We start from the raw sequence: 115,343 nt of genomic DNA, 5'->3' as shown, positions 1-115,343 counted from the left end.
TGAGTGCTGATCAAACCTCTTTACCCATTGCCCCATCTATTATAGATTTTAAACAATATGGCGAGTCCAGAGCTTGGGTGAGTAGCGCCATGCCATATTTGTCAGAAGTAGTGGATGATATCTGCTTTATAAAATCCATGCAAACCGATGCGATTAATCATGATCCTGCAATTACCTTTTTTCAAACAGGTAGTCAACAGCCAGGAAGACCTTCTATAGGTTCGTGGATTAGTTATGGTTTAGGTTCTGATAATGAAAACTTACCCACATTTATCACCTTAGTTTCAAAAAACGGAGGAGGACAACCGTTATATGCTCGACTTTGGGGAAATGGTTTTCTGCCTACAGAACATCAAGGAGTACAATTTAGAAGCGGTAAAGATCCCGTATTGTATCTCACAGATCCTGAAAATTATGATGGCCATAATAGAAGGAATATGTTGGATTATTTAGGAAAATTGAACGAAGTACAACATAGTTTTTATGGAGATCCAGAAATTAATGCTAGAATGTCTCAATACGAGATGGCTTTCCGTATGCAAACATCGATACCTGAAGTGACTGATATGAGTGATGAACCGGAGTATATTTTCGATATGTATGGAAAAGATAGTCGCGATCCAGGTACGTATGCTGCAAATTGTCTTTTAGGAAGGAAATTGCTAGAAAAAGGAGTCAAATTTGTACAGTTATATCATCAAGGTTGGGATCAGCATATCGGTTGCCCTAAAGGGGTTTTAGGAAATACCCGAAAAACGGATCAAGCAAATGCTGCCTTGATCAAAGACCTGAAACAACGAGGTCTGTTTGAAGATACTTTGTTGATTTGGGGTGGAGAATTTGGACGCACAGTATACTCACAAGGAAAGCTTACTGCTACAGATTATGGTCGTGATCATCACCCTAAAGCATTTACCATGTTTATGGCAGGAGCAGGTGTAAAACCTGGAATCACCTTCGGTGAGACTGATGATTTCAGTTATAATGTGATTAAAGATCCAGTGCATACACACGATTTCCAGGCTACATTACTTCATCTTTTCGGGATTGATCATGAACGATTAACCTATAAATACCAAGGAAGAAGATTCAGATTAACGGATGTGCATGGACATATAGTAAAAGATATACTAAGTTAATTTTTCCTTTTATGGATAAAGAAAATTCAAGACGAAAATTTATTAAGAATACGGCCTTATTAAGCGCTGGTGCAATAACTGCTCCTGCTTTTCATATAAATAAAAAGAGCACTTCAAAAATGGGCGATATTATAGGTCATGGAGATTATCAATACAAAATTGTTAGAGATTGGGCAGATGTTAGTGCGGTAAGGAATCCAATTCTTAACTGTCATGAAATGCAAATAGATAGCAAAGGCAGATTAATAATGATGGGAGATCATACAGATAATAATATTTTGATTTTTGATAAATCAGGGAAGCTTTTGGATTATTGGGGTACGTCATATCCAGGAGGACACGGTCTTACTTTGTTTGATGAAGGAGGAGAAGATGTATTATTTCTTACGGATTCCGGATGGTTTCTGGATAAAAATGGGAAATGGATACATCATAATGGGAGAGTGACAAAAACTACAACCGATGGGAAAGTAATTTTTGATATTGGACATCCTCAAACTATTGGAATTTATAAACCTGGAGATCATTTTTGTCCTACCGAAACTGCAATAGCACCTAATGGAGATATTTATGTAGCAGATGGATATGGAATGGATTATATCATCCAATATGATGCCAATGGGAAGTATATAAGACATTGGGGTGGGAAACAAAATGAGGATCCTAATTATAGATTAGATAATGCGCATGGAGTGGCTATCGATTATCGCGATACATCAAACCCATTAGTGGTATGTACATCTAGAAATGAAGAATCTTTTAAATGGTTTACATTAGAAGGGGAATATGTGAAAACGTTGCATTTGCCAAATATGCAAGTCTGTAGACCTGTTTTCGATGATCAGAATTTATATGCAGGTGTTTGTTGGTCACAACCAAAAGTTGGACGAACTACTTGGAAAGATCATACGGGTTTTTTGACCATTTTAGAAGGAGATAAAGTAGTATCGAATCCTGGGGGTACAACACCTTCATACATAAAAGGAGAATTACAGAAATCATATCAGCTTGAGCATAAGCCAATTTTGCACGGTCATGATGTGTGCATTGATGAGGATAAAAACCTATATATCTGTCAATGGAATGCAAATGGAACACCTCCATTAAAATTAGAAAGAGTTTAAGAAAAGTAAAATAATATTCTCAAACGATGAAGTTGGGTTTGGGAGCTATTATAACAAAAATATATAAGAATATTCATGAACGAAGTATCTGATTTTGTTTTGTTTTTGGGAAGATTTCATCCACTAGTAGTACACTTACCAATTGGGTTTCTATTTTTTGCATTTATACTAGAAATAGTAGCAAAATATCAGAAAAAAGAGCTATTGAAAGAAGCTGTACCATTAGCCTTATTTCTAGGAGCAGTGAGTGCTATTATAGCTTGTGTATTAGGATATATGTTGTCATTAAGCGGCGATTATGACGGTGAAGCTTTGGATAAACATTTTTGGTTTGGTATAGCGACTACAGTTATAGCTGTTTTAGCTTGGATATTGAAAACGAAACGAGCTAAAAACATTGTAAAAGAATCTGTTAGGTTAAATATTGCTACTCTTACTTTTATTGTTTTGTTATTAAGTATTACCGGGCACTATGGAGGTAATCTAACCCATGGATCGGATTATTTAACAACATATTTACCTTTTAGTGAAAAAGAAAAGAAGGAGGTGCCTAAAATAAATTCTATTGAAGAGGCACAACTATTTGCTCATGTCGTTCATCCTATTTTGGATAACAAGTGTTTGAGTTGTCATAATAATTCTAAGAAAAAGGGAGGACTTTCGTTAGCGGATCAGGTTTCAATTCTAAAAGGAGGAAAAAATGGTGTTGCCTTAGTTGCTGGTAGTAGCGATCAATCAGAGCTGATTAAAAGAGTTCATTTAGATACAGATGACAAAGAATTCATGCCACCTGAAGGAAAAACTCCTTTAACTAAAGAAGAGATAAAAATAATTGAGTATTGGATAGATAATGGTCAAGCGGATTTTACAGCAACAATAGGAACGGTAGATACTCCAGAAGAAATTAAAAAATTATTAATAGAACAACTTCAATTCGGAGATGATCATTCTGCCGGGGCAATGATGAGTGTAGCTTCACCAGTATCAAAGGAAATTATAGTAAGCTTACTACAAAAAGGTGTGAACATAAGGGAAATTGTATCAGAAACAAATAGGTATGATGTTTCTATATTACCTAAAAATACGAAAGAATTAGATGCAGAGGTGGTAAATGAAATTCTGGAAGAACTTTCAAAGATCAAAGATAATATTGTTTGGCTATCACTACCTTCCCAAGGAATTTCAGATACAGACCTTAAAGTAATTGGTAGTTTTAGAGGTTTACAAAAGCTTGCTTTGCAACAAAATAACATCTCTGATATAGGTATTCAATATCTAACTAGTTTAGAGCAATTAGAAAGCATAAACTTACATAGTAATTCTTTAATAACGAATAAAAGTATTGAACACATTTCTAAGTTCAAAAAACTAGTAAAAATATACCTATGGAACACTTCTGTTAAAAAAGAAGATAGCATAAATAAGAAAGTAGTTTTGTGAAAAATTAAATTCACTTAAAATAGATCCTATATTTTTACATTATTCTTTCTTCAATATTTTAATCACTACAGACTTACTAATGGGAGTATTACTTTTATCAGCGTAATGGTTATAGGGAACTAGGATATTAGTCTCTGGAAAATACGTAGCAATATTTCCTTGTGGGATATTATAGGAGATTATCTTAAAGTTTTCTGCTTTCCTAGGAACATTGTCATAGTTGCTAGTAAGATCAACAATTTCTAAAGGAACTAGATGAAACTTCTCAATGTCCTTAGGATTCATTAAAACAACTCTTCTTTCATTAAAAATACCTCGATAGCGATCATTCATGCCGTAAATTGTGGTATTAAATTGGTCGTGAGAGCGAATAGTCATCATTAAAAATTCATCTTCTTGTAACTGATGATCTGGTACAGAACAATTACTAAATTGAGCTTTTCCATTAGGTAATTTGCTAAAATCTAATTCACGAACATTATTAGGAAGATAAAAGCCTGATCCTTTAGATTTTTCTTCTATTCCTTTAAAACCAGCAATAACTTCTTGTAGTTTTGCTCTTATGGATGTATAATCTTCGCTTAATGGTAGCCAATCTACGGGATGATTTCCTTTAAAATAAGCATCTGCAATGCCGCCGATGATTTCGGGTTCGCTTTTAAGATTATCTGAAGCAGGAGATAGCATTCCTTTTGATCTATGTACCTTTCCCATACTATTTTCTACGGTAAAAAATCGTGTTTTCCCATCTTTTAGGTCAAATTCAGATCTTCCTAGAGTTGGCAGTATTAATGCTGTTTTCCCAGCAGTAGTATGCGACCGGTTTAGTTTGGTGCTTACTTGTACAGTTAATTCACATTTTTGTAAAGCATCTGCAGCATATTTTGTGTCTGAAACAGCAGACACAAAATTACCACCTAGCGCAAAAAATACTTTTGCTTTTCCTTCATGCATTGCTTTTATAGAATGTACAGTATCAAGTCCTGCTTTAGTAGGTGGTGTAAAACCAAATACATTTTCTACAGCACTATTAAATGCTGGGGATGCATGATGTACAATTCCTACAGATCGATCCCCTTGTACATTACTATGTCCTCTAACGGGACATGTTCCTGCACCAGGCTTGCCCAAACTTCCTTTTAGTAATAATAGATTGACGCATTCTTTAATGTTTTCTACACCATTTTTATGCTGTGTAAGTCCCATAGCCCAACAAATAATAATCTTATTTTTATGAGCTAGTAGTTCCACGACTTGGTCGATTAAAGAAGATAATACTCCTGATTGTTTGATCATTTCTTGTTCGTCAAAATTTTGCAGATGTTCCAAAAATGACTCATATCCTTGCGTGTAAGTTTGGATAAACTTATGATCAAACACTTTTTTTGTTTGTTGATCTAATACAGCAAGTTTGATAAGAATAGCTTTTAATAATGCTACATCCTGATTGATCTTTACTTGCAAATGAATATCGGTTAGTGCTTCTCCTCCCGCAATAAGACCTTTTACTTCCTGAGGATTTTTAAATCGAATAAGCCCTGCTTCTTCAAGTGGATTGATACTGATTACTTTTCCACCTTGTTCTTTGCATTTTTGCAATGCCGACAGCATTCTAGGATGATTAGTTCCAGGATTTTGTCCAATAACTAAAACAACTTCTGCTTTTTCGAAATCATCTAGTGTAACGGAACCTTTACCAATACCTAAAGTTTCACTAAGTGCTACGCCACTAGATTCATGACACATGTTGGAGCAATCCGGCATATTATTAGTGCCAAAAGCACGTATAAAAAGTCCATATAAAAAAGCAGCTTCGTTACTGGATCTTCCAGAGGTATAAAAGATGACTTCATCAGGATCTTTAAGTTGATGTAAGTGTTCAGCAACAAGTGCGTAAGCTTTCTTCCAACTAATCGGTTGATAATGTATACTATCTGGATATAAAACCATGGGTTCTGTAATCCGTCCACTTTTCCCGATTTGATAATCGGTCCATTGTGAAATTTCTTCTACGGAATATTTTTTAAAAAAAGCAGCATCTACTTTTTTATTGGTTGCTTCTTCTGCTAATGCTTTTGCACCGTTTTCACAATATTCTGCAACTTTAGAAGGTTTATCAGGATCTGGCCATGCACAACCAGGACAATCGAAACCCTCTTTTTGATTCATCTGAGCAAGTCCTTTTAATGATTTCACAAGACCCATTTCTTTAAAAGCATGCTGTAAGGCTACTTTTACAGCTTTGGTTCCAGCGGCATATGCAGAAGGTTTTTTTACTATTAAATCAGAAAATTCAGTAGATCCAGTGATAGAAATATTTCTTTTGGAATTAGCCATTTTTGTGAAATGAAGAAATTAATGAAATGGAAGATACAATTATCAGGATAATAAATAATCTATTTGTAAAAATAAATAGTTCCAGTATATCTATTTCACGAAGATAAGAGGTCGTTGAGAATAGTAATTATACTATTTTTGCAATAAGTTAATTTTTATTGTCGTATTGAAACCAGTTTCAGAACATCCTAAAATAGAAGTTTCATTAGAAAAAATAGAAACTTCTCAGCACGCTTCTTTTCATACAGGAGTGTACAAGCAACCTTATTTTAGTGGTAATTGGCACTATCATCCGGAATTTGAATTATTATTGATTGTTAATGGGCAAGGTAAACGATTAGTAGCGGATCATGGCGAAGATTTTGAAGTAGGAGATTTGGTTTTGCTTGGGGGATATTTACCTCATGCATGGATTCCAGATGCGAGATTTTTGGAGGAGAGTTCTGAAAAGTGTTGCGAGTCTATTTACGTTCAATTTCGAAAAGATATTTTTGGATTTCATTTTGTGGATGTGCCTGAGTTGAAGGGGGTTCGTAAAGTGCTTCAGGCATCGGAAAGAGGTATTAAAATTATAGGGAAACATCGAATGGAGATTGCTGAATTGCTTCAAGAAATTCCTAAGTTTTCTCCTTTAGATCAATTACTAAAACTAATTAAAATACTGGACCTCATTAATCTTTCAGGATATCAGGTGTTAGCATCAGAAAATTATTTGAAAAATAGTTTCTATTTTAAATCAAATCGGATTTTGAAAGTGCACGAATTTATAATGGAACATTATAAGCAGGATGTCTCTTTAGAAAAGTGTGCTGAAATGGTAAATATGACGGTATCTGCTTTTTGTAGATATTTTAAAAGTGAAACCAACTTTACCTTCACCAATTACTTAAATAAAATACGAATAGATTTTTCTAAAAAATTATTGATCAATACAGACATGCCAATCAAAGAAATTGCTTTTGAGTGTGGATATAATTCTGTTCCCTATTTTAATAGACAGTTTAAAAAAATAGAAAAGATTTCACCTTATATCTTAAGAAAATCTGCTAAAGATTAATAGTGGTTTTTTAAAACGATTCTTTATTTTTTCAAGATTAGATTAGCAAGGTTTAGCTTTAAAGAAGAATCCCGAAGATTGGTTTTATTGATTTTTAAGTGGTTTTTAATGAATTTAGTGCCTAACACATATGCTTTCGCATTATTGATAGCATCTACAGCCAATAATTCATCATTAAGAAAGTACCAAATGGAAAACTTATAAGTGGTTTCCTCTTCATTTCTAATAATAGCTTCATTGCAATCAACACGTAAGCCTACCATTTGTAGTTTAATGTCATATTGATCCGACCAAAACCATGGAATTGAATTATAAACTACTTCTTTTCCGCAGATCGAAGCCGCTGCAATTTTTGCTTGATCTACGGCATTTTGTACAGATTCTAGACGTATAAAACGATTATAATGAGGGTTGTGATGAAATGCACAATCTCCAACGGCATAAATATCTTTATCGTTTGTTTGGCAAGCTTGATTTACTTTTATACCCTTTTCAATTTCTATTCCTGCATCTTTTGCTAGCTCAGTATTTACAATAACTCCAGTACCTAATATAATTAATTCGGCTTCATATGAATTGTTGTCATTACAGTTGATGATGTTTGTATCGCCTTTAGATGTAATTGAAGAAACATTTTTGTTGGTATGAATTTGAACTCCATTTAGTGTATGTACATCATAAAAAAATTGACTCATTTCAGGTGATGTTACTCTCGCTAATATTCTGGATTCGCGTTCTAAAAGAGTAACAGAAGTTCCAAGTTTTCTTAAGGAGGCAGCAATCTCTAATCCGATATATCCTCCACCAACAATGAGTACTCTTTTGTTTGCATCCTCTTTTACTTTCCTGCGAATCGTAGTAGCATTATTAGCCGTTCTAAGAGTATGTACTTCGGTTGCTTGTTCTAAACCTTTAATAGGGGGTATTAGCGGTCGTGCACCTGTAGCAATTACAAGCTTGTCATATTGATGTATTGCCCCATCTTCTGTAATAATAGTTTTATGAATACGATCAATTTTCTTTACGGAAATATTGAGATATAGCGTAATATTTTCTTTTTCATAGCTCTCCAATGACTTTAATAAATTATTATTTGCCTCTTCTGCTGAGGTTAAATAGGATTTCGACAATGGAGGTCGATGATAAGGAGTCTCTGGATCTTGGTCAAATATAATTATAGCACCAGTCCACCCTTGTTTTCTAAGAGAAAATGCAAAATTAATTCCCGCATGACTTGCGCCGATAACCAAACATATTGGAGCTTTTGTATTTTCGTTTAGCATAGTAATAATTGAGGTGATTAAAGGTAGGACTGGTTGTTATAAATTTATTGAGCTACGGTGACTATCAATCCATCCAAACTATCGCTAATTTCTAATTGACAACACAATCGGCTATATTCGGTTACATTGTCGTCTAGTTCTAGCATATCTTTTTCTATTTCTCTGGGAGCACCTGTTTTTTCGAAATGATCTGGATGAACAAAAACATGACAGGTAGCGCATGAACATACGCCACCGCAATCTCCATCAATACCTTTGATACCATTATCTACAGCTAGCTGCATTACAGATCCTAAGGTACCTTCTACCGAAATGGTTTTGTTTTCACTAGTGATAAAAGTTATTTTAGGCATACTTATATTTTTTAATTATTTTTTTTTGAAAAGAGAGTTATTTGTTAAACTTCACACTTAAGCTATTAAAACCTACCTTTCTTTTAAATTCTCCAAGCTCCTCGATATTTTCTTGAGCATCAACAATTTCTATGGAGGTTACTTTTTTGGTTAAGGCTTGTAAGAGTATTTTCATTATTTGACGAGCATGTGTGGCTCCTAAGCATTTGTGATGACTAAAACCAAAACTTACATGAGGATTGATTTTTCTGTCTAATACTACTTCATTTGGATTTTCAAATACCGTTTCATCTCTATTGGCAGATGCCCAACATAATGAAATACGAGTATATTTTTTTATAGCGTGTTCACAAACTGCCGCATCTTGAGTTGCTACCCTTCCCATTTGTGTTAATGGTGCAAAATATCGTATCAACTCTTCTACAGTTTTGCTAATGATTTCAGGATTATCTTTCAGTAATTGTAACGACTCTTTATGTTCGGCAAAATAAGCAATCGTATTTGAGATGGAATTAATTACTGTATCTCTTCCTCCGGCAAAGGTTAAAATCATAACTCCCTTTACTTCTTCTTTTGTGAGTTTTCTATTGTCGATCTCTGAGTTTAATAAAATAGAGTATAGGTCGTTACCCGGATTTCTTATTGCCTTTTCAATTTGCGCATCTATGTAATCATATAGTATATTAGCTTTACTGCCGTCTAAAGCACTGTCTTCACTTCTAAATACATGTGTTCCCCAAGAGATCCAAGTTTTAGATTCTTCATGTGGAATATTAAGCAATAGTGTTAAGGCTCTTGATTGTAAGCATAAAGCAAATTCTTCTACAACTTCTACAGAACCATCCTTAGTAACTGCTTCATCAACTATATCTTCAATGATGTTAGCCAATTCAGCTTGATACTCTGGAAGTAGAGGTCTTTTAAACCAATCTTCAATAAGATCTCTATAGGTTTTGTGCATTGGAGGGTCTACTTCAAATGGAATTTGACGTGTATCTCGGATATTAACTTCTGATGGAATTACAATTCGTCCTGGAACAGCTCCAGACTGATATGTTTTCCAATTATGAGCACATTTTCTAACATCTTTAAGGCGTAATACCATAGTAACAGGATCATCCTGATCATTCATTTCGCCATATCCTTTTTCTTGTCGAGCTTTGTCAAAAGGATCAGAAAATTTACTATTCTTCATAAGATGAATTATTTAGTGAAACAAAGTAAGTAAGATATGTTTGGAGGTGATTAACTTATTTTGATAAATAGTTAAACTATTTTAACACATTCTATTCAGCGGTTTGAAGGACATTGTTGAAAAAAAGTATGGTGTCTTTTATATGATTTTCCCAATAACTCCATTCATGTTTTCCGCGATGTTCCTGATAAGTGTGCGCTATTTTTAATTCTTTTAATTGATGATGTAATTTTCGATTACCTTCAATTAGGTTGTCATCTACACCACAATCAAATCTTAGTTTAGGAAGGTGTTTTTTGTATTTTAAGATAGTTTGATAAATGGATTCATTTTCTTTCTCTTCTTGCGAATAGGAATTCAAAGATTCTTCTACAAAAAGTTTCATTTCTTCTAGTATCGTTATAGAGGACAATCCAGATATGGCCTCAAATTTTTGATGGTTTTTGATTCCTAATCGTAAAGCACCAAATCCACCCATGGATAGTCCAGCAATACATATTTTGGAGTCGGCACTAGCTTGTGGGATCAATTCGATAACAGCGTTTATAACATCCTCGGTAATCCATTTCTCATAATCAGCATGAGCATGAGGTAGATATCCACTTCCATCTCCCCATAATCCATCTGATGGCATAGCGATAATCATGGGTTCAATTTCACCGTTTTGAATCCAGGATTCCATTTTTAAATGAATACCAGTTTTCTGTGACCAAATCCAATGGCTTCCATAAACACCATGAAGTAAGATGGTTATCGGTAAATCTTTCAGATTTTTACCAGAAGGAATATATACGGTGATATTTCCTCTTTGTTTAAGATAACCACTTTTTATTGTAATGTGCCTTAGGTGATTGGCTTCAAAGCGAGGATCTGATATTTCTGTTGTTCTAAATTTTGATGGCATATCAATTTTTATTTTAATGCTTTTTAGGATTCAAAAACAATGACACCTTTCGCATTTTTTCCGGCTAGCATATCATCAAAAGCTTGTTGTAATTCTTCGAATTTATAGGTTGAAGTAACCATTTCATCTAGCAATAAATCGCCCTTGGCATAAAGTTCCAAAATTTTAGGAAAGTCTATATGAGGTCGACATTTACCATATAACGGATTGATGTATATCTTATCCCATTCAAATAATTGCATATCGATCGTTACTTCTTGTTCGATACCACTTACCTGAACAGCAGTTCCAGCATTACGAATCATTCCTAGAGGTGCAGCACCTAATTCTGGTATAGCGGTGCATTCAAATGCAAAATCGGCACCTCTTTTGCCCACAATCTCTTTAACTTTTATAGTAGCTTTTTTTAACCCTTTATCAGATTTTTTTGCTAATACAAAATGAGTAGCACCAAATTGCTTTGCCATTTCTAATCTTGCTTCATTAATGTCTATCGCTACAATTTTAGCTGCACCCGATATTTTAGCTCCCTGAATTACATTAAGACCTACGCCACCAGTTCCAATGACAGCTACGGTGGATCCAGGAGTTACTTTTGCGGTATTTACAGCAGAACCATATCCAGTCATTACTCCACAACTAACAATAGATGCAGAACTGAAAGGAATTTCGGTTTTATACTTTACCACTGCTTGTTCTCTCACAACAGTATGTGTGGATAAGGTGCCAATATTAAAAGAGCGTTCGATGCCTTTATTATTAAAAGTAGTACTCTCTAATCGTGCATGTCCTTCTGAAACTTCTCCATCTGGTAATGCGTCTCCCGCAACTACGGGAGAGTTGTTTTCACAAATGTGTTGATTTTGTTCTTGACATTGAAAGCAAGTTCCACAAGGAATGGCCCAGTTGAGGATTACATGATCTCCTGGCAAAACAAATTTTACGTTAGGTCCAATATCGGTTACAATTCCAGCACCTTCATGACCTAATATAACCGCTCTTCCCCAGTGTAGCGAATCATAATCAGTATGACACAACCCTGCTGCCATTATTTTTACGACAACTTCATCACCTTCTGGTTTATGTATTCTTATATCTTCAATAGAGAAATTTCCATTTCCATTAGTAATCGCTGCTTTTGTTAACATTTCTAAAAGTATAATTGTTAGCTGCAAATTAGCGTTTCGTAAATGCTAATTATTAAACTGTTTTAGCAATTGATTGTATTATATATTCTCAATCAATAATTAGATATAAATTCCACCAAGTTGTCATTTCTTTCGAGATGTAACTTTTTACGCAATCTATATCTGGAAGTATGAACACTTTCTACTGATATGCCAAGTAATGAAGCCATATCTTTACTTGAAAAGTTCAGTTTTATCAAGGCACATATTTTTAGATCAGTTTGGGTTAATGTTGGAAAGTTAGATTTTAAATTTTTATAAAAACCTTGGTTTATATTGATAAACCTTGCTTCGAACTCTTTCCAGTTACTTCCCATTCCGGATTGAATGGATTTAATGATTTTATTTACAGAGTTTAAATTTAAATTATCTTTATTTTCTGCTAATGAATTTTTCAAGCCAACAATAAATTCATCTTTTTCGATAAGCTGAAGAGCTGATTTCGCTAATTCTTTATTTTTTAGTTCTATTGCTTTTTTACTTTCATTTAGCTTCAATCGTTGTTTTTGTTTTAATAAGCGTTGTTCTCTCTTGTGTTTTCTTTTTAAATTTTTAAAGGTCATAACGCCAACAATAATTAAAAAGAAAAGTGTGACAAATAATAGTGAAGCACTAAGCAGAGATATTTTTTGTTTACTCTCTAATTCAGATAAACGCTGCTCTTTAAGGATTTTTTCTTGCTTTTCCTTTTGTAATCGATATTGATCTTTAATTTCAAATAAGTACTCATTGTTTTTACTATTAATACCAAATATTTTGTTTTCTAGATCAATAGCTTCCTTGATATGAGAAAATGCACGTTGGTAATCTTTAGAGTCATAGTATAATTGGGATACTTCTTTGTGATTAATAATTTGGTAGTTCATATGACTATTATGTACATAGGATACCTCAAGTGATTTGTTATAATGAAATTTACTTTGCTTGTAGTCTTTTTTAAGATGATATAATCTAGCAAGAAAGTAATGAATAATCACTAAATAAGATTCGTTATTTTCTTTAAAATATTCTTGTGATTTTAAAAGTATTTCTTCAGCCTTTTCAAATTGCCCTTCATTTGCTAATAGAAAACCTCTTTCTGATTCTAAAAAATAGTTTCGAATTCCTTCATTTTTAGCCTTAAAATATAAATAACAACTGTCGAGATAAGTTCTTGCAGTCTCATAGTCTTTATTATATCGGTAAAAGTTGGCTATAGAAAAGTAGTCACTAATGGTGTAATCTATGCTAAAACCTTTTTGAGAAGAAAGCTCTTTGCTAATAGTAAGAGCATTACCAAAATTTTCTAATGCCTTTGTGTTTCGATTATAAAAACTATATAGCCATCCAAGAGATTGATATACTCTGGATTTGGAGAATGAATCATTACTATTTTCCGCAAGAAATAATGCTTTCCAATAACCATCATACGCTTTTCCATAATTAAGATTATGTCCATACAATTCAGAAAGCTCGTTGATGCTATTGATTAAATTGAACGTGTCTTTTTTGAACGTAAAAAACTCAATACTTTTTTCATAGTTATGCACAGCTTTTTCAAAGTTTACAAACCTGTTTTTTCTAGCTTTTTCGAGATATTGATTTTGCTTATATAGTTGTTGCGACCATGAGATACTAACGCAAAACGTTATAAAAACTATTGAAATTGGGGTTCTTTTAAACATAACTTTTTCTTCAAGTAAGCTTAAGGCGCTTTTGGGTTATAATTGAAATATTATTTTATTTCTTCTTTGTTTACTGACATATTCTTTATTAAAGCCTGAATACTTTACGTAATTCACATAAAGTAACAAAAATATAGAAGCATTAAAGTTGTGTTTTAAGAGGTCTAGGCAAAAATAGTGTTTTTGTCTAGTACTTTTCAACCTAAAATACCACTTGTTCAGTTTATGTCTAGTGTGTTTTAAATCAAGATTCTGATGTATATGTGATATTTGTCGAACCTTAATTTTTATAATTATGAAGAAGGCTTTAAGATCTATTCTTAAAATTAGCGTTATTCTTGGTTTTTTCTCATCGAATGCTCAAAATTATTCAGAAATCGGTAATCACGATTTTAATCAACATTGGGAATTTAAATTAGTAGAAAATACTGGAATATATGATACTGAACAATATGATAATTGGACAAAAATCAGCATTCCACACGATTGGAGTGTAGATTTTTCTTTTGATGCAGATAAGGGAGAAGGAGCCACTGGATATTTGCCTGGAGGAAAAGGTTCGTATAGGAAGGAATTTATTATAAGTGAAAAAAAAGAAACTACTACTTATCTATTATTCGATGGAGTTTATAATAATAGTAAGTTTTATCTGAATGATCAATTATTAGGTTTTCATCCTTACGGGTATTCTCCTTTTTATTTCGATATCACAGATGATTTAAACACGACTACAGGAAAAAACCAACTTAAAGTTGATGTCAATCGCAAGAAATATGTGGACAGCAGATGGTATACTGGTTCCGGTATATATAGAAATGTAAAACTAATTCGAAAGAACAATTTGCATATTCCGGTTTGGGGAATCTTTATAACTACTCCCAAGATTACAGATGAAAAAGCGGTAGTGAAAATTGCTTCTTCCATAAAAAATAAATTTACAGAAGATCAAAAGTTTGATCTAATGATTAAAATTTATGATGATAAAGGTGATATGGTTTCTGAATTCAGTGAACCCAAGAGTATAGATTCCCAGAATGATTTGGAGATTGAAAGTACCATCGAAATATCCAATCCTTATCTATGGAAACTAGATTCCCCAAGATTGTATAAAGCTGTTGTTTCCATAGTTCAGAATAACAATGTTATAGATAAGAATACTATAAAATTTGGTGCTCGCGAGATCGAATTTGATGCAGATAAAGGTTTCTTTTTAAATAAAGAGCATACCAAAATAAAAGGGGTTTGTTTACATCACGATGGAGGTATTGTTGGAGCTGCTGTACCAAAGGACGTTTGGAGAAGAAGATTGCAGAAATTAAAAGAAGCAGGTTGTAATGCGATAAGAATTTCACATAATCCAGGATCAGAGGAATTTTTGGAGCTATGTGATGAAATGGGATTTTTAGTACAAGACGAATTTTTTGACGAATGGGACAATCCCAAAGATAAAAGATTGAACATGAATGAAAGAAGCGTGGATGATATCACTCGTGGTTATACAGAATATTTTCAGGAGTGGGCAGAAAAAGATCTTAAAAATACCATATTGGCACATAGAAATCATCCTTCAATTTTTCAATGGAGTATAGGAAATGAAATAGAATGGACATACCCTAGGAATGCCGATGCAACTGGCTTTTTTAATAATATGGACTGGAGTGGAAACTACTTTTGGGAGGAACCCCCACATTCTACAGCACAGATTAAAGAAAAATTGGAAACACTTCCACGTGGTAAATATGATATTGGAAAAACAGCTAAGAAACTAGCAGCATGGACTAGAGAATTAGATACCACAAGATATATAACAGCTAATTGTATTTTACCTTCTGCTAGTCATCTGTCTGGTTATGCTGATGAACTTGATGTTGTAGGATATAGTTATAGAAGAGTACTGTATGACTATGGACATAGGAATTACCCCGACAAGCCTATTATGGGAACTGAAAACTTAGTGCAATGGCATGAGTGGAAGGCTGTTGAGGATCGTCCATTCATTTCCGGGACATTCTTGTGGACAGGAATTGACTATATGGGAGAATCTAATGGGCAATGGCCAAGAAAAGCAACGCCAAGCGGGATGTTAGATGTTGCAGGATTCGAAAAACCATCCTATCATATGATGAAAACCCTTTGGAATGATGAACCTCATATTTATGTAGCAACACAAAAACTAGAAAAATCAATCTTTAAGGAAGACGAAAAAACAGGAGAGCCAGTAGAAAAAGAAAAGGGTGCTTGGAAAAAAGCTTTATGGGTATGGCACGATGTAAATGAACATTGGAATTATGAAGATCAGCAAAAAGTAGTCATAGAAGTGTATTCTAATTATGATGAGGTAGAGTTATGTGTCAATGAACAAAGTTACAAGACAAAAAAACTAGAAGATTTCGAAGATAGAATCTATAAATGGATCATTCCTTTCCAGAAAGGAGAACTAAAAATCATTGGAAAAAAAGATGGCGAGATTGAAGAAATCAAGACAGTAAAAACTACTGGCGAACCCAAAAATATTAAACTAATAACTGATAAAACCGTGATGCAATCGGATGGATATAGTGTCGCTCACATAATTGCACAATTGGAAGATGTTGACGGAAATCCTGTTAAAAATATAGAAGATAAGATAATGTTTTCTGTGGATGGAAATGTTAGCATATTGGGGGTAGATAATGGTTCTGCTTTTAGTGTTCAGGATTATAGATCAAATTCAGTTAAAACCAATAACGGAAAATGTTTACTTCTTATTCAGTCCCAAAAAGATAAAGGAGATATCACAATATCCGCTACATCAGAAAAGCTAACCAGTAATAAGTTAACCATAAATATTAAGTAGATTCTTGTACTTTACAGTATCTAACCATAGCATATATCATATGAAGCTAAATCATAAAATCGTATTTCATTTATTAGCAACTGTACTTGTTATCGGTTGCAATCAACCTGACAAACAAGAAATTGTGGAAGAGGAAAAAAATAAGCCTTGTGAAACTGTACTTGATGTATCTCCAGAGAAATTAGATCGCTTTGGAATCACCAATAAAGAATACTTAAGCGCAGCTTCAAAAAGAGCACTTCAGTGGAAGTATTTTGAGAATGACTGGTATCGAGTTTTCAATCCAATGAAACCGTTGAAAGGCGATTTAGCTTATGAAGAAGGTGTTGTTCGTAGAGATCCTTCTGCAATCATTAAAGTAGATGGGTTGTATCATGTTTGGTATTCAAAAAGTGTGGGTCCAACAGATGGATTTGGTGGAGATATTGAAAATGATAAAGTTTTTCCTTGGGATCGTTGCACCGTATGGCATGCAACCTCCGAAGATGGATGGACTTGGAAAGAAGATAAAGAAGCTGCCGTTCCTTTAGGAGAGAAAGGATCTTATGACGATAGATCCATTTTTACGGTAGAAATTATGGAATGGGATGGGATGTATTATCTATGTTACCAAACCATCAAGTCACCATATGATGTTCGTACCAAAAATGAAGTTGGTTTAGCATGGTCTTCATCTCCTTTTGGTCCTTGGACAAAAAGTAAAGAACCTGTTCTAAAACCAGCTGATAATGGTATTTGGAAAGGGGAAGAACAAAATCGCTTTATGGTAGAAAAGAAAGGAGATTTTGATTCACATAAAGTTCATGACCCTTGTATTCTTCCTTACAAAGGAAAATTCTATTTGTATTACAAAGGAGAGCAAATGGGAGAAGAAATATTATATGGAGGACGTCAGATTCGACATGGTGTTGCTGTAGCGGATAATCCAAAAGGGCCTTATGTAAAATCTAAATACAATCCTATTTCCAATTCTGGACATGAAATATGTGTATGGCCAGTAGATGGGGGAATAGCTTCTTTAATTACTACGGATGGACCTGAACGAAATACATTCCAATGGTCACCAGATGGGATCAATTTTGAGATTCGTGGTGCCGTAAAAGGAACAAATATGCCTCATGCTATTGGTCTGAATAGAACTATTGAAGCTACAACAGACAATCCAACTGCAATTTTTGATTGGGGATTATCCCACGTGTATAATAGTTGGAACTACCAGAGTATTATGCGTTTTGACTCTTATCGAAAAACATCGCATGTAGCACAAGGAGCTAAAGCACCAGATGGCAAAAAGAAAAAAGACAAGCAAAAAGATAATTAATAAGTAGACAAAATTGAAAGCAACAATATATAAAGGTAATAAAACCTTTAGCGTAATTGATAAGGAGGTAGCAGTACCCAAAGAAGGAGAAGTTCGTATCAAAGTAGCATATTCTGGAGTATGTGGAACCGATGTGCATATTTATCATGGTATGATGGATAAAAGAGTAAGTATTCCAGAAACAATAGGTCATGAAATGTCTGGTACTATTGATGCTATTGGGGAAGGAGTAACAGGATACGAATTAGGTGATAAGATCGTAGTAAGACCATTAGATGATCGCGCAGTAAAACCTTCAGATAAAGGTTTTAATCATATCTGTGAAGAGCTTAAGTTTATAGGGATTGACAGTCCTGGTTCTATGCAACAGTTTTGGAACGTACCTGCCTTTATATTACATAAATTAAAAGAAGAAACTGATCTAAAACTAGCGGCATTGATCGAACCATTATCCGTAGCAGTACATGACGTTCGTCTAAGTGAGTTGCAAGAAGGAGAAACTGCTGTGGTTTTAGGAGGAGGACCTATTGGGTTATTAGTGGCAATGGTAGCCAAAGATACTGGTGCAAATGTTATTATTTCGGAAGTTAATCCAGTTCGGATAGCGAAGGCAAAAGAATTAGGTTTTGATACAGTGAACCCTGTGGAAGTCGACTTGGTAACTTATGTAAAAAATAATACTGAAGGTCGATTAGCAGACGTGGTATTTGAAGTAGCAGGCGTTCAACCAGCGTTGGATGTAATGACGGAAGTGGCTGGTATAAGAGGAAGAATTGTTATGGTAGCTATCCATGGAGAACCAAAACCAGTGAATTTGTTTAAGTTTTTTTGGAAAGAACTAAAACTCATAGGAGCAAGAGTTTACGAAAAAGAAGATTACGAAAAAGCAATTCAATTGATAACCGTCAATGAACTTCCTTTCGAAGAGCTAATTACCGATGTTCAGCCCTTAACCAAAATTCAAGAAGTTTTTGAAAATATAGATAACAATCCTGATGGACTTAAGGTATTAATGGATTGCCAACAATAAAACTAACTACGCACAATTAATGAGTATTTTAAATAAATTCAGTTTAGAAGGTAAAACAGCTTTAGTAACAGGCTGTAAAAGAGGTATTGGAAAAGCTATGGCCATTGGTTTAGCCGAAGCTGGAGCTAATATTATTGGTGTCTCTGCAAGTCTTGAAAAAGAAGGAAGTGATGTAGAAAACGCTGTCAAAAAACTAGGAAAAGACTTTAAAGCATATCAATGTGATTTTTCAGATAGAAAATTTTTATATCAATTTATCAAGGAAGTAAAATCAGATTTTCCAGTAATAGATATACTCATTAATAATGCTGGAACAATTTTAAGAGCACCTGCAGCAGAACATCCAGATGAATATTGGGATAAAGTAATAGAAGTAAATCAGAATGCTCAGTTTATCCTTACCAGAGAAATAGGGAAAGAGATGGTAGAAAGAGAGAATGGAAAGATTGTATTTACTGCTTCATTATTAACCTTTCAAGGAGGAATTACTGTGCCAGGATATGCGGCAAGTAAAGGTGCAATAGGACAAATGACCATGGCATTCGCGAATGAATGGGCATCAAAAGGGATCAATGTAAACGCTATTGCTCCGGGATATATAGCAACCGATAATACCGAAGCACTTAGAAATGATCCTAATCGAGCTAACTCAATTTTAGCAAGAATCCCTGCTAATAGATGGGGAAATCCCGAGGATTTTGCAGGTCCTGTAGTATTTCTTTCTTCCGAAGCTGCCAATTATATGAATGGATCCATCATGGTTGTTGATGGTGGATGGATGGGTAGATAATTAAATTAAAAACACCTCAAAAAAAGAAAAGATGAAAGCAAAAGAATATCAACTTTTTATTAACGGAGGATGGGCGAATGCTACATCTGGAAATACTGCTAATATTACCAGTCCAATCGATGAAAGCATTGTCGGTACAGTGCAAATGGGTGTGGAGGAAGATGCAAAAATTGCACTAGAAGCAGCTGAAAAAGCACAAAAAGAATGGAGAAAAGTTCCTCCAAGAAAGCGTGCAGAACTCATGCGAAAGTTTGCTACCGAAATAAGAGCTAATAAACCATATCTGGCGGAATTACTAACCAGAGAACAAGGTAAAATTATTTCTTTAGCAGAAATAGAAGTAGAAGTTACCGCAACTTTTATCGAATATGCTTGTGATTGGGCGAGACATATAGAAGGCGATATTATGCCTTCTGATAATGAAAATGAACATATTTATATACATAAAATTCCTAGAGGAGTTGTTGTAGCAATTACCGCTTGGAACTTTCCTTTAGCATTAGCAGGTAGAAAAATAGGTCCAGCTCTGGTAGCAGGAAATGCAATCGTAGTAAAGCCAACACAGGAAACTCCTTTAGCTACTTTAGAATTAGGTTTTATTGCCGAAAAAGTAGGTTTACCTAAAGGACTTTTAAATGTAGTAACAGGATCAGGAAGAGTACTCGGTAACGCATTGGTTGAAAATCCAATTACCAAAATGGTTACTATGACAGGTAGTACTCCAGCGGGTCAACAAATTTTTAAAGCTGCAGCACAGAATCTTACTCATGTTCAGTTAGAACTTGGAGGAAAAGCACCCGCAATAGTATTTGCAGATGCGGACTTAGATCAGGCAGCAGAAGCAGCATTCCACTCCAGATTTGATAATTGTGGACAAGTATGTACCTGTAATGAGCGTATGTATGTGCATGAAGACGTATATGAAGCTTTTATGGAGAAATTTATGGAACACTTGAAAGCTTACAAAGTAGGAAATCCATTAGATAGAAGTGTATCGATGGGGCCAAAAGTAAATGCTTCAGAATTGAAAAACATGGAGCATTTAGTAGAAGTGAGCGTAAAAGAAGGAGCTACCATTGCATCTGGAGGAAAAAGGCCCGAAGGAGTTGAATTTGAAAAAGGACATTGGTTCGAACCTACAGTACTTACAGACGTAACCCAAGATATGACTATTGTACACGAAGAATCATTCGGTCCTATATTACCTGTGATTAGGTTTTCAGAGTTTGATCAAGTGATCGGATATGCAAATGATTGCGAATATGGATTAGCGGCTATGATTTTTACCAAGGATATGGCAACCATATTGCGATGCAATGATGAATTAGAGTTTGGTGAAATCTATGTAAACCGAGGTCATGGAGAACAACATCAAGGATTCCATAACGGATATAAACTGTCAGGAAGCGGAGGAGAAGATGGAAAGTACGGATTCGAGCAGTACCTAGAAAAGAAAACCTTTTATATGAATTATAAATAAAAGAGGTTTCATTAATGGATATTCAAATAAAAGATATAAAAGTTAGATTATTCGAAGTGCCTCTTCCAGAAGTACTTTCTGATGCCAAACATGGAGATCATTATCATTTTGAGTTAGTTACTACCACCATTACCCTAAATGACGGAAGTCAAGGCACTGGATATACTTATACCGGAGGTAAAGGAGGTAGAGCTATAAAAGCTATGATAGAGTATGATTTTAAAGAAGCTCTAATCGGAAAAAACGGTGCTGATATTGAAGGAATCTATGATTTTTTAGAATGGCATATCCACTATGTAGGAAGAGGAGGAATTGCTTCTTTTGCCATTTCTACCATAGATATAGCTTTGTGGGATATACACTGTAAAAAACTTGGAGAGCCACTTTGGCAAGTTGCTGGAGGAGCAAATAATACTTGTAAATCGTATTGTGGAGGTATCGATTTGCAATTTCCACTACCCAAGTTATTACAAAACATGGATACCTATTTGGCCAATGGTTTTAATGCGTTAAAAATCAAAATCGGAAGGGAAAATTTAGATGAAGATATTGAGCGCATAAAAGCAGTAAGAGAGCATATTGGTCCTGATATTACTTTTATGGTAGACGCTAATTATTCTATGAGTATTGATAAAGCTATTGAAGCGATCAATAGATTCAAAGAATTCGATATTACTTGGTTTGAAGAACCTATTATTCCCGACCATTATAAAGGTTATGGAGAAATAGTAGAAAAAACAGGTTTCCCTCTAGCAATGGGAGAAAACTTGCATACTATTCACGAGTTTGAGTATGCATTTGAGCAATCTAAATTGTCCTTTGTGCAACCAGATGCTTCTAATTGTGGAGGTGTCACAGGATGGTTACGTGTTGCCAAATTGGCAAAACAACATAACATTCCTGTGTGTTCACATGGAATGCAAGAATTGCATGTAAGTTTGGTTTCTTCTCAAGAAAATGCTGGATGGTTAGAGGTGCATAGTTTTCCAATAGATGAATATACAATCAGGCCATTGATTGTAGAAAACTATAGAGCGGTAGCTCCTGATATTCCTGGAATTGGTGTTGTCTTCAATTGGGGAAAATTAGAGCCGTTTGAACAATTCTAATAAGATTCACATGAATTATTTAATAGCCCACACATTTTAATAGTCAATGAAAGTAGAAAAAAGAAATTTTGGTAACATAGGAAACGATGAGGTATTCCTATATGAATTGTCTAATGATAATGGCGTGGTAGTAAAAATATCGAATTACGGAGCAACGATTACGGCAATTCTTACACCAGATAATCAGGGCGCCTCTAGAGAGATTACCTGTGGTTTTGAGAATATTGATGGTTATTTTTCCGAAGAGTATAAGAATAACGCTCCGTATTTCGGTGGTACAGTAGGGAGGTGTGCTTCTCGGATTCATGAAGGTAAGTTTACACTAGAAGGCAAAGAATATTCATTAGTTGGTAATGATAGGGGAAATCATTTACATGGAGGAACTCAAGGATTTGATAGAAAAATATGGACGGTAGAAAGTTATGATAATATGAAGGATAAAGTTACCGTCATCATGAGTTTACAAAGCCCAGATATGGAAGAAGGATATCCAGGAAATGTAAAAATTAATACACGTTTTACACTTACTAATGAAAATGAATTGATTATATCTTATAAGGCGAACACGGATAAAGCCACTCCAATTTCGTTAACCAATCATTCTTATTTTAATTTATCTGGCTTCCAAGAAACTGTACATGATCATAAAGTTACCATTCATTCAGATGCCTTTTTAGCAGGTGATGAGAAAGGAGTAGCACAAGGAGGTGTGATAAATGTGGATGGAAGATTAGAGGATTTCAGGAATGGGAAGTTTTTTAAAGAAGCTTTAGATCATATGGAAACCGGGTTTGATCATTATTTTTTATTCCCAAAAGATTTTGAATTAAGAAAAGTGGCTTCTTTTGAGCATAAAGGATCCGGAAGAACCATGGAAGTTTTAACCACAGAACCAGGAATGTTGTTCTATTCGGGTTATTTCACTTCGGATGTTCTAAAAAGAGAAACTGGAGATCAATATGGACAATACAAGGCCTTTTGTTGTGAAACCCATCGATATCCGAATGGAGTAAATTTAGAAGATGCTCCTAAAACGATTACCTATCCTGAAGAACCATTTACCAGTACGACGATATTCAAATTTTCTACAATCGAGTAGTAAATAAGATATATAAAATTAACAGCGCAACACTCAACTTTTAAAATTAATAATTATGACTATAGGAATATTATTTGCGGTCCTCGCTGGATTAATGCTTGGATTATATGCATTGCCAGAAAAATATACTAAAGGATACGAGTTTGAAAATACTTGGGGTATGATGTTTTTTATCAATATGTTAATTATTCCAATCGCTGCGGGTTTTTTATTAGTGAAAGACTTTGATATTATCGTTTCTAATATACCTACCGATATCCTTTGGAAAATGGGATTAGCTAGTATTCTTTGGGGTATTGGTGTCATGATGTGGGGAAAAGCAATTAATTACATTGGCTTGTCTCTAGGATTTTCAATTTTTATCGGTACGGTTATTCTTGTCGGATCCTTATTACCATTCTTAGTTGATGGATTACCTTCTAATAATGTTTTTATGGTAATTCTTTTAGGAATCTTGATTGTGTTATTTGGAGTATCTTTTAATGGGAAAGCTGGAATACTAAGACAAGCGGAAGATCAAAAAAATAGTAGAGAAAAGTTAGATGGCAAAGCGTCTTCGATGACCATCGGAATTATTATTGCAGTTATTGGAGGTTTATTAGCCACTGGATTTAGTTATGCGAATGCGTATGGAAGACCATATCTACATGAAGCTTGTCAGGAAGCTGGAAATCCGGAATGGATTACGGCGGTAATGGTGATGGTTATTATCTATGTATCAGGAGCTATTTTTGTGATTCCTTATTTTATATATCAACTAAGTGCTAAAAAGTTATGGAGTAAATTCAGTTCTCCGCATACTCCTAAAAACTTATTTTATACGTTTATTATGGCACTTTTAAACTTTGCTGCCTCAGGAACTTTTGCATTTGCTGCTTATAAATTAGGGTCTTCTGGGAATACAGTTGGATATGCGATTTTTAATACCGTATGTGTTGCCGTAGCAATAATCACCGGAATACTTACTGGAGAGTGGAGTAGTACGAGTTCTAAACCTAGAAAAATTCTTTATCTGGGATTGACTGCAATGATACTGGGAGTGATTGTAATTGCTTCAGGAAACGCAATGGGATAAAAAGCAGAGAAAAGAAGAATACTGCTGTTTTCAATTTTAAATAATTCTATCAAAATCTTATGGGTATTATCACTTTTCTAGGCTTTACCTTGCTGGTAGCTTTGATTTCATATTTAGCAACAAAAAAAACTGATGAGAAATCATATACCGGTTATTTTTTGGCTGGTAGAAGCTTAACAGCTCCAGTGATTGCAGGTTCATTATTACTAACTAACTTATCTACAGAACAGATTGTAGGGTTAAACGGACAGGCTTTTTCAGAAGGAATTTTGGTAATGGCTTGGGAAACCTTAGCCGCAATCGCTATGGTAGTAACCGCCTTATATCTATTACCAAGATATCTTAAAGAAGGATTAACAACAGTACCTCAGTTTTTAGAAAGAAGATATGATGTCGGAACTAAAACGATTACTTCTGGATTGTTTCTTACAGGATATGTGGTAGTGCTTTTACCGATTGTTTTGTATTCTGGAGCTTTGGCCATTAGTACTATTTTTGATATTCCAACACTATTTAATGTAGATAAAACAACCGCTTTATGGATTACGGTTTTTTCGATAGGGATTATTGGTTCTATCTATGCGATTTTTGGAGGACTTAAAGCAGTTGCAGTTTCAGATACAATAAATGCAGTTGGATTATTGATAGGAGGTTCGATCATTCCTGTTTTAGGGTTGATGTTAGTGGGTAATGGTAATATGGTGGAAGGGTTTACAGAGTTATGGGTATCGAATCCAGATAAATTTAAGTCAATGGGTGGAGAAGATTCTTCTGTTCCGATTAGTACAATTTTTACAGGAATGATGCTGGTTCAATTATTTTATTGGGGAACAAATCAGGCAATTATTCAACGAGCATTGGGTGCGAAAAACCTTAAAGAAGGACAAAAAGGAATTCTGTTAGCTTCTTTTATTAAAATATTAGGCCCAGTATTAGTGGTGTTACCAGGGATTATCGCATTTCATTTGTATGGGGATAGTATTACCAATCCAGATGAAGCATATCCTACCTTAGTTCGCAAAGTTTTACCGACTTCATTGATTGGTTTTTTTGCGGCAGTTCTCTTTGGAGCTATTTTGAGTTCATTTAACAGTGCTTTAAATAGTTCTGTTACTCTTTTTGGCGTAGATATATATAAAGGCTATATCAATAAAAATGCTTCCGAAAAACAGATTGTAAAATCTGGAAAGATATTCGGAATCGTTCTCGCCGTATTATCCATGTTTATCGCACCATTGATTGCAAATGCACCTGCTGGTTTGTTTGGGTATTTACAACAAGTTAATGGATGTTATACAATTCCTATTTTAACAATCATTATTATGGGATATTTAACGAAACGTATTCCTGCTGTTGCAGCCAAAATAGCGATCATTTTAGGTGCGGTTGTGTACTTGATTTATGTTATTCTTGATAATACGGTAATGAAGGGTACATTTCCTCATTTTTTACACGTGCAGGGAGTGCTATTTGCCATTAACATTCTAATAATGATTATAATTGGTAAAATGTATCCACTTAAAGAAGCTTTTGAAATTATATATACAAAAGAAGTTGATATTAAACCGTGGAAATATGGAATTCCTATAGGATTGCTTATTTGTATACTAGTAATAGGTATATATCTAATTTTTAGATAAAAATGTAGAATTCTTCGACTTTAGATTAACCAGAATATTTTCACAAACACAACAATTGCTCTTGATTCAAAAAAAACAGATTCTGTCCCAGGTCTGGTGCCAAAACTTCAATATTTAAAGGGTTTTCTCGCGACCCAAGAAGGATTCGAACTTGGAGATAATAAGATTCAATTTCCTAAATATTAAATAAAATATATGACTGTAAATAAAGAGGTAACCCTTATGAAGCTATTAATAACATCGAATGGGTTTTTGTAAACGATTGTAATTCATATAAATGACCAATAGAACGATTAGGTATTTCAATCTCTTCCGTTACAAAGCAAAAGCTTCATAGAAATGTGAAGCTTTTTTTATTGTCTTCCTAGAATATACCTAAAAATAAGTGCTCTTTTTTTAATACTATTAATAAGATTACTTGATCTTATGTATTTATGGGTACTGTATTCAAATTATCAATATGACTCTTCTCTTGGTGTCGGAAAAGTTATATGGCTTACTTATTTTTCCCCAAGATAATGTCGGTAATCTTCGCAGATTTGGCGTGTTTTTTCTATAAGTAGATACTCTTCTTGAACTAATTTTGAAACATCAAAAATCAATAAACCTATCACACCATGGTCGATGTTGTATTAACCGTTTTAAAGGATAAACTCAATGAATATTTTAAAAATGTAGTAGGTACTACAGAATCTAATATTATAGACTTTATAAGTACGAATAATAACGATCCTGTTTCTTTTACTAATGATAAAATAACTCCTTTTCTCATTAATATTTCTGAAGATAGAAAATTTAGAAATGCAGATCAATATGCTGGTGTGATAAGAAATGGTATCAAAACCCAGGCGAATCCTGAAATCAGAATTGAGTTATTGATTTTGTTCGTATCTAAATTCAATAAATATGAGCAGACACTCAAGTTTTTATCACATGTCATTAAGTTTTTTCAGGTCAACAGAATCTTCGATCCTCTAAATTCACCGCAATTATCAGATGAAAATATAGAGAAGTTGATCGTAGAATTAATATCACTCCCATTAGAAGAACAAAATCAAGTATGGCATTCTTTAAACACATCCTATCTACCATCGGTTTTATATAAAGTGCGTTTACTGTCTTTTATCGATGATCAAAGTATGGAGTTCGTGGGAGAACCAATATCCACAACGAATCTTAATCTTCATCAAAAAGTATAAGCTTTTAGTAATGAATATATCTATAAACAAGCCCAATATCACGAATTAAATAAAGTATAAAATGGAATATCGCGAATTTTTTGACATAGAGGTTATTCACCCTGTTTTATCAGAATCTAATGATGTAGTGCTTGTCCCGAAAAATGAAACGAGAAAACACCTAAGCAACCTTGGATTTGTGGTAAAGAAAACAGAAAAAGGAATAAAGATTTTAGCTCCTATGTCTCGAAGAAATGGCGATTTTCAGCCTTTGAGCGAAGATGACAACTTTACTTTTTATATATATCCCACTTCTGATGTTACTCAAGAGGTTACAGATTTTTCTGAAATAGATGAAGGTAATATAATCTTATTTTCTAATCAAGATCTTCCAGAAAACAGTCAGGAATTAGTAAGTAGCCAAGTAGTAAAGGAAGGGATTTTTGGAGGATATCCTGCATTAGGTAGTATTCAAATTATAGGTCATAAAATTAATCTTACTTCTTTAGAACAACCGATAAAATTTAAAGCTGTATTTGGAGCAAAGTCGATAAAGTGGAAGTACTATTTTGTATCCAATACTGAAGATATTGATATCAGTTTGGAGTCTAGAGATAATCAAATCAGTTTCAATGAAGTGGTGGTCGATGAAAACATAACGGACCAGATTATAAATTCTATTCAATTAAATTTTCCCGATACCCAAGTTAAAATTTTCGAATCTAAAGATTTGGTTCCCTACAGTAACAAACCCATTAAGAATATAAAACTACTTCAAAACGGTGATGTTCTTATCAATCATTTACCCAATCCGCGAGCAGAACAACAAGGAATCCAAATAATTAAAATTAAGTAAGAAAAGGCATTTCGAGAGAATCAATTGATTTTTTAGAAAAGCCCATTATAAACATGTAAAACTATTAGAATATGTCTAGATTTTTAACACCAGATGTGTACACTGAGGAGGTACCTCTATTACCACAATCTGTAGCAGAAGTTTCCACTGCGGTGCCAGCTTTTATTGGATATACGGAAAAAGCAGTAAAAAACGGAAAAGATATTAGAAACAAAGCGATTAGAGTATCTACTCTATTAGAGTTTAAAGAAGCTTTTGGAGGTGCACAATCAGCATCTTTTATGGTAAGCATTTCGGATGATGATGCTGTAGAAAATATAGAAGTAGAAGCTCCGAAGCATACTTTATATCATGCAATCGATTTATATTTTAAAAATGGTGGTGGTGATTGTTATATCATTTCAGTAGGAAATTATAATGATGATTATGATAAGGAATCATTCTTAAATGGGTTAGAAGTTTTGAGTAAGGAAGACGAACCTACTCTGATTATGCTTGGAGAAGCAACAAAATTAGATGCGCCCGATTATCATGAAGTATGTCAAAATGCCTTGGCACAGTGCCAGGATTTAAAGGACAGGTTTTGCATTTTCGATATTAAAAAAGATGATGAAAACGGAACATCTTTTAGAGATGGAATAGGTACAAATAATCTAAAATATGGTGCTGCTTATACCCCATATTTACAAACATCACTTACCTATCGTTATGAAGAAGATCTTGTAGAAGTATCAGGTTCTTCGGCAACTGAAACCCTACAATTAGAAATAGCTGGCGCGATTAGAGTTGAGTACAGTGGATCTTCTCAAGATGCACCAAAAGTTAAGATTAATAAAGGAACAGGGAGCATACCTTCTTTTAGTATTGCTGACGCTGTATTAACCATCAATGTTGGAGAAGGAACTCCTGCTAGTGAGATTATAAATGAATGGAATACATTTTCAAACAAAGGTGATTTTGATATTATTTTGTTAGATGGAGCAACAGTTGTAGAATCTTCTACAGGAACCACTGATCTTATTACTACTGGTGGTGATAATGCTTCTGTTAGTTTATCAACTTTCAAGGAATCTCGTTCTGAGTTATACAGCAGAATTATCAGTGAAGTATCAAAACAACGTATCACGTTACCACCAAGTGCGGCAGTAGCTGGTGCATACGCTACCACAGACAGAGAAAGAGGTGTATGGAAAGCACCAGCAAACGTAAGTTTAAATGCTGTTATCGGTCCTATCTCGAAAATTACTTCTAAAGATCAGGAAAAACTAAATGTTGATGCTACAAGTGGTAAATCCATCAATGCTATACGAAGTTTTGTTGGAAAAGGAACCATGATTTGGGGAGCTCGTACACTTGCCGGAAATGATAATGAATGGCGATACGTACCAGTACGAAGATTATTCAATATGATAGAAGAATCTACCAAGAAAGCATCTCAGTTTGCAGTTTTTGAATCTAACGATGCCGTGACTTGGTTGAAGATGAAGGCTATGATCGAAAGTTTTTTATACGGAGTTTGGCAACAAGGTGGATTAGCTGGAGCGACAGAAGAGCAAGCATATTTTGTGAATATCGGATTGGGAAAAACTATGACGCAACAGGATATTTTGGAAGGAAAGATGATTGTAGAAATTGGATTAGCAGCTGTGCGTCCTGCAGAGTTTATCATACTGAAATTCTCTCATAAACTACAAGAAGCATAATAAGCGTACAAAATTTAATGAATAAGTAAAAAGTAAAACAATGGCTTTAACTAAAGAACAAATAAAGACAGATTACCCTTTAGTAACCTATAATTATAGGGTAGATATCAATGGAGTATCTATAAGTTTTTCGGAGGTATCTGGTTTAGAATTATCCTTCGAAACAACAACATATAAGGAAAGCTTCGCTACAGGAGGAAAAGTAGGACCGAATATTATGTATATGCCTGGGCAGATTCAACCGGTAAATATATCTATGAAGAAAGGATTGGTAAAAGGAAAGAGCATTCCTGTCTTTTATGATTGGATCAATGATATACAATTGAATCAGGTAGATAAAAGAGATATCGTAGTGCATCTTTTAGATGAGACCGGTAGTACTGTAGTGAGCTGGAAAGTTATAGATGCTTTTCCAACTAAATTAACAGCTCCTTCTTTTGATGCAAGCTCTAATGATGTAGCTATAGAATCTATGGATTTAATGGCTTTTAGAGTGACTATGGAAGAAGCATAGTAAATAAATAAACTAAGCAAGTTCTATTCTAGGAAACAAAACCAGAATTGTAAGTCAATATAAATTCAAAAAACCAAAGTATTGTGGCAATTGATAAACAGAAAATTAGCGAAACCTATCCGTTACCGGTATACAATTATCAGGTAACGATTAACGGAGTTGAAATCATGTCGTTCTCAGAGATTTCAGGTTTAGAAATTGACCATGATCATGTGTTGTATCGACATGGTTTTAGTTGGGCAGTTGGAGATCATTTGATCCGTGGCCAAAGAAAACCGATTAATATTTCTTTAAAAAGAGGGTTGATCAAACGTAGGAGTGATTTATATGACTGGATTAAATCTGGAGAAAAGAAAGACATTAGAATAGAACTCTGTGATGAAGCTGGGATGGGCATCGTAGTTTGGGAGGTTTCCCGAGCATTACCTTTCAAATTAGATGCTCCATCGTTTAGCGCTAGCGCCAGTGAAGTAGCGATAGAGAGTCTCGATTTAATAGCTCATGACTTACGAGTAAAATACAATTAAAGAGTTACCATATGTTAGATGTTTTAAGAGCAATGAATTTTGCAGATAAAGAGCCTACATTATCACACAGATTTGGAGTGTTCTTTCTATCAGGAGGTGTTATTCCTAATCCAATAGATGTCAGATTTCAAAAAGTTAGCGGTATCAATACCGAAGTACAATTGGATACTATAAATGAAGGTGGACAAAACCTGCATGCACATCGTGTACCCAAAAAGATTAACTATAACAATTTGGTACTGGAACGAGGTTTCGTAGCTAGTAGTTTAGCCGATGGTTTAAATAGTTTTAGTCTACCAGGTTTTGGTCAGATGCGCTCTCCGCTGATTTCTGAATTCAATGCGACATTTTCATTTTTTAAGTTTAATCCTTCTAATGTACTAGTCACATTATTTAACGAAAATGGGATTCCTATTGGAGGATGGTTATTTCTAAAAGCATATCCAGTAAAATGGTCCGTATCTGATTTGGATGCACAATCCAATTCCGTGGCCATCGATACAATGGAGTTGGCATATACACGATTTCAAATTTTAAGATTATAAAAATGGCAGTAGAGATCAAAGAAATTGTCATTCGAGCAATTATATCAGATGCTTCACAGACAGATGAAGGTAGCTCATCTTTGGATACCAGAAAAGAACAATGTGATGTGGTACAAGAATGCGTGCATCAAGTACTAAAAATATTGAAAAAGAAAAACCATAGATAGATCATGGCATTACTAAGTGAATTAAGTTTTAAACTACAAAAGCTTACCATTTTTTCTTTTGATAATGAAGAAAGAACCGTTGGTAAGAAGAAATTAGAGGTGATGTTTAATCCCGAATCCGTTAGACGAAGTTTTATAAATAAGTTTACCGATAAGGCGAGTAATCCTCAGAATAAGAGTGATGCTAAGTTTATGCACAGCGATTCATCTACGGTTAGTATGAGTCTAATTTTTGATGGAACCGATGTAGATCAATATGGGGCAGAGATAGCACTTAGATTGTTAAGAGGTACCCAAAAAAGTGTTGCAGAAAGAATAGATAATTTTCGAAAAGACATTACAGAAATAAAAGGTAAAATTCATGAACCACGCTATCTAGTTCTTAGTTGGGGAAAAACATTAAAGTTTAATTGTAGACTTTCTAGCTTAGATATTAATTACACATTGTTCGAAAGAAATGGAGATCCTTTGCGAGCCGAGCTCAATGTATCCTTCATTGGGGATGATACGCCCAAAGCGCAATTAGCTAAGTTGAATTTACAATCTCCTGATCTTACGCATTACCGTATGGTAAAATCAGGTGATCAATTACCATTGATGTGTCAAGAAATATATGGCTCTCCGATGTATTATCCATTAGTAGCAAGTGCAAATAAACTAACGGATTTTAGAAATCTAATACCAGGTCAAGAAATTTACTTTCCACCAATAGAAAAATAAAAGATGTCATCAACTGTAGTAACAAGTACGATTAAAAGCAACGGCAAGATCCTGCCATTAGGATTGTATGAATTATTGTCGATAGATACAAGCAAAGAGTTTAACAAAATACCTTTAGCCGAACTTAAGCTATCCGATGGTTGTGTAGCAAATCAAAAGTTTACTACCTTAGAAAGTAATGCTTTTATACCAGGCGCTGAAATTGAAATCTTTTTGCGGTACGAAGGAAATAATACAAACGAGACGAAGGTTTTTGAAGGTATTGTGATCAATCAGGAAATCGAACGCTCGCAATACCAATCAGTACTTACGATAGAGCTTTGCGATCCGTCCATAAAAATGACCACTTTACGAAAAAACAAAGTGTTTCAGAATAAAACGGATAGCAAACTTATAAAAGATATTATCAGTACCTACAGAGATGTAAAAACTAAGAATATAGAAAATACTTCTTTGGCACATCCACAGATGGTACAGTACTATGTTTCGGATTGGGATTTTATAGTATCAAGAGCAGAAGCGAATGGGCAACTAGTACAAGTTGATAATGGAGAGGTTTCTGTTTTTACGCCACAAATTGGAAGTACCGATCATACCCTAACCTTTGGGATAGATCTGGCCCATTTTGATCTAAAAATTAGTAGTCGTCATCAATATGAGAAAGTACATTCATTTGGTTTGGATACAAAAAAGGATGAATTAGCACTTAGTATTCCCAAAAAAGGTAAAGAGCAAATATTAACTAGTATTGATTACAAAACTTCACAATTGTCAGATGCAGTTGGAGCTAAAGAAACAAACTTGGTTCATGCTGTACCTACAGATCCATTAGAATTGCAATCTTGGTCAGATGCGCAACTTGTAAAATCAAGACTGTCTCTGGTACAAGGAACTATTAGAATTAATGGTAACGGAAAGATACAAGTAGGTCAGACGCTGAAAATCGAAAATGTAAGTCGATTTAATGGAGAATATATCATTACTGGAGTTCGACATGGATTTGTAATGGGGTCTGGATGGTATACCTACTTACAAATAGGAATGGATGCCAATTGGTTTAGTTCGCAATCTGATATTATAGATACAAAAGCTGCTGGTTTATTACCAGGTGTAAATGGATTACAAGTAGGAACAGTGTTGGAACATGTAGAAGATTCGAAACACGGATTTCTAATTAAAGTACATATACCAGCTTTTGATCAAGAAGCTAAAGCTGCCGAAGTATTAGCCATGTATACGACATTAGATGCTGGAGTAGATCATGGAATTTTCTTTCCTCCAGAAAAAGGAGATCGCGTAGTGATTGGTTTTTTAAATGATGATCCCAGGCAAGCAGTTGTTTTAGGAGCAATGCACAGCCACAAAGCACCACATACCGAAAAGAAAAAAAATAAATACAAAGGGATTTTTACCAAGTCTAATTATCAATTGCTTTTTGATGAGGAAAAAGAAGTGATAACACTATCTACAGCCGATAAAGACCAGTCCAATGAGCAGCTATTAGCTATCAATCAGAAGGAGAAAACAATCACATTAGAAGATGCTCATGGTAATAGTATTCTAATGGGTAAAGATGGTATTAAAATAATTAGTACTAAGGATTTTTCAATAGAAGCTGCAGGAGACTTTGATATCAATGCTAAAGGAAAAGTAATAGTAAAAGGAAAAAAAGTGGATTTAATATAAGAGCTATGAATAATAAATTTTTAGGAAACGGATGGTCATTTCCTCCTGCTTTTGGAATTGGAGGCGCTGAGGTCAAACTTACCTCAGGAGAAGAAGATATCAAGCAAAGTCTTCAGATTTTGTTATCCACGTCGCTAAAGGAACGAATCATGCACCCGGATTTTGGGTGTGATCTTACGCAATTTTTGTTTGAAGAATTGGATGAGAAATTTGCCAATGAGTTAAGTGATATGGTATCTCGTGCCGTGCTATTATACGAACCAAGAATTGAGGTGAATAATGTTGCTGTAACAGATATAGATCCCAAAAATGGCGTAGTACATATCGATATAGATTATATGGTAAGAGCAACAAATAATCGATTTAATCTTATCTATCCATTCTATATCAACGAAGCCTCTAGCGTGGCATTTGATTTATAATGAAGAAAATGATGAATACAAATACACTAGGATTATGGATGTGATAATTATGAATGACGATACCGTAGAGTTTTCTAAAGTGGGATTACTCACGCTAATACCACCAATTCCAAAAACAACAATAAAAGCTTCGGGAAAGACAACTATTAATGGTAAAAAAGTTTGTGTGCAAGGAGATGAAAAAAAAGTTGAGATAACATGTCAATATACTGTGCCACCATTTTCAACTCCTGGATCTGGAACATTAAAAATAATGAACCTAGCTCCTAATCAATTAACCAGAAAAGCGACAAGTGGTAATAAAAAAATAATACTAAAGGGGAAATTATTTATAGCGCTTTTTGAGGTTGATTCTCCAGCTACGCTACCCTCACCTCCTAATACACCAGATCCTGTTCCGATGTACGTGGGAACTGGAAAGTTAATACCGGGAAATAAAAAAATAAAAGCCACCTAAACAAAATAAATAGTAGAAACAATGGGTACTATTCAAAATATAGATAACATACTTCTTAGAGATGGAACCAGTCAGAACGATCGCAATTTGGATGCTCTGAGCACTGATTACGTAGCTATCGAAGGGCGTAGTTTAGAAGTATTGATTACAGAAGCACAGCGGTTAGCCAAAGAACTTCAGTTTTTTGATGAACAAAATAGACCTACGGGTACTTGGGAATCATTTCTTATAGATGATCCCAATGTATTTAATCAAAACTCTCTCGAAGGGAGAAAAATACAACAAAAACAATGGGCAAGAGAACTAGCGGCATATGTAGAAAACCCAGAGTTGTTTTACAATAACATCGAAAAGAAGGCAAAATTATCCAAGCCTCATGTAGTGTTATTTATCACCTTTCTTAAGTTAATGAATCATGTAAAGTCTAAAATGAATGGACTTACCGAAAAGCATCTCGATTTTTACTACAGAAAGTATCTACAATTAGACCCAAAACAGGCAGTGCCAGATGTGGTGAATGTACTTTTAGAATTAGAAGAGAATACTCAATATCTCGAAGTAGAAAAAGGAACCATCTTACAGGCGGGAGAAGACACTGAAGGGAACGAATTACAGTATGTAACCAATGAAGATACGGTGATTAGCAAAGCCCAAATTACACAATTAAAAAGTGTTTTTGTATCCAAGCAAGTACGCACTATCCGAAATGTACATCAGGAGCGAAGAAAAAGCAAAGATGCTGCTTTTGTAGATATGATGGAAATGGCATTAGGACATCCAAATCCTGGTGATGCACTACCAGATTTTCCAGAAGCATTACAGATAGAAGATCTTTTTCAATTAGAGGAAGCGGTAAAAAACGAGAATGCTGAGGCACTTGCTTATGTAAAAGAAGTCTTGTTTTTAGAGAGAGATGAATTTGATCTTATTTTTTTAAAGCATCAACAAGACAAAGAAGGTATTCCTATAGATTGGGTACCTGAGTACGAACTATTAGAAAAGGCGTACGAAAGAAAAATTATTCATCAGAGACAACTAGATTTAAAAGAATTACACAATACCAATGGATTTGATGCCATGCTAAAGAAAGTGTATGGAAATCCAAATCCCGGAGATTCTTTGCCTTTATACAATGGAGAAACAACATCTTTAGAAAAAGTACTTCAAGATTTACAGGCCTCCAATGAGAACTCTGAGCAAGCATTAGAATATGTGGAAGTAGAATTATTGTTGAGAAAACAAGATTTTATTCATGTTATGCAAACTAATAGTGATAGTAGTATTTCCGAAGAAGATAAAAATAAAGTATACCGTATTTTAGAATTTTCTGAACGTCAGCTGCGTTCTGTGGTAATTCCTTCTCCAGAAACAGAACAATTATCTGATATTTATGATACTGCTAACGTTAAGGATTTTCTTTTTAGTCAATATGATGAGGAAGAAGAAAGTAAAAGGTTCAAAACTTTTGGGGATAGACTAACTGCTATTGCAGATAATTTCTTAAAACCATCAGAGATTGGATTTGCGATTAGTTCTCCAACTTTATTACTCAAAGACGGAAAACGTACTATTGAAGTATTTCTAGATTTAAATCTTAGCAGCCAAAAAATAAAAGATTTACGAGCTGTTTTTGATACAAAAGATCCTTTTCAAACCTATTTAAGTAGTGCAGAACAATGGTTTACGCCAGATGCGGTTCAGTATTCTTTAGGGAATTATGTAGGCAGTTCATCAGAGAATAATCTAAACGTTGAAATAAAGGATCAAACCATTACCCGATTAGATACGACTAATTTTACTGTAACCGATATAGGCGATTACATCGTGGATGCTTCTCAAAAAATTTATGAGATTGTAGCCTTTAAGGATGTGAAAATTGTAGAAGTTAAAGAGGTTGGAGTATTAGAAACACCTATAGAAAACACGCAAAAATACAGCAAGGATCAAGTATACCTAAATGCGCTGAGAATCCGAATTAAGCTTCAGGATAATGATTTACCAATTATTTCATTTCCATCTTCGTCATCTTTTATAGAATCCGATCATCCTGTTATGGTCTGTACATTACAGTCTTCAATAGAAGAGCAAGATGATCAAAATCAGATGCGAAGTAGCTACCAGCACTTAATAGACGTAACATTACAAAAGGTACATATTCGAGTAAATGTTCAGGATATGCAGCATAGTATCATTGAGAATGATGAAGGAACAATCGATACCAACAAACCATTTGAACCTTTTGGCTTTCAACCCGAAATAGGAACTAGTCTTTATATCGCTAATGACGAAATATCTCAGAAACGCTTGCAAGATGTAAAGTTGCATTTAGAATGGGTCAAACAGCCCACATCTTTTGTGAATTATTACAAAAACTATTGGCTTATTCAGGCAGATCATACCGAGGAAGAACTCGCTGTACTAAATGATGAACAATTGGCTGAACTTATAGATCAAAAGTTAGGTTTTGATGCTGCTATCATTGAGAATGACCATGATTTTAAGGCTGATGTCTTTTTACATGATCGCAATGCGGAATTATTACTTTCTACAAAGATTGAAGATGAGCAAGGCAATGAAGTAACAGAAGGGTTTCCTCTTTTTAATAAAGAAAATAGTATATCCATAGATGATATTCCTACAAGGATAAAAAATACTAGTCCAGATTATCAATATAAAGAACGTTTTGGAATACAGACGGACGAAGAAGAAGCATTACTTTGGGATCGCTATTTTAGAATAGAATTAACTCCAACAAACTTTCAGCATGTAGTATTCAACACCTTATCTGTTAAGCAGGCAATATCGGAAAAGGTAGATATAAAAAACTTAAAGATTAATCCACCATATCAGCCTAAGCTTAAAAAACTTGGAATCTCATATACGTCTTGTGATACTATTCTAGCAAAAACTGCGGTGGATAGTACGAATAAGATATTTCATATACATCCTTTTGGATATGATGATATAACTCCTGGAGAAGAAAGTACGCTAATTCCTGCGTATAAGGATGAAGGCTCATTATATCTGGGAATCACTGAGGCAAATACACCACAGGTACTTTCAATTTTATTTCAAATGGCAGAAGGGAGCGCAGATCCTGAAATAGAAAAACCAGTAGTGCAATGGAGTTATCTGCGAAATAATGAATGGATAACATTAGCGCCATTTAATCTACTACAGGATGGTACAAATGGATTACTAAATACAGGAATTGTAAAAATTAGAATACCCGAAGATGCTACCCAAGGCGGTACGTTAATGCCATCTCATTTACATTGGATCAAGATAAGTACATTTAAAAATATTGAAGGAGTATCTGACACTATTGATATTCGGAGTCAGGTGATTAGTGCTACACTCGCTAGTGAAACAGTAGCGCCAGTACATTTCGAAAATCCATTGCCAGTAGATACGATTAGCGAAGAACTCAACCAAATACCTGAAGTAGCAAAAATTGCCCAACCTTTTACATCTAGTAAGGGGAAACCGGTAGAAAAAGGAGATGCCTTATATAAGCGAATCAGTGAACGTTTAAGGCACAAGAACAGAGCGCTGACCATGTGGGATTATGAACATATGATATTACATAAGTTTCCAGAAATTTATAAGACCAAATGTCTTCCTGCTTCGGATCGTATCGGTGGCGTAGATGTGATTGTAGTTCCGGATATTAAAGGAAAATTACCATTTAATCCTTTTGCTCCAAAAGTAGCAGCAGATACACTTCTTAAGATCAATTCGTATCTAGAAAATCTGGCTCCGACCTATGCCGAGATATCCGTTTCGAATCCTTCTTATTTACAAGTTTCTACAGAATGTGTTGTGAAATTTTATTCTGGATATGATGAAGTTTTTTATAAAGACAAGTTAATAGAAGAAATCAAACGATTCATGTCTCCCTGGGCATATGGAGAGGATAGCGAAATTCAAATCGGAGGATCACTCCATGCTAGTATGATTATCAACTTCATTGCAGAACGTCCGTATATCGATTATGTAGCAAACCTAAAATTATTTCAAAGCGAAGACGGAAAGACATTTACCGATGTACGAAGTCTGAATGACGGAAAATCTATCGTAACGCCCTCGCAACCCGACATGATTATGGTAGCTGCCCAAATACACGAAGTCTATGTAGTTAACGAAAATGGATTCGAAGAAGACAGCTTTGAAGGAATTAATTATATGGAAATAAGCAAAGACTTTATCGTAACATAAAATCTTGAAACTAAAGTAATAAATACAGTCTTATGGAAATCAATAAAAGAAATAGAACAGAACTCAAGGAATATTTTAAGATTAATGATAAACCTACTCAAGAAGAGTTTTCAGATTTTATAGAAGCCAGTATTAATCAAGCAGAAGACGGGATCGCGAAAGTACAAGGTAATCCGTTGTCTATACAAGCAGAAGGAGAGCGAATAGGTACACAAGAGATTGTAGATCTCTATGAAAATTTGGCGGATGATAATCCACAATGGTCTATTAATTTAAATCCAAGAGTAAATGCTGAAGAACCATTGAGTAATCAATCTGGATTAAATATCAAAGACGTAACAGGACAGAGTCGTTTGTTTATCAAATCTGGAGAAGGTAATGTTGGGATTGGGACAATAGAACCGTTAGCACCCCTTACGGTAAAAGGAAATACAACTTTTGATAAACCTGTCGGGGCAATGCAAATTTCTGAAGATACCATCCTATTTGGAGGCAAAAATACGAATGAACATAAAGATTCTGCAAAGATTGAAGTAGGCGCTACCACCTTAAGATTATTTGGAAAATCAACAAATAGCGATCCTGCTACCAGAAAAGTAGAGATTATTGCCGATGGCGGAACTCATATTCAAGGAGCGGTATCGGTGCAAGGCGATATAACGGTAAAAAAATTGAAGGCAGAGAATATTTCTACGAATACAGATTTGGATAAAGAAGGTGCTAGCCATGATAGGATTCCTACCCAAATGGCAGTAAAAAGCTATGTGGATACAAGGATGCCAAAAGGAGTAATTGTTATGTGGTCCGGAAATATTAGTAGTATTCCTTTAGGATGGGTATTGTGTGATGGACAGCAAGGCACTCCCAACTTATCAGGGAGGTTTATCGTAGGCTTTGATAAAGGAAATTCGCAATATCAGATTGGAAAAACTGGAGGAAAAGAAGAAGTTAGTCTAACCACCGGTCAATTACCATCGCATAGTCATTCAGGAACTACTGGAGAAGCTGGCGAACACGCACATAATTTTACGGGGGCAGCTAAACGAGGAGATGGATCTGGTACAGGAAGTTCTAATGATTATTATAAAGCATTCACCAGAACTACCCAACCTGCAGGTAAGCATAGACATTCCTTTAATACCAATAAGACTGGAAGCAATCAACCTCATGAAAACCGTCCACCGTATTTCGCATTGGCATATATCATGAAATTATAAACCAAAAAGAAAAGATTGTAGCAATTACAGAAGATTTAACATCCTAAAAAAATTAGAAGAAGTGGAAATCAATAAAAAAAATAGAACGGAACTTAAAGGTTTTTTTAAGATTAATGACAAGCCTACACAAGAGGAGTTTGCAGATTTTATAGAAGCTGTGTTGAACCAAGCAGAAGATGGTATCGCAAAAGTACAAGGAAACCCATTGTCTGTGCAAACAGAAGGAGAGCGAGTTGGCACACAAGAAGTGTTGGATCTATATGAGAGTTTTTCTGATGATAATCCACAATGGTCTATTAACCTAAATCCAAGAGTTAATTCTGATACACCCAATAGTAATCAGCCTGGTTTTAATATCAAAGATACTACTGGGCAAAGTAGACTATTTATTAAGTCAGGAGAGGGAAATGTTGGTATAGGAACCATAGAACCGACAGCCAAACTTACAGTTGAAGGGAAAGATACAGCTCCATTAATTTCTATAACTGATACCACCAATAACTCCACTACTATTTTCAAGGTTTCTAAAAAAGAAGGAGTTGCTATAAAAGGAACATTGCAGGTAGAAGGAGATCTAAAAGCATCTAATATTTCGGATAATGAAGAATTGGATAATACTACAACTAGTCATGATAAACTCGCCACCCAAAAAGCGGTAAAGACCTATGTAGATACACGCTTGCCAAAAGGTCTCATTTCTATGTGGTCTGGACAAGATATCCCCAAAGGTTGGGTATTATGTGATGGAACCAATAACACTCCTGACTTATCAGGAAGATTTATCGTAGGAATGGAAAAGAATAATCCAGAATACCAAATTGGTGAAAAAGGAGGGGCAAAAGAAGTAACCCTTACTGAAGCACAAATGCCAACTCATACCCATTTAGATAATGGTCATACACATGGAGTAAATGATCCAGGTCATAACCATAATCATGGAAGTTTTAATGGATTAGTAAGATTTACCAATAAGGATACCACGGATACAATGGATAATAATACTGGCAGTGGTAGAGAGTTTGCCTTAAATAATTTTGGAACAATTCAGAGCAATAAAACAGGTGTTTCTATTAAAACTGCCAAAGCAAATTTACAATCAACAGGAGGCAATAAAGCTCATGAAAACCGACCTCCATATTTCGTTCTGGCATACATCATGAAATTATAATCATTTCAAAAGCTACAGCAATAGATACATATCATTTTGTAGAAATACGAACAATAATTACCTTTTACAATGACAGATACAATCACCATACCTAAAGAAGTACCTCAAAATAGTGCATTAAGCTATGAATTCCTTAGAACAGAAGGAATGCAACTGATCCAAAAAATGGCGGCAGATACATGGACCGATCATAATATTCATGATCCTGGTATTACGATTTTAGAGCAAGTATGTTATGCAGTCACTGATCTGGCATATCGAATGGAATTTGATATACAGGATTTGATAGGGAATAACCATAAGAGTTTGTACAGTCCAGCGACCATATTGACTACCAACCCGGTGACCCTTATGGATATTCGTAAGATGGTAATTGATATAGAAGGAGTTAAAAATGCGTGGGTAGAAAAAGTAATTCCAAAAAATGCAAATGAACTTGAACCTAGTATTCCCAAAGGATTGTTTCGTGTATTTATAGAAAAAGATGGATTATTTGATATTCCAGGAAGTAAGATCATTCCCGCTGTCCGAGAAAAACTAAATAGCTGTCGTTCTATTTGTGAAGATTTTGAAGAGATCAAACTATTAGATACGCAAGGGGTAAGATTACAAGGTGTTATCGAAATTGCTGATAACGTAGACGATATCCATGAGCTAGTGGCCAATATGTTACATCGTGTAGGGACTCATTTTTCGCCACGCATTCCTTTTTACACCTTGCAGCAACAACTAGAAAAAGGGAAAACAACGGATGAGATTTTTGATGGCCCACGATTACATCATGGTTTTATGGAAGATCAGGATATCGCCAAAGCCTATCGTAAAGAAGAAATCCAAACCTCGGATGTGATTAAAGAAATAATGGATCAACCGGGTGTATTAGTAATCGATAAACTGGCACTTGCTACGGGGACTAACACAATAAAAAATTGGCTCTTACCATTGGATACTTCTAAAACACCTATTCTGGATGTTGATGGTACCTTATCGCAATTATCTTTTACTTCCAAAGGCCTTACGGTAAGTGTTGATATAGAACGAATCAAACAATTATATAATCAAAAAAGAACAGAGGAAGTATCCAGATTAGGATCATTAATAGAAAAAGATATCATTTTGCCTACATCTGATGCACTATCATTAGATCAATACTATCCGATTCAGAATCAATTTCCGATGAATTATGGTATTGGAGAAATAGGAGTGCCAGATTCTGCTTCAGCTACCAGAAAAGCGCAAGCAAAACAATTAAGTGGATATTTACTGTTTTTTGAGCAAACCCTTGCTAATTATTTTTCGCAGTTAGCGAGTTTCAAAAGACTAATGAGTTTTGATGGGGATGATACCAGTACGTATTTTAATCAAAATTTATTGGAGTGTGTTCCTGGAATTTCAGAGTTGCTAGGCAGTCCGGAGAGCTATACTTCGTATCTACAGGAAATGACTGCTGATACGAATATAGGATTGTTAAGAAAAAATAAATTCTTGAATCACTTGTTAGCTCGATTTGCGGAGAAGTTTACTTCTTACGGAATGGTAGTAAAAGATATTACTGATGATCAAGATACTTCAGATAAAAAATTAATTAAAGACAAAGCACGATTTTTAAAAGAATATCCTGTTGTTAGTGGTTGCAAAGCAAAAGGATATGATATCAAAAGTGATCTTTGGAATACTGAAAATGTCTCTGGATTAGAAAGAAGAATTGCTTTAAAAATCGGGATCGAAGATTACAGTCGTAGAAATTTGGGAGATGGGGAATCGGCTGGATTACATATGATAGAGCATGTGCTATTGCGATCCAGAAAATCTTATCCTTATCCTTTTGTAGTAGGTTATGGCATATCCTCAATCACAACATTTGAGGCTGCTATCACAGAAGAGTTTACACGATGTATAATCGGTGATCATGATTTGCTACCAGGTGAAGAAGTAGTAATTACCAACAATGATCACTACAACGGTATCTATACGGTACTGGCCGTTGGGGATGACTTTTTTGAGATCAAAGCACCTTTTCAGGAATCAGAAACAGGAGCGGTTTGGAAGCGTATGCATGATATACGATATTATTTACGCTCGGCTGCGATTCAAAGTTTTAGAGCGGCAACTAATTCCAATCATACCTTTTGTCAGATAGGAGCACATTCTTTACAAGTTGGAGACCTTATAGAAATTACCAAAACAACCCATTATAATGGAGAGCATACCATTATTTCGATATCCAACGATGGTTTCGAAATCGATGTGCCTTTTGCTGAGGAAGAGGAAACGGGACGATGGATGGCTTCGGAAACTTTGAAAGATCCCTATTCTTTACAGCTCACGTTTATGCTTCCTTCATGGATAGAAAGATATCAGGATGATGATTTCAAAAAATTCATTGCCTTAACCATTAGAGAAGAAACACCTGTGCATATCAGAACCAATATTCAATGGTTAGATCAAGAGGAGATGCAAGAATTTGATCGTGCGTATCATCGTTTCCTTACTGAAATTCAAAACGGATAAAAGACCGGATTATGGTACAGCAAAAACACATAGTTAATAAACAGGTTTTAGAAATATATGTACCGAAACATTCGGATACATCCAAGATACAGCATGAATTGAGTTCGTTGTGTAGAAATCAATTGACGACTGTGCTGGATCGTGTGCTTAGCCAAGCGAATGTATCAGAATCATCACTTCAGATTGATCGACTAACATTAGATTTAGGGAATGTGTCTTTGCAAAATTTTGAAACCGCTTTTATCGAAAAATTACAGGAAGAACTCACAGCATATCAACGAGCAGATGTAGTTTTAGAGAAACCAAAAAGTGATAACACTCATGAAGAAACACCACTAAGAGCTATCATTTATTATCTAAAGACAGGCGTATTACCTTGGTGGTCAAAACAAGGAAACAAAAATGATTTTCAGGAGCAATTAGCACTATTATTAGAACAACCAAGTAGCACATTTATTAGATTGTTAAAAGAGTTACCATGGAATCCTACCTACTTAAACCGCTTTGTATATGCAAGTGCAGAAGATCAATTATTAGCTTCTTTTAGGCTTGTTACTGACCTTTCATCTGCTCAGATCCTAAAGACTAAAAACAGTATTCTCAATAGCATTCAGAAGAGATATACTTTAGAAAGGGAGAAAGCAATCAATAGTTTTTGGAAAACAGTTTTTCTAAAATATACCATTGCTAATAGAGATTCAGTATTCACAAAAGAATGTACAAAAGAGGTACTTCTAGATCTGGGGATTGATGAGAAAGAAGAACTTATAGCAGATAATAGTCGGTATGCTTATCAGATCAAAAGATTAGTGGATTCCTGTATTGCCTTGTATGCACAAAATGCAATAGGAAAGGAATTTTTTAAGCAAGTATCATCTTTGGTAAATCATCCTTTTTTTGATCAGCTACCTCCAAAGATGTTGAAAGAGACGAAATCATTACTTACCGATGTAAGCAATACTTCTAAGGAAACTATAGAAGAACTAGATGTCAATAATTTGTTGACGCCTTTAGCATTGCATTTACAAGGATTACAAAAGGAATTGAAGCATTTAGGATCAAAGCCAAAATCTATCATAACAGAACAATTGTCTTCACCATTTGATGATACGGATTTTATATCCATACAAAATGCAGGATTGGTATTGTTCTGGCCATTTTTAGAACGCTTTTTTGAGAATATAGGAGTTATGAAGGATAAGAATTTTGTGGATGAAGTAGCTCGCAACAAAGCAATTTGTGTAGTACAGTATTTATGTGATACCAAAGAAGAGGAATTGTTTGAAGGTGCCTTACCACTGAATAAACTATTGTGTGGTTTGGATATGGATGCCGTTGTATCCCCAATCGAATTGTCAGCCGAAGAAAAAGAAATAGCCGAAGGTCTGGTAACTGCTGTGATAGCAAAAGGTCCTAAATGGAAAAACCTATCTCCTGATGGATTTAGAGCTTCTTATTTGTGCAGGCAAGGTTCCCTAAGAACTAGAGATGGACATTGGTTATTGCAAGTAAAAAGAGAAACGCATGATATTACTTTAGAAAAAATACCATGGGGATTTCATACCGTAAAATTACTATGGATGCAAGAGATTTTGGTGGTAGAGTGGTTGTAACTTAAAGGTATTAGAGATGAGGTTTGAGATTTGAGGTTTTGTTGTCACACTGAGCTGTTACACTGAGCCTGTCGAATTGCTGTCGAAGTGTAGGGCAATGTAAAAAAGAAGGTCCATAATGATAATAGAAAATAGAAATATGAAAACGAGGGCTGAGGTTCTCGAAGTCCGATTTACAAAGAAGAACCTTAGTACAGTATAAAGAAATAAGAATATGGAAAAATCAACAATCATAGAAACAAAAAATCATAATAAAACTATTACTAATGTAAATAGTAGTAATGCCGAAGTTTTGCAAGCCGAACTTGCATGGTTAAGTCTGGTATTACGAACCCGCTTAGAACTACATTTCGAGCAGGAAACACTGTACGAATCTATCGAAGAATTAACGCCTCCAGATATAAAGGGTAAGGAAGGAAGTTATACCAACTTTATTCAAGAACACAAACTCAACTTTGCAGAAAGACTACTATTAATTCTAGCATTAGTACCACATCTAAAACCTGAAGTATTAGATATTTTACTCACTAAAAACAAGGATTATGACAGACGGTATAGTGAATTTGGCGGAGTATTGTTAGAAGGACATTTAGGATTAATACCAACGGCAGAAACAGCGATGTTTTTATTATCAGGAGATGATCTCCAAAAACGATTAGCATATCATGGACTAGTTACTCAGTATTTTATAGGTATACGACAAGGAATGATCAGTACGACACCGACTAAAGGGAACAGTCCTTTATTGAGCAGTATATGGATGGTATCTAATGAATATGTAGCCTCTATACTAACAGGAATACCCTATCAAGCAATATATAGCCCTGATTTCCCTGCACAACAGTTGCATACTAAGCTATCTTGGCAAGATCTTATCGTCTCTAGATCTACAGCACGTAGCTTGCAGGAAATCAGGGATTGGGTTACTCACGGACAAACAGTTTTAGAAGCTTTAGAACTTGGCAAACGATTAAAACCTGGCTACAAAAGTTTGTTTTATGGGCCACCAGGAACTGGTAAAAGTATGGCTGCTGCTTTATTGGGAAAGAGTACTGGTAAACAGGTATATAAAATAGATCTGAGTATGACGGTTTCTAAATACATAGGAGAAACTGAAAAAAATCTGGCAAAAGTATTTGATCAGGCACAACAACACGATTGGATCTTGTTTTTTGATGAAGCTGATTCATTATTCGGGCAGCGTACACAGGTGAGCAGTGCTAATGATCGATACGGAAATCAGGAAATTGGGTATTTACTACAGCGTATAGAGGATTTTCCTGGAGTAGTAATCCTAGCAAGTAATTTGAAAGATAATATAGATGAGGCATTTACTAGAAGATTCCAATCCATGATTGAATTTACAATGCCAGGAGCAGACGAACGCTATCAATTATGGCAACAATCTTTTGCAGACAAATTACCATTAGATGCCAGTGCAGATCTATGGAAAATTGCAGAACACTATGATATTTCTGGTGGATTGATGATGAACGTGATACGTAAATGTACACTGCAAGCAGTAACCCATGAAAAAGCAACTATCTCTCAACAGAACTTAGAAACGGCCATAAAGCAGGAGTTACAGAAAGAGGGAGTGATTATAAGTTAAAAAACGTCAGTTCGAGTGATCACCTGAAGTGTAATGGAAGGTGATTGTATCGAGAACCTTTTAAGGTACAAAGTAAAAGTATTTAGATAGTCACACTAAGCTTGTCGAAGTGTTGTCCAAGTAATAGAGAAGAGTTCAATATAAATACGATTATAAATTTTAATGAAAGGATCAAAACATCCATCCTTTTTCTTGCACTAAAGCTCGCCTATCACTAATGTGATATCGTCTTCAAAGGAAGGGAGTAAAGTCCCTCTTTTGAAGAGGGATTTAGGGAGATGTTAGTAGTAAAATGCAATGAGTATAAGAATAATAGTTAACACAAAAAACTATGAAAACACAAACAGATAAAACTCAAGAACCGCAGCACTCGATTACCCCGAGAGTTGTTAGTGAATCTAGCAACGGAGGTACGGCACAATTAAAAGATAACCGTACCTCTTCTTTGAGTCAAAGAAAATTACGATCTGGAATGGATAGTATGGATAATAGTAACAATCCGATCCAACGAAAAAATAAGACCGGTTTACCCGATAACCTAAAATCTGGTATAGAAAACTTATCAGGATATAGTATGGATGATGTAAAAGTACACTATAACTCCAGCAAACCAGCCCAATTACAGGCACACGCTTATGCCCAAGGAACAGATATCCATCTCGCACCGGGGCAAGAAAAACATCTACCTCATGAGGCTTGGCATGTAGTACAACAGAAACAAGGTCGGGTACAACCAACCCGGCAGTTAAAAAGCAAGGTGAATATTAATGATGATGCTGGGTTAGAAAAAGAGGCAGATATCATGGGGAATAAAGCCCTAAGGACAGTTTCCTTTGGTCTACAAGGGCAAACTGTCGATGAGTATAACACACATTCAAATGTTGCGCAATTGAAGAAAAAAAGTGAAAATGCAAAAGTTGGAATTGAGATAGAAACCACCTTGCCAGTTAGGAAAAATAATGAAGTAACTGAAGCTAATTATGTTTGGAGTAAAATTATTAAGATTATTTCAGAAAGAAATTATCCTGTTGAAGAGAGAGAAGTTATCCGAAGAGTCATAAAACCTAAATACGAAGATGAACTTTGGAACTTAATCTCTACTTACCGTATAAATAAATCTTTGGATACGAATCAAGAAAAAAGACTTTCAAAATTTGCAACTAAAGCTTCAAAAAAACTTAGCGAAAAATTCGATCCTGGTTATAAAAAAGTTGTTCATAAAGGTAATGGGTGGGAGGCAATGGTTGATCATGTTCACAAGGTAAGAAATGCTGCTGGTGGCGGAAAGCTAATGACTGATTCTGCCGTGGAGATTGTTACAAAACCAGTTTCTAAAAGGAAAGATGCAAAGAATATAATTACTAATATACAAAGTTGGTTGGGAACCGTTATTACAGCAATTGGAAGAGAAAACTCGTACGTAGAAGATGATTATCGATATGAAATTCCAGAAAGCCTTCGAAATACATTATTACCAAATGGTCAATTACTCGGAAATATCCAGGTTAATGTAGGTATGAATTTAGAAGACGTACAAAGTGTTTTTAAAGATTACGCAGATGAGTGGGATGATACTGTATTAAAAGGACGTAAGGACAGATATATACAAGAAGATAATTTGTGGAATACATTCGTCAGTAAGTATAATGTTTTTTCAGTGAACGGAATGGCAGAAGAAGATAAACCATATTTACGAAGTATTGTTTTTCAATATATGTATTTAGCACTTCGCCAGGAAAACTCTATGAAAGGATCTAAACACCCTAAGAATAACTATCCAATTCTTCCTAAAACTACAATTAATACACAAGTAGCTGTAAGTTCATGGGATAATAAGAATTTGTGGGCTGGAAATAATATTTTTAGGCGCCATATAGCTGATTCTTTGGAGCTAGCGCTACGAGAACATAAATTGTTTAAAAGAATGAATACTTTTAGAAAACAGGTGTATGACGGAATATTAAATAATGCAGAACCAGGAGAAATACCAGATACGTATTATTTAGAAGAACATTCAGGATTACAAACAAAGAAAGATCAATATGCAGGTGTCTTTGAAATTAGGCATGGCCAAGATATTGAACATGTTCAGTCAGAATGGTTAAATATTTGGAATGAATATATAGATGAGCCTGTCCCTTATAACTGTTGTTTTAAAATATTTTAAAGATGGTCTTGACTTGTATCCATACTTATCATAATGAACAATTTAATAAATAAGCTTTAAAAACCGTGAAAGCATCAATAGAGCATACCAAAGAATTAAAAGCCGCGACTATTCAAAATATACAACAAGAACCTAGTTCTAGTGGTGAGTCTACTATTGTTGACAACCGACCTGCTATTGCTGTACAACGCAAACTAAAATCCGTAATAAGTAGTTCTCAAAAAATAACAACACCTATTCAGCGAAAACCAACAGGTTCCTCACGCTTTCAAAAAATAACTTTGCAAATGGGTCGACAATATGGCGTGGATACTTCCTCTTTAAAAGCTACTCATAATTCTCCTTTTCCAGGAACACTAAATGCTGAGGCAACTATACAGGGCAAGAACATTCATTTTGCTCCAGGAAAGGATACTACAGAGAATATGAAACACGAAGTAGCACACGCAATTGATAATACATTGCACGGTACGCCAAAGGGAGATACAATAGTAAATGGTCATAAGATAGATACTACTAGAGAGAAAACTGTAGACCGTATGATCAGTACCAATGTTAGTATACAACGAAAAGATAGTAAGAATGTACTACCAAATAGTTTTGTTATTCAACGTAGAGTGGTGAATAATGATACCGAAAAAAATAAAGAAGCCGCAGAAAACCCAGATACTTATGTAAATGAAAATGCCGAAAATAATTGGTTTAAAGTTCTAGAGCAATTTCAGAACGGAACTCTAAAACATTATAAGGGATACGCATTATATGAAATTAGCGGGTCACCAGAAGGATTAAAAAGCTATAGTAGAAATTCATTTTTATTCTACTATGGGATGAACATACTATTGATGTATCGAAAAATGATTACCGAACAATTGTTACAAGATGCCATAGAACCAGTTAAAGATTGGGAAAAAGGACAACGACAAAAGAACTTTTATAATATTCACGGACAGGACAACAGACTTAATAGAAAATGGGAGGTCGATGAGCCTATCAAACCTTTAAAAGGAAATGTGCCTGGAAGTATGAATCCTACCTCAGATATTGATGTGAACCTGAGTGGTGATGGTACTGAGTTTGCTGTGTACTGGCTTAATCGTGAGTTTAAAGAAAAATATGGAAACGGTAGAGAATCAGGCGTAGTTTATGATATTAATTTTTATGCTCAGGACTTTGTCCCTAAAAAGGTTTTTGGATTAAAAGGGAGAGGAGAACTAGATAAAACTGGTAACGAAAAATATTATCAGAATGATAACTGGAGAACATATCAAATCGAAGATGAAGCAGTAAAAAATGAAGATGAAGAAGAACAAGAAATAGCCTCTTTACTCATGATGCGGGTAAACATGAATCAAGCTGATTGGACAGATTATACAAATCAATTGAATCCACTTAACCAAAACAATCGATTAATATCACAACGTGTTTTACAGGAAGTTGAAAGAAAGTATACAGAGCGAAACCAGCTTTTGAATGCAAATGGTAATGCCCCTACAAATTTGTCCCCGGATTTAGCAAAAATAGCTCCAGAGAATCGAATATATGAGAAGATTTTGCTTAAAAAAGTCATTGAAGCTAGAATGGAATATCAAATAGTAAAATGGAAGCTTAAGAACAATCCAAATGATCAAGACCTAAAAAATAGAACCGATCGAGCGTATAAAAATCTTAAAAAAGCAAAATCAGAAGCCTTAGCTTATGCAAATGAAGCATATTATACCCAGGGAGCGGTGATTGGAGTCGTGGTAAATAAGCAAATGCTTGATAATATGTATAAAGATGATAGATCTACAAAGTATTTGAAATTAAAGCTTACTCCTGCCGAATATTATCATGGATTTACGGAGCAAATAGGTTTTGCATTTCATAGCTTAAATGCTGTAGAAAATATGGATGATTTAATACCAATGGGAAAATATGTGCATAGAGCGTATAACTTGTTCAAGCATTATTGTTTGGTTACAGATAAAAATTATACAAGATATTTCTCCGAAAAAGAACGAAGAGCTGCCAGTAATTGGGAAGGAGCCAAACAGGGTAAGCATTATAATTTTGTTACACGAAGTTACGAAGATTCAAACCTAAAAAAGGATACGGAATTATGGGCTGCACTAAAAAAATATTTTGGAACCAGTATATGGTATTTAGGTGTTGATAGAATAAAAGAAGAAATCAAAAAGAAGTTATTACATCTTAAAATAGAATTTGATAAAGCACGTAGAGAGCCTTAAGAATAGAAAGGTTACTCTGCTCTCCGAAGTTTGCAACTTCGGAATTGAGTAAGTAAAAAGTGTAAGAAAAGGATATGTACAATGCTATGAAGTCAGACCTGTTAGGTTTTTTAAAACCTGACAGGTCTGACTAACTAATAAAGTTGCTTTGGTAAAGCGGAAATTTCTTTAATCCGTATTCATATAAATTTTCCAGTATATATCCATGTCGCAAAATTACCTTTATTTACCGTTTTTGTAATAGCTGTCAGTGTTTTATGACACTACATTTGGAGTAACATAAATCAGGATGTCATGGAAGATAAAAAATCAATGTATTCGCTCAGAAAAACAATAGGAATCCTTGGGTTAGCGCTACCCATATTATTATTAATAACTCATCAGCAGTTACTCTCTAGTATGAGTCATTATTATTACACAGCTGGAGGGGTGTTTTTTATTTTGATACTGTCGGCTTTTGGCTTAATCTTGATAAATTATAGAGGATATCCCAAACAAGAAGGTGAGTCGTTTAGCGATCGTTTGATCACTACGGTAGCAGGAATATGTATTCTGGTTACGGTATTGGTTCCCACCAAATCGGAAAACCCACTTGGAACTTTGTTTTTTACAGATTCCCCCTATTTGTTTGGTCATCAATCTAACAGTTTATTAGGGACAATTCATTTACTGAGTGCAGCTTCCTTTTTCTTTTTGTTGGGATATATGAGTTTTTACAAATTTGTTTTAAATCACAATGCATCAGCATCCAGAAACAGATTATTTCGTAGGAGTGGTATCATCGTTTGGGCTTCTGTAGGTGCGCTTATTGTGATTTTTGCAATTGAGAAAATACTAAAAATAAACATGGATGAGATATTTCCTGCCTATACCTTTTGGTTAGAGTGGGTAGCGGTTTATGCATTTGCAGTCGCTTGGTTAGTAAAAGGAAAAATCCATCTGGATGTCGAAAAAATGATGAAGACTTTTAGTCATGAAAAAAGCTTGGAGTAGCATTAAGATGATGCACGAGCTTCACAGAAATGTGAGATTTTTTTTCTATAATTTTAATAAGACTTTATAAAACGAGAATTTTGTCCTTAACGAGATATAAGCAGAAATGGATTCTGTTCCGTTTTACAGGGTTGACTTTTTATTTGCATTCAATTTTCATTAACAAGGTATTCATAAAGATTTTTCGTTTAAACACTATTTTGCAATAATGATTGATACTTCATTTTTTACCTAAAGAAATTATAGTAAAAGATTTTGTATTCTTTAACCCTGATAAGCTTATAATAACTGGTGTAAAATAAATGGGAGATTAATACGTCGTTTACAAAGATTTATACTTCTCTAGAACGACCACTTCTTTTTGTTTTTTTTTGCGGTCCCACTTTTTAAGTTTTAATTCGGGTTGATTATAAAACATGTCTGTGTAACCAAAACATAAATAGCCAATTAGTTGATTTTCTGATGGTGCATTTAATATTTTTTTTACTTTTTCGGGATCTAAAATACTTACCCATCCCATACCAATATTAAGAGATCTAGCCATGAGCCACATATTTTGAATTGCACAAACCACACTGTATTTACCCATGTTTGGCATACTGGTTTGTCCCAATACAGGACCTTTTTTTGGCTTGTAGAAAACAGCTATGTTTAAAGGAGACTCTACAATGCCTTCTAACTTAAGTTTGATATATTCTTTTTGTTTTTCGTCTTTGAACAACAAAGCGGCTTCTTTTGTTTTTTCAGAGAAAGTTTTTTTTATAGCGTGTTTGGTTGTTTGATCTTTGATTATAACAAATTCCCAAGGCTGAGAAAATCCTACAGAAGGAGCTACCAATGCAGCTTCTAAAATAGTATCGATATGGTCGTCAGGAATTGGTGTATCTAAAAAATGATTTCCTCGTACATCTCTTCTGTGCATTAAGATTTCTTCTAGCAACTGTTGCTCTTCTTTGTTAAATGCTCGTTGCAATTTTTCTTTAGGATTATCCATTATTTTTGCTGTAGTTGAACTATTGGTTTAAGTTACTTATTTAAAATAAATAGGAAAAAACTATTTTTTACTTTAACTTTTAAATATAACCAGAACTGAAATTATCAATTCAAAATTAACATTTATACTTAATACAATTCTAGATTTAGAGAAGATAAAAGAGTAGGGTTAAAACACCCAATATTTTTTAAATTAAGAATTTTAATTTAATTCCATTTTAATGCTAAGGATTGTCAAGTTATGTTTGTAATCAGCATCTTGTTTGTTAATGGAAAGGTATATATTGTGGGTATTCAATTTCAATTAAAATTAGAAACCAGATTGAGAATTATTATAAGAGAAAGCTTCATATTTATATGAAGTTTTATTATTTAACTATTTCTTTTGATAATACTTTCCGTCCTATTTTTTAGCAGGAATCTTACATTTAAAGATAAAGTCTTTATAATTTTTATTATTACATAATGTAACACTACACTTTTAAATTCGTTATGAGTATAATTGGTTATAATTAATTTTTACAAGAATTGGATATAAAACTATTAGACCTCGCGATTATTGTTAGTGGAATTATTGGATATTTTATAAGTATCTCATTAGTGACCACTTCTTTTTATAAAAGTCGTGCTAATAAATATCTGGCGTTATCTCTATTCTTGTTGACAAGTTTAACCTTTTTAGGTTGGTATGAGATAGGGAATTTTGTCTTACAATTTTTAGACAATATTATGTTAGAGCTTTTGGTTGCAGTAGCTTTATTTACATATTTTTTAATTCATATCGAACATAAATATCTTACAAAAAGATGGTATAGATTGCTTTACTTTCCTTTTATCGGTTCGGTAATTCTTGAACTTGGTGTTTCTTTTTTTGATATTGTTTTAAATATTTACAATCCTGATTTTGATGCAATAATATATGATATTAAGGATCAATTATCTTTTTTATATAATGTATTATTAATTTTTTGGGGGAGATATTTGATAAAAAAAACAAATACGATTTCTATAGAAAAAAAGCGTTGGTTATTAAGACTCAACCTTTTTATTATATGCATTATTATTTGTTGGCTTTTATCTAACATAGAACTTTATATATATGATTCAGAATTTATCACCAGTTTTCTGTGGATACTACTTTCTTTTCTGTCGTGGTGGATATTATATTATGGGATTTTTAAACTACAGATAATAGCCCAAAAAGATGAAATACATCAGTATTTAGTTTCACAAAAAACAACTAATACTTTTGTGAAAAAGAAAATAAATGAAACTACTGTTTCTAAAATCATTACAGAATTATATACAGTAATGGAAGAGGAAGAGTTATATAAAAATCCACTTTTAAGTAGATTAGATTTAGCAAACCGCTTGGGAACAAGCGAAGGATATTTATCGCAGATCATAAATCAAGAAATCAGTAAGAGTGTTATTCAGTTTGTAAATGAATATCGTATTGAAGCTGCTAAAAAACTATTACAAGATCCTGTATTTAATAAATATTCGATCGTAGCTATTGGTATGGAATCAGGTTTTAAATCTAAAAGTGCTTTCTACAAAACTTTCAATACCACTTTAGGAATGTCTCCTGGAGCCTTCAGAAAACTTCAGCAAAAGTCCTGATTCGTAATATTCCATTGTTTCAGGACTTCTCCTGACTTAAAATTACTTTTTATTTTTTTGACACTTATACTTTTACATAAGTAATTCAAAAATGTAAAAATGGAAAAACACTACTTAATCTTATTAATAAAACCTTTCAAATTAATGTTAAGTATGAGAAAAGTAGTTTTTGTCTTGTTGTTATTTCCTAGCCCTTATTTTGGGTTTTCGCAGAATATAAAAGAAGCTTCAGTAGAAAAATCAATTTTTGGTATTCAAATTGGAGTTTTGAATATATGGACTCATAATGAGCTAAAATTATTCAATCAAGTTGTTTTGCGAAGTGAAATTGGTTTAGGAGGCCCTAACACAGCGAATATTGCACCTGCTTTAGCGTTAGAACCACGTTGGTATTATAATCTGAAAGCACGAGCGAAAAAAGGTAAAAGAATAGATGGTAATAGTGGAAATTATGTGTCGTTTAGATCGAGCTATCATTTTTATGATGTTTCAGAAGATGATAAAAATTCACTAAACAATCTACTACTGGCACCAACTTGGGGTATTAGAAGAAATATTGGTAATCATTTTAATTACGAAGCAGGGCTAGGTTTAGGACTTGGTTTTGGGAACGATAAGGAGAGAGGTATTAACACGATACCCTATCTGAGTCTCAAAATTGGATATCGCTTTTAAAAACAGCGAGTACCTTAAAAATTAGGTTCGATTTTCTTCAGTTGTAATAAATAGAACCTGATTAATCTTTTTAAAACAAATTACTTTTTATAAAAATCAAAAAACAGAATTATGATATTACGAACAATCAAAAAAGAACTCTCTTTTTCAATTAGTAAAAAATGGTATCTATATATAATGGTGTTTTTTATTTTCTCTTGTCAATCTGATGATGACGCCACCATTCTTCCTGTGGAAGATCCAATGAATGGTTTTTGGATGTCAGAAGAAAAAGGATACATTTTAGAGTTGACTGATGATAATAACATTTTTTATAATATAAATACAGTAGGATGTTCCATTCAGGACGATGATTTTGTTCCAGAAGATTACTTTGGATTGCACCTAGAACTGGCTAACGAAAATGAGCTTGTAGCTTCTACAGATTTATCAGACTCAGAAATAGTATTTACTCGGTTATCAAGTCAAACTCCAAACTGTTTACCTGATCAGGTTTCCAGTACAGAAGATCCAAAAGTAAATTTTGATCATTTTTGGAATATTTTTAATTACCATTATGCTTTTTTTGATACTAGAAATGTAGACTGGTCTCAATATGAAGATTTAAGAGATCAAGTTACAGAGGATAATTTTTATGATGTTTTAGAAGAGCTTGTTGTTTTATTAGAAGATGCCCATGTAAGTGTCTATGATGAAGATAATGATATTGAAATTAACTCAGGAGACCCCAAATTATTAGAAAGATTAAATGCTAACCTAACTGTAGAGTTGGTAATAGAAAGTGAGGACGATTATTTTAATCTTGTTGATCAAAAAATAACTACAATCGTCACGGAGTATTTAGGAGGAAGTTTTGAAATAGATGATAGTGAGAACATATTATGGGGATTGATCGATGATACAGTAGGATATATTGTTATTGGAACTATGGAAGGGTACGGAACAAATTTCAGTAATGAGTTATCAATATTAAATACTGTACTAGACACTATAATGAACGACCTAAGAGAATCAGGAGTTTCTAAATTAATTATCGATATACGTTTTAATGATGGAGGCTATGATACAGCTGCTTTAGATATGGTATCTCGTTTTATGGATCAGGAACGGATTTCATATTTTAAGAAAGCTAGGTTAGGAGATAGCTTTACGGAAAATAAGTCTTTCTCTGTAGGACCAAAAGGGGACTTTCAGTTTACAGATGATATTATAGTACTAACGAGCCCTTATAGTGTAAGTGCAGCTGAACTCTTTGCGTTATGCGTAAAAGACTTGCCATATGTAACTATAGTAGGAGAAAATACAGCAGGTGCTTTTTCTACTATTCTTACTCATATATTACCTAATGGAGCAGAAGTAGGATTATCTAATGAAGTATATAGTGATGCGCAAGGAGAAGTTTTTGAAGCAGTTGGAATTGGTCCCGAAAATCAAGAAAACAGGGTACCATTTTTATCAACTCTAGACTTTCAAGAAGAAAAAGATGGTGGAATAGAACGCGCTTTAGAATTGCTAAATAATTAATAAGGCGCTAGATGAAAAAATCATTCTGGAAGATATAATAATCAAAGGTGAATTCTCGATACAAGTAAAGCCAGTTATTTTAATAACTGGCTTTTTTGTAAATGAAAGTAAAATGTTGGATTTTGCTTAAAATCGTTTTCGAAAACCTGAGTTTTTTGAATGTACAGACATTACTATCAATTATTGTAATGATATACCAAATGCCTCTTCAAAACCTTGTGTAATAAAGTCATTAATTGTTTGGTCGTGGTCTCCGGAACCTGTGATTATGTTTGTGTTTTTAGACTGTAAAAGTTCAATTTCTGAAGTTGTAAGTCTACCAACTGCTTGATCTACTTCTCCGTAAACGTAGGTAATGCTAGATAAGTCATTAAAAGAATCAAGAAGTTCGGTGTATCTATTCATTGCAAATCCGGCAGCTAATCGGTTTAAGTTTCTATCGATAACATCCATTTCTGGTTCTTGATCCGGAATTGGATTAGTTCCGTTTTCGAAATACCCAGCCCTTCCTTCAGAAAAAGCTTCCCACATAACAGTTTCCATATCTAATCTACCTGCCATAATCAAATACTTATCTGCGACATCTATCCCTTTCTTTGCGATAAGATCTTGTGTCACGAAAGCTCCAAATGAAATTCCTAATACATAGACTGTTCTGCCTTGATTTTTAAAATAATTGACAACTTTATAAAGCATTTCCACACTTTCCGAATTAAAGTTAATTGCTTGATTAAATGTAATATCATCATTTTCGAACGGGCTTGGATTTAATGTTTGTGCTTGGTGTACGTTTACAGCTAAAAGGTCGGTAGTATCAAAAGTTTGAAAAATTTCGTCTACTTCACCTGTACTAAGTTCTGTATCAGGACCACTTTGCACATTGATCAGAACGATAGGAGCATCTTCATCACCTTTAAAATAAATTAAATCCTTAATATCTTGTGATATTTCAAGAGGTTCATCAATAATGATATCATCATCAGAGTCGCAGCTGATGAAAAATAATGATAAAATAAGGACTGTTGTGTACATGCGGTAATGTTTCATAATAATTTAATTTTTGAATTGTTTATAATAATCTGATAGGGTACCTCTATTAAGGTAACCTCCTAAAATGTTGTAATTGATTAAAATCAAAGTATGGGATCAGGATAGGTTAGTATCCTGATTTATTTATTAAAAAAGTATTCTAGGTAGTTGTTTAGAAATCTATGGTAATAGGAGTTAATCCTGACACACCAAAATTACCTAGTACCAATTCATTTGTTGTCATATTGGTGATATTACCAACTAGGTTGACAGGTAAAAACAAAGAGGATAATTCTGGTTCATTTCCTTGGTTACTAATGACATTGCTATAAAACTGAAACGTAGTGAAGTTAATGTTACTGATGTTTACATTTAATGTTTCGCCTTCGTTCATACCAGTTATAACAAGAATTTTTTCTTCCTCTTCATTGATGATTCTGTCATTGGATACGATCAATTCATCAGAAATTAATGTACCATCTTTAAGAATTTCTAACTGAATTAAATAGAAATTTTGTACATCAATTGGACCGGTAAAAGTAATTCGAATGCTATCATCGGTCTTTTCCATATCCGTAATAGGAATAGGGGGTCTTAAAATTTCCTCTTCTGATATAAGTACAGTTTGGTCTTGTAATATGGTTTCTATCCAATACGTATTTCCTATAATAGGAGTAATCATTTCTGAAGTAGTATACGTTCCATTATTTACTGTAAAAGAATCCGAAACCAATGATACATCATCAGATGAATCTTTCATAAATAAGGATATTTGAGCATTATTTACAGGATTAAAGATCGTGTCGGTTACTGGAACGGTTTTTTGAACCTGAATTGAAACAAATCCCACTTCATTAGTCAATAATCCTGAGATAAATACCTGTTCTTTAAACTCAAAATCTTGACTAATATCCTCAACACAACTTATTAATGTGAATAATGAAATAAATGCTATGTATATATGTAGTTTTTTCATGGTTCTAAAATTTAAAATTGTAGGAGATGAATGGAATTGGTGCGGCGATAAATGAAATTTGAGACGTTTCTAATTGGTTATTGTCAAAAACAGAATTAATCGAAAACGCATTTTTACGACCATACACATTATATAAACCAAAATTCCAGCTTCCTTTCCAGTTCGTTTTAGGATTATCGGTAGGTGTATATGTAAACGAGATGTCTGCTCTATGGGTATTCGGGATTCTAAAAGCGTTTCTATCAGAATACGTAATGAATGCATCTCCATCGATAATCAACCTACCATTAGCCTCGGTGATGGGTCTTCCTGTTTGATAGGTAAAAAAAGCTCCAACTTCCCACTTTTTAGATAATTTATAATTTGCCGTAAGATTGAATATATGAGGTCTATCAAAATTCGAAGGAAAATAAGTGTTTCTATTAATCTGTTCTGAGGAGAAATTGCTTTTTGTTTTCCGTTTTGATACAGAATAGGTGTAGTTTACATTTCCAGTTAGTTTTCCTTTGTTCTTATGAGCGGCAAATTCTAGTCCATAAGAAAAACCTTTAGCGGCCACTAATTCAGTTTCTAAATTATCAAAGACTCCTAATCGAGCACCATTTTTATAAACTATTATATCATCAAATGTTTTGTAGTATCCCTCTATCGAAAAATTATAATTTTGATCCTTGGTGTCATAGGCATATCCGGCAGAAAATTGATTTACTTTTAAGGGAGCAATATGCTCACCAGATGGTTTCCAACTATCGTTTGGTAATGTTATCGTTTGTCTATTGATGGAATGGACGTATTGAAAAATTCTATTATATCCTATTTTAAAAGCTTTTCGATCATTAATATCATATTTTACAGACATGCGTGGTTCAAGTCCAAAATAAGTTTTCGATATCTCATTATTCTTTACCCTTCTGTTTCCTACAATTGAGTTTTGTGTTTGCGCAAGATTAGGGTCGTAGATAGCAATGTTTTCTTCCCCAAAATTTGCAAACCAAGAATATCTTAAACCGGTCTGTAATGATAATTTATTCCATTGTTTTTGAATACTATAATAGGCGGCGAGTTCTAACGCTTTTTCTTTGTCCAGAACTTGTTTGCCTGCTGTACCAGTAATTTTGGGAACGAATTGATATAAGTTGCCAGAAAGCCCAAATCGCATTTGGGTATTAGGATTTAAATAATAAGTAAAATCAGGTTTAAAAATCCAATTCTCAATAGATCTCTCAACAGTTTCTTCAATGTTTTCCTCAATTTCTTCTTCCCGAAGATCTTCTCTTTGCCCTAATGAGAAATCATATTTACTATAAATACCTGTTATATTAGAAAATAATCTATTTGAAAAAGTGTGATTCCATCGTATAGTAGTGGTAGTGTTTGTCCATCCTAGGTCCAAATCAGTATCAAATCCACCTTCTCCATTTTCTTCTTCTTGATTAAATTTTAAGACATCTGCAGCAAAAATACCTGAGACATATAACCTATTATTTTTATTGATATTCCAGCTAAGTTTTGTGTTTAAATCATAAAAATGAAATTTATCGACAGCCTCGTTACCTTTAAATAAAGGAAAAAATACATCAAAATAAGAACGTCTTCCAGAAGCTAAAAAACTTATTTTATCCTTTTTAATAGGACCTTCTATTGTTAATTTAGAAAACAATAATCCCAATCCACCTTCTCCTTTAATTCTCTTTAAACTTCCATTTTTTTGTCGAATTTCTAATACTGATGATGCTCTTCCTCCAAAGCGAGCCGGTATTTCGCCTTTATATAATTTTAATATTTTAACTGCATCTGCATTGAAAATGGAAAATAATCCAAACAAATGAGAGGTGTTATACAAAGGTGCTTCGTCTAGTAGAATTAAATTTTGATCCACATTTCCACCTCTTACATTAAAACCACTGGTTCCCTCACCAATACTACTGATACCTGGTTGAGTTAAAACTGCTCGTGAAATATCTGGTTCTCCTAAAAGAGATGGTAATTTCTTAATTTCTGAAGTTGTTAAATTGGTAGTTCCTCCTAAAATTGGTGCTACCTGACTTTTGTTATTCTGATTTGTCTGTATTATTACCTCGTCTAATTCATTTGAGGATGGCCTAAGCTCTATCTTTATGCTCAAATCATTGTTTAACTGAATATCTAAGGTTTTAGTGGAATAGCCTAAATAAGAAATCTCCAAAAGATAGCCTCCTTTAGGTAACGTTATAGAATAAAAGCCATATTCATTGGTAAATACTCCGTTGTTATTATTTTTGATAATAATACTGGCACCCAAAAGTGTTTCGCCTGTATTCGAATCTCTAACAATCCCGCTAATAGTATAATCATCATCTTGTTTTTTAGCTTTAGAAAGAATAATGTGATTTTTCTTAATTTCATAAGAAATTCTAGTATCCTTAAAAAGCAACTCGAGCGTTTCGGTTATATCTTTTTTTATAACAGTTATACTAAAATTTTGATTGACATCGATTACGTCATTGCTAAATATAAAAGCGTAAGACGTTTGTGTTTCAATTTTATTGATAATTGATTGTAAAGAACTATTTTCTTCTTCTAGTGTAACATTTTTTTGAGAAAACCCATTGAATCCCAAGAGTTGAAAACAAAAAACCAAATAAAAAAAGAAAGATAATTTCATTAAAAAAGAGGGTTTTCCATAACTATTTTTTGGCCATGAAATGACCCCAAAATGGTATATTTTCATACATTTGAATATTGTTAATTAATACTGATTTCGCGATTAGAATTTTTTAACTTTTATAGTGGGAAAATGCCAGTTTTCCCACTTTTTTTATTTTATTATCCACTCATTTGTTTTCGTATTTAGTTGATATGTAAAGCTTTTTGAAATTGTAAGTATTTCAAAAATTTCATTTATAGGAGTTGTATTGTCGAAAGCCCCAGTAAATCTAGCAGTGGCAATGTTTTCATTTTTAAAGAGTATTGAGGTGCCAAAATGCGCTTTTAAGTCGACTGCTATTTCTCTAAAGGTTTTATTTTCGAATTGTATTTTCCCTTCTTTCCAGGCAATATGGGATTCATTAGTGCCCATATTAGATTTTAGGACTTCTTTAGTTTTCTTATAGAAGGTTACTTTTTGATTTGGAATTAAGAATACACTTTCTTTGAACTGAGTATTGGAAGTAACGGCTACTTTACCAGTTAATAGCTTTGTTTCTGTAATTGCACTATCTGTATATGATTTTACATTAAAACTGGTGCCCAAAGCTTTTACGGTGATATGATTCGCTGTAGTTACAGTAAATGGGTGTAAGGTATCTTTAGCTACCTCAAAAAATGCTTCTCCTTCTAGATATAAAGTTCTTGGATCTTCTGAGTTATAGGATAGATTACTAGAAGCATTTAGCCATACAATAGAACCATCTGATAGTTTGATGTTTTTTTGTTCACCAAAAGTTGTTTGCACAACTATTTGATTCTTATTGGAGGATAAGGTATTGTAGAAATATACTCCAGAAATGAGTATAACAAATATAGCCGCATACTTTAGCATTTCTTTCCAAACTACTGTTTTGGGTTTCACTGTAATAAAAAAACGTTTTTTGGCTTCTTCAACAGAAGGGTCTTTCGTAGCAGTATGGTTATGGATGGTTGTTATTTTGGTAAATAGTGCTTTATCAAAATCGGGAGAGTTTTTCCATTTTTCTACTTTTAGAATAGTATTATCATCCGCGGTTTGCGAAATATATTCCCAAAGTTCAGTTTCTGTAATTTTAAAATGCTCCATACCCAAAAGGTGTTAATTAGATATAAGACGTTTGCGGAGCAGGGGTACCCTATTAAATTTTGATTATTTTTTATAAATAATCTTTTAAGCCTTTCTTAAATGCTGCTAAGGCTTTTGAAATATGGAGTTCTACAGTTTTTATAGAAATACCTTTTTTTTGGGAAATTTCTTTGTAGGTGAAACCTTTATCTCTTGATAATTTAAAAATATCTGTTGTTTTTTGTTCCAAAGTAGTATAGATATTTTCGATGCGCTCTAGCAATTCCCATTGTTTATCAATCTCAGTTTCTATAGTAGTATGGAGCGCATATACATTTGTATGTTTCTCTCTAGTTCTTTTCTTTCTATAAGAATCGATGATTTTATTTTTTAGTGTGGTAATTAAAAACGATTCTATAGAACGTTCGGATTGGTTAATACGCTCAAAGTTTTCCCAAAGCTTTATAAATGTTTCTTGTACTAACTCTTCAGAAAGGTCGGTTTCTTCTAAAACTTTTAAAGCGTAATTGTACAATCTGTTATAGTGCTTGTCAAACAAATTGGAGAATTTAGCTTCTTTGGTAGAATTCGATGTAGTTTTTTTATCCAAATATTTTAATAAAGAGAGATTACTAAATTATATAAAAAAACGCTCAAAACTAATTACTGTTGCACTTTACTTCGTGTTCATAATCTTTTAGTGATTAAAAGTGTTATGTATACTATTTAAAAGGGTTTTTAGAAAGTTTTAGATCGTGTGATTTTGCTAATAAGTATTATAGGATAGGTGTATTGTGATCTTTTTGTGAAAAACCGTAATATACTTTTAAATAACTCTTACGCTATCATTAATTCAAGATTAATTAGCTCCTTTATATTCTTACGACGTCTTTTTTTATCCGAAATACGTCATAAATATACTTTTGTTTGATTCTAAATTTGTCAAGCTTATTTAGACCAAATAAAAATAATATGCTCCTCGACACACAAACCAATCTTGCTTTTGATCAAAAAGTTGATCATTTTTTCGATCCTCAATCCAAATATAGCTATGAAGAATATATGCATAAAGCGCTGCAATATGTAAAGTCTTTTTTGGATAGAGATCATTTTTATCCAGGAGAAGTATCTGACTTTCGGGAAAAGAAAGATTTACTCTCTCCAAACGCGAATGAAACCTTATCAGTGGATCAGGCTCTTAATGAAATTAAAGAATTGTATCTCGATCATACCATTGCTTTTCATCATCCTAACTATGTTGCGCATCTTAATTGCCCTGTATTGCTTCCCGCTTTGGTTGGTGATTTAATCGCTTCATCCGTAAATACGGCCGTAGAAACTTGGGATCAAAGTATTTCTGGAACGTATATAGAACAGGAAATGATTCGATGGATTTGTGATAAAATGAACTTACCATCTACTGCTGATGGTGTTTTTACCAGTGGTGGAACCCAATCCAATTTTATGGCCTTGTTATTAGCACGAGATAATTATGCGTTTAAACATTTTGGATTGAATCTAAAGGAGAATGGTTGGTCAGATGTAGTTTCTAAATTTCGTTTTTTCTGTTCGGATAAAGCTCATTTTAGTATTAGAAAAAATGCTGCTCTTATGGGCATGGGATACAATTCGGTGATTCCTGTGGCTACGGATGAAAAGATGAAAATGGAGGCAGATGCGTTAGTACAAGCTATTGAAAAAGAAAAACAAATAGGAAATATACCTATTGCTATTGTAGCTACCGCAGGAACCACCGATTTTGGTAGTTTTGACCCTTTGGATACCATTGCAAAAATCGCTAATGAATATGATATTTGGTTCCATGTGGATGGCGCTTATGGTGGTAGTTATGTACTCACTGAAACACATCGCCATCTTTTAGAAGGAATTAAACATGCGGATTCTGTTACTATTGATTTTCATAAAACAATGTTTCAACCTGTTTGTTCTAGTGCTTTCTTAGTTAGAGATACAGAACACTTTAAGTATGTTTCATATTACGCGGATTATCTAAATCCATTAGAACATAGAGATGAAAAACATCCTAATCTGATAGAAAAATCAATCCAAACTACTAGACGATTTGATGCGTTGAAACTCTGGTTTACCTTAAAAATGACTGGAGAAAAAAATATAGGAGCATTTTTAGAAAAAGTACATTATCTAGCATTAGATCTTTATCATAGCGTTAGAGATGATATCTATTTTGAAATGGCTCATAAACCAGAGCTAAGTACATTAGTTTTTCGATATAAAGTTCCAGGTGTATCGTCAGATGCATTTCTTGATAAAACGAATCTTTATATTAAAAATACCTTGTTTAAATCGGGTCAAGCTTCTATAGCGAGCACAAAATTTAATGGAAAAACATATCTAAAATTTACATTATTAAATCCTAAAAGTACCATTGATGATCTGTTAAATATCATTCAGATGATTAAGGAAACAGGTAAGACTTACAATAGCGAAAAGCACAATTAAAAATAGAAAGCATAATGACGAAAGAAGAAAAGATACTTGATTTTATTGGGATTGGAGTAGGTCCTATGAATTTAGGACTAGCATGTTTGTCCGAGCCAATTACAGAGTTAGATGGACTGTTTTTAGATAGGAAAGAAAAATTTGACTGGCATCCAGGTATGATGCTTCAGGATACTACATTACAGATCCCTTTTATGGCAGATTTAGTAACCTTAGCAGATCCTACAAATCCATACAGTTTTCTAAATTATATCAAGGAACAAGGAAGAATCTATTCCTTTTATATTAGAGAAAATTTTCTTTTACTAAGAAATGAATACAATCAGTATTGTCGTTGGGCAATTGATAAATTATCTGATGTTCAATTTGGGACCGAAGTGGTTGAGATTGCGTATAATGAAAAGGAGCAATATTATACTGTTCTTTCGGAATGTACAAAAACTAATAAACGTAAAGTTCATAAAGCTAGAAGACTTGTTTTGGGAACCGGAACAAGTCCGTATATACCCAGTTGTTGTAATTCTTTAAAAGAAGATGCGATTCATTCTAGTTCTTATTTGCCAAATAAGAAGAAGTTACAATCCAAAAAATCTATTACAGTTTTTGGCAGTGGTCAGAGTGCTGCAGAGATTTTTTATGATCTCTTACAAGAAATAGATGAAAAAGGATATGAATTGAATTGGATTACGAGATCGCCAAGATTCTTTCCGTTAGAATATTCAAAACTTACTTTAGAGATGACGTCTCCCGAGTACGTAGATTATTTTTATAACCTTCCTAATCATAAACGTAATGAGTTGATTAAGAATCAAAAGCATTTATACAAAGGGATCAATCAAGATTTGATTGCTGATATATTTGATTTGATATATACGAAACGATTGCTCACGGATGTCAAAGTAAATTTAAGAACAAATTCAGAGTTACAGAATGCGGTTTATGATGATACTTTGGACACCTTTTATCTAGAAATTCATCAGCATGAACAAGATAAATACTATCGTCATAGAACAGAAGGACTAGTATTGGCTACAGGATATCAATATCAAAAACCAACATTTGTCGATGGGATTAGTGATCGAATTCGATGGGATGAAAAAGGTAGATATGATGTACATCGTAATTATGCTATTGATCAATTGGGGTGTGAGATATTTGTACAAAATGCCGAACTACATACACACGGATTTGTAACTCCCGATTTAGGTATGGCAGCTTATCGCAATTCATATATCATCAAAGAATTAACAGGCACAGATTATTACGCTATAGAAAAGAGAGTTGCATTCCAGCAGTTTGATGTGTTAGAAGAAGAGGAAATTATGATAGAAACTCCAACTACCTAACAAAAATTCTAATGAAGAACTTTTTGATCATAATGACCTTAGTAGCTGTAGTAAGTGATTATTTATTACATCCTTTTTATCCTCAATTTTTCGAAGCTCGATTCGGGGTAACAAATCCAGAATTGGTAGGTTATTATTTTGCTGCGATATGCTTTATGGTGATGATTTCGTTTCCTTTTTGGGCATATGTTTCCAAAAAAATAACAGAGCTAAATATTCTTATATACACACAGTTTGTGGCAGGAATATTGGCTTTATGTTGTTATACAACTACATCATATGTTAACTTCTGGATCATTTCTTTAATGATGATCTTATTTAAAGGAAGCTATTTACTAGTATATCCGTATATCCTAAAAATAATCACTAAAAAAGAACATCCTAAAACCATTGGTTTATTATCCGTAGTGGTACATCTTGGTGGAATATTAGGAGCAGTGATAGGAGGTGCTACTGTAGATTTAATTGATGCTAGCTACATTTTTGTGATTATGGCGATTGGAGATTTTATACAAATGGGTATGAGTGCTTATTTATTAAGAAGTAACAAATACAATACAGCCAAAACCTTGGAACCGGAAGGGTCTATTAAACAGAACTCAAAAATGATTCCTAGAGGTTTTATTCTCAAAATTGGATTGATTACTATGATTTTGTATTTCAGTGATTTTTTGATAAGACCATTTTTTGCAACTTATTGGGAAAGCATTTCAGTATATAATACTACACTAGTATCAGGAACAGTATATGCAATACCTGGTTTTGTAGCGCTGATTGCTTTATGGATAAATACGAAGAGAAAAGAAACAAATAATGTATGGCAACAGATGGTGCCAATATTATTAATAGGTATTACTGGATTATTTCTTCAAGGGCTTTCTACAGAAATAACAGTAATAATAGGTAGAATAATTTATGGTTGGGCAATTTTTCAAGGAGTTGTAAAATTTGATGTATTGCTCTTTAAATTTAGTACACCAGATTCTTATGCTATGGATTATAGTAAGGTACATTTTTTTCAAAACCTAGGAGTGTTGCTATCGTCTTTTTCTGTGGGGCTACTAGTAGATAATTATGGATTGAGAATTCCATTTTTGGTTGCTTTAGGTGGTTTTAGTATCACTTTATTGCTGTATTATTTAATTTTTAAAGTTGCTCCAAAACTCACTTCTAAACAATTAGTTAAGTCATAAGAAATTCTGAATGGAAAAAACAGCCAATAACATACAGCATCAGTATCATAAAATCTATTCAAAAAGCTTTTCTGATTTTGGGACCATAGAGATACGACCTTTTAGGATATCTGAAGACAGCGAGATATTGCACAAATGGGTAAATATGGACTATGCTATTTTTTGGGGAATGCAAGGGTACGATTTACAACAGGTACGACAAGAATATATAAAATTGATGGAGCCGGAACATTATGATGTTTTTGTAGGTGTTTTTAAAGGTAAACCGGTTTTTGTATTAGAAAGATATAATCCCAAAGAAGATATTATAAGTACACTCTATAGCGTGGAAAAAGGAGACTGTGGGATTCATATCATCGTTGCTCCGCCACGTGTTAAGATCCCAAATTTTACATGGTATTTATTTACGGCTATAATGGATTTTGTGTTTAAAGATTCCTCCGTAAATAGAATCCTAGTAGAACCTGATATCCGTAATAAAAAGATGTTTGCATTATGTCAGCGGATAGGTTTTCAGCTCGATAAAATTATAGAACTCCCAAATAAGACTGCTCAAATAGCATTTTTAGACAAAAAACAATATCAAGATTTTACATCAATTTCAAAAATTAATAAAAGAAGTGCTATGAATACTTTAGATAATGCTGTTTCGCCCCAACAATCGATAGCTCATTTACAACCCGAAGTTTGGGTTAAAGTAAATACTCTTTTTGTAACCAAAGCAATTTGCGAATTTAGTCATGAACTTCTGATCACACCAGTTGTTCTAGAAAAATTAAAGGACGGTTGGAATAGTTATATTTTAAAATCAGATAATCCTACCATTCAATATCAATTTAACGCAAAACCATTAGCGTTAAACCATTTATATATTGAATCAGGATCGATCAAAAAATATGAAGAAAGTGAATCCGTTGTCATAGACGGTGTTTTATTTATAAAGGAGTTTAGAAAACAGCTCGGTATTAAGGATACGCAAATGCCATTATATCTAGAAGAGATCATTAGTACCTTATATGGGAGCGCATTTAAATTTTTAAAAGGTAATCCAACTTCAGAGGAGCTAGCGATCGCCGATTTTCAAACTATTGAACAGTCCATGACAGAGGGACATCCTGGTTTTGTTGCTAATAATGGCCGTATAGGTTTTGATAGTAGTGATTATAGGTCGTATGCTCCCGAAGCTGGTAATTCTTTTTCATTAATATGGTTGGCAGGTCATAAAAGCAGAGCTGTATATGCAGCAACCGAGGTATTATCTTATGATACTTTAATACAGCAAGAATTAGATAATGAGACGATAACATCTTTTGAGACGATTATAAAAAATAAAGGTTTTGATCCGGAAGATTACTTCTTTATTCCTATGCATCCATGGCAATGGTTTAATAAATTAGCTAATATATTTTCGCCAGAACTTGCTACCGGAAACCTAATATGTTTAGGATATGGTCCGGATCAATACCTTGCTCAACAATCTATTAGAACATTATTCAATAAAACGAATCCTAAAAAATTCTATACCAAAACAGCGCTTTCAATTCTAAATATGGGGTTTATGCGCGGGCTTCCGCTGTATTATCTTGGGACTGCTCCTAAAATGGCAGTTTGGTTAGAAGAGTTACTTTATAATGACTCTTATATTCAGGAAACGGGTTTTAGGATGCTAAGTGAGATTGCTTCGATAAGTTATGTGAACCCTTATTTTGAAGAGTTTGGTCCTCACAACGATTATAATAAGATGTTAGCATCCCTTTGGAGAGAAAGCCCCATTGCCAATGTAAATGGAAACCAACAAGCCATGACTATGGCAGCATTGCTGCATGTAGATCAAAATGGAGAAGCTTTATTACCAAAAATTATTGAAAAATCTAGTCTAACTATAACGGATTGGTTGCGTTTATATTTAAAAGCATATTTAAGCCCACTATTGCATTGTTTTTATCATTTTGACCTGGTTTTTATGCCTCATGGAGAGAACATTATCATAGTATTAGAAGATCAAATTCCTGTAAAATCTTTCTTAAAAGATATTACGGAAGAAGCTTGTATTCTAAATCCAGAAGTTGAGCTGCCAGATCATTTAAAACGCATGTATGCTCCAGTTCCAGAAGATGTAAAATTACTTTCAATTTTCACTGATATATTCGACGGTTTTTTCCGATTTATGTCTCATATTTTAGTTGCACATGCTAATTTCAAAGAAGAAGAATTTTGGAAAGTGGTTGCAGATGTAATTCAAGAATATCAGGATCGTTATCCAGAAAAAGAAGCAAAATTTAAGCAATATGATTTATTTGCTCCAGAATTTCAATTGTCTTGTTTAAATAGATTACAACTAAATAATCACAAACAAATGATTGATTTAGATGACCCTGTAGCATTGCTTCAGTTTGCTGGTAAACTAGAGAATCCCATTGCTGCTTTTAGAAAAGATTTAGTAGGTACAACTTCATAATTAAACGAGCATTATGGAAAATACTGAAATCTCACAAAACATAGTTTTTTCAAGAACAATTGAAAATTTTGGAACTATACATTTACGCCATTTAGATTTTGATTATGATATTTCTACTATTCATAAATGGGTAACAAAAGAGTATGCTACATATTGGGGTATGCTAGAAAGTTCTATAGAAGAAGTACGCTCAGAATATTCGGCGCTAGTTTCCAGAAAAGACTATGATGTTTTTATAGGTGTATATAATGGAGTTCCCATCTTTTTAATGGAAAAGTACAAAGCAGCAACAGATAGGATTTCTGACTATTATTCTGCTAAAGATACTGATTACGGCATGCATATTTTGGTAGCGCCATCAGATTATAAAATCACTGGATTTACCTGGAATGTATTTACTACAGTTCTTGAATATTTCTTTGAATTACCGGATGTAGAAAGAATAGTGGTAGAGCCAGATGTTAGAAATCAAAAGATTCATACCCTTAATAAAAAAGCTGGGTTTGTATACCAAAAAGAAATCGAATTACCGGAAAAAACTGCAGCATTAGCTTTTTGTGAACCAGAAGATTATAAAAAAGCCAAAAATGCTTTTAGAGAAAAAATAAAACCAATGACCAACTTAAATATATCTGATTCATTAAGAGTATCTCACGCTCACCTTAATCCATCTAACTGGAAAAGTGTAAATAGAGCTCTTGTAAGCAAAGCAATTAGCGAATTTTCACACGAATTACTTTTTAAACCTCAACAAGAGACAAATAACCAAAAGTGGAATAAATATGTGCTAATTGCCGATACTCCTGGAATAACATATGAATTTACTGCGCAAAAATATAAGCTTGATCATTGGGATATTGATAAAAGCTCTATTATTAAAAAAGTAAATGATATTCAGGTTCCAATCGATGCATTAACGTTTATCGTAGAGTTTGTGTATACCTTAGAAATACCAAAACATTTACTTCCTGTATACTTAGAAGAAATATCTAGTACATTATCCGGTGCTGCGTATAAGAAAGGTCATCATTCATTTTCATCAAGCGAACTAGTAGATAGCTCTTTCCAGGTCATAGAGCATGCAATGACAGAAGGACATCCTTGTTTTGTTGCAAATAACGGAAGAATAGGTTTTGATGGTCAGGATTATTTGCAATATGCTCCAGAAACCAATTTACCTTTTAAAATATATTGGTTAGCGGGTCATAAAAGTAAAACCACTTTTACTTCTGTACACAAATTTGAATACAAATCTTTAATGCGAAAAGAGTTAGGGGTTCAGTTAATTTCAAAATTTAATACCAAATTGGAATCCTTAGGATTAGATACCAGTTCTTATATTTTTATTCCTGTACATCCTTGGCAATGGAATAATAAAATACTTCAGGTATTTGCTGCCGATATTGCGAATCAAAATTTGGTATTCTTAGGTGAAGGTGATGACTATTTCTCTGCTCAGCAATCAATTAGGACACTTTACAATAAAAGCAATCCTGAGAAAATGTATACCAAAACGGCTTTGTCTATTCTAAATATGGGATTTATGAGAGGACTTTCTCCTTCTTATATGAAGAGCACACCACATATTACGGAATGGATAACGGATTTATTAGGTAAGGATGTATATCTAAAGCAAAAAGGTTTCACTATGTTAGGAGAAGTTGCTACCGTTGGTTTCCAGAACACTTTCTATGAAGTGTTAGGAAAAACAAATGCTCATAATAAGATGCTATCAGCTTTATGGAGAGAAAGTCCGCATGCAAAAATAAAGAAGAGTCAACAATTAATGACAATGGCTGCATTGCTTCATTTGGATGGAGATGGTGATTCATTTATAGGAGCATTAATCAAAGCTTCTGTTTGTGATGTCAGTAGTTGGGTCAAAAGATACTTGGACGCATATTTATCACCATTACTACACTGTTTTTATACATATGGGTTTGTTTTTATGCCACACGGAGAAAATATCATTATGGTGTTGGAGAATCATATTCCGGTAAAAATCTTAATGAAAGATATCACAGAAGAAGTGATTGTTTTTAATGAGAAACCGGAATTACCAGAAAAAGTAAAACGATTATATACAGAAACTTCTGATACAATGAAAATATTATCAATCTTTACAGATGTTTTTGATTGCATTTTTAGATTTCTAACTCCGATTTTAGAAAGAGATCTTCAGTATGCTGAGAATGATTTTTGGCAAGAAGTAGCCTTATGTATTTATTCATATCAAACGGAACATCCAGAATTACAATCAAAGTTTGATCGATATGACCTCTTTGTATCAGAGTTTGATAGGTGTTGCTTAAATAGATTACAACTGAAAAACACTCAACAAATGTTGAATCTAACGGATCCCATGGCAAGCTTAATTCTAGAGGGAACACTAGAAAACCCTATTGCTAAGTTTAAGAAAATAAATTTAAATAATCGAAAGTCTGAACTTATTGAAGATAACTAATATTCATAAAAAAATATTTTATGTCAACTATAAAACCAAGTAGAATTTTAGCCATAGATTTTGGAAGAGGATTTAGCGTTATTGCTATGATTATGGTTCATACATTGTGGATTCATGCTAGACAAGATGTACAATCCGATACTTTTCTAGGACATTTTATTCATTTTGTAGGAAGAGGTACACCAGTTTTTTTGATAACAATGGGAGTATCTTTTATGATATCAAGGAATCAAGATATAAAAAGCGCGGTAAAAAGAGGTATAACGATTCTGGGAGTAGCTTATTTAATGAATTTTCTCAAGTTTTTAGCACCTATACTTGTAGGGTTAATGCCTGATAGTTTTATAGCCGCTTACGGATGGGAAATACCCTTGAATTTAGAAGAATACACATATTTATTATTAACAGGTGATATATTACAATTAGCTGGAATATCATTGATTGTATTAGCACTGATCAGAGCATATTTAAAAAATAAATTTATCCTATTAGGGCTAGCTGTTTTAATAGCATTCATATCTCCAGAATTAAGAGGCTTTCAATCAGAAATATTCGGGTTAAACTATATAACTCAATTGTTATGGAGTGATGGTTATTGGGTTTATTTTCCTGTTTTTCCTTGGATATCATTTATATTATTAGGGATGTTTTTTGGGAAATGGTATGTGGAAAAAGGATATAATCAAAATGAGTTATTTAAACGAATGGGTATCGTAGGATTACTATTTATTGCAGCTGGAGCCCCATTGGTATTTATGAATGAAGCATATCATTTTAATGATTTTTTTCATTTAGGACCTGGAGGAGTAATTTATCTCGCTGGATGGAACTTTTCTGTGTTGTCAATATTCCATTGGATATTATCGAAAACCAAAGACAATTTCTTATATAAAACTTTCTATTATTGTAGTAAACATGTAACATCATTATATGTGATCCAATGGGTTTTGATTTGTTGGGGAATGGTGATTTTTGGTTTTCAAAGTAAAAGTGAACTCGGTACAATACTATTAATGCCAATATTTATGGGATTAACATTTGTAATTCACTTCTCCGTGGGTAAAATCAGGAATATTTATAGGTCAGGTAAAACAATTCCTAAAGGAAGATTGACATCATAGAAATAGAATGACTACTAGAGAACTGAATTTTCAGTTCTCTAGATTACTACGATACTTTTTTGGAGTAGTTCCTTCTATTTTTTTAAATGCTGCAGTAAAATGTGTAGAGTTTTTATAACCAACTAATTCTGATATCTCATAAATGGGTTTTTTGCTATGTAACAGGAGTTGCCTTGCTTTTTCCATTCGTAATTTGGTAGCATATTCAAAAATTGTTTTGCCAAATAAAGCTTTAAATTCTTTTTTTAATATAAAATCATTTAATCCAATTTCTCTGGATAACTGATGAATTGAATATTGAACAGAAAGATCTGAAGAAATCATATGCTGCACTTGGTATAGCTTTTTTACTAAATTATCAATGGGAGGAATGTTATTAGTTATAATATTAGTAGTTGCAGTGTCTATTTTTAAAGTTACTAATTCAAGGACTTTAGATTCTAAAAATAATCGTTTTAACAACCCTTTCCTTTGATCCGACAAAATTTCGGAAAGAATATTTTGAGTTTTTGAACATAATGGTTTTAAAAATTTGCTTTGTAGTTTTAACAAAGAATGTTTTTCTAAGATATTATATTCTTCATCTAGTTTATGCCTTTTTATAAAATCTGTACTCATTCTAATTTTAACTTCCTTAAGCCGCTTTCTTTTGTGATATGAGATAGAACCTTTTATATTTTCTAGATACAATAGATAACACTCTTGACTTTCGTAGATTAGATCTTTAGTTATTCCTTCAATTTTAATGATCTGCTCGCCTTCAATCAGGAAGGACATTTCTAAGAAATTGTCATAAAGCTTACCTTCTACTATTAGATTTTTTTCTAATAATACATCATAGATAGTAATAGATAGACCTTCAAACTTATGTGTCTGATAATAACCTATACCATATTGAGGTAAGAATTGGAATTTTTTAGTAATAATTCCGCAACGTTCGCCAGAACCTATTAGCTCTGTAACAGTAGATAAGCTAACTGTTTTTTTAGGGTCTTGTATTTCGGTTTTAATTGACGTCTTTTCGCGTCTTTTTTTATCCATAATGCGTCATTTTTCTCTTCCCTTAGATACTAATTTTGCACTTTAAATTTATTTAGACTAATTATAAATAATAAATATTTAGGTCGCAAAAATAAATAAAAAAATGTTACAGTCAGTGGTTATTTTAAAAAGAAAAAATAGTGTCTTTTTGATGCTTTTGATTACTCTATTTTGTCAGAGTCAAGAGGCAATAAAAGGTGTCATTGTGGATCAGAATTCTAATCCGATACCCGAAGCAGCTATCCAAGTAGTAGAATTAGAAAACGTAGGCGTAATTACTAATTTTGATGGAGAATTTACCCTTTCGCTTCCAGAAGGAACATATACACTAAAAACTAGTTTTATTGGTTTTCAAACTCGTTTCTATAAGATTACTACGAATGCTTCTAAGGAACAATATATCCGTATTGTTTTAAAACAAAATGTAGAAGAATTAAATGATGTAATTGTTAAAGGGAAAACTGCTGCTCAAAAGGTAAAAGAAAAGGCTTTTGAAGTGGAAGTTATAGAAACCAAAGGATTAAAAAATAGTAGTGTAGATATCAATGCTATTTTAACAACGATACCAGGAGTAAATGTTCGTCAAAGAGGAGGATTAGGGGCTGCGTTTGATTTCTCTTTAAATGGATTATCAGGGAAGCAAGTAAAGTTTTTTATCGATGGTATTCCAATAGAGAATTTTGGGAGCTCTTTATCTCTAAATAATTTTCCTGCTACACTCGTAGAAAGAGCAGAAGTTTTTAAAGGCGTAGTTCCGATACATTTAGGAGCAGATGCACTAGGCGGTGCAGTTAATATTATTACTAATCAACGTAAAAAGGATTTTCTTGATGTGTCTTATGATATAGGATCTTTTAATACACATCGTGCTACTATAAATGGACAACATTATAATAAAAATGGATGGATGTTTCAGTTGTCCTCATTTTATAATTATTCTGATAATAACTATACTATTGATGATATTGATGTTAGGGATGAATTAGGAAATGATACCGGTATCCGCAGAGATAATGTAGAAAGATTTCATGATGCATATAATTCTCAGATGATACGGATACAAACTGGATTAGTTGATAGATCATACGCAGATAGATTGATTTTAGGTTTTACTGCATCTGCAAACGAAAACGAAATACAGCACCCTATTGATCCGCAGAATCCATTTGGGGAAGTATTTACTGAAAATGATATTATTTCGGGATCTATTGAGTTTGAAAAAAACAATCTTTTTAATGAAAAGTTGAAACTAAAAATTTATGGTGCTCTAACAGAAAATAATGAAAGGGTCGTAGATACTTCTTCTAGGAAATATGATTGGTTTGGAAATTTTATAGAACGAGGAGATCAAACGCTGGGAGAATTTGAAGCCAGTAAGACATTATTTAAGTTTAAAGATAACCTACATTTAATAAACGCATTAGCCACATACACCTTTAATGACGTACATTCTCTAAGCGCTAACTATACCAAAAATTATATTCGCCGTAGAGGAGAAGATGATGCCAGAACCGGAAGAATTGCATTTCGGGACCCTCATATAGTTAATAAAAATATACTTGGTCTTTCTTACGATATTGATCTTTTAGATACACGATGGCGTACTTCTTTTTTTTCTAAAGGATATCTTCTAAACTCAGAAGGAATTTTGGAAGACCTATTTACCAATGTAGAAGAAGATCGGTTTACCAGGTTCGAAAATACTTTTGAAGAACTGGGATATGGCTTTGCTACTACTTATAAAATCCTTGATAATTTTCAGATTAAAGGATCTTTTGAAAAAACATTTAGAATTCCTGAAGGTTATGAGGTATTTGGGGATGGATTTTTATTGAAATCTAATCCAGCGTTATTACCAGAAGAAAGTTACAACGCCAATCTAGGAGCTCTTTTTAATACAGATATTAATGGGTTAAAACTTCAGATTGATACCAATGTATTTTTTAGAGAATCTGAGAATTTTATAGCTATTAGATCCGAAGGAATCTTTTCTAGATACTTCAATACTGCTGATGCTAGAAGTACAGGTGTAGAAGGAGAAATAAGAATGTTGTATGATGCATTCTTTTTGGATCTGAATGCCACCTATCAAAACATCATTGATAGAAATGCTGGAGAAAATGCAGGTGTTGATTTTTTGAAAAATCAACGAATAGCAAATATTCCATATGTATTTGGAAATGCTCGTATTGGAGGTAAATTCAATAATGTACTTGCTGTAAATGATCAGTTAAACGTTTCCTGGAACACCTATTATGTGCATGATTACCCGCTTACCTCTTTTGTAGAAGGAAATCCAGAAGATAGAGATATTATTCCCGAACAAATTTCGCATAATGTAGAGCTTGGATATTCATTTAATGAAGGGCGTTACAACATTGCTGTTTCGGCCAGGAATATCTTGGATGCAAAAATTTATGACAATTTCGAAATACAACAACCCGGAAGAGCCTTTTATGTAAAACTACGATACTATATATCAAATTAAATATTAAACATCAAAAATCATATAAAATGAAAACAATAAAATGGATAAAAAATGTAATGCTACTTTTAGCAATAACCGCAATGGTTATATCATGTAGCAGTGATGATAATGGAGATACACCTATTGATCCGGATCCGGATCCAATTGCGGTATCTAAATATGTTGTAGGATTTGAGGCATTTCCTGTTGGAGATGCAAGTCCTGTGGATTATATTTTGGAATTACCATCATTAGAATCTTTAACAACCGGTGAAATTTCGGTAGAAGGTCAAGGAATTCCATTAAAAGGTTGGAGATTTTTCCACGGAGCAGGTAATACGATATTTACCGCGGGATATTCTGATGATGATACTTGTATTGCTTATCATTTAAATGAAGAGGGAACATTAGAAGAAAAAGCAAATTTTGCTTTTCAATCTACACTAGATAATTATGCAGCATTAGACGAGAACACATTATTGGCTGTGGAATTAACGTATGGAGGGCTTTCTGATAAACGTTTTCATATTGTAAATGCCGAGACGGGTTTATTAGAAAAGATTGAAGAACACCCTGTAGATATCGATATGGGTGATGGAACTGTAGCGAATCCAGGATCTACTCCTTGGGTGACCGGTATGGTACTTAGAGATGGAAAGTTATTTGTTTCATATCATAAGTGGTTGGCTGATGGTTCTTTTATTACTCCAGATGTAGATCGTGCTTATGTGGCAGTATTTAACTATCCAGAGTTCGAATTAGAAAAAATAATTGAAGATGATAGAACCAGTCCAATTGGAGTAAACGGTCATAGTACAGGTATTGGACAAACAGAAAATGGAGATATTTATTCTTTCTCTACATCTGCATTGAGTGCTGGTTTTACTGCAGCTTCAAAGCCTTCGGGGATTTTAAGAATTAACAATGGAACCACTGAGTTTGATTCAAGTTATTTCTTTAATGTAGAAGAAGCTATTAATGGCGGAAAGTTGTTCTGGATGGATTATGTCGGTAACGGAAAGGCAATTGCAAGAATAATTGTAGATGACACTAATGGAGCTGGAGAATGGGGTGCATTCTTTAAAAAAGATGTATTTAAAATGGTAGTAATAGATTTAATAAACCAAACTGTTACGGATATAGCTGGAGTGCCAACTCACGGTCATCGATATACGTCTCCTATGTTTGTAGAAGATGGCAAAGCGTATATTAGTAGTTCTACTGATACAGATACGTATGTGTATATAGTAGATCCTGAAACCGCAACTGCAACACAAGGTGCTAAAGTTCTTGGACTAGGACTTAAAGGAATCTTTAAAATTAGTAATTAACTCAATTAGACTCTATGTAAATATGGGTTCTGAGAAATTTCAAAAACTTTTGTTCTGATGCTTATACCCCCATTTGAAGCTCAGAAAGATCAAAGTCAAATTAATAAGTAGTTGTGTTTTATTTAGTGACTTTGTTCAGAGTAAAAGGACTAAGTAGAGGTTTTTCAGACCCATGCATTTAATAAATCCATAAATGACAAGAAAAAAAAGAAATAATAGACGTAAAAGAATTTTACAACTTCATAAAATACTTGGATTAGTTACAGGTGTAGTGCTTTTTATTGTTTCTGTTACTGGTTGTCTATGGGTTTTTAAAGAAGAAATAGAAAGTTTTTATGATGATCATAAATATGTTACTCCTCAAGATCAAGAGTTCTTAGAGGCCTCTATGATTAAAGAATTAGCAGAAAACGTGATTCCTAAAAAGACGATTCATGGGGTTATCTATGGGAAACCAGATGAAGCGATTGAGGTTGTTTTTTATGAAGCAGAACCAGAGATATTTTATCAAAGTGTTTTTTTAAATCCATATTCTGGCGAGTTCATTAAAAGAATAGATAATGATGCAGGTTTTTTTGGATTTATATTAAAAGGACATTTACGACTATGGTTACCTGATGCTATCGGCTCTAGAGTGGTTTCTTATTCCGTATTGCTTTTTTTGATTATTATCATAAGTGGTCTTTTTCTTTGGTGGCCACGAAATAAGAAGAATTGGAAACAAAGATTAAAATTTGATTGGAATAAAAAAACCAGATGGAAAAGGAAAAATTTTGACCTCCATACAGTAACAGGGTTTTATATCTCATCGTTTGGTTTGATATTAGCTTTTACTGGATGTGTGATGGCTTTTAACTGGTTTTATTTTATAGCTTATAAAGCTACAGGTGGCGATAAAGACCCTCGGTTTGTGATTCCAGAGAGCGAACAAGCAATAGTATCCAAGGAAACTACTGGTTTTGAATATGATAAGTTGATTCCTATTTTACAACGTAGCTATAAAGATGCGCATAGTTTTGAATTACATTATCCAGAAAATGATTCTACTTCAATTCTTGTTGAGGTTAGTAATTCAGAAGGATTGTATTATAATATGGATTATCTGTTTTTTGATCAAAATACTTTAGAAGAAATAGAAACAAATAGTATTTATGGTAAATATAAAAACACCAATTTTGCAGATAAAGTAATTCGAATGAATTATGATATCCATATTGGGGCCATAGGAGGAATAGTGGGCAAGATCATTGCCTTTTTAGTGAGCTTAATTTGTGCATCATTACCTGTTAGTGGGATTTTGCTCTGGTATGGTAGAAAGTATAAAGCCAAAACCAGAAACGAGCTTCCTAGAAAACTAGTTAGTGTGAAATAGTCGTTATGATTGTTTAGAGATCATATACCAAAGTTAAATTTTTTATGTATCCAAAAAAGGTGACCTAAACACATAGATCACCTTTTTTTATAATTTAGAGAGGATTTTTATTTATCTAAAGCAAGTGCTGGCTCTTCAGTAGTTGTTTTAACTTCAAACTGATTACTCGTGTTTTTCTCACCACCAGCTTTCAGAGCTTTTTCACCAGCAAAGAACGTTTTATGGTCATCTCCTAAATCTGAGCCTGCCATACGTTGGTGTTTTACACACGATACTCCTTTTCGTATTTCCTGACGTTGAACAGAATCTACATATTCTAACATTCCTCTATCTCCAAAATACCCTGCTACAAGATCATTCATATGTAGTGCAGTCGTATGATATGTTGGTAATGTAATTAGGTGATGAAATACCCCAGCATCACGAGATGCTTCTGCTTGGAACATACGAATCATTTCATCTGCTCTTTTAGATAACTCGGTATTGTCATATTTTACATCCATCAATTCTTCGCGATTATAAGCTGATGTGTCTTCTCCCGCTGCGGTCATAAGATCAAATGCTTGTTGGCGGAAATTGATTGTCCAATTAAAAGATGGCGAATTATTGTAAACTAATTTAGCATTTGGCACCTTTTCCTTTACGCGATTTACCATATGAGCAATTTGTTTAACATTTGGAGTTGGTGTCTCTATCCACAATAAATCTGCACCATTCTCTAAACTTGTAATACAATCTAATACAACACGATCAATATTTGAGCCTTCTTTAAATTTATATAAACCATTAGGTAATCTCACTGGGCGAACTAATTTACCATCACGTTTAAATAATACATCATTTTCATTTACTTCGGTAATTAGAACTTCTTCCGCCTCAACAAAATCCATATATTGAGAAGCTAGATCACCTTCTTCCATTGATACAGGTAATTTTTGTGTTAAACCAGCACCTTCGGAATCTGTTCTTGCTACAATTACACCTTCTTCTACACCTAATTCTAAGAAAGCATATCTAAGTGCATTTAGCTTAGCGATAAAATCTTCGTGCGGAACTGTAACTTTACCATCTTGGTGACCACATTGTTTAGCATCGGATACTTGGTTCTCTATTTGTAGTGCACAAGCTCCTGCTTCGATCATTTTTTTGGCTAATAGGTATGTTGCTTCTTCATTACCAAAACCTGCATCAATGTCTGCAATGATTGGTACAACATGTGTTTCAAAATTGTCAATCTCATTCTGCACATCTTCTCCTTGATCTAAACGACGAAAAAGATCGTTTAATTCTACGGCATCTGCTTGACGTAAAAAGGTATAGATTTCTTCAATCAACTTAGGAACCGAAGTTTTTTCGTGCATAGATTGATCTGGTAAAGGTCCTAATTCAGAACGTAATGCAGCAACCATCCAACCAGAAAGATATAAATATGTTTTATCGGTAGTGCCTTTATGTTTCTTTACAGCGATCATTTTTTGTTGGGCAACAAAACCATGCCAACAACCTAATGATTGTGTATATTTTACACTGTTAGCGTCATATTCAGCCATATCTTTACGCATAATAGAGGCTGTATATCTGGCAACATCTAATCCTGTTTTAAATCTATTTTGTATAGCAATACGCGCTGCATTTTCTGGGCTTATGGTTGCCCAAGTACTTCCGTGTTTAGCTTTTAGAGTACGTACCGTATCAAGTGCCGAATTATAAGTAGTCATAATGTAATGTTTTATATTTTATTTTAAGGATAAAGTCTTTATTTTGAGTTGTTTGTTTTTTGTAGGCTGTAGACGTACGAATTGTAATCAATCGTGTTATTAATAGCCCAATTGGTAACCAGTGTTTTAGTTTTTACTTGAGATTTCATCTTCTTAGATCTTTTAATTAATAATTCGAATTCTAATTGCTACTTCGTAGCGTCTACCAGATTCCTTTTTTAGTAATACGATTTACTATTTGTTGTAAATTAATTACAGGACAATATTATAAAAAAGTTTTTGATTAAAAAAGCGAACGTTCGCTAAAAATATTAAAATTATAAAATTTTAATAGTTCGCAATATGCCTTATTGATTTATTTTAGCACCTATTAAACGATGTTGTTTTTTGATTTAATTAATTGATAATCAAATATTAAAACTTGTATCCTTGTGCAAATATGGAGGTGCTTTTATAATTAAAATATGACTTTAATTAATTTTTTAAGACGATGGGATGTTTTAGAAATGATATGAGTTTTTTATGTTTTCTGAAAAATTAAGCGGCTTTTTTCGTAATGGTTTACTAAAAAAATTCATAAGTTTTGAGATTAGTTATGAGTTGTTTTACATCTAAATTTTAGGAGCTTTATTTTTTGATCACTAATAATTACACATTAATACTAGTAAAATATATCAGGTTATAGGTCAAGAACATAAACCTAAGATGTTTGATTTTCAATAGAAATTTGATTTTCAAAAATTAAAATGGTCTATTATTTCACAATAAAAGGGTAAAACAATAACTTGAATATGGCATAGCCGCATTGCGTCAATGTTTTATAAAATATTTACCGATTTAAATGATTTTTAATGGGAAAAAGCAATCTTGTTTTTTATATATTTGAGAAGCACAATATTACTTATTAATAAACTAACGTAATGATACTACTACTATTCCCCTCTCCCCAAAATACGTGTTCAGATATTCTAAGATCTATGGTTTTTAGACAACACTTTGTTAGGTAGCTTCTTTCTATAAGGATAGAAAGCTATTTGTTTTCAGTGATGTTGTAAAAAAAAGAGTCTAGTGATTTTTACTTCAGAGTGTAGTTTAATATGGTTGTTTCGAAATTTAGATATATAATTATTACTAATAGTTATAATCTAAATTAGTAAATGTATAGATCATTAGTGTTAAACTTATTTTGAAATTAATCACTTATAATTTTATAAATGAAATAGTTGAAACATGGCTATTATCAAAAATAATGAAACAGCGGAAATAGTATGTTTAAATACACAACATACTTTTGGGAGAAACCAAAACACTGCTCATACGTATATTCCTGAAAAAGATATTTCTCAATCGCACGCATTAATATCTTGGCGAGGTAGTAATTGGTATATACAAGATCATAGTAGAAATGGTACTATAGTAAATGGGGAGTATATAAATAATACAGCTATAAAACTAGCACAAGGCTTTAAGATTCAATTTGGCGAAAATACTTCAACCTTATGGGTAATAGTAAACCTCGATCCTCCATCTAGTTATCTCAAATCGTTAAAAAATAAAAATAAAATAATAGAACTTACTACAGGTCATGCATTTCCTAATGAAGAAGAACCTGAAGTTCTTATTTATCCAGAAGATGCAGCATGGAAATTAGAGAAAAATGGAGTGATTGACAATTTGGTTCAAAACAGAATTTATGTATTTGATAATGAGGAATATGTTTTTGTAGAAAATCAAGTATTAGAGGATACTATGGATAATGGACATATAGTTAATAATGCTTATTTCCAGTTTGTTCTCAGTTCGGATGAGGAGCATATCCGTATTAAGATAATTACGCAAAACTTAGAATTAGATTTAGGAGAAAGAGTTCATAATTATATTTTATTATCACTTGCCCGTAAAAGATTAATTGATGTAGATAACGGTTATGTTTATGGAGACCAAGGTTGGATGGCTATTGATGATTTATTAAGTGATATGAGTAAGGAATTTGGTAAAGAATTAGATACCTATTATTTAAATCTAAAAATTTATAGAATCAGAAAATTATTATTAGAAACGAAACCTTATGGATATCTTTTTGCGAATAGTATCGAAAGGCGATATGGTGAAATTCGGTTTGCTCACAGATTTTTTCAAATTTTAAAAGAAGAACGATGCATTGGTGAGGTGCTCGCAATAGCCAATTAAAACAAAAGATTTATATATAAAATAATTATAAAACCTAATCATGGAAAACCCCTCGACTAAAAATGCCCCAAATGTCGATATTTATCTTGAAAATTATACTATACTCGAAAAGATTGGAGAAGGAGGTTATGGTATTGTATACAAGGCTACTCAGTTGAGCACTGGGCAATTGGTAGCTATCAAGATACTCAAATTTAAAGAAACTCCTGATCAGAAAACGATAAAGCAGCAAATTGCACGTTTTGACCGAGAAACGAAACTTTGTGCAGAACTAAATCATCCAAATATTGTTAAACTCTTAGATAAGGGTTATACTTCTAACAAAGAACCTTTTGCCGTTTTTGAATATATTTCTGGAGAAACCTTAAAAGATTTAATTACGCTTCAACACGGATTACCAGCTGATGTAACGGGTACGTTAATGGGGCAAGTGTTAGATGCCTTGGTAGCAGCTCATGCTCAAGGAATTATTCATCGGGATCTTAAACCTCATAATATCATGGTCACGCAAACAGGAAAGAGATCATATATTAAAATACTGGATTTTGGAATTGGAGCTTTTACCAATGATTTTAAAACAAATGAGTATAAAGATATTACACTTACTCACGAAGTAATTGGAACTCCCGCATACAGTGCACCTGAACAGTTAAGAGGGGAACCACCCACTGCAAAATCTGATTTATATGCTTGGGGACTTATTGTATTAGAATGTCTCACTGGACAGACTGCTATACAAGGAAATAGCGTTGCCGAAGTGTTTCAAAAACAACTCAACCCTGCCGATGTTCCACTACCTCCTTCCATTTTTGGGCATTCATTAGGTAAAGTTTTAAGCGGGGTCTTGGATAAAAATCAAAATAGGCGAACAGCTACTGCTGCTTTAGTCTATGAAACCTTTTCAAAAATTAACTTTAGTACATTAGTAGGTCAAGTACAACCACAAGGAGAAACTACCTTACGTACCGAAGATGCCACGGAAGTTAATCAATTAGTATGGCGCAGTGCTCATAGTGAAAAAAGACAGATTACAGTATTATGTGCTAAGCTTGCCTTATCGGTTTCAGAGCATTCTATGTTGGATTTGGAAACCTTGGATACTCTGCAAAAAGATCAGTTACACCTTTGTAAAGATGTAGGGATTCGATTTGGAGCACATATTTCTGGAATTATTGCGGATACAATCGTAATGTGTTTTGGATATCCTCAAGGAAGCGATAATGATGCGCGTAGAGCGGGCAGAACGGCGCTAGAACTGATTGGACAATTACAAAAAAGAGACGCTTTACTTTCTGCGAAACAAGGTGTTGGGTTAGAAATTAGAATTGCTTTAAACTCAGGTACCGTTCTAATAAAACACAATAGCTCTCCCGAAGGCTTAGTTACTAATACAGCTTTTAATCTTTTATATTCTACACCTTCAGGACAAATTTTGGCAACCGAAAGTACTAGAAGATTACTAGAAGCTCATTTGGAGTTTGAAGCTCTAATAGTGAACGATTTTTCGAATATTGATCGACAAACTAATGCTTTTCTACTTACTGGAGAACGACAAACAGAAGCGCTTTCTAATTTAAGCCCTCGTAGTGCCGATCAAAAAATGATCGGACGAGAAGAAGAGCTTGTCAAAATTTTTCAAACTTGGGACGGTATCCGAAAAAAAGGAGGAAAAGCTATTTTGTTAAGAGGACAAGCAGGTATTGGGAAATCCAAATTGATTTATGAAACTAAAAAGCAACTAATTAATCAAAACTTTGCCGTAAGAGAATGTCGTTGTCTTCCAGAATATCAAAACAATGCCTTACATCCTATTTTTGAGATGCTAAAAAGGGATATAGGAGTTCATGATAATGAAACCTTAATACCTCATTTGGAAGAAGCTTTACAAAAAGTAGATATTGATTCAAGTAGAGCGATTCCCGTACTTTGTTCCTGGTTTTCGATTCCTTTAAATGAAACCTATCAGATTTCTCAAGAATCACCGGCCGAACAAAAGAAGGTTCTTTACGACGCTTTAGAAAAGTTAATATTTCATATTGATATAGATAGGAAATTTACGTTAATCATCGAAGATTTACATTGGATTGATCCTACGAGTTTAGATTTTTTAAATACAATAGTCACGAAGATCGATCAACATAATTTTCTATTCTTACTAACAACACGTCCAGAATTTGAATATGATTGGAACTCAAAACATATTGAGGAAATAGTATTACAAACATTAACTGAAAACGCGACGCAATCACTTATTAAAGAATTTATTCCACAAAAATCGATAGCGGATAAAGCACTTAATTATATTGTAGAAAAAGCGGATGGGATTCCTTTATTTATTGAGGATCTAACCAGAATGTTATTAGAAGAGCAATATTTAATATTAGAAAATGACACTTATGTCCTTACCAAAAATTTTGATGCGACGGCTGTTCCTGTAACTTTAAAAGGCTTATTAAATGCCCGTCTAGATCATATAGGTTTTGCTAAAGAAACAGCTCAAATTGCTGCATCAATAGGTAGAGAATTTACTTATGATTTGTTGGTAAAATCCTCATTACAAGATGAAGGCATGGTACAAACCAATCTAAATGCTTTAATAGATGCAAACTTAATTTATCACCATCGGAGAGTACAAAATGAAAAATATATATTCCGCCACGCCTTAATTCGTGATGCTGCCTATGAAAGCATGGTTTCTTTATTAAAACAAGAAGTACATGGAAGGATTGCTGAAACCATAGAAAATGATTTTGAAGATTTGGTGAATGAGAATCCTTTTGAATTAGCATATCACTTTGCAGAAGCAAACAACTATGAAAAAGCATCTGAATATGGTATAAGAGCAGCTCAAGAATCTTTGAAACGCTCCGCTAATCTTGAAACTGAATCTATAACTTCTGCTGCTTTAATTTGGGTTTCTAAGATTTCGGATGCCACTGAAAAACTTGTGCTTGAGTTTAGATTAAATGCGATGCGATTCCCTGCTTTACTAGCAATCCATGGGATGGGAGCAAAAGAATTAATTCAACTCACGGAAAGAAATAATGAAATAGACAAGCATTTATCTGTTGAACAATTTACTGATCATAGAGAATCCGGCGATAATTTCCGATTTGTTAGCCATTTTACAAATATTCAAAATGCGCATTATACTGGATATTTTGATGATGCTATCAATTTAATAAACCAAGTAATCTCTGAAGCGGAAATACTAAAAAATAGGCAAAATAAAATTCTTGTTTTACCGAATATAGCCCAACTTAGTCATATTAAAGGAGATTTAAAATCCTGTGAAGAATATCTGAAAGAGTGCTTAAGCTTATATAATGATGAAGAAGATAGTGAATTGTGGAAAACATTTGGTATCGAACCTAAAGCCAACGCACTTTATATTCTTGGATTCCTAAAAGGTTGCAAGGGAGATTTAGAAGAAGCTTATGAACTATGCGAAAGAGGGTATCAATGGTCTTTGAAAATTGGGTGTACTCTGTTTAGTGATTTTGGGAAAGTATTTGAAGCATGGGTAGCTTATATGTACGAAGATAAAGCTAGAATTAAGGATATTGTAAACAAGTTTCTTAAGAAAAATGATGAAGAATGGTCTGGGTCATATAGTGCACTTCTTTATGAATGGGCAAACCAAAATATTGAGCATTCCGAATCATTTTTGGACACACTTATAGATCAAGGTAGAATAGGTGGTGGTTTATCAATATGGGAACCACTTCTCTCTGAAACACAAGTATGTCTTGGAAATGTAGATAAAGCTATTGATAGAATGAATGAAACACTTTCAAGGGCTCAAAAACTTGAAGAACAATGGAGTTTCCCGTTTATAGAAAAAGTCTTAGGACTTGCTGAATATTCTAAAAATGGAAAGCTGACATCTAAATGTGAAGAACACTTTAGAAATGGAATCATGTCTGCAGAACAACAAGGAGCACCTGTAATGGCATTAAACGCAGGGTTGTCTTATGCTAAAATTTTGATTAAAGAAAATCAACCGGATGTAGCAACACAGACGTTAAAGCCTTTACTGGATAAACTTCCAAATCACCATGATATACCTCTATATTATGAATCAATAAAAATTATTAATAACCTGAAAAATTAACTTTAAAATTTAAATTATGAGTATCAAAGAAGGAATCACAGGAGACGAAAATTATGTAGCTGGTCTTATTGGTAATGATGCTTGGAGAACAGCTTTTTTAAGACTTGTAGCTGATATTTGGGAAGGAGAACATTCCGATATCTACAACAAGGGCTATAAAGAAGTTGAAGAAATATTCTCTAAGGAATACGGCTTTTCAGAATTTTCAAATCTTAGATTGAAAATTAGTGAGTATGAAGGAGAAGAAAAATACAACCATGAGGTTGAAAAAGATGCTACTCCGACTAATGGATGGTTCAAGGTTTTGGACGATGATAACTATTATGCTACAATTGAAATGATGATTCCGCCTAAACCTGAAGAGAAGTATATGGCATCTGCTCTTGCTTCGTTTATGGCAGCAGGTAAGGCATATCCTTTTACTATAGGATAGTCTGCAATGAGTATAACAGAATTATTTTATAAGCAAGGATATCTTCTTTTTAATGAAGATATCCTTCTTAGAAAAGATTACTTAGAACTTTGTGATAGATATACAAAAATATTTGAAGGGAAATTATCTCACAATTTTCCTGCTTATAATTGTTGGGGTATTGGTACTGATGAAAAAATAAAGAAAATAGATCAAGCACATCTTTTTGACTCTGTAATCTTAGAAATAATCTCAACTCCAATTCTTGGAAAACGAATTTCTGAAATAACCTCTGCAACAAGAGTATCTATTGCAGCAAGTCATGTATTTTATAAATCACCTTTTAGTGGAATTGAAGGAAGTGTAGGTTGGCATACTGATACTAAATATGTAAATTTTAAAAATGGAGATTTACTTAGTATGTATATACCTTTAAGCGTTATAAACGAACGATCAGGAACTTTAACTTTTTTAAAAGGTTCTCATCTTTGGGAAAATAACAATATTAGTTTGGTTAATGATGGAGCAGAAAAAAACACGGACAAACAAAGGCAACAAATAATAAAAGATTCACCTCAAGATTATATCTGGAATGAGGAAAAAGCAATTATTAAACAAGGAGGTGTAAGTTTTCATCATGATAATATTTGGCATTTTAGTGAGGAAAATAAAACAGAAAAACCACGTATAACTATATCAGTAGCCTTGCATATTGAAAAAGGAAATGATCTAAGTGAAAAAGTATCTATAAAAAACACAATCTTTCCAATTTTTTCAAAAAACAACGAACCAAAAATTATATATGATGGAATTAAGAAAATATAAAGTTCTAACATTGTTAACTTAAAAAATTCATATCTTATAATGATAGACTTCAATCAGACATTTGACTGGCATCCAAAGTATAAACAATTTGTAATTTCTGAAAATGAGTTGATATTAATTAGCGAAACAGAAAATTACTGTCTGTCTGGAGAAAAGTATAAAGAATTTATTAAATACATTGATGGCGAAAAAAACATTAACCAAATAATTAAAGAAATTTCTGATTTTTATAGATGCGCTTTATTTATACAAGGAATAAAATCTTTAATTAAGAGTGAAATTCTACAAGTTAAAAAACAGGATAATTTATATTCTTTAAATAAAAGAAAGCAACAACTTCCCGAATTTTTTATAATTAACGAAAAAATAAAGGTTTACAATTTTTCAGAATTAATTAGTAATGAAATACTTCAGGTGTTTTTAAATCTAAAATTTCCATTTAGTATTGTTTTTGTAGATGATTATTTAGACCCTAGGCTTGAGAAACTTAACTTAAAATATTTAAAATCAAAACGTTCCTTCATTCTTATCAAACCTACAGGTGAAAAACCGCTAATTGGTCCTTTGTTTTCTGCAAAAGACAATCGCCCTTGTTGGAAATGTTTATCAGACCAAATGATAGCAAATCAGCCCGTAAAAAAATGGATTCAACAAAAAAAGGGTTATAAATACATCCAAACTCCAACTTTTTTTGAAACAGAGAAATTTGATAAAGAATGGTTTATTTCGTTACTTTTTCAAGTTTCTCAACAAGAGGACACTTGTTTTGAAATAAATAATTATTCAAAATCATTTTTAAAACATAAGGTTAACCATCGACCGCAGTGTTCTGTTTGTGGAGATATTTCATTAATGAAAACACAAATACAAATGCCAATTGTTTTAAAAGATACATTTAAAATAGCAGGTCTTGATGGCGGTTCTAGATCTGTAAAGCCGGAAAACACAGTTCAAAACTTAAAAAAATTCATCAGTCCTCTTACTGGTGTTATTACGGATTTAACCTTAATATCCGAAGAAAGTAACACGAACATTTCCATTTATAAATCTTCATTTTTTAGTACTCCTCCTCACTATTACAAATCAGTAAGTGAAGACTTGTTTGTGCAATTTTCTTTAGGCAAAGGAGTAGCAGATGTACAATCAAAGGTGAGTGCTTTATGTGAGTCTATCGAAAGGTATTCAGCGCAATTTAAAGGAGACGAATACTTTTTACAAGCAACACCTGATTTATTAGATTCTAGGTTTTATCTACCTAATCAACTTGCACCTTTTAGTGAAAAACAATATAAAGAATTTGAAACAGAAAATTCTTACTTAAATTCTAAAAACCACGCTGTTAAAAGATATTTGACTGATGAGCCTCTACATTGGGTGCCTACTTGGTCCTTGCTGAAAGAAGAAAAAGTATACTTGCCGTTTACATATTGTTTTAGTAATGCTCCTTTGGAGGATAATAGTTATGTTCGTTGGAATTCAAATGGTGCTGCAGCTGGTAATACCATTGAAGAAGCTATTTTACAAGGGTTCTATGAAGTTATAGAAAGAGATGCTACAGCCATTTGGTGGTATAACAAAACGGTAAGACAAGAAATTGAAATTCAGGGTTTGGATGAAGATGACTTGCAAAAAGTAAATTATACTTTAAGCAAAGAATGGGATTATTGGTTGCTGGATATTACTACTAATTTCGGAATACCAGTTGTAGCTGCAATTGCACAACATAAGGATACTAAAGAGTTTTGTTTTGGTTTTGGGTGTCACTTAAATATCAAAACTGCATCTTCTAGAGCCCTTACAGAATTATGTCAATTAATTCCTATTAGACATCAAGATGATGCCCCCTTTGATTTTAAGGCTATAAAAGAAGAGTCTTTTTTAAAAGGATATAAAAAAAGGAAAATGGCTGATTTTTTAAATTTTGAAAGCAAAAATATCAAACAAGATGTTTTATTCTGTGCTTCAAAAGTTGAACAGTTTGGATACGAAACATTAGTTATTAATTACAGTCGTCCTGAAATACCTATAAAAACGGTAAAAGTCATAATACCAGGTTTGTGTTTTATATGGCCTCAATTAGGGAATGAAAGGTTGTACAAAGCATCTTTAGAATTAGACTTGAGTCAAAAAGGAATACTAACTGAAAATGAATTGAATACAATGGGACTATATGTGTAGGTTCTTAATAAAGTAAATTCAAACAAAAAAAATTAAAATGGAATTTAAATCATATCATAGTAAAGCCTTCAAACAAACAATTTATTTTGAAAAATTACCTCACGAAGAACAAGTTACTTTTAATGCTTTAGCGAATGTATTTCATTTTAAAGTAAATAATTATGTATTGGAAAAACTAATTGATTGGGATAATATACCTAATGATCCGATGTACAAATTGGTTTTTCCCAGAAAAGAGATGCTTCCCGAAGAAGATTATGAAAAACTATTACGTATTCTTAGTAAAGGTAAAAAAGAGGAATTAAATGACTTTGCTAAAGCTTTAAAACTTAAAATGTTCCCTGAAATCAATTACCACCAAAGTTGCATTCCCATTTATAAAGGTAATCTTGTAAAAGGAGCTTATAGAGTTTTTAACACTAGTTTGGCGTTATATCCTTCTCCAATGGTAAGAACTTGTCATAGTTATTGTACATATTGTTTTAGGTGGGTAGCTTTTAATGACACAGAAATGCAAAACTCTTCTTCTTATATAGAACCGGAATACCCTATAGATTATATTAAAGAGCAACCAGAAATTCAAGAAGTAGTTTTTTCAGGTGCGGATCCATTAGTTTTAAAAGCTTCGACTATAAAAAAATACATTGATCCTATACTTGAAATTAATTCGGTTAAAATTATAAGCATTACAACCAAATCAATAGCTTGGTGGCCTTATCGTTACTTAACAGATCCTGATATTGATGAGTTATTCGAGTTATTTACATACATTAAATCTAAAGGGAAGCACCTTAATATTATAGCGCATTTTACACATATACGTGAATTGGAAAATGAAATAGTGCAGCAAGCTATAAGGAATATTAATACTACCGGAGCTGTAATTCGTTGTCAAGGTCCTTTAGTAAATGGAATAAATGATACTGCAAAAGATTGGAGTAATTTGTGGACAAAACAAATAGAACTAGGCCTAATTCCTTTTTATATGCTTATGGAAGCAGATCATAATAAAGAAAGTTGTTTTCGTATTCCTCTTGCTGAAGCCTATACTATTTTTAATGAAGCTCAAAAGCTTTCTTCTGGTATGGCAAGAACGGTTCGAGGGCCCGTATTTGTAAATGATATTCATAGAATTTTATTAGATGGAATAACAGAGCTTAACGGAGAAAAATATTTTGTTCTTAAAAGTCTACAGTCTCCTCCAGAAACTAATGGAGAGGGAAAAATCAAGCTTATTCCTTTTGATGAGCACACCAAAGATGCAGGTGACTTATTTGAATTATTCAAAGAAGATAAGTTAGAAGTGAGTTCGGTATATTAGGTTCATAATAAGATCTTTTTTTCGTATCGTAGCGATACTTCTTAAAAATAGTGCCGAATAATATAGAATAAGTAGTAGTCTAATTAAAGACTGCTTTTTGGCATGAAATATGATGAAATATTATACCTTAAGTGTTAGGCATATATTTGTCTCATCAGAGCAAAATAAATGTAAACAATTATTAGGAATAACATCAGATCAATCTATACTGGGGGTAAACATAAGTAAGGAAAACGATTTGATGTTAAGAAAAGCTAGAATCCGTTAAGTCGAAGGGGAAAGACTTTACGGATTTTGGCATTTTTTATGTGCTCTACTAAAGTAATTGGAGGGCTTTGTGAAATATGATGAAATATTATTTTTTAAGTGTTCGGTATATATTTGTCTCATCAAACAATAGATAATTAGAAAATACATCAAGTAGATTAATTGTGAAATTAAGATGTATTTGAAAGGTTATAATTTTTGGTGAATAGCCAGAATAATAGGTTAGATTATTGAGCTGTAGAATCAATGGGGTAGATTCTACAGCTCTTTTGGTATTTGTAGCTTTTGATTAATAAATGAAGCAATGAAATATGATGAAATATTATTTCGTATATGTTCAATATATATTTGTTTCATCAAACATTAAGAATTAATCATATACTATAAAATAATGACTGGAAACACACAAAACTCAGATAAAAAAAGTTTAGCATTTTGGATGGTTAGAATATTCTTATTGTTTGTTAGGTAAAGTCAAAATATTAAGAAGTATTACATCAAATTAACCACAAGGGAAATTAGTACTTGTGAAAGTGATTTGATGTTCATAAAGCCAAGCAGATAATCCAAGATAATCGTGCTATAGAGTCAATGGGGTAGATTCTATAGCACTTGGCATTTTATGTAGTTTCTAAATGATATATCTGAACCCGATGAAATATGATGAAATAGTTTTGAAGAGAGGTATTTTTTAGTTTTACCTCAATGATTTGATACTGTATAATTATTAACGTAAAACTTGAAAGTATGAAATATTCTGTTGTTAATACAAAGACACAAAAAGTGAAGTTTGGTAGTTGGCCATTTCAAAAGCGTTTAAAAACAAAGCTTCAGTTAGTAAATTTGGGGGATGATTATTACAGAGTGTATTACTCAAGTGAATTCAATAATATAAATACAGGAAAGATTGAAAAAATTAAAGTGCCTTGTAATGGGTATGTTAAAACGCAAATTAACAATGAACCAGGTATAAAAGTCGAAATATATAATTGTAGTTCTGAAGGTAATTACATTGCTATACATGTAAAGATAAAAGCAGATATGGGCTCTTTAGGAGTTAGAACAATATATGATCAAATTTTAGACTGCTATACGGTACAATCCAAAAATTGGAATGCGCTTGATATTACAGGTATATGGAAAAACCTTGGTAAAATTAAAAAGCAAATCAGCTATACATTCGTAGACCAATATGCCCAAATTTTTAGTTAAAATATGGACTAAAGGATAGAATAGTAGTAAAACGTATTTCGCTATAAAACAGTTGCTTGTTCTACATTATCTATGCATGCGATCTAAGATCTCCATTACTTCTACCTTTTTTCTAACAGAAACTGGAACATTTTCTCCATTTTTAAGCATTAGATAACCGCCATCTGCCTTAATAAAAGCACTAATACATTGGAGGTTAATTAAATGGCTTTGGTGTACACGTAAAAACTGATAGTTTTTAAGCATATCAGCAAAATATTTTAAAGTTTTCGTTACAAATACCTTTTGGCCATCTTGTAGGTAAAAAATAGTATTATTACTATCGGATTCACATCTAACAATATCATCTAAGCTTACAATAATAATTTTGTCTAAAGTGTGTAAAGATATTTTATCAGGTTTTTGCTCTGGTGCAGATAATGTATCTTTAAGAATATTGAGTCTTTCTTTATTAGGCTGAATTTGTTCTTTAGCTTTGGATATTGCTTGTGCTAGTTCTTCATTAGAGTATGGTTTTAGAACATAATCAATAGCTGCAAATTTAAAAGCTCTTATAGCATACTCATCACTCGCAGTTACAAAGATAATTTTAGATTTTAATTCTGGAAATATCTCTAATACGTCAAAACCTGTACCATCTCCTAGCATAATATCCAGAAATAAAATATCAGGAACATTGGTTCTAAGAGATTTTGCAGCTTCTACTACGCTTCTTGCTGTATCTATAATTTTTATTTCGGGATGATTTGTTTCCAGGTCACTTTTTAAAAGTTGAAGTGCATCTGGCATATCTTCTACAATAATCGCTGTAAGCATAGTGTCTTTAATAATCGGTTAATAATGGTATTTTAAACGATATCTCAGTTCCTTCTACAGAAGAGTCTTCATTTAGAATTTCTTTTATCTGTAATGCATCTTTTCCAGAGATAGACTCCAGCCTTTCTCTAGTTACTGTTAATGCCATGGATTGATGATCCGTCTTGGTTTTGGTTTTTTGGGACTGGAAAATACCCATTCCGTTATCTAATATTTTACAATGTAAGAATTCTTCATTAGTATCAAAAAATACTTTTAGTTTTCCATCTCTATTTCCTTTTAGGATCCCATGTCGTATTGCGTTTTCAACAAATGGTTGTATGAGCATTGGAGGAATTAATACTTCTTCTGGATCAAATTCCGAATCGATAGAAATGGTATATTCAAAAGGCTTATTTGCCATTAGTTTTTCTACCTCAATATAATGTTTCAGGGTTTTCATTTCCTGATCTAATGTAATATTGTCTTTTCTGGAGTTATATAATGTTTCTCTTAATAAAGTGGCAAAAGTGTTAATAGTACTATTCATTTTGGATGGGTTACTCGTTCCCATCGCTTTAATCCCATTAAGTACATTAAAAATGAAATGCGGATTCATTTGTAATCTTAATGCCTTTTGTTCTAAAGAAAGCAAGTGATTTTGCATTTGCAATTTTTCTCGTTCTTCTTTATTCTTAAGCTTTACTTTTCTAATATATAACAATGTAATTATTGTAAGTACCAGAAGAATAATCCCTAGTGTAGCAAGTTGAAACCAGAGTTTTTTGTAAATAGGGCTATCTATGAATATTTTAAAAGTAATAGGCTCACTTTCTTCCCATCTATAGTTTCTGGATTGTGCAGAAAATGAATGAGCACCATATGCTAATCCAGCTAAATTTTGCTTTTTTTCTGATGACCATGGACTCCAAGCTGTGTTATTTAGTTTATAACGATATTCTATGTCATTTGGATGATCTAGATCAATAGTTTTATAGTTAAATGAAAGCTCGGTTTGTTCTGGGGTTAGCTGTAGAACGTTGTCATTTTTGGCCCATATATCGGGATTTATAGAATCCAATGTTTGGTATGCGATTTCTATATTTTCAAAATGGATTTCTGGTTTTACAGTGGTTTTGTCAGTTTCTCCTGGTTCATATTTAGTAAGTCCATATATGGCTCCGAACCACAGGTTTCCTTCAATATCTTTACTTATAGCATTGAGACAAGTTTCTATACCTAAAAAGCCATCATTACGCCCAAAATGAAAAACATCTGTAATTTGGTTTATTAGGTTGATTTCTATTCGATCTACACCCCTTTCAGTACCAACCCATAAATTATCCTCATTATCAAATATCATTTGATAGATATTGTTTGAGTATAAATTCTTTTCTCCTTTTATTTTTTTAAAAGAGAGTTTCTCTTCCTCTAAACTGGCCCACCAAATACCTTGTCCAGCTGTACCTAGATATAAGTTATTATTTTTAAAAAGAAAGCAATTGATCGCAACTTTCTGATTGAGTACATTATTAAGATGTGTAACTTTATTCCTTTTAATAAATCCAATACTTCCATTTTCTGTAGCATACCATATTTTGCCTTTTTTGTCAGAGGCCATATGTTTAATTTCAAGGTCTTTTATGCCACGCTTTTTAGTGAATCGTCTAACAGATCTTACTTTGTGTTTCTTGTAATCATATATAAATCTGGTAATTCCAGAAGAATAAGTGGCTGCCCAAATAGTGTCTCCAGAAATATGTATAGATCGAACCCAATTAGAAGATAAACCTCTTCTTTTATTAATGATGTAGTTCTTGATAACCTCTTTGGTTATTGTATCCTTTCTCTGTTTTTTGGACTTCTTATTACGAGTTACGATGCTGTCTTTAAATTTAATTTCTTTAAATAAGATTCCTTTTCCTTCGGTACCTGCCCAGATATTTCCTTTGCTATCATGCGTGATAGTTTTGATTTTTATTTCAGATAACCTTTTGTCTTGCTTGACTTGAACTATTCCCGTAGAATCAATTTTTATTAATCCAGCTTCCGAGTTTGAGGCCCAGATTTCTTCGTTAAAACTATGAACAGCATATACGCGATTACCTTTTAGTCCAGTATCTTGATTATAGTGGGTAAAATTATTTTGAGAATATTTATAGAACCCTCCTCCAGATGTTGCAATCCAAATATTGGACTGACGATCCGAAATGGTTTTTCTAATAGTAGAAACTGCTAAACCGTTTTTTCGATTTATTTTTTTCTTTAATCGATAATTATTGGCATCCAATACAGTAATTCCTTCATTATTCGTAGAGAACCATAATTCTGTATCTAAAACTGAAATGTTATTGACATTTAATGGTTTTTGGATCCATTTATTACCATAACTTTTAGCATTTGTATTTAAAACTAAAATTCCTTGATTTATAGCTGCCGCAAATACTTTTGTTTTGTGATATAATGCCGAAGTAAAATTATATGCACTATGACGTACCATAATGCTAGCATCTTTATGAATTTTATTTAATTTCCAAAGACCTTTATTTGTAGCTATCCAGAATAACTTACCATCAAACACAATTCCATTTACAATGCTGGTATTTATTTTAGGATCTAATTGTATTTTTTTTAATCCATCACTGCGGTTATATATATAGATGCCGACATTAGTAGCTAGATAAGTTTTATTGTGAATTCTAAATATTTTGTTTACTTGTAATCCTTCGAAATTATGAAATTTCTTTTTTGTTTTTATCGATAATCCTCTTCTAGTTCCTATGAATAAACTGTCATTAGAAAAGAGTAAGGAGTGTATGTAGTTGGATAAGAGACCATCATCTTCGTTCCAGGTTTCAAATTCTTCTCCATTAAATCTACTTATTCCACCTCCACGTGTACCAAGCCACAAATAACCAATATCATCTTGTATAATATCATATACTTGAGATTGAGGAAGCCCGTCTTCTAATGTATATGCCCTAAGGCCATTATTTTGAGCAGATAATAAATGAATAGCACTTATCCATATAATTGAAAAGGATAGTAGATATGAAAAGCATTTGGGGCTCATAAAAAACTATGGTTTGATAACAAATATAATCAAACTGATTCTCTTGTTATGTGTACTCCCATTAAATAATTTGATGAAAATGATGTTGAGTAAAACCGTATACAAGCAGGCAGTTTTTTTGGGAAAAAACAAATTGGAAATAATTGGACGCGCCTGCCGTATACAATAGTTTTATTTTTTTAGAAAATATTAAAACTTACTAGGATTGTGAAAAAAAATAAAGCGATACAGTACAATAGAATAATTGAATAATAAATAGTGTTATTTTCTACACCAAATATTCTAGTAACTGGTGATTGCTGTATTCTTTGGAGTATTAACTTTGTTGTCATTCCAGGTAAAGCTTTGTTTTAGGTTTACGTATTTAATTTCTGCTGTTTCTTTATATAAAGTTTCGGTTTCAAGAATGTTTCCTTCTATACCATATTGTTGATTAGGAAAAGTATATTGAGAATCTGTATCTGAATTCTCACAATAAACATTTGTTAATTGTGGTAAGGATACAAGTTCATTTTTGTCTGTTATCATAAAGTAATGTGATTCTACCTGAGCACAACAAGCTAAGTATTCCACTTCCATCTTAATCACCTCAGAGATCCCTTCCAGACCAGGGTTCTCTAAGGTGGTGATAAAGATGTCCTCAAAAAGCTCAATATCATTGAGTGTGAAAGTAAATACGTTTTCCGAAATTCCCCCCAAACGAATCAGATTAACAATGCAAGTCGGTTGTTCTGAACCATTCTCTTTAATTTCGGTAACTGCTGTGTACTTTCCCGTCTTCTGAAAACTTTGTGCTTTCATAAACTGAAATCCTAATATTAGGATGAAAAAAACAATGATCTTTTTCATAACAGTATTATTTTGAGGTTGATTATTTTGTACAAATTTATATGCTATAAACGGTTAAAATAAGTTGGTTTTAGAATTCGTTAGGATCAATTTAGAATTCGTACATCTCATTACGGTTTTAACATAATTGAGGTGTCTGGGTTGGAGTATGAATCATTTTTTATTGCTATTAAAGTGTTACTATTTACTTTTGTAATATGATAGATAATTTTGAAAATGAATTTTTTGGTATCGGTATTCAGAATGGAAAAACTCCTGAGAATTTAGGAGTCCTCTGGAGAACTGCTCAGAATATGGGAGCGAATTATATATTTACAATTGGTAACAGATATGCAAAACAAGCAAGTGATACACATAATGCGGTAAAATCTATGCCATATTTTCATTATGATACTTTTCAAGATTTTTATAAACATCTTCCAAAAGGAGCAATGCTAGTAGGTGTTGAATTAACGAATGATGCGGTGCCATTAGAAACTTTTAATCACCCTAAAAGATGTGTCTACTTGTTAGGAGCTGAGGATCATGGATTATCTAAAACTGCTGTAGAAAAGTCACATTTCTTAATTAAGTTTAAGTCAGAATTAAGTGTTAATGTTGCTGTGGCAGGAAGTATCGTAATGTATGATAGGGGAATTAATAAACCTAGATTTATAAGAGCTACATAATAGTTTTGAGTAAAGTGGTTATTTTACTATAATAATTTACTATTCATTTGTAATTAGAAATATATAGTACCTTTAGCATACTTACAAGGCTTATGTTTAAAAAAATAGAAGAGAGTGTTGCAGTATTTAGTTCATGGATATGGGATTGGCCATTACTTATTCTATTAGTTGGAGGAGGCTTATTTTTTCTTATCTATTCTCGTTTTACGCCATTTTTATATTTCCGACACGCAATAAACATCTTAAGAGGTAAATATGATAATGAAAATGATCCAGGTCAATTGACTCATTTTCAGGCATTATCATCAGCGATTGCGGCAACAGTCGGCATGGGGAATATTAGTGGAGTCGCTATAGCATTAGTAATGGGCGGTCCAGGAGCAATTTTCTGGATGTGGATTAGTGCATTAATTGGTATGGCTACTAAATTCTATACGTGCACTCTTGCTGTTATGTATAGATCAGAGAGTAAAGAGGGTAAGACGCTTAGTGGCCCAATGTATGTTATTACAGCTGGATTGGGACGTCATTGGAGACCATTAGCCATTTTCTTTGCATTAGCTGGTTTAGTAGGGACATTACCTGCTTTTACTGTAAATCAACTTACTCAAACTTTAGTTGATGTTTTGGATTGGAACGAAGAAGCTAAATTATATATAGGGATCGTTTTGGCTATAATGGCATCATTTGTTATTCTTGGAGGGATTAAGAGGATTGGGTTAGTGGCTAGTAAGTTAGTCCCTTTTATGGTGGTTTTGTATTTTATTACAGTCTTTACCATATTGATTTTACGTATGGATTATGTACCCGAGATGTTTGTTTTAATTTTTTCGGATGCTTTCTCTGGGGAGGCTGCTGCAGGGGGAGTTTTGGGGTATTTGATTAAAACGGGAGTGAAAAGAGCCGCTTTTTCTAATGAAGCAGGAATTGGTACTGCACCTATGATGCACGGGACAGCTAAAACTGATGAGCCTGTTAGAGAAGGACTTGTAGCTATGATTGGTCCTGCTATCGATACACTTCTTATATGTACACTAACTGCATTAGCAATTTTATCCACTGGGGTATGGAGATATTCTGACGGTAATGGTATTTCACTTACTTTAGAGGCTTTTAATTCTGTTTTACCTTATGGGATGGGAGATGGTATAGTGATTGTTATGGTTCTTGTTTTTGCCTTATCAACATTATTTTCATTTTCTTATTATGGAGTAACGTGCTTAGGTTTTTTAACTAAGCCCAAGTACGGTAAATATTATAATTATATTTATATAGGGTCTATTATTGTTTCAGCTGTAGTGAAGATTGATTTTGCTATTAATTTAATAGATAGCGCTTTTGCGTTAATGGCAATACCTACAGTAATTTCTGGATTACTATTAGCACCTAAAGTTAATGCTCAAGCTAAGGTTTACTTTCAGAAAATTACTTCCTTACGATAAATTCACTTCTTCTATTTTCTTGGTGTTCTTCTTCTGTACAAGGAATACCGTTTGCACATTTATTAATGAGTCTTCGTTCTCCATAAGCTTTTCCTTTAATACGTCTCCAATTGATTCTTCCTTTACGAATGATATATCTTACTGTAGCTCGCATCCGCTTTACACTAAGTTTTTTATTATACCAATAACTAGATCTACTATCTGTATGAGAACGCACTTCAATTTTTAAATTAGGATTCTGTTTCATAACAGAAATAACCTTCTGTAAATCAGCAATTGCATCTGGTCTAATCTCGTCAGTATCTAGGTCAAAGAAAATAGTTCGTAACTGCAACGGGGCGACAATATCATCACCTATATTAACCGGTTCGGATGTAGTAGACAATAGTTTTTCTTTCTTAAAAGGTATCTGGACATTATTAATAGTTTCAAAAGTATTTTTTGATTTAAAAATAATATCATTGGGATTAAATCCTTCTATAGAGACACGAATAATATATTGCTTGTCACAATCAACTTCAAAATTATAGGCTCCATCATAATCGGACTTAATTTCATTTATGATGTTCCCATCAGTATCTAATAATGTTACATTAGCATTAGCAATAGTTTCATTTGTTTCATTATCTGTGATAATACCACTTAAGAATTCTCTGCACTCAGTAATTAATTCCTCTGTTTGTCTAAAACTATAGATGTCATCATTTCCTTTTCCACCCCTTCTATTGCTTGCAAAATAACCCGTATTGTTCTCTTCATCTAATACAAATGAGAAATCATCTTTTGGGCTATTTACTGGTTTCCCTACATTGAATATTTCATATAACCCTGTGTCTTTAATAATAGCAACGAATACGTCTAATCCACCTAGTCCAACGTGACCATCACTTGCAAAATATAATCTTCCGCTCTCACTTACATATGGAAAAGTTTCTCTACCTTCTGTATTGATATTGTCTCCTAGGTTTTTGGGTTTTCCGTATTTTCCATTAGGAAGTATATTTACTACGAATAAATCAGACTTCCCTCTAGTTCCTTTCATATCACTAGCAAAATATAATTGTTTACCATCAGGACTTAAGGCAGGGTGGGAAACTGAGTAATTATCACTATTAAAAGGGAGTTCTTCAATATTAGACCATTTTTCGTTAGAAAGAGTAGCTTTATATAATTTTAATAAAACAACTCCTTTTCTACTTTTACCAAGTTTGTTATTGGTGAAATTATTTCGCGTAAAATACATTGTCTTTCCATCTTTAGTAAAACTTGTAGAAGATTCATGAAATTTGGTATTTATTTTACCTTTTAATTTTTTTGATTCTTGTGTAGAAATATTGTTGTTATTTATTTTTGAAGAAAAAAGATCTAAGAATGGCATTTTATTCCACTCATGAAGCTTGGAGTTTTTACTTCTGGAGGAAGCAAATACTATGTTTCCTTTGTGATCAAAACTTGGAGCGTAATCAGAATATTCAGAATTTATGGTAAGAGTGTATAAATCATATTTACCAGATTGCATTTCTATGAAATCTAAATAATCGCGTTTATTTATAAAAGATTTTGCTCTTTTGTCATTTCCTGTAATTGTATTAAACCTTTCCATAACATCGTCTGCTTCATTATATCGCTCTGTACTTTTAAGGCTTTGAGCATATCTAAACAAATACTCCGGTTTTATTTCTTCAGAAAAATTTGAGATTAATTTTTCGTACCATTGAATAGATTCTTCTGGTTCTCCTGTGAAATAATAGGAGTCTGCTAATTTTCGATAAAGGTCTGAAGAGGAATATCCTTGTTTTGCAACATCTAGATAGATGTCACGAGCGTTTATATAAGCTAATGCTTCAAAACTTTCGTCAGCCTTGGTAAGAAGTTTATCTGTGTTTTGTGCAAAACTGAATTGTGATAGCATAAGTAGTACCATCACAGATACACATGTGCGTATGGTGTGATATGTTTTCGAAATAGTTAAAAAAGAGATAGAATAATTTCCCAAAATAATCCCAGTATTTATAAAATAAATTATCTGTTTTTGTGGGGTTTTAAAAACATACTGGAATTAAATTTACGAAAAATTAACAAAAGGTTTATGGATATAATATTTTTTATGTGTCTTAAATACTGTTTTATAAAGCTGAAATTGTATGTCTAAATCTATTTTAGTATAAAATATTCCTTCTCTAGATTGGACAATTTTGTATAATAATGGACTAACTTTGCAACAAAATCATATATATGGCTCATAAAGCAGGTTTTGTAAATATCATTGGTAATCCAAATGTTGGAAAATCAACATTGATGAATGCTTTCATTGGAGAAAGGTTGTCCATAATCACGTCTAAAGCACAGACAACTAGGCATAGGATTTTGGGAATTGTAAATGGAGATGATTTTCAAGTTATTTTATCGGATACTCCAGGAATTATAAAACCAGCATATGAATTGCAAGAATCTATGATGGGATTTGTAAAGTCGGCTTTTGAGGATGCGGATATTCTTATCTATATGGTTGAGATAGGTGAAAAGGAACTGAAAGATGAAGCATTTTTTAATAAGATTACAAGTGCTAAGATCCCAGTTTTCTTATTATTAAATAAGATAGATAAATCTAACCAAGAGCAATTAGAGCAGCAAGTTCAGTTTTGGGCAGAAAAAGTTCCTAATGCAGAATTATATCCAATCTCTGCCTTAGAAAACTTTAATGTTAAAGAAGTTTTTGGAAGAATTGTAGAGTTATTACCAGATTCACCCGCCTTTTATCCAAAGGATCAATTGACCGATAAGCCAGAGCGGTTTTTTGTAAACGAAGCGATTCGCGAAAAGATCTTAATGCACTATAAAAAGGAGATTCCATATTCCGTAGAGGTAGAAACTGAAGAATTTTTTGAAGATGAAAAAATTATCAGAATTAGATCGGTAATTATGGTCGAGAGAGAGTCTCAAAAAGGTATTATAATAGGTCATAAAGGATCGGCACTTAAAAGAGTTGGAGTAGAGGCTAGAAAGGAATTAGAGAAGTTTTTTGGAAAACAAATTCATATTGAGTTATATGTGAAGGTTAATAAAAACTGGCGAAATAGCGAACGTCAACTAAAACGCTTTGGTTATAATCGTTAATTCTTTTAGGTAAAAACTCCCTTACTTTGTTTGTAGGATTTTTGTGAGCTTTTAAATTTTGATAATTACGGGAAAACTGTATTTGGCGGATAAAATGCTGCAGTTAAACGTTTTTACATCTTTTTATGTGTTTTTTTAGAGGGAAACATATAGTTTTGCGTTATTAACATATTTAAAACGCCCTAAAATATGATATGAACAATACTTTATCTTCACACACTTTTTAATAAACGCTTAACTCTAAAATCTAAATAAATTACAAAGGATTTGTTGACTCTTGTAGTCTTAAATCAATGTGTGATTTCTTGTCCCGCGTATTTATCTTATAAAACCCAAAATAAATTAACCAGTTTGAGTTTCTGAAACTCGAACGAAAAAAACAACTACACAATGTCTAAAACTACTAACAAGCTTAACTCATTGAGTGGTAAAGTGATAGTGACTTCTATAAGTTCTTCTTTCTTTAGCCTAGCAATGATCGTCATTTTTATGTTGACCTCGGGATTTAACACCTTGGCTGACAAGAATAATGCAAGTTTTGATTCAACAACATCTGTTTGTAATAACCCATTAGAAAAAGCATTGGGGTATAATGCATTTGTTAGGTATAATACTATAGTTAATGGTGGAGATACCGAAGGTCCTATTGCATTAGGAGGAGATTTAACTATTCATGGAATCATTACAATAGCGGCTCAAACGCCAGGGACTAATTTTTTTAATGGAGATGACCGAGCTTCATCCTTAGTTGTAAATGGTAAAGTAATTTACATCTCAGGAGAAGGAATACATCTTAATCAAGGATACACCAAAGTAGGTGATTTAAATGGATCATCAGTTTTTGATGTAGATTTTAATTTTGCATCAGTTAATACTAGAGTTACTGCTGGAGATTACAATGCTAAGCCAAGAATTCAAGTACAAAGAAAGCAAGATCAAAGTTCAGTTGGTCAGGCTAATTTGATTGATTTTGAAGCAGCTTTTGCAGCGTTCGAATCAAAATCTATCTCATATAGTAATATGTTATCTAATGTTCAGATAAGTAATGATAATAAAATTTTACTTTCTGAAAATACAGTAAACGTTTTGCATATTACTGGGACAGAGTTGCAGAACCTTCCTTATCTAACTTTTGAAAATACTCCAAGTCAGAATACACCATTAATTATAAATGTTGATGCGGCAGGTGATTTTGAATGGAATATTCTAAATCTTTCTGGAATTGGGGATCAGCAAGGAGCCTTTATTATTTGGAATTTTTATAATAATTCAAGTATTACCTTAAAAGGAGGTTCAACAATCATAGGTAGTTTGTTTGCTCCCAAATCAGATGTGGTAAAGGATTCCTCAGGAAATATTAATGGACAAGTTATCGCAGCAAATTATCACCATATTCAAGGAGAGTTACACCAGCATATATTTGATTCTTGTACGGACGATGATGTAAGTTGTGCTTTAACTGTAGAAGCTGGTGATGATTCAGAGTTTTGTGGAGAAGGAGAAGTAACACTTAGTGCAATAGTTTCTGGAGCATCGGAATGTGTAGATTGTATAGGAGAATATAGTGTATTAAACACTAATAATTGTAAAAGAGATCAAGATTACGTAATGTGGTTAACGGATGGTAATAATCCAAGATGGTTCTCTAATGTTGATTTAGAATGGAATGAATTGGCAGATGGTACAGCAACATTGACTGGAACTATTTTTGATCATACCTTAACCCAGACTACGTATGAGGTAAATGCAGTCTATTCAGGAAGAACAGATACCACACCAACAAATAGTCCAAAAGAGCATGAGTGTAATAATGAAGATGAATCTGCATGGATTTATTATACAGAGTTAACTGGTACTGTAACAAGTTCTGACGGATCTTGGTCAATTGATCTGTCAAGAAGAGGGCCAGCTTTTCAATTAGGAAATGGAGCTAATGTTACAGAAACTGAAGAAGGAAAATTTGGAGCCTGCGGTTGGTTTAATACAACGGATAATCAATATAATAGAGGAGACTTTAATTTTAACCTAGGAGACTGTGTTACAACTTCAACAACAGAGGTAAGTTACCTGTGGTCTACAGGAGAAACTACTCCATCCATTACCGTAAGTGAAGGAGGAATTTATACAGTGACGGTTAAGGATTGTGAAAATTGTAATGCTTCAGATTCTGTAGAAGTTGTAATAAATGATGTTCCGCAGGTAGATGCTGGAGAAGATCAAGAGATTTGTTTAGGAGATGAGGTTACTTTAACCGCTATTACTGATGGAAATGAAAGTTGTGAGAGCTGTATCGAATATGGTATACAAAATACTGACTATTGTAAGGGGAATCAAAACTATGTGTTGTGGTTAGATGGCGGAAGATTCTTTTCTAATGTAGATTTAGAGTGGAACGAACTTGCAGATGGAACTGCAACTCTTAAAGGTACTGTTTTTGATTATACAAATACACAATCAAATTATGAAGTTGATGCAGTGTTTACAGGGAAAACTGCAATTACTCCTGCCAATAGTCCAAAATCACATTTATGTAATGATGAAGATGAATCAGCTTGGCAATATTACACAGAGTTTACTGGAACTATTACTAGTGAGGATGGATCTTGGTCTACTACTTTAACTAGAAGGGGGCCAGCATTCCAGATGGGTAATGGAGCTAACCAAACTGAAAAAGAATTAGGTAAGTTTGGAGCTTGTGGATGGTTTGATACTAATGATAGTGAATATCCAGTAGGAGATTTCAATTTTAATTTTGGAGATTGCATTACTTCCGAGACAAATAATACTAGTTTCTTATGGTCTAATGGAGAGACTACAGAAAGTATTACTGTATCGCCAGAAGAAGATACAACATATTCTGTAACAGTAACTAATTGTAATGGTTGTTCTGCAACAGATGAAGTAACGGTAACCGTTAAATCCGCTGTTGTTGACGCTGGAGATGATCAAAATATATGTTTAGGAGAAACAGTTACATTAACTGCTATTGGAGAAGGTACATTTAGCTGGTCTAACGGAGAAACTACTGAAACAATTACAGTATCTCCAACTGAAACAACAATATATGTAGTTACTGCAACAAGCGGTAGTTGCGAGGCATCTGATTCAGTTACTGTTGTAGTAAATGATCCAGTTATAGTAGATGCAGGAGATGATCAAGAAATATGTTTAGGAGAAGAGGTTACATTGACTGCTCAGGCCACAGGTGTTAATTGTGGTGATTGTGTAGAGTATGGTGTTAAAGATACAGACTATTGTAGAGGAAGACAGCATCAATTTGTTGTTTTTATAAATGATAATGGTACCAGACTATGGTTTAGAAATGTAGATCTTGTTTGGAATGATAATACCACAGATGGAACAGCTACATTAAAAGGTGAAGTATTTGAGTATAATTCTACAAATACATCATTCTTAGTGGATGCTACATTCTCTGGTTTAACTAATACTCCACCTGTTGATAGTCCTAAAGATAGTTTTTGTCAATCAGAAGATGCAACCGGTTGGGAGTATTACACAGAAATTAGTGGAACTATTACTCAAATTGGAGGCACATTAAGTTATGATATTTCTAGAAGAGGAGAGGCATTTCAAGTAGGAAATGGAGCTAATGTGTTTGAATATACACCTCAGGTTTATGGAGCTTCAGGATGGTTTAATCTAGAAGGAGATCCTGATTCTTTTGGAGATTTTAATATAAACATAGGAGATTGTATTTCTCAAGAAGAAGGACAGGTTCAGTATTTGTGGTCTAACGGAGAAACTACACAAAGTATTACTGTATCGCCAGAAGAAGATACAACCTATTCTGTAACTGTTACAAGTTGTACTGATTGTGTTGGAGAAGATGAAGTAGTTGTAACTGTAAGTTTTGCTGCAGCAAATGCGGGAGATGATCAAGATATTTGCGAAGGAGAAACAGCAATGCTTACAGTAGTAGGAGAAGGTGATGTTTTATGGTCAACAGGAGAGACTACAGCTACTATTGAAGTTTCACCATTAGAGACTACAACATATACTGTAGAAGTGACTAATGGCAATTGTTCTGCTGCAGATGAAGTGGTTGTAACTGTAAATTCTGCTACTGCAAATGCGGGAGATGATCAAGATATTTGTGAAGGAGAAACCGCAACGCTTACAGTAGTTGGAGAAGGTGATGTTTTATGGTCAACAGGAGAGACTACTGCTACTATTGAAGTTTCGCCATCTGATACTACTACATATACTGTAGAAGTTACAAACGGTAGTTGTTCTGCTGCAGATGAGGTAACTGTTACAGTAAAATCGGTAACTGCTGATGCTGGCGATGATCAAACTATTGCAGTAGGAGAGGCTACTATGCTTACCGCTACAGGAGGTGACACTTATGTGTGGTCAACAGGAGAAACTACTGCGACAATTGAGGTTTCTCCAGAAGAAACTACTACATATACTGTTACTGTTTCCGCAAATGGATGTTCTGCTGAGGATGAAGTGACTGTTTCGGTAGAAGGTTGTACTCTTGTTGCAGATGCTGGAGATGATCAAGAAATATGTTTGGGAGAAGAAGTAGTGCTTACAGTGGCAGGAGAAGGAGATGTTCTTTGGTCTACTGGAGAAACTACAACAAGTATAACTGTATCACCTACAGAAACAACTACATATTCTGTTATTTTAACAAGTGGTAGTTGTGAAGCCATAGATGAGGTTGTTGTTGGAGTTACTATTGTAGAAGTGAATGCTGGAAGAGATAAATTTTTATGTGAAGGTTTTGGGGAAGAAGCAACTTTAACTTCTACTATTGCTGATACCTATTTATGGTCAACAGGAGAGACAACAAGAAGTATTGTGGTGTCACCAAGTACTACCACAACTTATACATTAACTATTACTGTAGGTAGTTGTAGTGATATGGATGAAGTAACAGTTTTTGTTCAAGATTGTGATGAATCAATTATATCATCCACTGTATATCCAACGGTATTGAGATCAGGAGAAACACTGACGGTTGATGTAGCATCTAAGAAAGATCAAAAAGTATATGTATCTTTTTATAGTTTGTCTGGTTCAACTATGATTCCTGAAACTGCTGAGAATGAAATTAAGAAGGGTAAAACATCGTTAACTTTTGATACATTAAGCTCAATGCCTTCAGGTATGTATTTAATGAAGATTGATAAAGAAGAAGGAACAGAATACAAGAAGTTTATTGTCAAATAAATAGTATTTTTAAAATAATTTAATATAAAACTGTCTAAAGAGTATTCTTTAGACAGTTTTTTTTGAAGTTTAAGTTATTTATAATTTATTCTTTTCATAACATTAAAGATATATACATTATTGAATTTAGCTAGCTAACGCAAATCAAATTAATAATGAAAATCTTTAACAAATCAAGTCTAGTTGTAATTGGGGCTTTAGGATTATTTTATTCTTGTAATCTTGATGATTATCAAGGGGGAGGTGGCAGTACTGATGATCTTACGTTTAACAAAATCGGAGGTTTTATAAATGGAACCGGAGACGAAGGTTTTGCAGAAATTTCTGCCTTTGATCCAGAGACAGCTAAGTTATTTGTAGTAAACCCAAATGATGTGGAACTTTCTGTTTGGGATATATCTAACCCTTCCAATCCTATAGCGGGGACAGATATTGCTTTAAATGGAATTCCAAATAGTGTAACTGTGCATGAAGGAATTGTGGCTGTCGCGCTAGAAAATGCAGCTAATAAACAAGCAAATGGTACGATTGTAACCTATGATGCAGCATCACAAACTCTTTTAAATACTTATCCTGCAGGAGCACTACCTGATATGGTGACTTTTAGCCCTAATGGTAAATATATTGTTGCAGCTAATGAAGGAGAGCCTAATGATGAATATACTTTAGATCCAGAAGGATCGATTACAATAATTGAAGTTGGTACTGGAGAAGTAAATCAAGTAAGTTTTACTGGCTTTAATGGGAGGACTATAGGTAATGACTTTAGAGTATTTGGTCCTGGGGCAACGTTAGCTCAGGATATAGAACCAGAGTATATTGCAGTTTCAGATGATTCTAAAACTGCTTATGTTGCATTGCAAGAAAATAATGGTATTGCGATAATAGATTTAAGATCTAAAACACTTAGGGATATTACAGGTTTAGGGGTAAAAAATTATGCCCTTCCAGAAAATCAAATAGATGCTAGCGATAGGGATGATATTGTAGGGAATTTCCAAAATTGGCCTGTATTGGGATACTATCATCCTGATGCCATGATTTTTACTAGAATACAAGGAGCTAGATTTTTAATTACTGCTAATGAAGGAGATGCAAGAGATTATGATGGATATTCAGAAGAAGAAAGAGTAAAGGACTTAGTTTTAGATCCTACTGCATATCCCGATGCAGAAACTTTACAGTTAGATGAAAATTTAGGAAGACTAAAGACTACAACCGCCAATGGAGATATAGATGGTGATGGTGATGTAGATCAAATTTATGCTTATGGAGGAAGGTCTTTTACAATTTGGTCCACCACCGGAGTTAAGGTATACGATAGTGGAGATCAAATAGCAAAAACTGTATTTGAATTAGATCCTAGCACATTTAATAGTAACGAGGGTGATGGAGTAGATAATAGATCAGATGATAAAGGTGCAGAACCAGAAGCGGTAGAGACCTTGAGTATAGGTAGAAGTACATTGTTATTTGTAGGTTTAGAGAGAACAGGAGGGATCATGGTATATGATATCTCTAATCCAGTTAATCCTAGGTTTATAGAATGGCTAAGAGATGCGTCAGATATCTCACCAGAAGGTTTAATCACTATAAAAGCCGAAGATAGTCCAACAGGCGAAGCATTAGTAATAGTTACTAACGAAGTTTCTAATACAGTAGCAATTTATGAAGTGAAGTAATCACGTCCATAAAAAGTTTGTTGTTTTACAGTAACCAACTTATATAGAATTGTTTTTATCTTTGAAATAAGTAATTATTTCACTGACTGACTATCAATTATGAAAAAGTTCAATAGGTCGATGCGCTGACCGTTGAGCTTTTTCGTTTTTATTACCTTCCTCTTTATTTTTATTTACTTCATATTACGGTTCAATAGTTTAGGAAGAATAAAAAGACTAATTTTGCACAAATTTTAGAATTCAGGATAATGAGCAATATAGTGGCAATTGTAGGACGACCTAATGTAGGAAAATCTACTTTTTTTAATAGACTGATCCAGAGAAGAGAAGCAATCGTAGATGCGGTTAGCGGCGTTACTCGAGATCGTCACTATGGTAAAAGTGATTGGAATGGTAAAGAGTTCTCACTTATAGATACAGGTGGTTATGTAGTAGGAAGTGATGATATTTTTGAGGCTGAAATTGATAAACAGGTTGAGCTAGCTATTGATGAAGCGGATGCAATCATTTTTATGGTAGACGTGGAGTCAGGTGTAACAGGTATGGATGAAGAAGTTGCTAATTTGCTTCGTAAAGTTGATAAGCCAGTTTTTTTAGCAGTGAATAAGGTAGATAATGGTAAGAGAGCTGAAAATGCTGTAGAGTTTTATAGTCTGGGTCTTGGAGAGTATTATACGATTGCTAGCATTAATGGAAGCGGTACAGGAGAATTGTTAGATGCTTTGGTAGAAGCCCTGCCAGAACAGGAAGAAGAAGAAGTTTCGGAATTACCGCGTTTTGCAGTAGTAGGAAGACCTAATGCAGGAAAATCATCTTTTATTAATGCGCTTATAGGAGAGGATCGATATATCGTTACAGATATTGCAGGAACCACTAGAGATGCCATTGATACTAAATATAATCGTTTTGGTTTTGAATTTAACTTAGTAGATACTGCTGGAATAAGGCGTAAATCTAAGGTCAAAGAAGATTTAGAGTTTTATTCTGTTATGAGATCTGTTCGTGCTATAGAACATAGTGACGTATGTTTATTACTAGTGGATGCTACTCGCGGATTTGATGCTCAGGTTCAAAATATATTTTGGTTAGCAGAACGTAACCGCAAGGGTATTGTGATTTTAGTGAATAAGTGGGATTTAATCGAAAATAAAGAAAGTAATACTTTAAAAGATTTTGAGAAGTACATCCGTAAGCAGATAGAGCCTTTTACAGATGTACCTATTGTTTTTATTTCAGCATTAACTAAACAAAGGCTTTTCAAAGCTATAGAGACTGCTGTAGATGTATATAAAAATCGTTCTAAAAAGATCAAAACGAGTGTAATGAATGATACAATGCTTCCTATTATAGAGAGGAATCCACCTCCAGCATATAAGGGAAAGTATGTAAAAATAAAGTATTGCATGCAGTTACCTACACCTCAACCACAATTTGCGTTTTTCTGTAATTTGCCTCAATATATTCGAGAACCATATAAACGATTTTTGGAAAATAAACTGCGTAAAGAGTTTGATTTTCATGGAGTGCCCGTAGCGGTTTATTTTAGAAAGAAGTAAAGTTCTGAATATGAAAAAACCTCTTTTGATAATACTATTGTTGCTAATATTTATAATTTCAGGGATTAGTTTTCTTGTGGTTAAGAGTAGTAGAGATGTTGTTTCTGCATTCGGTAAAATGGATGAAGCTTTGCAACAAAAGAATTATTCAGTTCAAAAAAACAATGATTCTTTATTAGCATTAATAGAGAATGAAGAACTTTTGGTTAAAGCATTACGTGTAGATTCTATAACAACTAGTTTTAAAGAATATATAGAGTCCATAAAACAGGAGATGTTAGGTGAAAAGGACCCTCAGAATTATGAACTAATGGGGGAACCAAATACTATTTTTTTTACGGGAAACGGTTTTTCAGAAAAAGGGAAAGAGTTTGTTGAGAAAATAGATCAACTTAGAGAAACACTTTTGATAATGGCAGAAACATCTGAATTAAAATCCGAAATAACTAATGCTTTAAGTACTGGACAAGTGCGTGATAGAGATGGTAGAAGAAGGGATTGGTTAATGTTTAATTTTAAGGATTTTCCGTTAGTAGCAAGTATAACAAAACTCACACAAATGCAATCTGATGTTACTTCGATTGAGTCAAGTATATTTCTAGGTTATATAGAGAAATAAAGTACTTTCGTAGTATGAAAAATTAAAGTTGTTCCTTAATCTTCAATAATTGACCTCTAATAGATTCCAGCTTCCTAATAATATCAAAGCTGTCTAAAGCTTCTTGTTTTTGTTCTTTTAGATGAATTTTGGCCCCTTCTAGGGTAAACCCGCGTTCTTTTACTAAATGATAAATCAGTTCTAGGTTTTTGATGTCTTCTGGAGTGAATTTTCTATTTCCTTTAGCGTTCTTTTTTGGCTTAAGGATGTCAAATTCTTTTTCCCAAAAACGAATCAGAGAAGCATTCACGTCAAATGCATCGGCTACTTCGCCAATACCATAGTACATTTTTTTCGGTAAGTCAACATACATAGTTAATTCTCGTTTTTTTGAGTAAAAGTTCCATCTTGTTCAAAAACCAAATTACTTTCAGGAAAATCTTCGCCAGTTAATTTTTCAATTTCCTTTAAAGCTCTTTTCTTATCATCCATAAAAGGATATATCTCATCAATCTGTTTTGCAGAATGCAGTTTTCCTTTTATGAAATTACCTTTAGGGTCTACTTCAATTTCAGCAATAGGTGCATATCCCTTTATTCCAGTTAGATTAAATCTAGAATAGGTGCAAAAATTACCTAAACTATAAGCAATGAACTTATTGTTATATACTTCAAACGCTCTTGATACATGCGGTCCATGTCCAAGAATAATATCTGCTCCAGCATCTATTAAAGTATGTGCAAAAAGATATACATTACCTCGATCTTCACCATAAAAACGTTCAGTTTTTCTTGTTACGTGTGTGTGATCAGCTCCTTCTGCTCCTCCGTGAAAAGAAACAATTACAATGTCTACTTTCTCCTTTAGTTCCTTAACAATTCTTTTTGCTTTGGTTAAGTTATGAATTTTTACGCAATCTTTATTTGGGGCAAAGGCACAAAATCCATACGTGATTCCATTTTTTTCGAATATAGTAGATTCTTGTGCAAAAATACCGGCATATGCAATGTTATGTTTTTCGAGAGTTTTGGCTGTGTTTTTAATGCCAATGGCTCCAAAATCACCAATATGATTATTTGCAATACTCATTACATCAAAACCTGTTTCTTCTAGATATTTACCAAAATACTCCGGAGAACGAAAGGAGTAACATTTAGAAGGGTCAGAACATCGTTTCGCATTTTCTCCAACATCAGTAAGTGTGCCTTCTAAGTTTCCGAAAAGAATATCTGCTTGTTGTAAAACAATATTAACATCATCAAATGGACCTTTATCTTTTGGTGGTAAATAACTTTCGTTAGGAAAATTAGTTCCCATCATAATATCTCCAACCGCCATTAGCTTAATGCTTTTGGGGATTGAAAGTTTTTCCATTTCTAGTTTAAAATCCTCAACGATAGTAATCATTGAGTCAATAGTTTCTTTAGAAAATTTCTGTGCTTGTATACTAAAATTAAAACCAATTAAAAATACAAGAAGAAGTGCTTTGCGCATAGGAATTAATCTAGAGTTTCATTAATTAAAGAAGAAGCTTTTAGCATTTCATTAAATTCTTCAGAAGTTAAACTTCCATAATAAAAATTACGTGGATTAATACGTTCTCCATCTTTAAATATTTCGTAATGAAGATGAGGAGCTACCGATCTACCCGTACTTCCTACATAACCAATAACATCACCACGCTTTACTTTTTGACCCTTTTTAACATTGTACTTGCTAAGATGTGCATAGA

At 33.4% G+C, this 115,343-nt stretch carries 81 protein-coding genes (2 of these 81 cut by a window edge); 59 read left to right on the top strand and 22 right to left on the bottom strand.

Going from position 1 to position 115,343, the window contains the following annotated elements:
• From D1815_RS13740 to D1815_RS13730, 3 genes are all read left to right on the top strand, one after another.
• A protein-coding gene (locus tag D1815_RS13740; protein ID WP_118387646.1) for a DUF1501 domain-containing protein crosses the window boundary here: on the top strand, window positions 1-1,139 show its 3' portion. 367 nt of this gene lie to the left of the window's left edge; 1,139 of the gene's 1,506 nt are visible here — the last part of the coding sequence; its start codon lies beyond the left edge, outside the window; the stop codon is at window positions 1,137-1,139.
• 11 nt (window positions 1,140-1,150) lie between these two features.
• Window positions 1,151-2,263: a 6-bladed beta-propeller gene (locus D1815_RS13735; protein ID WP_199726710.1), complete on the top strand. Its 1,113-nt coding sequence runs from the start codon at window positions 1,151-1,153 to the stop codon at window positions 2,261-2,263.
• 75 nt (window positions 2,264-2,338) lie between these two features.
• On the top strand, window positions 2,339-3,703 hold the full coding sequence (locus D1815_RS13730) for a DUF2231 domain-containing protein (protein WP_118387644.1): 1,365 nt from the start codon (window positions 2,339-2,341) through the stop codon (window positions 3,701-3,703).
• Window positions 3,704-3,742: 39 nt separating this feature from the next.
• On the opposite strand, the gene D1815_RS13725 is transcribed toward D1815_RS13730, so the two are convergent.
• Window positions 3,743-6,040 (bottom strand): FdhF/YdeP family oxidoreductase, encoded by a 2,298-nt coding sequence (locus D1815_RS13725; protein WP_118387642.1) that lies wholly within the window; start codon window positions 6,038-6,040, stop codon window positions 3,743-3,745.
• A gap of 166 nt (window positions 6,041-6,206) precedes the next feature.
• Here D1815_RS13725 and D1815_RS13720 point away from each other — a divergent pair, with 166 nt between their 5' ends.
• Complete coding sequence (locus tag D1815_RS13720; protein WP_118387640.1) at window positions 6,207-7,097, top strand: AraC family transcriptional regulator; 891 nt, start codon at window positions 6,207-6,209, stop codon at window positions 7,095-7,097.
• A 23-nt stretch (window positions 7,098-7,120) separates the two neighbouring features.
• Here D1815_RS13720 and D1815_RS13715 read toward each other — a convergent pair whose 3' ends face one another.
• The 6 genes from D1815_RS13715 to D1815_RS13690 all read right to left on the bottom strand — a co-directional run bounded on the left by D1815_RS13715 (window position 7,121) and on the right by D1815_RS13690 (window position 13,683).
• Entirely contained in the window at window positions 7,121-8,380 is a 1,260-nt protein-coding gene (locus D1815_RS13715) for an NAD(P)/FAD-dependent oxidoreductase (protein WP_118387638.1), read from the bottom strand.
• Between the two features lie 44 nt (window positions 8,381-8,424).
• Window positions 8,425-8,733, bottom strand: a complete 309-nt coding sequence (locus D1815_RS13710) for a 2Fe-2S iron-sulfur cluster-binding protein (protein WP_118387636.1) — start codon at window positions 8,731-8,733, stop codon at window positions 8,425-8,427.
• Window positions 8,734-8,770: 37 nt separating this feature from the next.
• The gene (locus D1815_RS13705; protein WP_118387634.1) at window positions 8,771-9,928 is read right to left on the bottom strand and encodes a cytochrome P450; all 1,158 of its coding nucleotides are present in this window, start codon (window positions 9,926-9,928) and stop codon (window positions 8,771-8,773) included.
• 91 nt (window positions 9,929-10,019) lie between these two features.
• Complete coding sequence (locus D1815_RS13700; RefSeq protein ID WP_118387632.1) at window positions 10,020-10,832, bottom strand: alpha/beta hydrolase family protein; 813 nt, start codon at window positions 10,830-10,832, stop codon at window positions 10,020-10,022.
• Between the two features lie 23 nt (window positions 10,833-10,855).
• Window positions 10,856-11,980: a Zn-dependent alcohol dehydrogenase gene (locus D1815_RS13695; protein WP_118387630.1), complete on the bottom strand. Its 1,125-nt coding sequence runs from the start codon at window positions 11,978-11,980 to the stop codon at window positions 10,856-10,858.
• A gap of 92 nt (window positions 11,981-12,072) precedes the next feature.
• On the bottom strand, window positions 12,073-13,683 hold the full coding sequence (locus tag D1815_RS13690) for a hypothetical protein (protein ID WP_118387628.1): 1,611 nt from the start codon (window positions 13,681-13,683) through the stop codon (window positions 12,073-12,075).
• A gap of 295 nt (window positions 13,684-13,978) precedes the next feature.
• Between D1815_RS13690 and D1815_RS13685 the strand changes: the two genes are divergently transcribed.
• From D1815_RS13685 to D1815_RS13550, 29 genes are all read left to right on the top strand, one after another.
• Entirely contained in the window at window positions 13,979-16,519 is a 2,541-nt protein-coding gene (locus D1815_RS13685) for a glycoside hydrolase family 2 TIM barrel-domain containing protein (RefSeq protein WP_118387626.1), read from the top strand.
• A 40-nt stretch (window positions 16,520-16,559) separates the two neighbouring features.
• On the top strand, window positions 16,560-17,840 hold the full coding sequence (locus tag D1815_RS13680) for a glycosyl hydrolase (protein WP_233557471.1): 1,281 nt from the start codon (window positions 16,560-16,562) through the stop codon (window positions 17,838-17,840).
• A gap of 13 nt (window positions 17,841-17,853) precedes the next feature.
• Window positions 17,854-18,870, top strand: coding sequence for a zinc-binding dehydrogenase (locus D1815_RS13675; RefSeq protein ID WP_118387624.1), 1,017 nt, complete (start codon window positions 17,854-17,856; stop codon window positions 18,868-18,870).
• Window positions 18,871-18,895: 25 nt separating this feature from the next.
• On the top strand, window positions 18,896-19,660 hold the full coding sequence (locus D1815_RS13670) for an SDR family NAD(P)-dependent oxidoreductase (RefSeq protein WP_199726713.1): 765 nt from the start codon (window positions 18,896-18,898) through the stop codon (window positions 19,658-19,660).
• Between the two features lie 31 nt (window positions 19,661-19,691).
• A complete protein-coding gene (gene aldA, locus D1815_RS13665) occupies window positions 19,692-21,140 on the top strand; it encodes an aldehyde dehydrogenase (protein ID WP_118387620.1) in 1,449 nt (482 codons plus the stop codon).
• A gap of 14 nt (window positions 21,141-21,154) precedes the next feature.
• Window positions 21,155-22,249, top strand: a complete 1,095-nt coding sequence (locus D1815_RS13660) for a mandelate racemase/muconate lactonizing enzyme family protein (RefSeq protein WP_118387618.1) — start codon at window positions 21,155-21,157, stop codon at window positions 22,247-22,249.
• Between the two features lie 46 nt (window positions 22,250-22,295).
• Window positions 22,296-23,348, top strand: coding sequence for an aldose epimerase family protein (locus tag D1815_RS13655; protein WP_118387616.1), 1,053 nt, complete (start codon window positions 22,296-22,298; stop codon window positions 23,346-23,348).
• A gap of 55 nt (window positions 23,349-23,403) precedes the next feature.
• Window positions 23,404-24,423, top strand: coding sequence for an L-rhamnose/proton symporter RhaT (locus D1815_RS13650; protein ID WP_118387614.1), 1,020 nt, complete (start codon window positions 23,404-23,406; stop codon window positions 24,421-24,423).
• 59 nt (window positions 24,424-24,482) lie between these two features.
• The gene (locus D1815_RS13645; protein WP_118387612.1) at window positions 24,483-26,063 is read left to right on the top strand and encodes a solute:sodium symporter family transporter; all 1,581 of its coding nucleotides are present in this window, start codon (window positions 24,483-24,485) and stop codon (window positions 26,061-26,063) included.
• Window positions 26,064-26,680: 617 nt separating this feature from the next.
• On the top strand, window positions 26,681-27,262 hold the full coding sequence (locus tag D1815_RS13640; protein ID WP_118387610.1) for a DUF4255 domain-containing protein: 582 nt from the start codon (window positions 26,681-26,683) through the stop codon (window positions 27,260-27,262).
• Between the two features lie 61 nt (window positions 27,263-27,323).
• On the top strand, window positions 27,324-28,097 hold the full coding sequence (locus D1815_RS13635) for a hypothetical protein (protein ID WP_118387608.1): 774 nt from the start codon (window positions 27,324-27,326) through the stop codon (window positions 28,095-28,097).
• A 71-nt stretch (window positions 28,098-28,168) separates the two neighbouring features.
• Window positions 28,169-29,800, top strand: a complete 1,632-nt coding sequence (locus tag D1815_RS13630) for a phage tail sheath C-terminal domain-containing protein (protein WP_027395212.1) — start codon at window positions 28,169-28,171, stop codon at window positions 29,798-29,800.
• Between the two features lie 40 nt (window positions 29,801-29,840).
• A complete protein-coding gene (locus tag D1815_RS13625) occupies window positions 29,841-30,314 on the top strand; it encodes a phage tail protein (RefSeq protein ID WP_108805100.1) in 474 nt (157 codons plus the stop codon).
• Between the two features lie 83 nt (window positions 30,315-30,397).
• A complete protein-coding gene (locus D1815_RS13620; RefSeq protein ID WP_027395214.1) occupies window positions 30,398-30,841 on the top strand; it encodes a phage tail protein in 444 nt (147 codons plus the stop codon).
• A gap of 11 nt (window positions 30,842-30,852) precedes the next feature.
• On the top strand, window positions 30,853-31,386 hold the full coding sequence (locus D1815_RS13615) for a phage tail protein (protein WP_199726709.1): 534 nt from the start codon (window positions 30,853-30,855) through the stop codon (window positions 31,384-31,386).
• A gap of 2 nt (window positions 31,387-31,388) precedes the next feature.
• On the top strand, window positions 31,389-31,553 hold the full coding sequence (locus D1815_RS23695) for a DUF5908 family protein (RefSeq protein WP_155839763.1): 165 nt from the start codon (window positions 31,389-31,391) through the stop codon (window positions 31,551-31,553).
• A 3-nt stretch (window positions 31,554-31,556) separates the two neighbouring features.
• Window positions 31,557-32,273 carry a hypothetical protein gene (locus D1815_RS13610; protein WP_108805102.1) on the top strand — a complete coding sequence of 239 codons (717 nt, stop codon included), beginning with the start codon at window positions 31,557-31,559 and terminating at the stop codon, window positions 32,271-32,273.
• 3 nt (window positions 32,274-32,276) lie between these two features.
• The gene (locus D1815_RS13605; protein WP_118387606.1) at window positions 32,277-33,959 is read left to right on the top strand and encodes a phage baseplate assembly protein V; all 1,683 of its coding nucleotides are present in this window, start codon (window positions 32,277-32,279) and stop codon (window positions 33,957-33,959) included.
• 5 nt (window positions 33,960-33,964) lie between these two features.
• Window positions 33,965-34,381: a GPW/gp25 family protein gene (locus D1815_RS13600; protein WP_118387604.1), complete on the top strand. Its 417-nt coding sequence runs from the start codon at window positions 33,965-33,967 to the stop codon at window positions 34,379-34,381.
• Window positions 34,382-34,415: 34 nt separating this feature from the next.
• A complete protein-coding gene (locus tag D1815_RS13595; RefSeq protein ID WP_147404043.1) occupies window positions 34,416-34,838 on the top strand; it encodes a hypothetical protein in 423 nt (140 codons plus the stop codon).
• A 21-nt stretch (window positions 34,839-34,859) separates the two neighbouring features.
• Entirely contained in the window at window positions 34,860-39,056 is a 4,197-nt protein-coding gene (locus tag D1815_RS13590; RefSeq protein ID WP_118387602.1) for a baseplate J/gp47 family protein, read from the top strand.
• A 32-nt stretch (window positions 39,057-39,088) separates the two neighbouring features.
• The gene (locus D1815_RS13585; RefSeq protein ID WP_118387600.1) at window positions 39,089-40,273 is read left to right on the top strand and encodes a hypothetical protein; all 1,185 of its coding nucleotides are present in this window, start codon (window positions 39,089-39,091) and stop codon (window positions 40,271-40,273) included.
• Window positions 40,274-40,334: 61 nt separating this feature from the next.
• Window positions 40,335-41,441 (top strand): hypothetical protein, encoded by a 1,107-nt coding sequence (locus tag D1815_RS13580; RefSeq protein WP_108805108.1) that lies wholly within the window; start codon window positions 40,335-40,337, stop codon window positions 41,439-41,441.
• Between the two features lie 69 nt (window positions 41,442-41,510).
• Window positions 41,511-43,952: a hypothetical protein gene (locus D1815_RS13575; RefSeq protein WP_118387598.1), complete on the top strand. Its 2,442-nt coding sequence runs from the start codon at window positions 41,511-41,513 to the stop codon at window positions 43,950-43,952.
• An 11-nt stretch (window positions 43,953-43,963) separates the two neighbouring features.
• Complete coding sequence (locus D1815_RS13570; RefSeq protein ID WP_118387596.1) at window positions 43,964-45,565, top strand: contractile injection system tape measure protein; 1,602 nt, start codon at window positions 43,964-43,966, stop codon at window positions 45,563-45,565.
• Between the two features lie 214 nt (window positions 45,566-45,779).
• The gene (locus D1815_RS13565; protein ID WP_118387594.1) at window positions 45,780-47,177 is read left to right on the top strand and encodes an ATP-binding protein; all 1,398 of its coding nucleotides are present in this window, start codon (window positions 45,780-45,782) and stop codon (window positions 47,175-47,177) included.
• Between the two features lie 331 nt (window positions 47,178-47,508).
• Entirely contained in the window at window positions 47,509-49,344 is a 1,836-nt protein-coding gene (locus D1815_RS23835; RefSeq protein WP_199726708.1) for a DUF4157 domain-containing protein, read from the top strand.
• Window positions 49,345-49,409: 65 nt separating this feature from the next.
• Window positions 49,410-51,575 carry a hypothetical protein gene (locus D1815_RS13555; RefSeq protein WP_118387592.1) on the top strand — a complete coding sequence of 722 codons (2,166 nt, stop codon included), beginning with the start codon at window positions 49,410-49,412 and terminating at the stop codon, window positions 51,573-51,575.
• A gap of 312 nt (window positions 51,576-51,887) precedes the next feature.
• Window positions 51,888-52,568 (top strand): hypothetical protein, encoded by a 681-nt coding sequence (locus D1815_RS13550; RefSeq protein WP_147404041.1) that lies wholly within the window; start codon window positions 51,888-51,890, stop codon window positions 52,566-52,568.
• 322 nt (window positions 52,569-52,890) lie between these two features.
• Here the strand turns inward: D1815_RS13550 and bluB are convergent, their stop codons facing one another.
• Window positions 52,891-53,562 (bottom strand): 5,6-dimethylbenzimidazole synthase, encoded by a 672-nt coding sequence (gene bluB / locus D1815_RS13545; protein ID WP_118387588.1) that lies wholly within the window; start codon window positions 53,560-53,562, stop codon window positions 52,891-52,893.
• Between the two features lie 527 nt (window positions 53,563-54,089).
• Here bluB and D1815_RS13540 point away from each other — a divergent pair.
• The 3 genes from D1815_RS13540 (at window position 54,090) to D1815_RS13530 (ending at window position 57,383) form a co-directional block, all read left to right on the top strand.
• Window positions 54,090-55,184 carry an AraC family transcriptional regulator gene (locus D1815_RS13540; protein WP_162897365.1) on the top strand — a complete coding sequence of 365 codons (1,095 nt, stop codon included), beginning with the start codon at window positions 54,090-54,092 and terminating at the stop codon, window positions 55,182-55,184.
• Window positions 55,185-55,337: 153 nt separating this feature from the next.
• Window positions 55,338-55,859: a hypothetical protein gene (locus tag D1815_RS13535; RefSeq protein ID WP_147404279.1), complete on the top strand. Its 522-nt coding sequence runs from the start codon at window positions 55,338-55,340 to the stop codon at window positions 55,857-55,859.
• 111 nt (window positions 55,860-55,970) lie between these two features.
• Complete coding sequence (locus D1815_RS13530; protein ID WP_118387582.1) at window positions 55,971-57,383, top strand: S41 family peptidase; 1,413 nt, start codon at window positions 55,971-55,973, stop codon at window positions 57,381-57,383.
• Between the two features lie 180 nt (window positions 57,384-57,563).
• Here the strand turns inward: D1815_RS13530 and D1815_RS13525 are convergent, their stop codons facing one another.
• The 5 genes from D1815_RS13525 to D1815_RS13505 all read right to left on the bottom strand — a co-directional run bounded on the left by D1815_RS13525 (window position 57,564) and on the right by D1815_RS13505 (window position 63,731).
• Window positions 57,564-58,430, bottom strand: a complete 867-nt coding sequence (locus D1815_RS13525; RefSeq protein WP_147404277.1) for a hypothetical protein — start codon at window positions 58,428-58,430, stop codon at window positions 57,564-57,566.
• A 154-nt stretch (window positions 58,431-58,584) separates the two neighbouring features.
• Window positions 58,585-59,388: a DUF4249 family protein gene (locus tag D1815_RS13520; RefSeq protein ID WP_118387578.1), complete on the bottom strand. Its 804-nt coding sequence runs from the start codon at window positions 59,386-59,388 to the stop codon at window positions 58,585-58,587.
• Between the two features lie 4 nt (window positions 59,389-59,392).
• Window positions 59,393-62,098, bottom strand: a complete 2,706-nt coding sequence (locus tag D1815_RS13515) for a TonB-dependent receptor (RefSeq protein WP_118387576.1) — start codon at window positions 62,096-62,098, stop codon at window positions 59,393-59,395.
• An 87-nt stretch (window positions 62,099-62,185) separates the two neighbouring features.
• On the bottom strand, window positions 62,186-63,142 hold the full coding sequence (locus D1815_RS13510) for a FecR family protein (RefSeq protein WP_118387574.1): 957 nt from the start codon (window positions 63,140-63,142) through the stop codon (window positions 62,186-62,188).
• 70 nt (window positions 63,143-63,212) lie between these two features.
• A complete protein-coding gene (locus D1815_RS13505; RefSeq protein WP_118387572.1) occupies window positions 63,213-63,731 on the bottom strand; it encodes an RNA polymerase sigma factor in 519 nt (172 codons plus the stop codon).
• Window positions 63,732-64,093: 362 nt separating this feature from the next.
• Between D1815_RS13505 and D1815_RS13500 the strand changes: the two genes are divergently transcribed.
• The 6 genes from D1815_RS13500 to D1815_RS13475 are packed head-to-tail and all read left to right on the top strand — an operon-like array spanning window position 64,094 to window position 74,184.
• On the top strand, window positions 64,094-65,602 hold the full coding sequence (locus D1815_RS13500) for an aspartate aminotransferase family protein (RefSeq protein WP_118387569.1): 1,509 nt from the start codon (window positions 64,094-64,096) through the stop codon (window positions 65,600-65,602).
• Window positions 65,603-65,616: 14 nt separating this feature from the next.
• Entirely contained in the window at window positions 65,617-66,948 is a 1,332-nt protein-coding gene (locus tag D1815_RS13495; RefSeq protein WP_199726738.1) for a lysine N(6)-hydroxylase/L-ornithine N(5)-oxygenase family protein, read from the top strand.
• Window positions 66,949-66,959: 11 nt separating this feature from the next.
• Window positions 66,960-68,141, top strand: coding sequence for an MFS transporter (locus tag D1815_RS13490; RefSeq protein WP_233557583.1), 1,182 nt, complete (start codon window positions 66,960-66,962; stop codon window positions 68,139-68,141).
• A 10-nt stretch (window positions 68,142-68,151) separates the two neighbouring features.
• Window positions 68,152-70,599: a GNAT family N-acetyltransferase gene (locus D1815_RS13485; RefSeq protein ID WP_233557585.1), complete on the top strand. Its 2,448-nt coding sequence runs from the start codon at window positions 68,152-68,154 to the stop codon at window positions 70,597-70,599.
• 13 nt (window positions 70,600-70,612) lie between these two features.
• Window positions 70,613-73,063: a GNAT family N-acetyltransferase gene (locus D1815_RS13480; protein WP_118387562.1), complete on the top strand. Its 2,451-nt coding sequence runs from the start codon at window positions 70,613-70,615 to the stop codon at window positions 73,061-73,063.
• A 20-nt stretch (window positions 73,064-73,083) separates the two neighbouring features.
• Entirely contained in the window at window positions 73,084-74,184 is a 1,101-nt protein-coding gene (locus D1815_RS13475; protein WP_118387560.1) for a heparan-alpha-glucosaminide N-acetyltransferase domain-containing protein, read from the top strand.
• 30 nt (window positions 74,185-74,214) lie between these two features.
• Here D1815_RS13475 and D1815_RS13470 read toward each other — a convergent pair whose 3' ends face one another.
• The gene (locus D1815_RS13470; RefSeq protein ID WP_233557587.1) at window positions 74,215-75,225 is read right to left on the bottom strand and encodes a helix-turn-helix transcriptional regulator; all 1,011 of its coding nucleotides are present in this window, start codon (window positions 75,223-75,225) and stop codon (window positions 74,215-74,217) included.
• 103 nt (window positions 75,226-75,328) lie between these two features.
• Here D1815_RS13470 and D1815_RS13465 point away from each other — a divergent pair, with 103 nt between their 5' ends.
• The 3 genes from D1815_RS13465 (at window position 75,329) to D1815_RS13455 (ending at window position 80,395) form a co-directional block, all read left to right on the top strand.
• Window positions 75,329-77,713, top strand: a complete 2,385-nt coding sequence (locus tag D1815_RS13465) for a TonB-dependent receptor (RefSeq protein WP_118387555.1) — start codon at window positions 75,329-75,331, stop codon at window positions 77,711-77,713.
• Window positions 77,714-77,739: 26 nt separating this feature from the next.
• Window positions 77,740-79,023, top strand: coding sequence for a DUF4374 domain-containing protein (locus D1815_RS13460; protein ID WP_118387553.1), 1,284 nt, complete (start codon window positions 77,740-77,742; stop codon window positions 79,021-79,023).
• 193 nt (window positions 79,024-79,216) lie between these two features.
• Complete coding sequence (locus tag D1815_RS13455) at window positions 79,217-80,395, top strand: PepSY domain-containing protein (RefSeq protein ID WP_035086320.1); 1,179 nt, start codon at window positions 79,217-79,219, stop codon at window positions 80,393-80,395.
• Window positions 80,396-80,502: 107 nt separating this feature from the next.
• Here the strand turns inward: D1815_RS13455 and D1815_RS13450 are convergent, their stop codons facing one another.
• On the bottom strand, window positions 80,503-82,113 hold the full coding sequence (locus D1815_RS13450) for an isocitrate lyase (RefSeq protein ID WP_118387551.1): 1,611 nt from the start codon (window positions 82,111-82,113) through the stop codon (window positions 80,503-80,505).
• A gap of 1,230 nt (window positions 82,114-83,343) precedes the next feature.
• Between D1815_RS13450 and D1815_RS13445 the strand changes: the two genes are divergently transcribed.
• The 7 genes from D1815_RS13445 (at window position 83,344) to D1815_RS13415 (ending at window position 94,632) form a co-directional block, all read left to right on the top strand.
• Window positions 83,344-84,303: an FHA domain-containing protein gene (locus D1815_RS13445; RefSeq protein ID WP_118387549.1), complete on the top strand. Its 960-nt coding sequence runs from the start codon at window positions 83,344-83,346 to the stop codon at window positions 84,301-84,303.
• A 40-nt stretch (window positions 84,304-84,343) separates the two neighbouring features.
• Window positions 84,344-88,417: a TOMM system kinase/cyclase fusion protein gene (locus D1815_RS13440; protein ID WP_118387547.1), complete on the top strand. Its 4,074-nt coding sequence runs from the start codon at window positions 84,344-84,346 to the stop codon at window positions 88,415-88,417.
• Between the two features lie 16 nt (window positions 88,418-88,433).
• Entirely contained in the window at window positions 88,434-88,850 is a 417-nt protein-coding gene (locus D1815_RS13435; protein WP_118387545.1) for a hypothetical protein, read from the top strand.
• A gap of 6 nt (window positions 88,851-88,856) precedes the next feature.
• A complete protein-coding gene (locus D1815_RS13430) occupies window positions 88,857-89,654 on the top strand; it encodes a phytanoyl-CoA dioxygenase family protein (protein ID WP_118387543.1) in 798 nt (265 codons plus the stop codon).
• A gap of 39 nt (window positions 89,655-89,693) precedes the next feature.
• Window positions 89,694-91,832, top strand: coding sequence for a TOMM precursor leader peptide-binding protein (locus D1815_RS13425; RefSeq protein ID WP_118387541.1), 2,139 nt, complete (start codon window positions 89,694-89,696; stop codon window positions 91,830-91,832).
• Between the two features lie 37 nt (window positions 91,833-91,869).
• On the top strand, window positions 91,870-93,153 hold the full coding sequence (locus D1815_RS13420) for a lysine 2,3-aminomutase (RefSeq protein WP_118387539.1): 1,284 nt from the start codon (window positions 91,870-91,872) through the stop codon (window positions 93,151-93,153).
• Between the two features lie 1,014 nt (window positions 93,154-94,167).
• On the top strand, window positions 94,168-94,632 hold the full coding sequence (locus D1815_RS13415) for a hypothetical protein (protein ID WP_118387537.1): 465 nt from the start codon (window positions 94,168-94,170) through the stop codon (window positions 94,630-94,632).
• A gap of 66 nt (window positions 94,633-94,698) precedes the next feature.
• Here D1815_RS13415 and D1815_RS13410 read toward each other — a convergent pair whose 3' ends face one another.
• The 3 genes from D1815_RS13410 to D1815_RS13400 all read right to left on the bottom strand — a co-directional run bounded on the left by D1815_RS13410 (window position 94,699) and on the right by D1815_RS13400 (window position 99,349).
• Window positions 94,699-95,448 (bottom strand): LytTR family DNA-binding domain-containing protein, encoded by a 750-nt coding sequence (locus tag D1815_RS13410; RefSeq protein WP_027395246.1) that lies wholly within the window; start codon window positions 95,446-95,448, stop codon window positions 94,699-94,701.
• A gap of 7 nt (window positions 95,449-95,455) precedes the next feature.
• Complete coding sequence (locus D1815_RS13405; RefSeq protein WP_118387535.1) at window positions 95,456-98,500, bottom strand: two-component regulator propeller domain-containing protein; 3,045 nt, start codon at window positions 98,498-98,500, stop codon at window positions 95,456-95,458.
• Window positions 98,501-98,782: 282 nt separating this feature from the next.
• Window positions 98,783-99,349: a hypothetical protein gene (locus D1815_RS13400; protein ID WP_027395248.1), complete on the bottom strand. Its 567-nt coding sequence runs from the start codon at window positions 99,347-99,349 to the stop codon at window positions 98,783-98,785.
• Between the two features lie 197 nt (window positions 99,350-99,546).
• On the opposite strand from D1815_RS13400, the gene D1815_RS13395 reads away from it, so the two are divergent.
• Both D1815_RS13395 and D1815_RS13390 read left to right on the top strand, forming a co-directional pair.
• Window positions 99,547-100,017 (top strand): RNA methyltransferase, encoded by a 471-nt coding sequence (locus D1815_RS13395; RefSeq protein WP_027395249.1) that lies wholly within the window; start codon window positions 99,547-99,549, stop codon window positions 100,015-100,017.
• A gap of 92 nt (window positions 100,018-100,109) precedes the next feature.
• Window positions 100,110-101,459 (top strand): sodium:alanine symporter family protein, encoded by a 1,350-nt coding sequence (locus D1815_RS13390; protein ID WP_118387533.1) that lies wholly within the window; start codon window positions 100,110-100,112, stop codon window positions 101,457-101,459.
• Here the strand turns inward: D1815_RS13390 and D1815_RS13385 are convergent.
• Complete coding sequence (locus D1815_RS13385; protein ID WP_118387531.1) at window positions 101,443-103,383, bottom strand: OmpA family protein; 1,941 nt, start codon at window positions 103,381-103,383, stop codon at window positions 101,443-101,445. The genes D1815_RS13390 and D1815_RS13385 overlap by 17 nt on opposite strands.
• 311 nt (window positions 103,384-103,694) lie before the next feature.
• Here D1815_RS13385 and era point away from each other — a divergent pair, with 311 nt between their 5' ends.
• From era to D1815_RS13360, 5 genes are all read left to right on the top strand, one after another.
• Window positions 103,695-104,576, top strand: coding sequence for a GTPase Era (gene era / locus D1815_RS13380; protein WP_108805163.1), 882 nt, complete (start codon window positions 103,695-103,697; stop codon window positions 104,574-104,576).
• Between the two features lie 390 nt (window positions 104,577-104,966).
• Window positions 104,967-109,775, top strand: a complete 4,809-nt coding sequence (locus D1815_RS13375; protein ID WP_118387529.1) for a collagen-binding domain-containing protein — start codon at window positions 104,967-104,969, stop codon at window positions 109,773-109,775.
• 155 nt (window positions 109,776-109,930) lie between these two features.
• Window positions 109,931-111,457 carry a choice-of-anchor I family protein gene (locus D1815_RS13370; RefSeq protein WP_118387527.1) on the top strand — a complete coding sequence of 509 codons (1,527 nt, stop codon included), beginning with the start codon at window positions 109,931-109,933 and terminating at the stop codon, window positions 111,455-111,457.
• Window positions 111,458-111,705: 248 nt separating this feature from the next.
• On the top strand, window positions 111,706-113,013 hold the full coding sequence (gene der, locus D1815_RS13365; RefSeq protein WP_027395255.1) for a ribosome biogenesis GTPase Der: 1,308 nt from the start codon (window positions 111,706-111,708) through the stop codon (window positions 113,011-113,013).
• Window positions 113,014-113,023: 10 nt separating this feature from the next.
• Window positions 113,024-113,632, top strand: coding sequence for a hypothetical protein (locus tag D1815_RS13360; protein ID WP_027395256.1), 609 nt, complete (start codon window positions 113,024-113,026; stop codon window positions 113,630-113,632).
• Window positions 113,633-113,654: 22 nt separating this feature from the next.
• Here D1815_RS13360 and D1815_RS13355 read toward each other — a convergent pair whose 3' ends face one another.
• The 3 genes in view from D1815_RS13355 to D1815_RS13345 are tightly spaced (at most 5 nt apart) and all read right to left on the bottom strand, a layout consistent with a single transcriptional unit that may run on beyond the window.
• Window positions 113,655-113,984, bottom strand: coding sequence for a MerR family transcriptional regulator (locus tag D1815_RS13355; protein WP_027395257.1), 330 nt, complete (start codon window positions 113,982-113,984; stop codon window positions 113,655-113,657).
• Between the two features lie 2 nt (window positions 113,985-113,986).
• Window positions 113,987-115,105 carry a CapA family protein gene (locus D1815_RS13350; RefSeq protein WP_118387525.1) on the bottom strand — a complete coding sequence of 373 codons (1,119 nt, stop codon included), beginning with the start codon at window positions 115,103-115,105 and terminating at the stop codon, window positions 113,987-113,989.
• A 5-nt stretch (window positions 115,106-115,110) separates the two neighbouring features.
• On the bottom strand, window positions 115,111-115,343 hold the final stretch of the coding sequence (locus D1815_RS13345; RefSeq protein ID WP_027395259.1) for a M23 family metallopeptidase. It continues 745 nt past the right edge of the window; 233 of the gene's 978 nt are visible here — the last part of the coding sequence; its start codon lies off the right edge, out of view — the gene reads right to left on this strand; it ends in the stop codon at window positions 115,111-115,113.

Origin of the sequence: Aquimarina sp. AD1 (assembly GCF_003443695.1) — a bacterium.
GTDB classification, from domain to species: domain Bacteria; phylum Bacteroidota; class Bacteroidia; order Flavobacteriales; family Flavobacteriaceae; genus Aquimarina; species Aquimarina latercula.
This window is presented reverse-complemented; position numbering and strand designations above follow the sequence as displayed.

What these genes read in the sequence shown, in the direction of transcription:
- D1815_RS13600 (WP_118387604.1), top strand. Translation starts at nt 33,965, where the DNA reads ATGAATAATAAATTTTTAGGAAACGGATGGTCATTTCCTCCTGCTTTT.
- era (WP_108805163.1), top strand. Translation starts at nt 103,695, where the DNA reads ATGGCTCATAAAGCAGGTTTTGTAAATATCATTGGTAATCCAAATGTT.
- D1815_RS13685 (WP_118387626.1), top strand. Translation starts at nt 13,979, where the DNA reads ATGAAGAAGGCTTTAAGATCTATTCTTAAAATTAGCGTTATTCTTGGT.
- D1815_RS13690 (WP_118387628.1), bottom strand. Translation starts at nt 13,683, where the DNA reads ATGTTTAAAAGAACCCCAATTTCAATAGTTTTTATAACGTTTTGCGTT.
- D1815_RS13370 (WP_118387527.1), top strand. Translation starts at nt 109,931, where the DNA reads ATGAAAATCTTTAACAAATCAAGTCTAGTTGTAATTGGGGCTTTAGGA.
- D1815_RS13485 (WP_233557585.1), top strand. Translation starts at nt 68,152, where the DNA reads ATGGAAAAAACAGCCAATAACATACAGCATCAGTATCATAAAATCTAT.
- D1815_RS13640 (WP_118387610.1), top strand. Translation starts at nt 26,681, where the DNA reads ATGGTCGATGTTGTATTAACCGTTTTAAAGGATAAACTCAATGAATAT.
- D1815_RS13570 (WP_118387596.1), top strand. Translation starts at nt 43,964, where the DNA reads ATGGTACAGCAAAAACACATAGTTAATAAACAGGTTTTAGAAATATAT.
- D1815_RS13510 (WP_118387574.1), bottom strand. Translation starts at nt 63,142, where the DNA reads ATGGAGCATTTTAAAATTACAGAAACTGAACTTTGGGAATATATTTCG.
- D1815_RS13495 (WP_199726738.1), top strand. Translation starts at nt 65,617, where the DNA reads ATGACGAAAGAAGAAAAGATACTTGATTTTATTGGGATTGGAGTAGGT.
- D1815_RS13400 (WP_027395248.1), bottom strand. Translation starts at nt 99,349, where the DNA reads ATGAAAAAGATCATTGTTTTTTTCATCCTAATATTAGGATTTCAGTTT.
- D1815_RS13465 (WP_118387555.1), top strand. Translation starts at nt 75,329, where the DNA reads ATGTTACAGTCAGTGGTTATTTTAAAAAGAAAAAATAGTGTCTTTTTG.
- D1815_RS13350 (WP_118387525.1), bottom strand. Translation starts at nt 115,105, where the DNA reads ATGCGCAAAGCACTTCTTCTTGTATTTTTAATTGGTTTTAATTTTAGT.
- D1815_RS13695 (WP_118387630.1), bottom strand. Translation starts at nt 11,980, where the DNA reads ATGTTAACAAAAGCAGCGATTACTAATGGAAATGGAAATTTCTCTATT.
- D1815_RS13715 (WP_118387638.1), bottom strand. Translation starts at nt 8,380, where the DNA reads ATGCTAAACGAAAATACAAAAGCTCCAATATGTTTGGTTATCGGCGCA.
- D1815_RS13490 (WP_233557583.1), top strand. Translation starts at nt 66,960, where the DNA reads ATGAAGAACTTTTTGATCATAATGACCTTAGTAGCTGTAGTAAGTGAT.
- D1815_RS13630 (WP_027395212.1), top strand. Translation starts at nt 28,169, where the DNA reads ATGTCTAGATTTTTAACACCAGATGTGTACACTGAGGAGGTACCTCTA.
- D1815_RS13425 (WP_118387541.1), top strand. Translation starts at nt 89,694, where the DNA reads ATGATAGACTTCAATCAGACATTTGACTGGCATCCAAAGTATAAACAA.
- D1815_RS13550 (WP_147404041.1), top strand. Translation starts at nt 51,888, where the DNA reads ATGTATTCGCTCAGAAAAACAATAGGAATCCTTGGGTTAGCGCTACCC.
- D1815_RS13515 (WP_118387576.1), bottom strand. Translation starts at nt 62,098, where the DNA reads ATGAAAATATACCATTTTGGGGTCATTTCATGGCCAAAAAATAGTTAT.
- D1815_RS13415 (WP_118387537.1), top strand. Translation starts at nt 94,168, where the DNA reads ATGAAATATTCTGTTGTTAATACAAAGACACAAAAAGTGAAGTTTGGT.
- D1815_RS13440 (WP_118387547.1), top strand. Translation starts at nt 84,344, where the DNA reads ATGGAAAACCCCTCGACTAAAAATGCCCCAAATGTCGATATTTATCTT.
- D1815_RS23695 (WP_155839763.1), top strand. Translation starts at nt 31,389, where the DNA reads ATGGCAGTAGAGATCAAAGAAATTGTCATTCGAGCAATTATATCAGAT.
- D1815_RS13700 (WP_118387632.1), bottom strand. Translation starts at nt 10,832, where the DNA reads ATGCCATCAAAATTTAGAACAACAGAAATATCAGATCCTCGCTTTGAA.
- D1815_RS13435 (WP_118387545.1), top strand. Translation starts at nt 88,434, where the DNA reads ATGAGTATCAAAGAAGGAATCACAGGAGACGAAAATTATGTAGCTGGT.
- D1815_RS13655 (WP_118387616.1), top strand. Translation starts at nt 22,296, where the DNA reads ATGAAAGTAGAAAAAAGAAATTTTGGTAACATAGGAAACGATGAGGTA.
- D1815_RS13520 (WP_118387578.1), bottom strand. Translation starts at nt 59,388, where the DNA reads ATGAAAAAACTACATATATACATAGCATTTATTTCATTATTCACATTA.
- der (WP_027395255.1), top strand. Translation starts at nt 111,706, where the DNA reads ATGAGCAATATAGTGGCAATTGTAGGACGACCTAATGTAGGAAAATCT.
- D1815_RS13575 (WP_118387598.1), top strand. Translation starts at nt 41,511, where the DNA reads ATGACAGATACAATCACCATACCTAAAGAAGTACCTCAAAATAGTGCA.
- D1815_RS13455 (WP_035086320.1), top strand. Translation starts at nt 79,217, where the DNA reads ATGACAAGAAAAAAAAGAAATAATAGACGTAAAAGAATTTTACAACTT.
- D1815_RS13445 (WP_118387549.1), top strand. Translation starts at nt 83,344, where the DNA reads ATGGCTATTATCAAAAATAATGAAACAGCGGAAATAGTATGTTTAAAT.
- D1815_RS13500 (WP_118387569.1), top strand. Translation starts at nt 64,094, where the DNA reads ATGCTCCTCGACACACAAACCAATCTTGCTTTTGATCAAAAAGTTGAT.
- D1815_RS13735 (WP_199726710.1), top strand. Translation starts at nt 1,151, where the DNA reads ATGGATAAAGAAAATTCAAGACGAAAATTTATTAAGAATACGGCCTTA.
- D1815_RS23835 (WP_199726708.1), top strand. Translation starts at nt 47,509, where the DNA reads ATGAAAACACAAACAGATAAAACTCAAGAACCGCAGCACTCGATTACC.
- D1815_RS13565 (WP_118387594.1), top strand. Translation starts at nt 45,780, where the DNA reads ATGGAAAAATCAACAATCATAGAAACAAAAAATCATAATAAAACTATT.
- D1815_RS13450 (WP_118387551.1), bottom strand. Translation starts at nt 82,113, where the DNA reads ATGACTACTTATAATTCGGCACTTGATACGGTACGTACTCTAAAAGCT.
- D1815_RS13525 (WP_147404277.1), bottom strand. Translation starts at nt 58,430, where the DNA reads ATGAAACATTACCGCATGTACACAACAGTCCTTATTTTATCATTATTT.
- D1815_RS13360 (WP_027395256.1), top strand. Translation starts at nt 113,024, where the DNA reads ATGAAAAAACCTCTTTTGATAATACTATTGTTGCTAATATTTATAATT.
- D1815_RS13480 (WP_118387562.1), top strand. Translation starts at nt 70,613, where the DNA reads ATGGAAAATACTGAAATCTCACAAAACATAGTTTTTTCAAGAACAATT.
- D1815_RS13595 (WP_147404043.1), top strand. Translation starts at nt 34,416, where the DNA reads ATGGATGTGATAATTATGAATGACGATACCGTAGAGTTTTCTAAAGTG.
- D1815_RS13660 (WP_118387618.1), top strand. Translation starts at nt 21,155, where the DNA reads ATGGATATTCAAATAAAAGATATAAAAGTTAGATTATTCGAAGTGCCT.
- D1815_RS13680 (WP_233557471.1), top strand. Translation starts at nt 16,560, where the DNA reads ATGAAGCTAAATCATAAAATCGTATTTCATTTATTAGCAACTGTACTT.
- D1815_RS13375 (WP_118387529.1), top strand. Translation starts at nt 104,967, where the DNA reads ATGTCTAAAACTACTAACAAGCTTAACTCATTGAGTGGTAAAGTGATA.
- D1815_RS13470 (WP_233557587.1), bottom strand. Translation starts at nt 75,225, where the DNA reads ATGGATAAAAAAAGACGCGAAAAGACGTCAATTAAAACCGAAATACAA.
- D1815_RS13615 (WP_199726709.1), top strand. Translation starts at nt 30,853, where the DNA reads ATGTTAGATGTTTTAAGAGCAATGAATTTTGCAGATAAAGAGCCTACA.
- D1815_RS13605 (WP_118387606.1), top strand. Translation starts at nt 32,277, where the DNA reads ATGTCATCAACTGTAGTAACAAGTACGATTAAAAGCAACGGCAAGATC.
- D1815_RS13635 (WP_118387608.1), top strand. Translation starts at nt 27,324, where the DNA reads ATGGAATATCGCGAATTTTTTGACATAGAGGTTATTCACCCTGTTTTA.
- D1815_RS13395 (WP_027395249.1), top strand. Translation starts at nt 99,547, where the DNA reads ATGATAGATAATTTTGAAAATGAATTTTTTGGTATCGGTATTCAGAAT.
- D1815_RS13710 (WP_118387636.1), bottom strand. Translation starts at nt 8,733, where the DNA reads ATGCCTAAAATAACTTTTATCACTAGTGAAAACAAAACCATTTCGGTA.
- D1815_RS13625 (WP_108805100.1), top strand. Translation starts at nt 29,841, where the DNA reads ATGGCTTTAACTAAAGAACAAATAAAGACAGATTACCCTTTAGTAACC.
- D1815_RS13705 (WP_118387634.1), bottom strand. Translation starts at nt 9,928, where the DNA reads ATGAAGAATAGTAAATTTTCTGATCCTTTTGACAAAGCTCGACAAGAA.
- D1815_RS13460 (WP_118387553.1), top strand. Translation starts at nt 77,740, where the DNA reads ATGAAAACAATAAAATGGATAAAAAATGTAATGCTACTTTTAGCAATA.
- D1815_RS13725 (WP_118387642.1), bottom strand. Translation starts at nt 6,040, where the DNA reads ATGGCTAATTCCAAAAGAAATATTTCTATCACTGGATCTACTGAATTT.
- D1815_RS13405 (WP_118387535.1), bottom strand. Translation starts at nt 98,500, where the DNA reads ATGAGCCCCAAATGCTTTTCATATCTACTATCCTTTTCAATTATATGG.
- D1815_RS13590 (WP_118387602.1), top strand. Translation starts at nt 34,860, where the DNA reads ATGGGTACTATTCAAAATATAGATAACATACTTCTTAGAGATGGAACC.
- D1815_RS13410 (WP_027395246.1), bottom strand. Translation starts at nt 95,448, where the DNA reads ATGCTTACAGCGATTATTGTAGAAGATATGCCAGATGCACTTCAACTT.
- D1815_RS13475 (WP_118387560.1), top strand. Translation starts at nt 73,084, where the DNA reads ATGTCAACTATAAAACCAAGTAGAATTTTAGCCATAGATTTTGGAAGA.
- D1815_RS13645 (WP_118387612.1), top strand. Translation starts at nt 24,483, where the DNA reads ATGGGTATTATCACTTTTCTAGGCTTTACCTTGCTGGTAGCTTTGATT.
- D1815_RS13530 (WP_118387582.1), top strand. Translation starts at nt 55,971, where the DNA reads ATGATATTACGAACAATCAAAAAAGAACTCTCTTTTTCAATTAGTAAA.
- D1815_RS13355 (WP_027395257.1), bottom strand. Translation starts at nt 113,984, where the DNA reads ATGTATGTTGACTTACCGAAAAAAATGTACTATGGTATTGGCGAAGTA.
- D1815_RS13390 (WP_118387533.1), top strand. Translation starts at nt 100,110, where the DNA reads ATGTTTAAAAAAATAGAAGAGAGTGTTGCAGTATTTAGTTCATGGATA.
- D1815_RS13535 (WP_147404279.1), top strand. Translation starts at nt 55,338, where the DNA reads ATGAGAAAAGTAGTTTTTGTCTTGTTGTTATTTCCTAGCCCTTATTTT.
- D1815_RS13730 (WP_118387644.1), top strand. Translation starts at nt 2,339, where the DNA reads ATGAACGAAGTATCTGATTTTGTTTTGTTTTTGGGAAGATTTCATCCA.
- aldA (WP_118387620.1), top strand. Translation starts at nt 19,692, where the DNA reads ATGAAAGCAAAAGAATATCAACTTTTTATTAACGGAGGATGGGCGAAT.
- D1815_RS13420 (WP_118387539.1), top strand. Translation starts at nt 91,870, where the DNA reads ATGGAATTTAAATCATATCATAGTAAAGCCTTCAAACAAACAATTTAT.
- D1815_RS13650 (WP_118387614.1), top strand. Translation starts at nt 23,404, where the DNA reads ATGACTATAGGAATATTATTTGCGGTCCTCGCTGGATTAATGCTTGGA.
- bluB (WP_118387588.1), bottom strand. Translation starts at nt 53,562, where the DNA reads ATGGATAATCCTAAAGAAAAATTGCAACGAGCATTTAACAAAGAAGAG.
- D1815_RS13610 (WP_108805102.1), top strand. Translation starts at nt 31,557, where the DNA reads ATGGCATTACTAAGTGAATTAAGTTTTAAACTACAAAAGCTTACCATT.
- D1815_RS13430 (WP_118387543.1), top strand. Translation starts at nt 88,857, where the DNA reads ATGAGTATAACAGAATTATTTTATAAGCAAGGATATCTTCTTTTTAAT.
- D1815_RS13385 (WP_118387531.1), bottom strand. Translation starts at nt 103,383, where the DNA reads ATGGTACTACTTATGCTATCACAATTCAGTTTTGCACAAAACACAGAT.
- D1815_RS13585 (WP_118387600.1), top strand. Translation starts at nt 39,089, where the DNA reads ATGGAAATCAATAAAAGAAATAGAACAGAACTCAAGGAATATTTTAAG.